The organism is Propionicimonas sp. T2.31MG-18, assembly GCF_964266745.1.
GTDB lineage: Bacteria > Actinomycetota > Actinomycetes > Propionibacteriales > Propionibacteriaceae > Propionicimonas.
This window is the reverse complement of sequence record NZ_CAXWGX010000029.1, coordinates 1-113078: the sequence shown is the minus strand read 5'-3', so window position 1 is coordinate 113078 and position 113078 is coordinate 1. Positions and strand designations below refer to the sequence as shown.

The 113078-nt window shown below is 71.6% G+C and carries 99 protein-coding genes and 1 riboswitch (1 of these 100 running past the window's edge); of the genes, 56 read left to right on the top strand and 43 right to left on the bottom strand.

Annotated features, from left to right (window positions below; all coding sequences use genetic code 11):
* Window positions 1-94 carry the beginning of a hypothetical protein gene (locus ACFQQJ_RS16435; protein ID WP_377108204.1) on the bottom strand. Its footprint begins 1694 nt before the window's first position, so only the first 94 of its 1788 coding nucleotides appear in the window; it begins with the start codon at window positions 92-94; its stop codon lies beyond the left edge, outside the window.
* 279 nt (window positions 95-373) lie between these two features.
* Here ACFQQJ_RS16435 and ACFQQJ_RS16430 point away from each other — a divergent pair, with 279 nt between their 5' ends.
* From ACFQQJ_RS16430 to ACFQQJ_RS16390, 9 genes are all read left to right on the top strand, one after another.
* Window positions 374-1267: an ABC transporter permease gene (locus ACFQQJ_RS16430; protein WP_377108202.1), complete on the top strand. Its 894-nt coding sequence runs from the start codon at window positions 374-376 to the stop codon at window positions 1265-1267.
* 12 nt (window positions 1268-1279) lie between these two features.
* Window positions 1280-2215, top strand: coding sequence for a carbohydrate ABC transporter permease (locus tag ACFQQJ_RS16425; RefSeq protein WP_377108200.1), 936 nt, complete (start codon window positions 1280-1282; stop codon window positions 2213-2215).
* A 140-nt stretch (window positions 2216-2355) separates the two neighbouring features.
* Window positions 2356-4068 (top strand): hypothetical protein, encoded by a 1713-nt coding sequence (locus tag ACFQQJ_RS16420; protein ID WP_377108198.1) that lies wholly within the window; start codon window positions 2356-2358, stop codon window positions 4066-4068.
* A gap of 88 nt (window positions 4069-4156) precedes the next feature.
* Window positions 4157-5392, top strand: coding sequence for a sialidase family protein (locus tag ACFQQJ_RS16415; protein WP_377108196.1), 1236 nt, complete (start codon window positions 4157-4159; stop codon window positions 5390-5392).
* The gene (locus tag ACFQQJ_RS16410; protein ID WP_377108194.1) at window positions 5389-6633 is read left to right on the top strand and encodes a DegT/DnrJ/EryC1/StrS family aminotransferase; all 1245 of its coding nucleotides are present in this window, start codon (window positions 5389-5391) and stop codon (window positions 6631-6633) included. The genes ACFQQJ_RS16415 and ACFQQJ_RS16410 overlap by 4 nt, the downstream gene beginning before the upstream one ends.
* Complete coding sequence (locus ACFQQJ_RS16405) at window positions 6630-7511, top strand: dihydrodipicolinate synthase family protein (RefSeq protein ID WP_377108193.1); 882 nt, start codon at window positions 6630-6632, stop codon at window positions 7509-7511. Before ACFQQJ_RS16410 ends, ACFQQJ_RS16405 begins: the two co-directional genes overlap by 4 nt.
* A complete protein-coding gene (locus ACFQQJ_RS16400) occupies window positions 7511-8422 on the top strand; it encodes an aldo/keto reductase (protein ID WP_377108191.1) in 912 nt (303 codons plus the stop codon). Before ACFQQJ_RS16405 ends, ACFQQJ_RS16400 begins: the two co-directional genes overlap by 1 nt.
* A 19-nt stretch (window positions 8423-8441) precedes the next feature.
* The gene (locus ACFQQJ_RS16395) at window positions 8442-9857 is read left to right on the top strand and encodes a sialate O-acetylesterase (protein WP_377108189.1); all 1416 of its coding nucleotides are present in this window, start codon (window positions 8442-8444) and stop codon (window positions 9855-9857) included.
* Window positions 9854-11854, top strand: a complete 2001-nt coding sequence (locus tag ACFQQJ_RS16390) for a hypothetical protein (RefSeq protein ID WP_377108188.1) — start codon at window positions 9854-9856, stop codon at window positions 11852-11854. The genes ACFQQJ_RS16395 and ACFQQJ_RS16390 overlap by 4 nt, the downstream gene beginning before the upstream one ends.
* A 39-nt stretch (window positions 11855-11893) precedes the next feature.
* On the opposite strand, the gene ACFQQJ_RS16385 is transcribed toward ACFQQJ_RS16390, so the two are convergent.
* Window positions 11894-12535 (bottom strand): GntR family transcriptional regulator, encoded by a 642-nt coding sequence (locus ACFQQJ_RS16385; RefSeq protein WP_377108186.1) that lies wholly within the window; start codon window positions 12533-12535, stop codon window positions 11894-11896.
* 75 nt (window positions 12536-12610) lie between these two features.
* Here ACFQQJ_RS16385 and ACFQQJ_RS16380 point away from each other — a divergent pair, with 75 nt between their 5' ends.
* Entirely contained in the window at window positions 12611-13630 is a 1020-nt protein-coding gene (locus tag ACFQQJ_RS16380) for a 1-aminocyclopropane-1-carboxylate deaminase (RefSeq protein WP_377108185.1), read from the top strand.
* Window positions 13631-13643: 13 nt separating this feature from the next.
* Here ACFQQJ_RS16380 and ACFQQJ_RS16375 read toward each other — a convergent pair whose 3' ends face one another.
* Both ACFQQJ_RS16375 and ACFQQJ_RS16370 read right to left on the bottom strand, forming a co-directional pair.
* On the bottom strand, window positions 13644-14273 hold the full coding sequence (locus ACFQQJ_RS16375; RefSeq protein ID WP_377108183.1) for a hypothetical protein: 630 nt from the start codon (window positions 14271-14273) through the stop codon (window positions 13644-13646).
* Window positions 14270-15259 (bottom strand): sugar-binding transcriptional regulator, encoded by a 990-nt coding sequence (locus tag ACFQQJ_RS16370; RefSeq protein WP_377108182.1) that lies wholly within the window; start codon window positions 15257-15259, stop codon window positions 14270-14272. The genes ACFQQJ_RS16375 and ACFQQJ_RS16370 overlap by 4 nt, the downstream gene beginning before the upstream one ends.
* A 111-nt stretch (window positions 15260-15370) precedes the next feature.
* Here ACFQQJ_RS16370 and ACFQQJ_RS16365 point away from each other — a divergent pair, with 111 nt between their 5' ends.
* The 7 genes from ACFQQJ_RS16365 to cysK all read left to right on the top strand — a co-directional run bounded on the left by ACFQQJ_RS16365 (window position 15371) and on the right by cysK (window position 23716).
* Window positions 15371-16438, top strand: coding sequence for an ABC transporter permease (locus tag ACFQQJ_RS16365; RefSeq protein ID WP_377108181.1), 1068 nt, complete (start codon window positions 15371-15373; stop codon window positions 16436-16438).
* Between the two features lie 11 nt (window positions 16439-16449).
* Window positions 16450-17451, top strand: coding sequence for a substrate-binding domain-containing protein (locus ACFQQJ_RS16360; protein WP_377108180.1), 1002 nt, complete (start codon window positions 16450-16452; stop codon window positions 17449-17451).
* 41 nt (window positions 17452-17492) lie between these two features.
* Window positions 17493-19004, top strand: a complete 1512-nt coding sequence (locus ACFQQJ_RS16355) for a sugar ABC transporter ATP-binding protein (protein ID WP_377108179.1) — start codon at window positions 17493-17495, stop codon at window positions 19002-19004.
* Between the two features lie 28 nt (window positions 19005-19032).
* Window positions 19033-19665 (top strand): SIS domain-containing protein, encoded by a 633-nt coding sequence (locus tag ACFQQJ_RS16350; protein WP_377108177.1) that lies wholly within the window; start codon window positions 19033-19035, stop codon window positions 19663-19665.
* A gap of 12 nt (window positions 19666-19677) precedes the next feature.
* Window positions 19678-21147 (top strand): FGGY family carbohydrate kinase, encoded by a 1470-nt coding sequence (locus ACFQQJ_RS16345; RefSeq protein WP_377108175.1) that lies wholly within the window; start codon window positions 19678-19680, stop codon window positions 21145-21147.
* Between the two features lie 132 nt (window positions 21148-21279).
* Complete coding sequence (locus ACFQQJ_RS16340; RefSeq protein WP_377108174.1) at window positions 21280-22509, top strand: AGE family epimerase/isomerase; 1230 nt, start codon at window positions 21280-21282, stop codon at window positions 22507-22509.
* A 118-nt stretch (window positions 22510-22627) separates the two neighbouring features.
* Complete coding sequence (gene cysK, locus ACFQQJ_RS16335; RefSeq protein ID WP_377108172.1) at window positions 22628-23716, top strand: cysteine synthase A; 1089 nt, start codon at window positions 22628-22630, stop codon at window positions 23714-23716.
* Between the two features lie 51 nt (window positions 23717-23767).
* Here the strand turns inward: cysK and ACFQQJ_RS16330 are convergent, their stop codons facing one another.
* The 5 genes from ACFQQJ_RS16330 to ACFQQJ_RS16310 form a co-directional block, all read right to left on the bottom strand.
* On the bottom strand, window positions 23768-25081 hold the full coding sequence (locus ACFQQJ_RS16330; RefSeq protein WP_377108170.1) for an ABC transporter ATP-binding protein: 1314 nt from the start codon (window positions 25079-25081) through the stop codon (window positions 23768-23770).
* Window positions 25065-26105, bottom strand: a complete 1041-nt coding sequence (locus tag ACFQQJ_RS16325) for an ABC transporter ATP-binding protein (protein ID WP_377108169.1) — start codon at window positions 26103-26105, stop codon at window positions 25065-25067. Before ACFQQJ_RS16325 ends, ACFQQJ_RS16330 begins: the two co-directional genes overlap by 17 nt.
* Window positions 26102-27040 carry an ABC transporter permease gene (locus ACFQQJ_RS16320; RefSeq protein ID WP_377108167.1) on the bottom strand — a complete coding sequence of 313 codons (939 nt, stop codon included), beginning with the start codon at window positions 27038-27040 and terminating at the stop codon, window positions 26102-26104. Before ACFQQJ_RS16320 ends, ACFQQJ_RS16325 begins: the two co-directional genes overlap by 4 nt.
* Window positions 27041-27101: 61 nt before the next feature.
* Window positions 27102-28130 carry an ABC transporter permease gene (locus ACFQQJ_RS16315; RefSeq protein ID WP_377108166.1) on the bottom strand — a complete coding sequence of 343 codons (1029 nt, stop codon included), beginning with the start codon at window positions 28128-28130 and terminating at the stop codon, window positions 27102-27104.
* A gap of 85 nt (window positions 28131-28215) precedes the next feature.
* Window positions 28216-29838: an ABC transporter substrate-binding protein gene (locus ACFQQJ_RS16310; protein WP_377108165.1), complete on the bottom strand. Its 1623-nt coding sequence runs from the start codon at window positions 29836-29838 to the stop codon at window positions 28216-28218.
* 302 nt (window positions 29839-30140) lie between these two features.
* Here ACFQQJ_RS16310 and ACFQQJ_RS16305 point away from each other — a divergent pair, with 302 nt between their 5' ends.
* Both ACFQQJ_RS16305 and ACFQQJ_RS16300 read left to right on the top strand, forming a co-directional pair.
* Window positions 30141-31112, top strand: coding sequence for a L,D-transpeptidase family protein (locus tag ACFQQJ_RS16305; RefSeq protein WP_377108163.1), 972 nt, complete (start codon window positions 30141-30143; stop codon window positions 31110-31112).
* A 91-nt stretch (window positions 31113-31203) separates the two neighbouring features.
* On the top strand, window positions 31204-31563 hold the full coding sequence (locus tag ACFQQJ_RS16300) for a DUF2200 domain-containing protein (protein ID WP_377108161.1): 360 nt from the start codon (window positions 31204-31206) through the stop codon (window positions 31561-31563).
* Window positions 31564-31583: 20 nt separating this feature from the next.
* Here the strand turns inward: ACFQQJ_RS16300 and ACFQQJ_RS16295 are convergent, their stop codons facing one another.
* Both ACFQQJ_RS16295 and ACFQQJ_RS16290 read right to left on the bottom strand, forming a co-directional pair.
* The gene (locus tag ACFQQJ_RS16295; protein ID WP_377108160.1) at window positions 31584-32819 is read right to left on the bottom strand and encodes a phosphatidylserine/phosphatidylglycerophosphate/cardiolipin synthase family protein; all 1236 of its coding nucleotides are present in this window, start codon (window positions 32817-32819) and stop codon (window positions 31584-31586) included.
* On the bottom strand, window positions 32816-33166 hold the full coding sequence (locus tag ACFQQJ_RS16290; RefSeq protein WP_377108159.1) for a hypothetical protein: 351 nt from the start codon (window positions 33164-33166) through the stop codon (window positions 32816-32818). Before ACFQQJ_RS16290 ends, ACFQQJ_RS16295 begins: the two co-directional genes overlap by 4 nt.
* 141 nt (window positions 33167-33307) lie before the next feature.
* On the opposite strand from ACFQQJ_RS16290, the gene ACFQQJ_RS16285 reads away from it, so the two are divergent.
* Window positions 33308-35686 (top strand): ATP-binding cassette domain-containing protein, encoded by a 2379-nt coding sequence (locus ACFQQJ_RS16285; protein ID WP_377108157.1) that lies wholly within the window; start codon window positions 33308-33310, stop codon window positions 35684-35686.
* A gap of 158 nt (window positions 35687-35844) precedes the next feature.
* On the opposite strand, the gene ACFQQJ_RS16280 is transcribed toward ACFQQJ_RS16285, so the two are convergent.
* The 6 genes from ACFQQJ_RS16280 to ACFQQJ_RS16255 all read right to left on the bottom strand — a co-directional run bounded on the left by ACFQQJ_RS16280 (window position 35845) and on the right by ACFQQJ_RS16255 (window position 48589).
* The gene (locus tag ACFQQJ_RS16280; RefSeq protein ID WP_377108156.1) at window positions 35845-36858 is read right to left on the bottom strand and encodes a zinc-dependent alcohol dehydrogenase family protein; all 1014 of its coding nucleotides are present in this window, start codon (window positions 36856-36858) and stop codon (window positions 35845-35847) included.
* A 134-nt stretch (window positions 36859-36992) separates the two neighbouring features.
* A complete protein-coding gene (locus ACFQQJ_RS16275) occupies window positions 36993-39722 on the bottom strand; it encodes a sulfide/dihydroorotate dehydrogenase-like FAD/NAD-binding protein (RefSeq protein WP_377108155.1) in 2730 nt (909 codons plus the stop codon).
* The gene (locus ACFQQJ_RS16270) at window positions 39719-44695 is read right to left on the bottom strand and encodes a 2-oxoacid:acceptor oxidoreductase family protein (protein ID WP_377108154.1); all 4977 of its coding nucleotides are present in this window, start codon (window positions 44693-44695) and stop codon (window positions 39719-39721) included. The genes ACFQQJ_RS16275 and ACFQQJ_RS16270 overlap by 4 nt, the downstream gene beginning before the upstream one ends.
* Window positions 44696-44820: 125 nt before the next feature.
* The gene (locus tag ACFQQJ_RS16265) at window positions 44821-46077 is read right to left on the bottom strand and encodes an MFS transporter (protein ID WP_377108152.1); all 1257 of its coding nucleotides are present in this window, start codon (window positions 46075-46077) and stop codon (window positions 44821-44823) included.
* Window positions 46078-46824: 747 nt separating this feature from the next.
* Window positions 46825-47511 carry a Crp/Fnr family transcriptional regulator gene (locus ACFQQJ_RS16260; protein WP_377108150.1) on the bottom strand — a complete coding sequence of 229 codons (687 nt, stop codon included), beginning with the start codon at window positions 47509-47511 and terminating at the stop codon, window positions 46825-46827.
* A 70-nt stretch (window positions 47512-47581) separates the two neighbouring features.
* Entirely contained in the window at window positions 47582-48589 is a 1008-nt protein-coding gene (locus ACFQQJ_RS16255; RefSeq protein WP_377108149.1) for an MDR family oxidoreductase, read from the bottom strand.
* Window positions 48590-48710: 121 nt separating this feature from the next.
* Between ACFQQJ_RS16255 and ACFQQJ_RS16250 the strand changes: the two genes are divergently transcribed.
* Window positions 48711-49571, top strand: coding sequence for a tyrosine-protein phosphatase (locus ACFQQJ_RS16250; protein WP_377108148.1), 861 nt, complete (start codon window positions 48711-48713; stop codon window positions 49569-49571).
* 51 nt (window positions 49572-49622) lie between these two features.
* A complete protein-coding gene (locus ACFQQJ_RS16245) occupies window positions 49623-49898 on the top strand; it encodes a hypothetical protein (RefSeq protein WP_377108146.1) in 276 nt (91 codons plus the stop codon).
* 16 nt (window positions 49899-49914) lie between these two features.
* Here ACFQQJ_RS16245 and ACFQQJ_RS16240 read toward each other — a convergent pair whose 3' ends face one another.
* Window positions 49915-50298: a YbjQ family protein gene (locus ACFQQJ_RS16240; protein WP_377108145.1), complete on the bottom strand. Its 384-nt coding sequence runs from the start codon at window positions 50296-50298 to the stop codon at window positions 49915-49917.
* Between the two features lie 31 nt (window positions 50299-50329).
* Complete coding sequence (locus tag ACFQQJ_RS16235; protein ID WP_377108143.1) at window positions 50330-50971, bottom strand: DUF4203 domain-containing protein; 642 nt, start codon at window positions 50969-50971, stop codon at window positions 50330-50332.
* A 144-nt stretch (window positions 50972-51115) separates the two neighbouring features.
* Here ACFQQJ_RS16235 and ACFQQJ_RS16230 point away from each other — a divergent pair, with 144 nt between their 5' ends.
* From ACFQQJ_RS16230 to ACFQQJ_RS16220, 3 genes are read left to right on the top strand one after another with little or no spacing between them, the layout of a single operon-like run.
* Window positions 51116-54502 carry a hypothetical protein gene (locus tag ACFQQJ_RS16230; RefSeq protein ID WP_377108141.1) on the top strand — a complete coding sequence of 1129 codons (3387 nt, stop codon included), beginning with the start codon at window positions 51116-51118 and terminating at the stop codon, window positions 54500-54502.
* Between the two features lie 17 nt (window positions 54503-54519).
* On the top strand, window positions 54520-58059 hold the full coding sequence (gene nifJ, locus ACFQQJ_RS16225; RefSeq protein WP_377108139.1) for a pyruvate:ferredoxin (flavodoxin) oxidoreductase: 3540 nt from the start codon (window positions 54520-54522) through the stop codon (window positions 58057-58059).
* The gene (locus ACFQQJ_RS16220; RefSeq protein ID WP_377108137.1) at window positions 58056-59060 is read left to right on the top strand and encodes a dihydroorotate dehydrogenase-like protein; all 1005 of its coding nucleotides are present in this window, start codon (window positions 58056-58058) and stop codon (window positions 59058-59060) included. The genes nifJ and ACFQQJ_RS16220 overlap by 4 nt, the downstream gene beginning before the upstream one ends.
* A gap of 10 nt (window positions 59061-59070) precedes the next feature.
* Here the strand turns inward: ACFQQJ_RS16220 and ACFQQJ_RS16215 are convergent, their stop codons facing one another.
* Window positions 59071-59745: a LysR family substrate-binding domain-containing protein gene (locus ACFQQJ_RS16215; protein ID WP_377108135.1), complete on the bottom strand. Its 675-nt coding sequence runs from the start codon at window positions 59743-59745 to the stop codon at window positions 59071-59073.
* 124 nt (window positions 59746-59869) lie between these two features.
* Between ACFQQJ_RS16215 and ACFQQJ_RS16210 the strand changes: the two genes are divergently transcribed.
* Window positions 59870-61117: an NAD(P)/FAD-dependent oxidoreductase gene (locus tag ACFQQJ_RS16210; protein ID WP_377108133.1), complete on the top strand. Its 1248-nt coding sequence runs from the start codon at window positions 59870-59872 to the stop codon at window positions 61115-61117.
* 12 nt (window positions 61118-61129) lie between these two features.
* Here the strand turns inward: ACFQQJ_RS16210 and ACFQQJ_RS16205 are convergent, their stop codons facing one another.
* Entirely contained in the window at window positions 61130-62707 is a 1578-nt protein-coding gene (locus tag ACFQQJ_RS16205; protein WP_377108131.1) for a helicase HerA-like domain-containing protein, read from the bottom strand.
* A 69-nt stretch (window positions 62708-62776) separates the two neighbouring features.
* A riboswitch (TPP riboswitch) is annotated at window positions 62777-62881 on the top strand.
* Window positions 62882-62922: 41 nt separating this feature from the next.
* Here ACFQQJ_RS16205 and ACFQQJ_RS16200 point away from each other — a divergent pair.
* From ACFQQJ_RS16200 to ACFQQJ_RS16170, 7 genes are all read left to right on the top strand, one after another.
* The gene (locus tag ACFQQJ_RS16200; RefSeq protein ID WP_377108129.1) at window positions 62923-63975 is read left to right on the top strand and encodes a thiamine ABC transporter substrate binding subunit; all 1053 of its coding nucleotides are present in this window, start codon (window positions 62923-62925) and stop codon (window positions 63973-63975) included.
* Window positions 63976-64036: 61 nt separating this feature from the next.
* Window positions 64037-65725, top strand: a complete 1689-nt coding sequence (locus tag ACFQQJ_RS16195; RefSeq protein WP_377108127.1) for an ABC transporter permease — start codon at window positions 64037-64039, stop codon at window positions 65723-65725.
* A complete protein-coding gene (locus tag ACFQQJ_RS16190) occupies window positions 65719-66714 on the top strand; it encodes an ABC transporter ATP-binding protein (protein ID WP_377108125.1) in 996 nt (331 codons plus the stop codon). Before ACFQQJ_RS16195 ends, ACFQQJ_RS16190 begins: the two co-directional genes overlap by 7 nt.
* Window positions 66715-67203: 489 nt before the next feature.
* Complete coding sequence (locus tag ACFQQJ_RS16185; protein ID WP_377108123.1) at window positions 67204-68250, top strand: sugar ABC transporter substrate-binding protein; 1047 nt, start codon at window positions 67204-67206, stop codon at window positions 68248-68250.
* Between the two features lie 67 nt (window positions 68251-68317).
* Window positions 68318-69304, top strand: a complete 987-nt coding sequence (locus ACFQQJ_RS16180) for an ABC transporter permease (protein ID WP_377108121.1) — start codon at window positions 68318-68320, stop codon at window positions 69302-69304.
* Window positions 69305-69314: 10 nt separating this feature from the next.
* Complete coding sequence (locus ACFQQJ_RS16175) at window positions 69315-70832, top strand: sugar ABC transporter ATP-binding protein (protein ID WP_377108119.1); 1518 nt, start codon at window positions 69315-69317, stop codon at window positions 70830-70832.
* Entirely contained in the window at window positions 70829-71485 is a 657-nt protein-coding gene (locus tag ACFQQJ_RS16170; RefSeq protein WP_377108117.1) for a nucleoside/nucleotide kinase family protein, read from the top strand. Before ACFQQJ_RS16175 ends, ACFQQJ_RS16170 begins: the two co-directional genes overlap by 4 nt.
* 21 nt (window positions 71486-71506) lie before the next feature.
* Here the strand turns inward: ACFQQJ_RS16170 and ACFQQJ_RS16165 are convergent, their stop codons facing one another.
* On the bottom strand, window positions 71507-71845 hold the full coding sequence (locus ACFQQJ_RS16165; RefSeq protein ID WP_377108115.1) for a NifB/NifX family molybdenum-iron cluster-binding protein: 339 nt from the start codon (window positions 71843-71845) through the stop codon (window positions 71507-71509).
* Window positions 71846-71947: 102 nt separating this feature from the next.
* Between ACFQQJ_RS16165 and ACFQQJ_RS16160 the strand changes: the two genes are divergently transcribed.
* Together ACFQQJ_RS16160 and ACFQQJ_RS16155 are read left to right on the top strand one after the other, a co-directional pair.
* The gene (locus tag ACFQQJ_RS16160) at window positions 71948-73288 is read left to right on the top strand and encodes a hypothetical protein (RefSeq protein ID WP_377108113.1); all 1341 of its coding nucleotides are present in this window, start codon (window positions 71948-71950) and stop codon (window positions 73286-73288) included.
* 57 nt (window positions 73289-73345) lie between these two features.
* Window positions 73346-74317, top strand: coding sequence for a 1-phosphofructokinase family hexose kinase (locus ACFQQJ_RS16155; RefSeq protein ID WP_377108111.1), 972 nt, complete (start codon window positions 73346-73348; stop codon window positions 74315-74317).
* 11 nt (window positions 74318-74328) lie between these two features.
* On the opposite strand, the gene ACFQQJ_RS16150 is transcribed toward ACFQQJ_RS16155, so the two are convergent.
* From ACFQQJ_RS16150 to ACFQQJ_RS16135, 4 genes are read right to left on the bottom strand one after another with little or no spacing between them, the layout of a single operon-like run.
* Window positions 74329-74784, bottom strand: a complete 456-nt coding sequence (locus ACFQQJ_RS16150) for an RrF2 family transcriptional regulator (RefSeq protein WP_377108109.1) — start codon at window positions 74782-74784, stop codon at window positions 74329-74331.
* Between the two features lie 8 nt (window positions 74785-74792).
* On the bottom strand, window positions 74793-75674 hold the full coding sequence (locus ACFQQJ_RS16145) for an ABC transporter permease (RefSeq protein ID WP_377108107.1): 882 nt from the start codon (window positions 75672-75674) through the stop codon (window positions 74793-74795).
* A complete protein-coding gene (locus ACFQQJ_RS16140; RefSeq protein WP_377108105.1) occupies window positions 75671-76429 on the bottom strand; it encodes an ABC transporter ATP-binding protein in 759 nt (252 codons plus the stop codon). The genes ACFQQJ_RS16145 and ACFQQJ_RS16140 overlap by 4 nt, the downstream gene beginning before the upstream one ends.
* A complete protein-coding gene (locus ACFQQJ_RS16135; RefSeq protein WP_377108103.1) occupies window positions 76426-77472 on the bottom strand; it encodes an ABC transporter substrate-binding protein in 1047 nt (348 codons plus the stop codon). Before ACFQQJ_RS16135 ends, ACFQQJ_RS16140 begins: the two co-directional genes overlap by 4 nt.
* A gap of 132 nt (window positions 77473-77604) precedes the next feature.
* Here ACFQQJ_RS16135 and ligD point away from each other — a divergent pair, with 132 nt between their 5' ends.
* From ligD to ACFQQJ_RS16120, 3 genes are all read left to right on the top strand, one after another.
* A complete protein-coding gene (gene ligD / locus ACFQQJ_RS16130; protein WP_377108101.1) occupies window positions 77605-78540 on the top strand; it encodes a non-homologous end-joining DNA ligase in 936 nt (311 codons plus the stop codon).
* A 145-nt stretch (window positions 78541-78685) separates the two neighbouring features.
* Window positions 78686-79582 (top strand): prolipoprotein diacylglyceryl transferase, encoded by an 897-nt coding sequence (gene lgt, locus ACFQQJ_RS16125; protein ID WP_377108099.1) that lies wholly within the window; start codon window positions 78686-78688, stop codon window positions 79580-79582.
* Window positions 79582-80142 carry a carboxymuconolactone decarboxylase family protein gene (locus ACFQQJ_RS16120; RefSeq protein WP_377108097.1) on the top strand — a complete coding sequence of 187 codons (561 nt, stop codon included), beginning with the start codon at window positions 79582-79584 and terminating at the stop codon, window positions 80140-80142. Before lgt ends, ACFQQJ_RS16120 begins: the two co-directional genes overlap by 1 nt.
* A 22-nt stretch (window positions 80143-80164) precedes the next feature.
* Here the strand turns inward: ACFQQJ_RS16120 and ACFQQJ_RS16115 are convergent, their stop codons facing one another.
* The 7 genes from ACFQQJ_RS16115 to ACFQQJ_RS16085 all read right to left on the bottom strand — a co-directional run bounded on the left by ACFQQJ_RS16115 (window position 80165) and on the right by ACFQQJ_RS16085 (window position 86425).
* Window positions 80165-80491, bottom strand: a complete 327-nt coding sequence (locus tag ACFQQJ_RS16115) for a hypothetical protein (protein WP_377108095.1) — start codon at window positions 80489-80491, stop codon at window positions 80165-80167.
* Window positions 80488-81441 carry a 4Fe-4S binding protein gene (locus ACFQQJ_RS16110; protein WP_377108093.1) on the bottom strand — a complete coding sequence of 318 codons (954 nt, stop codon included), beginning with the start codon at window positions 81439-81441 and terminating at the stop codon, window positions 80488-80490. Before ACFQQJ_RS16110 ends, ACFQQJ_RS16115 begins: the two co-directional genes overlap by 4 nt.
* A 101-nt stretch (window positions 81442-81542) precedes the next feature.
* Entirely contained in the window at window positions 81543-82664 is a 1122-nt protein-coding gene (locus ACFQQJ_RS16105) for a sensor histidine kinase (protein ID WP_377108091.1), read from the bottom strand.
* Window positions 82661-83380, bottom strand: coding sequence for a response regulator (locus ACFQQJ_RS16100; protein ID WP_377108089.1), 720 nt, complete (start codon window positions 83378-83380; stop codon window positions 82661-82663). The genes ACFQQJ_RS16105 and ACFQQJ_RS16100 overlap by 4 nt, the downstream gene beginning before the upstream one ends.
* 49 nt (window positions 83381-83429) lie before the next feature.
* Complete coding sequence (locus ACFQQJ_RS16095; RefSeq protein WP_377108087.1) at window positions 83430-84158, bottom strand: DUF2202 domain-containing protein; 729 nt, start codon at window positions 84156-84158, stop codon at window positions 83430-83432.
* A gap of 102 nt (window positions 84159-84260) precedes the next feature.
* The gene (locus ACFQQJ_RS16090) at window positions 84261-85988 is read right to left on the bottom strand and encodes an aminotransferase class V-fold PLP-dependent enzyme (RefSeq protein ID WP_377108085.1); all 1728 of its coding nucleotides are present in this window, start codon (window positions 85986-85988) and stop codon (window positions 84261-84263) included.
* On the bottom strand, window positions 85985-86425 hold the full coding sequence (locus ACFQQJ_RS16085) for a hypothetical protein (protein WP_377108083.1): 441 nt from the start codon (window positions 86423-86425) through the stop codon (window positions 85985-85987). Before ACFQQJ_RS16085 ends, ACFQQJ_RS16090 begins: the two co-directional genes overlap by 4 nt.
* Before the next feature lie 67 nt (window positions 86426-86492).
* On the opposite strand from ACFQQJ_RS16085, the gene ACFQQJ_RS16080 reads away from it, so the two are divergent.
* A complete protein-coding gene (locus ACFQQJ_RS16080) occupies window positions 86493-86831 on the top strand; it encodes a rhodanese-like domain-containing protein (RefSeq protein ID WP_377108081.1) in 339 nt (112 codons plus the stop codon).
* Between the two features lie 42 nt (window positions 86832-86873).
* On the opposite strand, the gene ACFQQJ_RS16075 is transcribed toward ACFQQJ_RS16080, so the two are convergent.
* The 4 genes from ACFQQJ_RS16075 to ACFQQJ_RS16060 are packed head-to-tail and all read right to left on the bottom strand — an operon-like array spanning window position 86874 to window position 88929.
* Window positions 86874-87110: a thioredoxin family protein gene (locus ACFQQJ_RS16075; protein ID WP_377108079.1), complete on the bottom strand. Its 237-nt coding sequence runs from the start codon at window positions 87108-87110 to the stop codon at window positions 86874-86876.
* A 13-nt stretch (window positions 87111-87123) separates the two neighbouring features.
* Window positions 87124-88170 (bottom strand): permease, encoded by a 1047-nt coding sequence (locus ACFQQJ_RS16070; RefSeq protein ID WP_377108077.1) that lies wholly within the window; start codon window positions 88168-88170, stop codon window positions 87124-87126.
* Complete coding sequence (locus ACFQQJ_RS16065; protein WP_377108075.1) at window positions 88167-88481, bottom strand: ArsR/SmtB family transcription factor; 315 nt, start codon at window positions 88479-88481, stop codon at window positions 88167-88169. The genes ACFQQJ_RS16070 and ACFQQJ_RS16065 overlap by 4 nt, the downstream gene beginning before the upstream one ends.
* Before the next feature lie 43 nt (window positions 88482-88524).
* On the bottom strand, window positions 88525-88929 hold the full coding sequence (locus ACFQQJ_RS16060) for an arsenate reductase ArsC (protein WP_377108073.1): 405 nt from the start codon (window positions 88927-88929) through the stop codon (window positions 88525-88527).
* A gap of 81 nt (window positions 88930-89010) precedes the next feature.
* Here ACFQQJ_RS16060 and ACFQQJ_RS16055 point away from each other — a divergent pair, with 81 nt between their 5' ends.
* Together ACFQQJ_RS16055 and ACFQQJ_RS16050 are read left to right on the top strand one after the other, a co-directional pair.
* On the top strand, window positions 89011-89679 hold the full coding sequence (locus ACFQQJ_RS16055; protein WP_377108071.1) for a metalloregulator ArsR/SmtB family transcription factor: 669 nt from the start codon (window positions 89011-89013) through the stop codon (window positions 89677-89679).
* The gene (locus ACFQQJ_RS16050; RefSeq protein ID WP_377108070.1) at window positions 89676-90332 is read left to right on the top strand and encodes an arsenate reductase ArsC; all 657 of its coding nucleotides are present in this window, start codon (window positions 89676-89678) and stop codon (window positions 90330-90332) included. Before ACFQQJ_RS16055 ends, ACFQQJ_RS16050 begins: the two co-directional genes overlap by 4 nt.
* Before the next feature lie 105 nt (window positions 90333-90437).
* Here ACFQQJ_RS16050 and ACFQQJ_RS16045 read toward each other — a convergent pair whose 3' ends face one another.
* A complete protein-coding gene (locus ACFQQJ_RS16045) occupies window positions 90438-90641 on the bottom strand; it encodes a cold-shock protein (protein ID WP_377108068.1) in 204 nt (67 codons plus the stop codon).
* Between the two features lie 486 nt (window positions 90642-91127).
* On the opposite strand from ACFQQJ_RS16045, the gene ACFQQJ_RS16040 reads away from it, so the two are divergent.
* From ACFQQJ_RS16040 to ACFQQJ_RS16015, 6 genes are all read left to right on the top strand, one after another.
* A complete protein-coding gene (locus tag ACFQQJ_RS16040; protein WP_377108362.1) occupies window positions 91128-91457 on the top strand; it encodes a PadR family transcriptional regulator in 330 nt (109 codons plus the stop codon).
* A 2-nt stretch (window positions 91458-91459) separates the two neighbouring features.
* Window positions 91460-91825 carry a DUF1048 domain-containing protein gene (locus ACFQQJ_RS16035; protein ID WP_377108066.1) on the top strand — a complete coding sequence of 122 codons (366 nt, stop codon included), beginning with the start codon at window positions 91460-91462 and terminating at the stop codon, window positions 91823-91825.
* Window positions 91826-91845: 20 nt separating this feature from the next.
* Entirely contained in the window at window positions 91846-92670 is an 825-nt protein-coding gene (locus tag ACFQQJ_RS16030; RefSeq protein WP_377108065.1) for an ABC transporter ATP-binding protein, read from the top strand.
* Window positions 92667-93434, top strand: coding sequence for an ABC transporter permease (locus ACFQQJ_RS16025; protein ID WP_377108064.1), 768 nt, complete (start codon window positions 92667-92669; stop codon window positions 93432-93434). The genes ACFQQJ_RS16030 and ACFQQJ_RS16025 overlap by 4 nt, the downstream gene beginning before the upstream one ends.
* 230 nt (window positions 93435-93664) lie before the next feature.
* Entirely contained in the window at window positions 93665-94105 is a 441-nt protein-coding gene (locus ACFQQJ_RS16020) for a VOC family protein (protein ID WP_377108063.1), read from the top strand.
* 94 nt (window positions 94106-94199) lie between these two features.
* Window positions 94200-97136, top strand: a complete 2937-nt coding sequence (locus tag ACFQQJ_RS16015) for an aminotransferase class III-fold pyridoxal phosphate-dependent enzyme (protein ID WP_377108061.1) — start codon at window positions 94200-94202, stop codon at window positions 97134-97136.
* Here ACFQQJ_RS16015 and ACFQQJ_RS16010 read toward each other — a convergent pair.
* The gene (locus tag ACFQQJ_RS16010; RefSeq protein WP_377108060.1) at window positions 97091-98014 is read right to left on the bottom strand and encodes an EamA family transporter; all 924 of its coding nucleotides are present in this window, start codon (window positions 98012-98014) and stop codon (window positions 97091-97093) included. The two genes, ACFQQJ_RS16015 and ACFQQJ_RS16010, sit on opposite strands and share 46 nt — an antisense overlap.
* A 39-nt stretch (window positions 98015-98053) precedes the next feature.
* Between ACFQQJ_RS16010 and ACFQQJ_RS16005 the strand changes: the two genes are divergently transcribed.
* Window positions 98054-98545, top strand: a complete 492-nt coding sequence (locus ACFQQJ_RS16005; RefSeq protein WP_377108059.1) for a MarR family winged helix-turn-helix transcriptional regulator — start codon at window positions 98054-98056, stop codon at window positions 98543-98545.
* Here the strand turns inward: ACFQQJ_RS16005 and ACFQQJ_RS16000 are convergent.
* Window positions 98516-100813: a glycoside hydrolase family 3 N-terminal domain-containing protein gene (locus tag ACFQQJ_RS16000; RefSeq protein ID WP_377108058.1), complete on the bottom strand. Its 2298-nt coding sequence runs from the start codon at window positions 100811-100813 to the stop codon at window positions 98516-98518. The genes ACFQQJ_RS16005 and ACFQQJ_RS16000 overlap by 30 nt on opposite strands.
* Before the next feature lie 84 nt (window positions 100814-100897).
* Here ACFQQJ_RS16000 and ACFQQJ_RS15995 point away from each other — a divergent pair, with 84 nt between their 5' ends.
* The 6 genes from ACFQQJ_RS15995 to ACFQQJ_RS15970 all read left to right on the top strand — a co-directional run bounded on the left by ACFQQJ_RS15995 (window position 100898) and on the right by ACFQQJ_RS15970 (window position 108367).
* Window positions 100898-102175, top strand: coding sequence for an ROK family protein (locus ACFQQJ_RS15995; protein WP_377108057.1), 1278 nt, complete (start codon window positions 100898-100900; stop codon window positions 102173-102175).
* Window positions 102176-102242: 67 nt separating this feature from the next.
* Window positions 102243-103523 carry an extracellular solute-binding protein gene (locus ACFQQJ_RS15990; protein ID WP_377108056.1) on the top strand — a complete coding sequence of 427 codons (1281 nt, stop codon included), beginning with the start codon at window positions 102243-102245 and terminating at the stop codon, window positions 103521-103523.
* A complete protein-coding gene (locus tag ACFQQJ_RS15985) occupies window positions 103520-104488 on the top strand; it encodes a carbohydrate ABC transporter permease (protein WP_377108054.1) in 969 nt (322 codons plus the stop codon). The genes ACFQQJ_RS15990 and ACFQQJ_RS15985 overlap by 4 nt, the downstream gene beginning before the upstream one ends.
* Complete coding sequence (locus ACFQQJ_RS15980) at window positions 104485-105321, top strand: carbohydrate ABC transporter permease (protein WP_377108052.1); 837 nt, start codon at window positions 104485-104487, stop codon at window positions 105319-105321. Before ACFQQJ_RS15985 ends, ACFQQJ_RS15980 begins: the two co-directional genes overlap by 4 nt.
* A gap of 31 nt (window positions 105322-105352) precedes the next feature.
* Entirely contained in the window at window positions 105353-106729 is a 1377-nt protein-coding gene (locus ACFQQJ_RS15975) for a glycoside hydrolase family 1 protein (RefSeq protein ID WP_377108051.1), read from the top strand.
* Window positions 106730-107329: 600 nt separating this feature from the next.
* Window positions 107330-108367 carry a tyrosine-type recombinase/integrase gene (locus ACFQQJ_RS15970; RefSeq protein WP_377108049.1) on the top strand — a complete coding sequence of 346 codons (1038 nt, stop codon included), beginning with the start codon at window positions 107330-107332 and terminating at the stop codon, window positions 108365-108367.
* A gap of 124 nt (window positions 108368-108491) precedes the next feature.
* Here ACFQQJ_RS15970 and ACFQQJ_RS15965 read toward each other — a convergent pair whose 3' ends face one another.
* The 3 genes from ACFQQJ_RS15965 to ACFQQJ_RS15955 form a co-directional block, all read right to left on the bottom strand.
* The gene (locus ACFQQJ_RS15965; RefSeq protein ID WP_377108047.1) at window positions 108492-109052 is read right to left on the bottom strand and encodes a hypothetical protein; all 561 of its coding nucleotides are present in this window, start codon (window positions 109050-109052) and stop codon (window positions 108492-108494) included.
* Between the two features lie 758 nt (window positions 109053-109810).
* The gene (locus tag ACFQQJ_RS15960) at window positions 109811-110080 is read right to left on the bottom strand and encodes a hypothetical protein (RefSeq protein ID WP_377108046.1); all 270 of its coding nucleotides are present in this window, start codon (window positions 110078-110080) and stop codon (window positions 109811-109813) included.
* A gap of 5 nt (window positions 110081-110085) precedes the next feature.
* On the bottom strand, window positions 110086-110313 hold the full coding sequence (locus tag ACFQQJ_RS15955) for a hypothetical protein (RefSeq protein ID WP_377108044.1): 228 nt from the start codon (window positions 110311-110313) through the stop codon (window positions 110086-110088).
* A gap of 394 nt (window positions 110314-110707) precedes the next feature.
* Here ACFQQJ_RS15955 and istA point away from each other — a divergent pair, with 394 nt between their 5' ends.
* Both istA and istB read left to right on the top strand, forming a co-directional pair.
* Entirely contained in the window at window positions 110708-112276 is a 1569-nt protein-coding gene (istA, locus tag ACFQQJ_RS15950) for an IS21 family transposase (RefSeq protein ID WP_377108042.1), read from the top strand.
* Entirely contained in the window at window positions 112273-113070 is a 798-nt protein-coding gene (istB, locus tag ACFQQJ_RS15945) for an IS21-like element helper ATPase IstB (protein WP_377108040.1), read from the top strand. Before istA ends, istB begins: the two co-directional genes overlap by 4 nt.
* The last annotated feature ends 8 nt before the right edge of the window (window positions 113071-113078 follow it).

The window sequence follows — 113078 nt, the reverse complement described above, 5'->3', positions numbered from 1 at the left end:
TGACCCAGGCGGTGAAGCCGGGCCTGACCGCCGGCGCGTAGACCTCGACCCTACGGTGGTGGGAAGGTCGGACGACGGGAAGGGCTGAGCTCATGGTGGCATCCGTTCGGTCGGCGGCCGGCGACCTCGTGAGGACGCCGACCCGGGGACTGAGACGCCCCCAGCATAGGTGAAGACTGAGCGAAACTGATAACTACCGCTCGTTTGATGGGGTAAATTATCATTACCCATCATCACCGACGATGCCCGTGACCTGAGTAGAGGATCTATGACGCAGCTCGCAGCCCCGGCTGGACCATCCGAGGCGCCGGCGATCATCGCGCCGGCGCCTTCCCGTCCGAGGCCGGGACCGCTGATCGGTGCCTTCCGTTACGTGCGGAAGCACTGGTTCACCTACCTGCTCGTGCTGCCCGGCCTGGTCTTCCTGCTGGTGTTCGCATACGGGCCGATGTACGGCATCCAGCTCGCGTTCAAGGACTTCAGCATCAAGAAGGGCATCTGGGGCAGCCCGTGGGTCGGGCTGGAGCACTTCGAGCGGATGGCCGCCGACCCGGTGTTCTGGAACGCTCTGGGGAACACCATCCAGATCAACCTGCTGAACATCATCTTCGGCTTCACCTTCAACGTCCTGCTCGCGCTGCTCATCAACGAGCTGCGGCTGCGCTGGCTGAAATCGTCGGTGCAGACGCTGGTCTACCTCCCCTACTTCCTGTCCTGGGTGGTCTTCGCCGGCCTGGTGGGGGCGATCCTCGCCGCGGCGAGCGACGGGGGCGTCGTGAACACGCTCCTGGTCAGCTTCGGCTTCCAGGAGGTGGACTTCCTGAAGAACCCGGAGCTCTTCCAGCCCGTCCTGGTGGTGACGAACATCATCAAGACGGCCGGCTACAGCTCGATCATCTACCTCGCGGCCATCGCCAGCGCGGACCCGGCCCTGTACGAGAGCGCGGCGATCGACGGCGCCGGCCGGATCCGGATGATGTGGCACATCACCCTGCCGAGGATCATGCCGAGCATCGTCGTCCTCCTGGTGCTCCAGCTCGCCACGGTGTTCCAGTCGAACTTCGACCAGGTGTACAACCTCTACTCCAGCTTCGTGTACAGCACCGGCGACGTGCTCTCCACCTACATCTACCGGATCAGTCTCGGCGGCGGAGGGAACTTCGAGCTGTCGACGGCGGTGAACCTGCTGTTCAACACGGCCGGCCTGATCATCATCATCTTCACGAACCGGATCGTGAAGCGCCTCGACGTCATGGGCATCTTCTAGGAGCGCGGATACATGGACACGACCCTCACGGCCACGGCCCCGATCGCGCCCCGACGGCGGCGCCGCTGGTGGCGGCGCATCACCTTCCTCGACGTCTTCGTCGTGCTCTTCACGGTCACCTTCGCGCTGATCTGCTTCTACCCGATGTGGTACGTCTTCCTCGCCTCGATCACGCCCTACAGCGAGTTCATCCAGAACCGCCTCATGGTGTGGTTCCCCCAGACCATCGACTTCAAGTACTACGTCGCCGTCTTCTCCACGGAGGTCTTCGCGCGGGCACTGTTCGTCTCCGTCACCAAGACCGTGCTCGGGACGTTCCTCTCGGTGCTGATCACGTCGATGATGGCCTACGGCGTCTCGAAGACCCACATCAAGGGCATGACGGCGATCAACGCCCTGGTGGTGTTCACGATGCTGTTCTCCGGCGGGCTCATCCCCGAGTACATGCTGTACCACGACCTCGGGCTGCTGCGGACCTTCTGGGTGATGGTGCTGCCGGGGGTGCTCAACGTCTTCTACTTCATCATCATGCGGAACTACTTCTCCTACGCCGCCCCCAAGGAGCTGGAGGAGGCCGCGATGATCGACGGCGCGAGCGAGGTGCGGATCTTCTTCCAGGTGATCCTGCCCATCGCCAAGCCGATGCTGGCGGCGGTCGCACTCTTCATCGCGGTGTACCACTGGAACGACTTCTACACCTACATGATGTTCGTCTCGAACCAGCCGGACATCCAGCCGTTCGCGTGGGTGCTCCGGCGCACGCTCGTGGACCCGTCCCTGATGAACCAGATCAGGAACGAGGCCGCCGGAGCCGGCATGCCGGTGCTGCCGCCGATCGGCCTGCGCATGGCCACGATCATCATCGCGATGCTGCCGATCCTCCTCCTCTACCCCTTCCTCCAGCCCTTCTTCGCCAAGGGGATGCTCCTCGGAGCACTGAAGGAGTGACAGATCGAGCGCGAAGGGCTGACACAGAGTGATTGCGTGTGATAGAAAGTGATCTGAACGCACCAGTTGCAATCAAAATCTGTCTTGAAGTAGTCAAACACTCGCGCGATCCACTTCACCCATCAAGAGAGGACCACGGAATGCGCAGCATCCTGAGGATGGGCGCCGCAGGCGCCGCAGGGCTCCTCGTCCTGGGACTGGCGGCCTGCACCGGCCCTGCGTCCCAGCCGACGAACCAGCAGAGCGAAGGCGCCAAGGAGAACGCCAGCATCCGGTTCGCGGCGTACGGCAACAGCCTCGACGACCCGACCGGAATGGCGAACGACCCGATCAAGAAGGCCATCGAGCAGGCCACGAACCTGACCATCCAGTACGACACCGGGACCGAGGGCTTCGACGACCGCATGCTCACCGAGCTGGCCACGGGTTCTGGTCCCGACCTGTTCTCCACCTGGGGTGAGAGCGAGAAGATCCAGTCCTGGATCTCCGACGAGGCCGTGATCGACATGGCGGCGATCGTCGACGCGCAGCCGGACCGCTACCCGATCCTGCACAAGATGTTCACCTCGCCGGCCTACCAGGCCTACAACAAGCTCTACAGCGGCGACGCGAACAAGGCCTACGCGATCTACGCCATCGGCGCGCTGCCGACGCCCGCCTTCGCCGGCGTCCCGGTGTACAACCAGAAGCTGCTCGACAGCTACAACGGCGGCCAGGTCCCGCAGACCGTCGACGAGTTCGTCGCCTTCACCACGAAGGCCGGCAAGGACGGCGTCGCCGGCTGGTGGCCGCGCAACGACAAGCTCACCAACTGGAGCGAGATCGACAAGACCATAGCCCTCCCGCAGGGCACGTCGATCGCACCGCCCGCCGACCAGGCGTGGACCGGCTTCATCCGCACCGGCGACGACGCCTGGAAGCTGATGACGACCTCCGACCAGAGCAAGGCCGTGGTCAAGCAGCTGGCCGAGATGTACAAGCACGACGCGCTCTCCGACGGCGTCGGCGTGAAGGGCGACTTCGACGACGCCTACGCGGCGTTCGGGCTGAGCGAACTCGCGTCCGCGAACTTCGGGTTCGGCTACGCACCGCAGTTCCGCGACTTCTGGAAGTCGGCGTGGAAGGAGGCGAACCCGGACACGGCCAAGGTCTCCGACCTCGCCCAGGGACGGTCGCTGCAGGGCAGCGCCGGCTACCCGCAGATCTACCAGACCAGCGGGTGGATGGCGGCCCACTGGTTCATCCCGAGCAGCGCCAAGAACCCCGACCGGGTGCTCGACCTGATCGAGTTCATCGCCTCCGCCAAGGGCCAGGACCTGGTCTTCAAGGGGATCGAGGGGCTCACCTACACCCCGGGGGCGGACGGCAAGCCGACCTACATCGAGGGTGCCTGGGACAAGATCAACAAGGCCTACGGCACGTCCGACGGTCGCGGCAAGTACGTGTGGTTCGAGTACCTGCTCAGCGGCACCTCGTTCATGACCGAGCTGGAGTCGAAGGACTGGGCCGACACCGTCAACAACCCGGTCGACTTCTCCGCGCAGTGGTCGAGCGACCTCGACAACGAGCTGCTCAACGCGGCCCAGACCCAGATCTCGACCTTCGTCGACAAGGTCGTCGTCAAGCTGCCCGACTACTACAACCTCATCGTGCTCGGTGAGGACGGCCAGGCCATGCGGACCGCGATGAAGGAGGTCTCGAACCGCTACCTCGCGGCCATGATCGGTGGACAGATGGACATCGACAAGGAGTGGCCGAACTACGTCAAGGAGTTCGAGGCCGCCGGCGGTTCGAAGTACGAGAAGCTGTTCAACGAGGCGGTCCAGACCGCCAAGACGTTGGCCAACCAGTAGGCGCGGCGTCCGCCGATCCGCATCGCGGGGAGGGACGTCCCTCCCCGCGATGCCCTGCCCTCACACACGTCCGACCAAGGAGCTCCCGGTGTCCGAGTACCCGACCCGCGTCCGTGCGCACGCGCGCCTGCTGTCCCCCGCCGTCGCGGAGCGACTCACCGAGTACCACTGGCGGCGGGTGTTCGCCCAGTTCGAGTGCCTGATGAGCGACGCCGACCACGGCACCAAGGGCGCCGAGCCACCGATCATCCCGGCGATCCCCGGTGCCCGTCGCTCTGTGGTCTACTACGGCAACGCCGAGAACGGCTCCTACAACCACCACAACCAGATCGCCCTGTTCAAGGGCCTGTACCGGTTCGCCTGGTCGAACGGGTTCCGCAACGAGGAGGACGCCGGCCAGCGGGTGCTGATCGCGTCCTCGCCGGACGGGCGCGCCTGGAGTGACCCGGACGTGGTGGCCGATGTCGAGCCCGGCAGCCCCTGGGCCCACAACTGCGTGGCGATGCACGCCACCGCGGACACGCTCTACATCGTCGTGATGACCGAGGAGACCGAGCACGACGAGACCGCGGTCGGCATGCGCCGCATCAACCCGGACACCGCCTACGTCGACCTCTACGCGTCCACCGACGGCCGCTCCTTCACCAAGGTGCGCAGCTACGGCTCCCGGATCAAGTGGATCTTCGAGGCACCCCGGCTGACGGCCGACGGCCGGCTGCTGTGCGTGTGCACGACGAGGGACGAGGGCCCGGCGATCCTGCTGTGGCCGGGCGACGACATGCTCGAGGAGCCGGAGTTCATCCGCGTCCCCGAACCGGAGGGTGCGTGGTTCCCCTACGGCGAGAGCACCTGGTACCAGCTCGACTCGGGCCGGATCATGGTGTTCTGGCGCGACGAGGGTTCGTCCTGCCGCGTGTACGTGAACCACTCCGACGACGGCGGGCTCACCTGGAGCGAGCCGATCCTGTCCGACATCCCCGACTCGATGAGCCGGCTGTACGCCGGCCGGCTGGCGGACGGTCGGTACTTCCTGGTCAACAACGCCATCGGCACCCTGCTCGACCGGCGACCCCTGATGCTGCTGCTCAGCGACGACGGCGTCGAGTTCAACGAGGTCCACATGATCAACGACTCCCCGTCCGAGATGCGTCGCAAGGGCCTGCTGAAGATCAACGGCCACCAGTACCCCTGCTGCCTCGTCGACGGCGACACCCTGCTCGTCGCCTACGACGCCAACAAGGAAGACATCCTCTGCGAGGTGATCGACACCCGGCGCCTCGCCCGCCCACTCACCCAGAAGAACCAGAAGGAGATCTCCGAATGACGACGACCACCGCACCCGACCGGCTGAGCGACCCGAGTGGCCGTGGCTGGGTGGACGGCTATCGGATCATCTTCCCGCAGCGCCAGCACGCCTACACCGAGGAGGAGATCGCCGCGGTCGTCGACGTCATGCGCAACGCGGAGGGGCAGACGCAGGGCGACTACCTGGAAGCGTTCCAGGACGACTTCGCGGCGTTCATCGGCGGCGGGCACGCGTTCGCCGTGTCGAACTGCACGAACGCGCTGAAGCTCGCCGGCATCTTCTCCCGCATCGGCCCCGGCGACGAGGTGATCATCCCCGCCTACACCTACTGCGCGACGGCGATCCCCTTCGGCGACCTGGGCGCGACGATCGTCTGGGCGGACATCCACCCCGGCACCTGGACGATCGACCCGGCGGACATCGTCCGGAAGATCACCCCCCGCACGAAGGCGATCGTCGCGGTGCACCTGCTGGGCATCCCGTGCGACATGAAGGCGATCATGGCGATCGCCGCGGAACACGGCCTGAAGGTGATCGAGGACTGCGCGCAGTCGATGGACTGCACCATCGACGGGCAGCACGTCGGGACGTTCGGCGACTTCGGGTGCTTCAGCTTCCACGCCGCCAAGACCATGACCACCCTCGGCGAGGGCGGCATGTTCGTGGTGAAGGACCCGGAGATCGCCCGCGCCGTCCCCGGCGTGCGCCACAACGGCCTGACGTCCCTCCCCGGCCCGCGCGAGCGGTACTGGGTGCCCGCCATGAGCAACGTGGACGAGTTCTGGACCGGGCAGTGGCCGCAGAACTTCTGCATCGGTGAGCCGCAGTGCGCGCTCGGTTCGGTCCAGCTGCGCAGCGTCCGGCCGAACAACGAGGTGCTGATCGAGCAGGACCGCAAGATCCGCGCGGCCCTGGCCGACGTGCCGGAGATCAGCTTCCCCGAGATCATCGAGGGTGGCCGCTACGTGGTGCACCAGTATGTGCTGCACTTCGACGGCAGCGCATTCGGCAAGAACCGCAACGACCTGATGGACATCGTGACCAGCGAGTACGGGGTCCGCTGCATCGTGCAGTACTACCCGCTGTACCGGTTCCCGCTGTTCACCAAGCTCGGTGCCGGCGAGCACGACTGCCCGGTCCTGGAGTCCTGGTGGGACAACTCGTTCTCGCTGCCCTGGTGGTGCGGGATCACCGACGAGGAGATCACGATCATGACCGATGCCGTGCGGGGCGCGATCGAGAAGCTCAAGGCGGCATGAGCCCGACCGGGATCATCGTCCCGCTGGTCTCGCCGATCGCTCCCGACGGGGGGCTGGACCTCGACCAGGTGGCCGCGAACGCGACGCGGGTGCTCGACGCCGGCGCCCACGGGCTGTACCTGTGCGGAGGCACCGGCGACGCCGCGGAACTGCGTCCTGCGGAGCGGCGGGAGATCGTCGACCTCACCGTCCCGATCGCCCGCGCGGCGGGCGCCTCGGTCATCGTCCACGTGGGCCAGGCGCCGCTGCGTGACGTGCGCGGCCTCGCCGAGCACGCGCTGGCCGCCGGGGCCGACGCCGTGGCCTCCGTTCCCCTCCGGGCGCCGTGGGGCCAGACCGTGCGCTACTACCGCGACCTCTGCGGTGTCGGCGGGCCGGTGTTCGTCTACCACATGCCGCCGGCGGGTTACCTGGCCGGCTTCGACCAGCTGGCGGAGGTGCTGGAGCTCGACGGCGTGGCCGGCGCCAAGGTGAGCGACTGGAACCTGTTCCTGCTCGGCCGGCTCGCGGACGCCTTCCCCGGACGCACGTTCTACACCGGCCTGGACGAGAACCTCGGGCTGGGGCTGCTCTCGGGGGCCCGGGGGAGCATCGGGACCTGGGCGAACCTCGTCCCGCGGTTCTACGCCACGGTGTGGGACGCGGCCGTGGCCGGCCGGCAGGAGGAGGTACTGCGGCTGCAGGGCCACTGGCGCCGCTTCCTCGCCCGCGGCTGGTCGGGCGACATCATCGCCGCCTTCGAGGCGCTGATGGCCCACCGGGGTTACGCGCGGGCCTGCTTCCGCGTGCCCGGCACCTCGCCGGCCGTGGACCCCGCGGTGCTCGGCGGGCTGGTGGCGGCACTGGAGGAGATCGAGGCGCTCGGAGAGGAGCGGTGATGGAACGGCGGACGCTCGGCGGTGGCGGGCTCGACGTGTCCAGGGTGTGCCTGGGCACGATGACGTTCGGCACGCCGGTGGCACCCGGCGACGCGGTCGAGCTGGTTCGCCGCTCGGCCGACCTCGGCGTCGACTTCATCGACACCGCGAACATGTACGAGGGCTATGCCCGCGTCGCGGGTTCGGCGGGCGGTGTGGCCGAGGAGATCGTCGGCCGTGCCGTCGCCGGCCACCGCGAGGAGTTCGTGATCGCGACCAAGGTGGGCATGCGGGTGGGCGAGGGGCCGGCGGACGAGTTCACCTCCGCCGCGGCCATCCATCGCCAGCTCGACCGCAGCCTGCGCCGGCTCGGCACCGACTACGTCGACCTGTACTACCTGCACAAGCCGGACCCGCACACGCCGGACGCGGAGATCGTCGGCGCGCTCGCCGACGAGCTGGACGCGGGCCGGATCCGCGCCTGGGGCGTCAGCAACTTCGGCGTCGACGGCCTGGCCGCCCTGGTCGCGGTCGCCGACGAGCTCGGCGTGCCCCGTCCCGTCGCCTGCCAGCCCCGGCTGAACATGCTCGACACCGGCGCCCTGGACGCACTGGTGCCCTACTGCGCGGCGCTCGGCATCTCGGTGATCCCGTACCAGGGCCTGGCCGGCGGGCTGCTGACCGGGAAGTACCGGCAGGGCCGGGGTGCGCCGGCGGGGACGCGCGGTGCGGACAAGCCCGACTGGGTCGCCCCGATCGACGACGCGCTCCAGGCGCGCCTGGACGAGATCGCCGCGGAGGCGGCGGCGGCCGGGATGCCGATGGCGTCGTGGGCGCTGCGCTGGCTCGCCGGACAGCCGGCCGTCGACGCGGTGATCGTGGGGGCGACACGGCTCTCGCAGGTCGAGGCCGCCGTCGCAGCCCTAGGCTGACGAGGACAGGAGGACGCCCATGGCCGCAGCAGGTGTCCCGGGGGTGCGGATCACCTCCGGGCTGGTGGACTGGCAGCTGCTGACGCGCGGGCCCGACGACCACGCGACCGTGGTGCTGCGCGGAACGGTGAGCCCGGCCACGATCAGCCCGGAGCCGCCGTTCCGTTTCACGGGAACGGACGCAGAGGTGACGGTCTCCGCCCGTGTGGTCGCCGAGTCCGACGGCGGCGCCGTCGTGCCCTGGACGCGTGCCACGCTGGCGGCCGACCGGACGTGGGAGGTCGCGCTCCGGCTGCCGGCCGGTGGCGGCTACCGGGTCGAGACCCAGCTGGAGCAGGTGGGCGGCGACGGGTACTCCCTCACCAGGGGCGACATCGTCCACCACGTCGGGGTGGGCGACACCTATCTCGTGATCGGGCAGAGCAATGCGGCCGGCCGGGCGCGCGACCGGGTCGCCGACGGTCCCCAGCTGGGCGTCCACCACTACCGGGCGGACGGCACGTGGGCGCTCGCTGCCCACCCCCTGAACGACGGCACGCGGGCGGTGCACGTCGGGCACTTCGAGAACCACAACACCGGCCACTCGCCGGCCCTGCACTTCGCCAAGCGCCTCCTCGCCGCGACCGGCGTGCCGGTGGGCCTGGTCATGGCGGCTTTCGGCGGCTCCCCGCTGCGGTGGTGGGTCGACGCCGACGGCCTCGCCCCGCTGGCGGAGAACGCCCTCGAGATGCTGGCGTCCGCCGGGGTGCAGCCGCGGGGCGTCGTCTGGTACCAGGGCGAGGCGGACTGCTTCGAGCGGGGCTCCGCCGACTACGCCGAGCGGTTCGGACGGTTCGTCGCTGAGTTTCGCGAGCGCCTCGGCCAACCCGGGCTGCCTTTCCTCACTGTGCAGCTGGCCCGCTGCACGGCACCGGTCGAGGGTGACCAGGACGCCCAGTGGGGGGCGCTCCGCGAGCAGCAGCGCAGGGCCGCCCACCAGCTCGACGGCGTCCACGTGGTGCCCACGGGAGACCTGCCGCTGTACGACTTCATCCACCTGAGTTCCGCGGCGAACCTCGTGCTCGCGGAACGGCTCGCCGATGCGGCTCTCGCCGAGGACCACGGCATCGACCGCGACTGGCGGGCTCCGGAGCCGGTCGATGCGGTGCTGCGTGATCCGAGGACGGCGTCCATCCGGTTCGCTCCGATCCGCAACTGGATCAACGACTTCGGCCTGCCGGCGTCCCGCTGCCCGATCGACGTCGTGGACGAGGCGGGGTTCGTCCCGCTCGCCTCCTGGGAGGTGGAGGGCGACGCGGTGGTGCTCCGGCTCGAGCGCGACGTGCAGGGTGCGGCGGTGGCCCACGGCATGTGGCGGATGGACCACGGCGGGATCGTGCCCGCCGACTGCACGCGGCTGCCGTTCCTCTCCTTCTACGACCTGCCGCTGGCATGAGCTACCTCTACTCGCTGCGGCTCGCCCTCGACCCGGGCTGGACGGACGAGCGCGGCCTGGGCGACCTGCCGGGGCTGGTCGAGGCCGGGCGGATCGACGACGTCATGGTGTTCGCCAACGTGGAGGAGCTGAACACCGGGCACACCGACCTCGAGGAGAGGGTCGCCTTCCGCGACCTCGCGGAACGGACCGCTGCCGTCGCGGCCGGGGCCGGCGCGTCGATGTCGATCAACCCCTGGCACACCGTCATGCACGGCGATTACGGCAAGACGCTGAGGCCGGGCCAGGACTTCCGGCTGATGGTGGACCCGTCCGGGCGCGAGGCCCGGCTCGCGGCCTGCCCGCGCGATCCGGCGTGGCGGGCCTACCTCGCCGAGCTCTACGGCTACTACGCCGGGGCCCGGCCGCGCTTCCTGTGGGTCGAGGACGACTTCCGCTACCACAACCACCCGCCCCTGGAGTGGGGCGGCTGCTTCTGCGACGAGCACCTGACCGAGTTCTCCCGCCGGGCCGGGCGTCCGCTCGACCGGGGCGAGTTCCTCGCCGGCGTCCTCGCGCCGGGTGAGCCGCACCCGTTCCGGGCGATCTGGCTCGACACGGCGCGGGAGGCGCTGGAGGCCACCGCCCGCGCGATCCGCGACGCGGTGCACGCGGTCTCCCCACAGACCCGGCTCGGCCTGATGACCTCCGTGCCCGCCGTCCACGCGGCGGAAGGGCGCCGCTGGGGGCCGCTGCTGGCGGCGCTGTGCGGTCCGCACCCGCCCGCCGTCCGCATCCACCTGCCGGCCTACTCCGAGCGCCGGCCGGCGGACTACCTGTCGATGTTCCACACCATCGCCGACGCGCAGCGTGCCCTGCTGCCGCCGGGGACCGAGGTGTACCCGGAACTGGAGAACTTCCCGTACTCGCGGTTCGCCAAGTCGCTGGCGTTCACGCGCTTCCAGCTGGTCGGCGCCCAGGTGCTGGCGCCGTCCGGCATGACCCTCGACCTGTACGACCTGAACGGCAACGGCCCCGTGCTGGCGGAGGGCTACCAGGAGGCTCTCGCCGATACCAAGGACGAGCTCGTCGATGGCCTGGCGACCGGTGTGTTCGCGCGGCCCCGCGAGGGCGTGGTGGTGCTGGTCGACGAGGACTCCGCGGGGAGCATCCACACCACGGCCGGCGTCTCGATGACCGAGCTCTATCCGCGCGAGTACGTCTTCGGCGCCCTGCTCGCCGCGTACGGCGTCGCCTTCCGGTACTCCACCGACACCTCGGTCAGCGGAGGCGTGGTGGCGATGTCGGGCCAGTTCGCCCGCACGGTCGGCGCCGAGGTCGCACGAGGCCTGGTCGAACGGAACCACGTGCTGCTGGACGCCGAGGCTGTCGACTCCCTGGTGGACCTCGGCCTGGGCGACCTGATCGGCGTGGCGGAGGTGTCCTGGACCGGTGACGAGGACGGCCTGGCGACCTACGAGGAGGCAGTCGACGGCGTCGAGCTGCTCGGCCGCCCGCGCGCGCGTGCCTCCACGCTCCTGCTCGGCGCGGACATCGGCCTGGTCACCTACCGTCCCGGGCGGGCGCGGGTGCTCACCCGGTTCCGCGGCGCCGCCCACGCCGATGCCGGCCCCGCCCACGCACTGGTGGACGAGCGGATCCTCGTCGTGCCGTTCGGCCACGGCGACCCGCTCGGCCCGGTCCCGCCGATGGTCCGGACGACCCTGCGCCAGGAGCTGCTCCAGAGCGTCCTCACCGCGTGGGACGACCGGCTGGTCTGCGTCCGTGGCGCCGCCGACGTCGCGGCCTACTGCTATCCCGACGGCGACGGCTTCGCTGTCTACCTGGTCAACGGCTCGCTCGACCCGCTCGAACGCCCGCGGCTGCATGTCGGTCGCAGGGACGTCGCAGCGGTGGCGCTCGGCGGGCGGGACCTGCCGATCGAGCGGCGGGGCGGCGACCTCGTCGTCGGGACGGTCGTGCCGGCCCTCGGGGGTGCGCTGCTCCGGATCCGGTGAGGGGCGGATCGCCGCGGGCCCTGCTGCCGTGTGACCGGCCTACGTCGCGAGGCGGAGCCAGTTCCGGCGCGTGAGGTCGGCGGCGCGCACGGCGTCCCCGGCCTCCATGGCGGCCACGATCGCGTCGTGCTGGTCGGGGGAGTCCGCACCGGTGAGGGAGCCGAAGTGCAGGTACTCCGAGCGCCGCAGCGTCGCGGTGACCTCCTCCAGCTGGTTCGCGACGAGCCGGTTCCCGCAGGCGTCGACGGGAAGCCGGTGGAAGGCGTCGTCGGCAGCGAGGGCTCCGGGGACGTCGCCGGCGGACAGCGCGTGGCGCAGGGCACGGTTGGCCTCCCGCATCGCGGTGAGGCCGGCGGTGTCGATGCGTCCGGTGGCGAGCCGGACGGCGAGCGCGTGCAGTTCTGCGGCCACCTGCTGCGCGTCCCGCACGGACGCGGCGTCCTCCGGCGCGACGACGGTGGACCGCCCCGGGGTCGCCCGGACCAGTCCCGAGCGCTCGAGGCGCAGGAGCGCCTCGCGAATCGGCGTGCGGGAGACTCCCAGCCAGGCGCTGAGCTCCGCGTCCCGCAGCTGCTCGCCCGGCGTGAACCGGCCCTGGACGATCGCGTCCCTGAGCACGCCGTAGACCTCGTCCCGCAGCAGCCGCCGCTGGTGGATCCCTCTCTCGGCGGGCACGGGCATGCGTCCTCCTCGATCGTGGCGTTGACATCCTACGCTTGCGATGCGCAATATATTGCACTCCACGAAAGGGTCCTGATGACGCTCCACGACTTCCCCCGCCACCCCCTCACCTTCGGGCCGAGCCCCGTCCACCCGCTGCGAAGGCTGAGCAGCCACCTCGGCGGCGCGCAGGTGTGGGCCAAGCGCGAGGACGTGAGCAGCGGCCTCGCGTTCGGCGGCAACAAGGTGCGCAAGCTGGAGTACATCGTCCCCGACGTCCTCGCCTCCGGAGCCGACACGCTGGTCTCGATCGGGGGCTACCAGTCCAACCACACCCGGCAGGTGGCTGCGGTCGCCGCGCACCTCGGCCTGAAGTGCCGCCTGGTGCAGGAGCACTGGGTGCCGTGGGACGACCCGGTGAACGACAAGGTCGGCAACATCCTGCTCTCGCGGATCCTCGGCGCGGACTCCCGCCTCGACCCCGCCGGCTTCGACATCGGCATCCGGGACTCCTGGAAGAACGCCCTCGCCGAGGTGGAGGCGGCCGGCGGAACGCCCTACCCGATCCCCGCCGGCGCCTCGGAGCACCCGCTCGGCGGGCTGGGCTTCGCCAACTGGGCGTTCGAGGTCGCCGCCCAGGAGAAGGAGCTGGGGGTCTTCTTCGACACGATCGTGGTGTGCACGGTGACCGGCTCCACCCACGCCGGGATGATCGCCGGGTTCGCCGCCCTCGAGGACCTGACCGGGGTGAAGCGCCGGGTGCTGGGCATCGACGCGTCCGCGACGCTGGCGAAGACCCGCGACCAGGTGGCCCGGATCGCCCGCGACACCGCGGCGCTCATCGAGCTCGGGCGCGACCTGCGCGACGACGAGATCCAGGTGCTCGAGGGCTGGGCCGGTGAACTCTACGGCATCCCCGTGGAGTCGACGATGGAGGCGATCCGGCTCGGCGCCCAGCTCGAGGCGATGATCACCGACCCGGTCTACGAGGGCAAGTCGCTCGCCGGCCTGATCGACCTCGTCTCCACCGGGGAGATCCCCCGCGACGCGACGGTGCTGTACGCCCACCTCGGCGGGCAGCCGGCGATCAACGCCTACCACCGCCTCTGGAGCTGAGCGCCCTCGCCCGCTATCCCTCCGGGACGGACCGCCGGCACGCCTCGAGCCAGGCCCCGGTGTCCGGCGCCTGGAACAGGCTGGTACCGCTGACCAGCCACTGCGCGCCGGCCTCGGCGAGGGCGCTGAAGTGGCCCGGGCCGATGCCCCCGTCCACCCCGACCAGGGGGTTGCGCCCCCGGTCCCTGAGGCGCCGGACGCGGTCGAGCACGGCCGGGTCGAACGGCGCTCCGGCCTCGCCGGGGGTGATCGCCATCAGCAGGACGGGGAGCCCGGAGGGCACCTGCTCCAGCGGCGTGCCGAGCGAGACCGCCAGCGCCGGCCGCACCCCCCGCGCCTCGATGGCCGCGACCGCTGCCGGGGCGCCGTCGACCTCCAGCGGGACGACGATCGTGGTGCAGAGCTCCGCCCAGGCGGGCACGTCCGGTGCGGGGGCGTGTGACATCAGGTGGGCCTCCGACTCCACCGGCGGCGTGGACGCCAGCAGCCGGCCGGCGGCGCTCGGGGTGAACCCCCCCGGCGCGGCGAACCGGCCGTCGCTGGCGTCCCAGTGCACGACGGGCAGCCCGGCGGCCACCGCCGTGGCGAGGCGGTGCGGCCGCGCGTCGACCGGCACCGACCACAGCGAGCCGGCGATCCTCATCGGCCGCTCCCGGCAGCGGGGACGGCGGGAGCGGAGAGCAACGTCTCGGCAAGGTCGGCGTCCACCACGAGCTCGGAGATCACGTCCGCCCGCCACAGCGCGAGGATCGCCTCGGCCTTGCTCGGGTCGGAGGCGATCGCGATCACCCGCGGGATCCGGTGGAGCTGCTCGGCGGAGATCGAGAAGATGTGCTCGGTCAGTTCGGGGTCGGCGAGGGACCCGTCCGGCCGGAACGGGAGCCCGCACACCTCGGCGATGGCGCCTGTGGCCAGCAGTCGCTCGCGCATCGCCGGCGGCAGCAGCGGGAGGAACTGGGAGTTGGTGGCGCCGTCGGCCGCCGGGGCGAAGCTGCCGACGGCCGCGATCGCCGTGGTGACGGTGTCGAACAGGTCGAACACCTCCTTGATGTCGGGCTGGTTGCGCAGCGCCTGCGCGGCCTGGAGGTTGTCGACGTACAGGGGTGCCATGATCGCCTTCGCGTTGTTCCCGCCGATCAGGGACGCCCTCCGGGCCAGCTCGATCGGGCTCTCCCTGAGGTTCGAGCCCACGTGGCCGGTCAGCTGGAGCACCTGCACGTTGGGCAGGCTCTCCAGGCTCTCGATCATGTGGGTGAGCGTGCGTCCCCACGTCAGGCCGAGGGTCTCGCCGGCCCGCAGCGTCCGCTGGAGGTGGCGTCCTGCGGCGACGCCCACGATGTGGCGCACCTCCTCGCGGGTGCCGAAGGCCTCCACCACGATCGCGTGGCTCAGTCCGAGGTGCGCGGCCAGCCGCGCGCCGAGCTCCGCGTCCTCTGCGCCGCCGGTGTGCAGGGTGATCCGGACGAGCCCGGTGTCGCGGGCCTCCTTCAGCAGCCGCGCGACCTTGAACCGGCTGACGCCCAGCTGGTCGCTGATGGCGACCATCGACTCGTCGTTGAGGTAGTAGCGGCGGGCGATCTCGAGCATCTGCCGCGCCCGCGCTCGTTGTGTCTTTGCTTGCGTGCTCATTTGAGCGCAATCTAGCACAGTCGAGTCACGAAAACGCAACACATGTTGCAAGTCGTCGGAACTCAGGCCTATGTTCGTCAGGTCGGACCCTCGAGGTGGAGGAGCGGTGGAATGGCGAAACGGCGTCGGTTGCCGGAGGAGATGGGCATCTTCGGGGTGCTCGTCCTCGTCGCCCTGGTCATGTCGATGCTGTCGCCGGAGTTCATGACCCTGGGCAACATCCAGGTCCTCATGCTCAACGGCACGGTGGTGGCGTTCCTTGCCCTCGGCCAGACCTTCGTCCTGCTGACCGGCGGCATCGACCTCTCCGTCGGCTCGAACATCGCCCTCACCGGCATGCTCGCCGCGATCTCGATGCAGCTGGGCGCCCCGTGGTGGCTGGCCGGCATCGTCGCGGTGGTCGTCGGCCTGCTCGTGGGCCTCTTCAACGGCGCGATCATCCACTTCGTCAAGCTGCCGCCGTTCATCGTCACCTTCTCCACCTACGGCATCTCCGCCGCGATCCCGCAGATCCTGACCGGGGCGCGCTCGGTGACCGTGGCCGACCCGATGTTCGCGGTGTTCGGACGCGGCTCGCTGTACGGCATCCCGATCCCGGTGATCATGCTGGCGATCGCCGCCGCCGTCTTCATCGTGATCCTCCGCCAGACCCCGAGCGGCGTGCACATCTACGCCGTGGGCGGCAACGCCGACGCCAGCCGCCTCGCCGGGGTGAACATCGGGCGCAAGATCCTGATGGTCTACGCCATCTCGGGCATCTGCGCGGGCATCGGCGGCGTCATCACCACCAGCCGGCTGATGGTCGGCTACCCCACCGCGGGCTCGGGGAACGAGCAGTTCTACAGCATCGCCTCTGCGGTGGTCGGCGGCGTCAGCCTGTTCGGCGGCATCGGCACGATCGTGGGCGCCCTGCTCGGCGCGATCCTGATCGCCACGGTGTCGAACGGCATGAACGTCGTCGGCGTCGACAGCTTCTGGCAGCCCCTGGTCATCGGCGTGATCATCCTCCTCGGCGTGAGCCTCGACGCCATGCGTCGCCGCATCACCCTCGCCGAGGGCCTCCGGCGCCTGTTCGCCCCCGCCGCTGCCCCACCGCCCCCCGCACCGGAGGGTGCCGCAGGCCCCTCCCCGTCCCTCGACAGCCCAGGGGTCACCCGGGGCGAGCAACACAACCGATAGGAGAAGCAAAGATGCTGAACTGGAAGATCCCTGCCATCACGGGAGCCGCCGCGCTGGCGGTCCTCCTCGCCGGGTGCGGCGGCCTCAACACAGGGGCGGCCAGCTCGGCCCCGGCGAGCGGGACGGCCGCGGGCGCCGCCAAGCCCGCGGCCTGCTCCGACGCCCAGCCCTACCTGGCCGTCGCCCTGCCGAACCTGACCAACCCCTACTACGTGGCCATGAAGAAGGGCTTCGAGGAGGAGGGCGCGTCCGCCGGGTTCAAGGTGGAGGTGCAGGTCGCGAACGACGACGACGCCAACCAGCTCGCCCAGGTGCAGGCGATGCTGCAGAAGAAGCCGTGCGCGCTCGCGCTCAACGCGGTGAAGTCCGAGCCCGCCGCCGCCATCGTCAAGGCGGCCAACGACGCCGGCGTCCCGGTGTTCACGGTGAACGTGATCGTGGACGAGGAGGCCCTGAAGGCCCAGGGCGCGACGATCATGCAGTACCTCGGCGCGGACAACAAGGCCGGCGGCCAGCAGACCGCAGAGCAGATCCTGAAGGACCTCGGCGCGGACGCCACCCTCAACATCGGGTTCGTCACCGAGCCGGACGAGCGCCCGGTCGTGATCCGCGACGAGGGCTTCACCGAGGGCATGAGCTCCAACCCCAACGCCAAGGTCGTGGCCAAGGTCGACGGCAACGTGAAGCCGGACGATTCGCTGAAGGTCACCTCCGAGATGATGCAGGGCCACCCCGAGATCAACGTCATCTTCGCCTCCACCGGCCCGGCAGCCTACGGCGCCATCCAGGCCACCGAGGGCAAGGACGTGAAGGTCTACGGCTTCTGCGCGGCCGAGGAGCCGCTGACCGACTCCTACCCGGCGTGCGTGGCCCAGGAGCCCGAGGACTACGGACGCCGCGTCGTCCAGCAGATCTCCGGCTGGAAGGGCGGCGGCGAGGTGCAGCCCGAGATCCTGCGTCCGCTGAAGATGTTCGTCAAGCCCGAGACCCCGGGCGCGGGCTTCGTCGGCTGATCCGGACGGGCCGTCGCAGGTGAGACAAGGAGGTGGGCGACGTGGCTGACGTGCTGCGCGCCGTCGGGATCCGCAAGCTCTTCGCCGGCGTCCCCGCTCTCGACGGGGTCGACCTGACCGTCACCGCCGGCAAGGTGGTCGGCCTGGTCGGGCACAACGGGGCCGGCAAGTCGACGCTGCTGAAGGTGCTCTCGGGCGCCTACCAGCCCGACGGCGGCGAGCTCTTCCTCGGCGACGAACGAGTGTCGTTCCACTCACCTGCGACGGCCATCCAGGCCGGCGTCTCGACGGTCTACCAGGAGCTGTCGCTCCTGCCCAACCTCACGGTCGCCGAGAACACGTTCCTCGGCCGTGAGCTCCGGCGGGGCGGCCGGCTCGACAAGGTGGCCATGCGCGAGGCCGCCCAGGCGCTGATCGACCGGTTCCAGATCCCGGTGGACGCCACCCGCAGGGTCGGCGACTACCCGGTGGCCACCCGCCAGCTGCTGGAGATCGCCATCGCGACCTCGAGGAACGCCAGGTTCCTGCTGCTCGACGAGCCGACCACCAGCCTGGAGGGTGAACAGGTCGAGCCGCTGCTGCGGCTCGTCCGGGGCCTGGCGACGGACGAGGGCCTGGGCATCATGTTCATCAACCACAAGCTCGACGAGCTGTTCGCGATCTCCGACGAGGTGGTCGCCCTGGTGAACGGGCGGGTGCAGATCGAGGGCCCGACCGACCGCGTCAACCGGTCCGAGGTGATCACCGCGATCGCCGGCTCGGAACTCCCCGAGCGCCGGGTGCCGGCCGCAACCGGTCTGGCCACCGGGGCCGGTGCCGGCGAGCATGCCGTCGCCCTCTCGGTGAGAGGGCTGCGCAACGACCAGCTCAAGGGGGTCGACCTCGAGGCGAGGGAGGGCCGCATTCTCGGGATCTACGGGCTCGTCGGCTCCGGTCGCACCGAGTTCCTGCGCACGCTCGTCGGGCTCCTGCCCACCTCCGGCGGCTCGGTGAGCCTGTTCGACCGGGACTACCGGCCGGGCGGCCCCGCGGACGCCCAGCGCCACGGCGTGGTGTACCTCACGGAGGAGCGCAAGATCGACGGCATCGTCCCCGGCCTCACCTCCATCACCAACGTGGTGCTCCCGGTGGTGCGCCAGTACACCCGCGGCGGCCTGCTCGACCACCGTCGGCTCCGCGCGGTCGCCACGGACCTCCTCACCCAGCTCGGCATCCGGGGCGACATCCACGCACCGGTGGTCACGCTGTCCGGCGGGAACCAGCAGAAGGTCCTGCTCGCCCGGGCCCTCGCGCAGAAGCCCCGCGTGCTGCTGCTGGACGAGCCGACCAAGGGCGTCGACATCGGCGTCAAGGCCGAGATCCACCAGTTGCTGCGCTCCCTGGCCCACGACGAGGGGCTGGCCGTGGTGATGGTGTCCAGCGAGGAGGAGGAGATCCTCGAGGTCGCGGACGAGGTGGTCACCTTCGTGCTCGGTTCCTGCGACGGCCGGGAGGTCGCCGCGTCCGACCTCACCGTCCAGGGCCTGCGGCAGAGCGCATGGGAAGCGGCCTGAGGCCGCCCCGACAGAACGGAAAGGAATCATGAACCAGGAATTCCTCGGCCTCGCCAGGGAGCGGATCGCGATCGAGGCGGGCGCCGTCCAGGCCGTCGTCGACGTCTTCGACGACGTGACCGACGACATCGTCGCGCTGCTCTACGGCTGCACGGGCAAGGTGTTCGTGACGGGCTCGGGCACCTCGGGCACCATTGCCCGCAGGATGGCCCACCTGTTCTCCGTCAGCGGCACGCCGTCGGTGTTCATGCAACCCTCGGACGCCCTCCACGGCACGATGGGCGCGCTGCGCGAGCGCGACGTGCTGATCGCCATCTCCAAGGGCGGGGAGTCCGACGAGATCAACAACCTGTGCGCGCGTGCCCGCGAGCGCGGGGTCAAGGTGGTCGCCCTCACCAGCGAGCCGGAATCGCAGCTGGCGCGGCTGTCCGACCACGTCCAGGTCTTCGGGGTGGGCGACCAGGTGGACCCGGGCAACCTCATCGCGATGGGTTCGACCCTGATGCATGCGGTCTGGGGCGACTGCCTCGCCGTCGCGCTGATGCGGATGCGGGGGTACACCTGGTCCGAGGTCGTCTTCACCCACCCGCTCGGGGCCGTGGGCAAGCTCGAGGGGCTGCCGGACGCGATGGGCTCCCTGCCGGCCCCCCTGCCCGACTAGGATCCACCGACCATGCCCGTCGTCGCCGGAGTCGACAGCTCCACCCAGTCCTGCACGGTGGAACTCAGGGACGCAGACAGCGGCGTCCTGCTGGGAACCGGCCGGGCGCCGCACCCCCCGACCACGCCGCCGGTGAGCGAGCAGCACACCGCGCACTGGTGGGACGCCTTCCGGCGGGCGCTGGCGCTCGCCTGCTCCGACGCCGGCCGCGACGCGTCGTGCATCAGCGCGATCAGCGTCGGCGCGCAGTGCCACGGGCTGGTCGCACTCGACGACGCCGACCGCGAGATCCGGGCGGTCAAGCTGTGGAACGACACCACCTCCGCCCCCGACGTGGAGCGCCTGCTCGCCGAGCGGGGCCAGGAGTCGTGGGTCGAGGAGGTGCTGCTCCCGCTGAACCCGGCGCTGACGATCGCGAAGCTGGCCTGGGTGGCGCGCAACGAGCCGGAGAACCTGCTCCGCATCCGGCGGCTGATGGTGCCGCACGACTGGCTGACCTTCGCGCTCACCGGCGCGCACGTCACCGACCGGTCCGACGCGTCGGGCACCGGGTTCTACTCCGCCGACCAGGGCCGGTTCCGCGCCGACCTGCTCGCCACGCACGTCAGCGACGCGGTGGACTGGGAGTCGGCGTTCCCCACGGTGCTGGGCCCCGAGGCGCCGGCGGGACGGGTGCTGCCCGCCGTCGCCGCGGAGCTGGGGCTCGGTGACTCGGTGGTCGTCGGGCCGGGAGGAGGTGACCAGCACCTGGCCGCCGTCGGGATGGGCCTGGCCAGGGGAGAGGTGGCGTTCAGCCTCGGCACCTCGGGCGTCGTCTTCACCCCCGCGGACCTGCCCGCGCGGCGGAGCTGGTCGGTCGACTACGTGTGCGACACGACCGGCGGCTACCTGCCGCTGGTCTGCACGCTGAACTGCACGAAGGTCACCGACCGGTTCGCCCACCTGCTCGGCACCGACCTGGACGGGCTCGACCAACTCGCGCTCGCCGCTGCCCCCGGGGCGCCGGTGCTGCTCGCCTACCTCGACGGGGAGCGGAGCCCGATGCGTCCCGGGTCGGCCGGCGTCCTGGCCGGGTTGCGCTCGGACACCTCGCGGGAGGACCTCGCGCGCGCGGCGTACGACGGCGTGGTGCAGGGGATGGTGCGCGGCATGCAGACGCTCCAGGAACTCGCCGGCGAGCCGATCACCCGGCGGGTCCTCGCCGTCGGCGGTGGCGCGCGCTCGCTGGCCTACCGCCAGTTCATCGCCGACCGCTGCGGCCAGGCGGTGACCACGGTGGACGCCCCCGAGGCGACCGCACGAGGGGCCTGCGTGCAGGCGTCCGCCGTCCTGCACGGGGCGAGCGTGGCGCAGGTGCGCGACCTGTGGCGGCCGGCGACGGTGAGCACGGTGGAGCCCCGGCCCGGGACGGACGCCGGGCTGGACGCGTCCTTCCTGGAGCTGTCCGGCGCCTTCGACCACTGGTACTTCGCCCGTCACTGAGCGGCGTCCCCCTGTCGCGGCGACGCTGCTGTGGCCCGGGCGGCCATCCACGATCACCGGGGATGCAGGCGGACGGGCGGGAATGGGGCCAAGATGGTCCGCAGGACGCAGGTCGCAGGATGGGAGGACCCGATGACGGGGACGAGGTGGATCGGGCTGCCCGATCACCAGGGGTGGTTGCGTGAGCAGCTGGCGGCCCAGCTGCGGTTCGCCCGGCGCTTCCCGCACCCCGACGGCGGCGCCCACTACCTGGGCGACGGCGGGGTGCCAGACCCCTCGCGGCCGGTCCACACCTGGATCACCTCGAGGATGCTCCACGTCTACTCCCTCGGCCACCTCGCCGGGCTGCCGGGGTGCCGCGACCTCGCCGCGGCCGCGCTGAAGGGCCTCACCGGGCCGCTGCACGACGACGCGCACGGCGGCTGGTACGCCAGCGTCGGGCCCCGTCCCGGCGAGCGGGACGGCACCAAGGCCGGCTACGCCCACGCCTTCGTGGTGTTCTCCTCCGCCTCGGCGGCCGTGGCCGGCCTGCCCGGGGCGCGCGCGCTGCTGGACGAGGCCCTGGCCGTGCTCGACCGGCGGTTCTGGGAGGACGGTCCAGGGCTGCACCTCGACTCGGCGAGCGAGGACTGGGCGACGGTGTCCGGCTACCGCGGCGTCAACGCCAACATGCACTCGGTCGAGGCCCTCCTCGCCGCGGCCGACGCCACCGGCGACGTCCGCTGGCGCGAGCGCGCGGGGCGGATCACCGCGACCGTCCTCGGGTGGGCGGCCGGCAACCAGTGGCGCATCCCGGAGCACTTCGACCACGAGTGGACCCCACTGCTGGAGCACCATCGCGACCAGCCCGACCACCCGTTCGAGCCCTACGGTGCGACGGTCGGGCACGGTCTGGAGTGGGCGCGGCTCGCCCTGCACGTGCGGGCGGCGCTCGGCGACGCCGCGCCGTCCGGCCTGCTGGAGGGGGCGAAGGAGCTGTTCGCCCGGGCCGTGGCCGACGGCTGGCATGCCGACGGCGCCGACGGCTTCGTCTACACCACCGACTGGGAGGGCCGTCCCGTGGTGACCCAGCGCATGCACTGGGTGGTCGCGGAGGCGATCTCTGCGGCGGCCGCGCTGGCCCGCGTGACCGGCGAGGACGCCTACGAGGACTGGTACCGGCGGTGCTGGGACTACGCGCAGCGCTACCTCATCGGCGCCGACGGCGCCTGGGTGCACGAGCTCGACGGCGAGAACCGGCCGGCCGGCACGGTGTGGCCCGGCCGTCCGGACCTCTACCACTCGGTGCACGCCGTGCTCCTCCAGCGCCTTCCGCTGGCGCCCTCAGCCCCGGCAGCTCTGGCAGCGGGTCTGGTCGACTGACCCGTCCGCAGGGGCCCTCGTAGGCAAGGGTGCGCATGGAGGTCCCCCCGCTGCGGGGCGTTAGGTGGGAAGAGGGCCGGGGACGGTGCCCGGCACACCGGCGAGGACGGGGGCTCCCATGGCGACACCAGCGACGACGAGGACCACACAGGGTCGGGGCCGGCGCTTCGACAGCATCCTGGAGACGGTTGGCGACACCCCGGTGGTGCGGATCAACAACCTGGGCGTCGAGGGCGTCACGATCTACGTGAAGGCGGAGTACTTCAACCCGCTCGCCTCGGTCAAGGACCGCCTCGCGATCAGCGTCATCGAGGACGCCGAGCGCCGCGGCACCCTGCAACCCGGGCAGACCGTGGTGGAGGCGACGAGCGGCAACACCGGCATCGGCCTGGCCATGGTGTGCGCGCAGAAGGGCTACCCGCTCGTGGTCACCATGGCCGACAGCTTCTCCGTCGAGCGGCGGCGGCTGATGCGCATGCTGGGCGCGAAGGTGGTGCTCACACCGCGGGCCGAGAAGGGGTTCGGCATGTACCGCAAGGCCGTCGAGCTCGCCGAGGCCCACGGCTGGTTCCTCGCCCACCAGTTCGAGACGGAGGCCAACGCCGACATCCACGAGGCCACCACCGGGCGCGAGATCGTCAACGACTTCGCCGGGTCGCGACTGGACTACTTCGTCACCGGCTACGGCACCGGCGGCACGGTCACCGGCGTCGGCCGGGTGCTGCGACGCGAGCGTCCGGAGGTGAGGATCGTGCTGTCGGAGCCGGCGAACGCCCGGCTCGTGGGCAGCGGCACACCGCAGCCACGCGACGCGGACGGCGCGCCCGCGTCCGGTCACCCCGCCTTCGAGCCGCACCCGATCCAGGGGTGGACGCCCGACTTCATCCCCAAGGTGCTCCAGGAGGCCCTGGACGAGCACTACGTCGACGAGCTGGTCCCGGTGGCAGGGGCGGACGGGATCCGCTGGGCGCGCGAGCTGGCTGCGCGGGAGGGGATCCTGACCGGCATCTCTGGCGGCTCGACCTTCGCGGTGGCGCGGCAGGTGGCCGAGCGCGCGGAGCCGGGCGCGGTCGTGCTGTGCATGCTGCCCGACACCGGCGAGCGCTACCTCTCGACCCCCCTGTTCGAGGAGATCCCCGCCGACATGACCGAGGACGAGGTCGCGCTGTCGCTGTCGACCCCCGGCTACCAGCTGCCGCCGGCCTGAGCGCGGGGACGTCGTCGGCCGGCTGGCGTCCGATGACCCCGCGTTCCTCGACTACGTGTGCGCGGCCGCACCCTCGGGCGGGTAGAGCACGCAGGCGACCTCGCTGGGGCCGGAGGCCCGCAGCAGCACCTCGTCGCTCGGCACGAACTCGAACACCAGGCCCTCCGCGGTCGCGGTCGTCGACGCCACGCCGCGCCACAGCGGCTCGGCGGAGTTCTCCGTCCGGATGCGGTCGAACATCGCCTCGACGTCGGCGACGGTGCCTCCGCGCGGCGTGACCACCGCGCGTCCCTCGCTGTGGTCGAGGTCGGCCAGGCCGCCCACCAGCGCGTGCTCGCGCTCGTACTGCGCCACCGGCACGCGCGTCCAGTGCTCCTCCACCAGCGCCTTCAGGTCGCGGGGCTCCCACCCGCAGGTCGCGGTGGCCAGCGGGCAGCGCGGGTGGAACGAGCACCCCCGCGGCGGGCGCGCCGCGTCCGGGATCTCGCCACGCGGCAGGTCGCGCGCGAAGGGCGTGTTCGGGTCCATGTCGGGGATCGCCCGCAGGAGCGCCTGCGTGTACGGGTGCCGCGGGTTGGCGAAAATCTCCTCGGTCGGGCCGATCTCGACGACCCGGCCCAGGTACATGATCGCCACCCGGTCGCAGAAGAACTTCGCGGTCGCGAGATCGTGGGTGATGTAGACGTAGGTCAGGCCCAGCTGGTCCTTCAGGTCGAGCATCAGCTGGAGGATCTTCGCCCGCACGCTCATGTCGAGCATCGACACCGGCTCGTCCGCGATCAGCACCTCGGGGTCGAGGATGATCGCCCGCGCGATCACCGCGCGCTGCTTCTGGCCGCCGGACAGGTCCGAGGGGTACTTGCCGAGGAACTGCTCTGCCGGTGCGAGACCGACCCGCTCGAGCGCCGCCACGACCCGGGCCCGCAGGTCGGCACCGGAGGCCCGCTTGTGGATCACCAGCGGGTGCCCGACCGCCGTCTCGATGTCCATGGACGGGTTGAGCGCGGCGTGCGGGTCCTGGAAGACCATCTGGAGCCGGGTGCGCCGGTGTCGCAGCGCGGCTCCCCGCAGGCCCGCGATGTCGGTGGTCGGCGAGCCGTCGCCCGGGTGGTGGCGGATGCTGCCGCCGGTCGCGGGGACGAGGCCGAGCATGGCGCGACCGAGGGTCGTCTTGCCGCTGCCGGACTCGCCGACGAGGCCCAGCACCTCCCCGCGCTCGAGATCGAGGTTCACCCCGTCCACGGCCTTCACGGTGCCGGTGTCGCGGCCCAGCAGCCGGGCCAGCCCGCTGCCGCGCAGCGCGAAGTGGATCTTCAGGTCGTCGACCTGGAGGACGGGGTCGCCGGTGTCAGGCTTCGTCGGCAACGGACAGCTCCTCTCGCGCCAGCGGGGCCCGCTCGGCCTCGGAGAGGCCGGCCGGGTTGGCGGCCCAGCAGGCCACGTCGTTCGTGCCCACCCCGACCGGGCGCCCGTCGCGGGACAGCATGGCCGGCTCGCGCAGCGGGCAGACCGTCATCGCGTCCGGGCAGCGGGGGTGGAAGTGGCAACCGGACGGCGGCGAGACGAGGTCCGGCGGCGCGCCGGGGATCGAGTGCAGGCCGTCCGTGGCCAGCGTGATCGTCGAGCGGAGCAGTTCGCGGGTGTAGGGGTGCCGGGGGTCGGCGAACACCGTCCGCGCGTCGCCGATCTCGACGATCTTGCCCGCGTACATCACCGCCACCCGGTCGCAGGCCTCGGCGATGATGCCGAGGTTGTGGGTGATCAGCAGCAGCGAGGTGTCGAAGTTCTCGCGGAGGTCGTGCAGCAGCTTGATGATCTGCGCCTCGACGAGCACGTCGAGCGCGGTCGTGGGCTCGTCGGCCACCACGAACGCCGGACGCAGCACCAGCGCGAGCGCGATCATCAGCCGCTGGCGCATGCCGCCGGAGAACTCGTGCGGGTAGGCCTTCCAGCGCGAGGGCGGGATGCCGATCAGCCGCAGCACGTCGAGCGAGCGGGTCTCGATCTCGGCCGGCGACATCTTCGGGTGATGGGTGCGCAGGGTCTCGGTGAAGTGCTCGCTGATCCGCATCAGCGGGTTCAGGCGGGTGAGCGGCTCCTGGAAGATCATCGCCAGGTCCCGTCCCCGCCGGGTGAACCGCTCCTTGGCCGACATCGCCAGCAGGTCCTCGCCCTGGAAGTCGAGGCGCCCGTCCATCCGCGCGCCCTCGGGCAGCAGCCCCAGCAGGCCGCGGCCCAGCGTCGACTTGCCGCAGCCGGACTCGCCGACGAGCCCGAGGATCTCGCCGCGTCCGACCGAGAAGGAGACGCCGTCCACCGCGCGCACCGGACCGCGCGGGGTGCCGTACCAGATCCGCAGGCCGGTGGCGTCGATCACCGTCTCGCTCATGCGACCACCGCCTTGGCGTCGGGCGACGTCCTGGGTGGCAGGGTCACCGTGGCGAACCGGCGCTTGCGCAGGGTCGGGTTCACCGTCTCGTTCAGTCCCTCGCCCACCAGGGTCAGGCCGGTGACCAGCAGGACGATCGCCAGGCCCGGGAACAGGCCGGTCCACCAGATTCCGGACGCGGCGTCGTCCAGTGCACGGCTGAGGTCGAAGCCCCACTCCGCGGCGTCCTGCGGCTGGATGCCCAGGCCGAGGAAGCCGAGGGCGGCCAGCGTCGAGATGGCGTCCGCGGCGTTGAGGGTGCCGATCACCGGCACCGACTGGATCACGTTGCTGAACAGGTAGCGGCCCATGATCGTCCTGTTCGGCGCGCCGAGGGCCCGGGCTGCCTCCACGTAGGTGGCCTCGCGGGCGCTGACCGCCGTGTTGCGGACGACCCGGAAGTACTGCGGGATGTAGATCACCGTCAGCGACAGCGCCGCGGCCACCACCCCGCTGGGCAGCACGTTCTTCAGCAGGAACGAGAAGACGATCGCCAGCAGCAGGGACGGGAAGGCGTACAGCGCGTCCATGATCAGGACGAGGACGCGGTCGGTCCAGCCGCCGACGTACCCGGAGAGCAGTCCGAGCGGCACCCCGATCAGCGCGGAGAGCAGGACGGAGAGCAGCACCACCAGCAACGCGGTCTGGGCCCCCCAGATCACCCGGCTGAGCACGTCGTAGAACAGGTCGTTGGTGCCGAACGGGTGGCCGGGACCGGGCGGGGAGAGCTTGACGAACTTCACCCCGTCCACCGAGTTCTGGGCGAAGCCGTACGGAGCCAGCCACGGTGCGAAGACGGCGAGCACGACGAACAGCCCGACCAGCACCAGGCCGGAGACGAGCAGCCACCGGGCCAGCCCGGTGGTGGTGCGGAACGGGGCCAGGAGGGTCTTCACTCGGGGCCCCCGCGGAGTTGTTCGGGGGAGCGGAGCGGAGGAGAAGAACTCCACGGGGTGTTCATGAGTACCTCACCCTCGGGTCGATCAGCGCGTTGATGATGTCCACGGCCAGGCTGATCAGCACCACGACCACGGCGAAGAAGGTGACCAGGCCCTGCACGCCGATGTAGTCACGGGCCTCGATGTAGTGCACGAGCTGGGTGCCCAGCCCCGGCCAGTTGAAGGTGTTCTCGGTGAGCACCGCGCCGCCCAGCAGCATCGCGGCCTGCAGGCCGACGACGGTCACGACCGGCACGAGCGCGTTGCGGAACGCGTGCTCGCGCACCACCCGGCGCTCGGGGATGCCGCGCGCGCGGGCGGCCTCGACGTAGTCCGCCTGGAGCGTCTGCAGCAGGTTCACCCGGACCAGCCGGATGAACACCCCGCAGATCAGCAGTCCCAGCGTGAGGCAGGGGAGGATGTGGTGGACGAGGATGTCGCCGAGCGCGGCCATGTTGCCCTGGAGGGCCGCGTCCACCAGCAGGATGTGGGTGATCGGCTTGGTCGCCACCGTGAACTGGGTGCGCGGGTTCGCGATGCCGGAGGTCGGCAGCCCCAGCGGGCGGGCGATGAACATCTGCATCAGCAGGCCGACGAAGAAGATGGGGGCGGCGTAGGTGACCACGCCGAAGACGCGGATCACCACGTCGCGGATCGAGTCGCGCGCCCGTCCGGCGGCCAGGCCCAGCGGGATGCCGATGCCCAGCGCGATCAGGAACGCACCGATGGTGAGAGTGAGGGTGGCGCCGCCGTTGTCGCGGATGATCTCGAGGATCGGCCGGTTGTCGGAGATCGTCTGGCCGAAGTCGAGCCGGGCCACCTGCCACAGGTACTCGAAGTACTGCACGATCAGGGGCCGGTTGAGGCCCAGCGCGTCCTTGCGGGCCTCGATCACCGCGGGGTCGAGCTTGCCGCCGACGGCGGCGCTGACGGGGTCACCGGGTGCCACCCGCAGCAGCAGGAACACCATGGTGAGCAGCACCAGCATCATCGGGATGATGAGGCCGATGCGGGCGAGGATGTAGCGGGGAAGTGAACCGCGGGTCACGCGGGTCCCTTTCTGGGATCGGGCGTCGCCGCCCCGGACGCCCCCTCAGCGGGGAGCGGGCGTCCGGGGACGACGGACGGCGTGGTCAGGCCTTCTTGCTGATCGACCAGAGGCGGAAGATGTAGGTCGGGTCCAGGGTGTCCTTGACCCCCACCATCGTCTTGTTCGCCACGGCCACGTTCTTGCCGTTCCACGACGGGATCAGCGGCACGTCCTGGGCGGTGAGGTCCTGGAGCTGGCCGATGACCTGCTCGCGCTTGGCGGTGTCGGTCTCGCCCACCTCCTGCTCGACGAGCTTGTTCACCTCAGCGTTGGAGTAGTGGTTCTTGAAGAAGCCCCCGTCGACGATGAACGGCGACAGGTAGTTGTCGGCGTCCAGGAAGTCGGGGTACCAGCCGAGGATGAACAGGTCGTACGCGTTCTGCTTGTAGAGCGTCTGGTACTGCGTCCACTCGGCGTGATCGGTCTTGGCGTCGAACAGGCCGGACGCGTTGAGCTGCTCGGCGAGCTGCGTCGCCTCGTCCACCGCGTTCGGGCCGTAGTGGGTGTCGGTGTAGCCGATGGTCAGCTTCACCGGGGTGGCGATGCCGGCGTCGGCGAGCACCTTCTTGGCCGCGTCGGCGTCGGGGGCAGCGCCGTAGACGTCCTTGAACGACTCCTTGTGGCCGGCGAAGCCGGCGGGGACGATCGAGTACGCCGGGGTGACGGTGCCGTCGTAGGAGTCCTTGGCGATGGCCTCACGGTCGATCAGGTACGCGGCGGCCTGGCGGACGGCCTTCTGCTTGCCCGCGTCGGTGGCGAGCTGCCACACCCAGTAGCGGAAGGACGAGCCCTCGCCCTGGATCACGTCGAGCGCGCCCTTGCTGGTCAGGTCGGCGTAGTCGGTCGGGGTGAGCTCGCGCCAGGCGACGTCCACCTCGTTGTTCTCGACGGCCTGGCGCAGCGGGCTGGCGTCCTTGTAGTACTTCACGTACACCTGCGCGGACTGCGCCTTGCGGTCACCGGTGTAGGCGGGGTTGGCCTTGAACACGGCCTGGTCGCCCTTGGTCCACGACTCGAGCATGAGCGGGCCGGAGCCGACCACCTGGTCGTCGGCCAGCAGCTTGTCGGCCGGGAAGACCTCCTCGTCCACGATGGACGCCGCGGCGGTCGTGAGCACCTTGATGAAGGTCAGATCGGCCTTGTTCAGGTGGAACACCACGGTGGTCGCGTCCGGGGTCTCGATCGCCCCGTCGGCCAGCGCCGGAGCCTTCTCGTCACCGTTGGAGATGCTGCTCAGCAGCACGGAGGCGCCGTTCGGGTCGGCGATCTTGATGTTCCGCTCGAAGGAGAACTTGACGTCGGAGGAGGTCAGGTCGTGCCCGTTGGAGAACTTCAGCCCGGACTGGAGGGTGCAGGTGACCGTCTTGGCGTCGCCGTAGGTGCAGCTCGACGCGGCGTCCGGCGCCTCGGTGGAACCGTTCGCCGGAATCACCATCAGCTGCTGGAACAGCGAGTACTGGAGGTTCCAGGACGCGACGTCGTAGGCGCCGGCCGGGTCGAGGGCGGTGACGGTCTCGGTGGTGCCGAGGATCCAGTCCCCGCCGGCAGCGCCGCCACCGGCGCTGGCTGAGGTGGAGGCGCTCGGGGCCTGCCCCGAGCAGCCGGCCAGGGCGGCGGCCAGGAGGATCCCGGCGGCCGCGCGGGCGGTGCGCGAAGTGATGTTCATGCGTTCCCTCTTCGATTGGGCCATGCCCAGGGAATTCCCGGGGCAGAGGATTGAGACAATCTAGACCCCCGGTGGGGAAAAGGCTCTCAACATCCGAACATCGGCTCTCGGCATTCGAGCCGATGAGCGTCGGATCAGCCTGATCGGGTCCCCCGCGGGCCGTCCGTGGGCAAATGTGCAGGGCGACCGGGACGCCGTGGGCACCCGCGCGGTGCCGACCCGGCCGGCGGGACGGCCCGGAGGGAACGGGTCCCGCGGCCGTACGATGGGATGCCGATCCACCGTCCGCCCGGGAGGACGCCATGAGCCGGACGCAGCCGAGCGCCCCGCGGTCCGCGCCGCGCCGGGCACTGGCGACCGTGTCCGTGGGCGTCCTGGTGGCGCTGCTCGCCAACGCCTGGGCCCCTGCGGGCGGAGCCGCTGCGGCCGTCCCCACGGGGGGTGCCGTCGCGACCGCGCCCGTCCCGTCCCCGACGGCGACCCTGCTCACCTCACTGCCGTCCACGCCGTCCACCGGTGCGCCGTCGCCGGCCGGGCCCGGCCCGTCCGCCGCCCCGCCCACCCCGGAGCCGCCACCGGTCGACCCGCTCGCGGGGCTGGGGAAGAAGGAACGCGCGGCGTTCCGGCGCTGCCTGTCGGTGGCCGTCGGCCCCGGGTCGGGCGGCCCGTGCGCCGCACTGCTGCAGAAGAAGCTGAAGCAGGTCCACCTCCACCCGTGGGCCGTCACCGGACGGATGACGGTGGCGGGCGTGAACGCCGTCCTGAACTACCAGCGCTCCCGCGGCCTGAAGCCGACCGGCGTGGCGACGCGCGCGACGTGGCTGGCGCTGGCCGCCAGGGCTCCGGCGCGGCCGGTGGAGCTGCCGAGGAAGTGCCTCACCAAGGGCATCGTGATCTGCGTCGACCAGGGCCACCGCCGGCTGTTCTGGATGCGGGACGGCAAGGTCGTGCGGACCGTGAAGGTGCGCCTGGGTGGCTACAACTCCCACCCCAAGACCGGCACCTGGCGGGTCTTCCCCACCGCGAACGGCACCTGGCGGGTCTACGACAAGCAGGTCGACCCGAAGTCGGAGAACTACGGCTCCGGGGCCATGCCCTACAGCGTGATGTTCTACCCGGACATGTACGTGCACTACTCGCCGGGCTTCCACAGCGTGGGCTACGCGGGGTCGAGCCACGGCTGCGTGAACGTGGGCTCGCTGTCGGACGCGATCTGGATCTTCCGCCACACCCCGATCGGCACGCGGGTGCACATCTTCACCCCGCGCGCCTGAGCGGCGTCCCGCGCTTGGCAGCGGGGCACGGGGGATGGCAGGGTGGCGGCGGGTCGCGCCGTCCGGTGGCGCCCCGACAAGGGAGGACGCCATGGCGCACCGCATCTTCCGCACCAGCTTCGCCGGGCTGTACCCGCTCTATGTGCAGAAGGCGGAGCGCAGGAACCGGACCAGGGAAGAGGTGGACCAGGTCATCGCCTGGCTCACCGGCTACGACGCCGCCGGGCTGGAGCGCGTCATCGCCTCCGGGGCCGACGTGGAGACCTTCTTCGCCGAGGCGCCCGCGCTGAACCCCGACGCCGCGCTGATCACCGGCGTCGTCTGCGGCGTGCGGGTGGAGGACATCGAGGATCCCCTCATGCAGAAGGTCCGCTACCTCGACAAGCTCGTCGACGAGCTCGCCCGCGGCCGGAAGATGTCGTCCATCCTGCGCTCCGGCGCTCCGGAGTAGCGCGTCCCCGGCTCCCGGAGTCAGCGGACGGGGGCGCTGTGCCGCGCGATCACCCGGTCGACGAAGGCGTTGTAGGCCCCGACGACATCGGGGTCGGTGACCTCGAGCGCGAGCTCGTCGTTGACGCCCTTGCCCGGGGTGAAGGTGAGGGCCCGCCCGCTGAGGTTGTGGGTGCCGACGATCGCCTTCTCGATCGGCCGGCCGGAGGCGTCCCAGCCGGTGACGCTGGTGATCTTGGTGTGCAGGATCGTCCCCTGGGCCGAGCGCAGGTCGACACGCCCCCGTCCCGGACGGGTGAGTTCGGTGGTCACCGCCCGCTCCCAGCCGCGCATGTGCCCGACCACCCGCACGTCGCACCCCTGCGACGTGAGCTCCCGCAGCCGCTGGGCGATCCAGATCCGCTCGGCCATGAACAGCAGGTGGGCGGCGCGCACGACCGTCCGGTCGTCCCCGTGGCGACAGGTCACGTCCCGAAGGAGCGCCTCCACCGGGTCGTTCGCGCTGCCCCCGGTGGGGATCGGGAAGGTCCGCACCACGACGGTGGGCGTGGTGGCGGTGCGGCCGAGCTCGGCGCGATCGGTGACGCCCCGGCGCAGCATGGTGAACTGGGCCAGCAGGAACCGGTAGAGCTCCCGGTCGCCCGTCGTGGTCAGCGACTCGTTCACCTGGTACGCCCCGTCGGCGTTCGTCATGTTGCCCGAGGACACCCACGAGACCCAGTTGTGCCCGTCGCTGTGCGAGGACAGCAGGAACTTCGAGTGCATCCGCACGCCGCCACGTCGCACGACCAGCCACGAGTCACCGGACGTCCGGGTGCCGAGCACGGCGCGCAGCCGCCGCACCTCGCGCTTGCGGGAGATGACCTCGTTGATCACCACGTGCACGTGGACGCCGCGCTCGTGTGCCCGGGTGAGCGCCCGCGTGACGGGGGGATAGGTGAGGTTGAAGATCGTCAGGGTCAGGGTCTCCCCGGCCGGGGTCCCGTCAATGATCCGCAGCGCGGAGTCGACCACCGCGTGCACCTCGTCCTGGTCGTCCGACCACGGGTTGCCGAACACGACCGACTGGGCCGGCGCCGCCGGCGTCGGCGTGGGGGTGGGTGAGGGGGACGGCGACGAGGGCGGAGTGGACGGGGCGGGCGTGGTCACGGACGGGGTCGGGGCCGGCGGCGTGCAGCCGGACAGCACGATCAGCAGCGCGACGAGGAGGGCCGTCGCGCGCCACACCGGGCCGGCGGCCGTGGAGCCGCGATTCACCGGGCGGTGCCGCCCTCTTCGCCGGCATCGCCGGGATCGGGGTCTCCGGCCGCGCGGCGCCGGAGGGCGTCCCGGTCGAGCACCTGCGGCGGTTCTGCCCCGGGCCCGTCGCCATCGGCGTCGGCGTCGGGGGAGTTGTCCCACTTCGCCGGGTCGAGGGCGCGGTCGACGTTCAGCAGGGCGTCCCGGTCGAGCACCTGCGGGACGGACCGCCGGGGCGCGGCGCCGGACTCCGGCGGCAGCACCCACTCGTCCTCGACCGGCTCGGGACGCCGGCGGCGCAGCAGCCACCAGCCCAGTGCGCCGACGATCACGACGACGACCAGGACGGCGAGGATCGGGTCCATCTCATCCCTCCGGCGTTGGTGAGAGCCAACCTACGCCCTGCCGCCGGTCGCCGGGACGGGCTCGCGCAACCTCGTGCGGAGCCGCACGGGGAGGAAGCCCTCCACTGTGCAAGCGCCGCCCGGCGTGGCACGATCGCCAGAATGACCACCCGAGCCGCCACCGCATCGTCCGTCGTCCCCGCCGACAGCCACGACCTCATCCGGGTGCGTGGGGCGCGGGAGAACAACCTGCGCAACGTCAGTGTCGACCTGCCCAAGCGGAGGCTGACCGTCTTCACCGGCGTCTCCGGCTCGGGCAAGAGCTCGCTGGTGTTCGCCACGATCGCGGCCGAGTCGCAGCGCATGATCAACGAGACCTACTCCACCTTCGTGCAGAGCTTCATGCCCACCCTCGCCCGTCCCGACGTCGACGTGCTGGACGGCCTGACCACGGCGATCATCGTCGACCAGGAGCGGATGGGCGCGAACCCCCGCTCGACCGTGGGCACGGCCACCGACGCCAACGCCCTGCTGCGGATCGTCTTCAGCCGGCTCGGCACGCCCCACATCGGCTCGTCCCAGGCGTTCTCGTTCAACATCGCCAGCGTCACCGGCAAGGGGGCACTGAAGATCGAGCGCGGGGAGGGTCGCACCGTCGAGCGCCGCGAGTTCCGCGTGCAGGGCGGCATGTGCCCGCGGTGCGAGGGCATGGGCTCGGTGAGCGACTTCGACCTGTCCGCCCTGTTCGACCCGACCCGCTCGCTGCGGGAGGGTGCGCTGACCATTCCCGGCTACAGCATGGACGGCTGGTACGGCCGGGTGTTCATGGGCAGCGGCTTCTTCGACCCGGACAAGCCGCTGGGCCAGTACACCGGCCGCGAGCTCGACGACCTGCTGCGCAAGGAGCCGACCAAGATCAAGGTCGACGGCATCAACATCACCTACGAGGGCCTGATCCCGCGGATCCAGAAGTCCATGCTGTCGAAGGACGTCGAGTCGATGCAGCCCCACATCCGGGCGTTCGTCGAACGGGCGATCACCTTCACCACCTGCCCCGAGTGCGACGGCACCCGGCTGAACGAGGTGGCGCGGTCGTCGAAGATCGACGGCCTCAGCATCGCCGACGCGTGCGCGATGCAGATCAGCGACCTCGCCCGGTGGGTGAGGGGGCTGGACGCCCCGTCCGTCGCCCCGGTGCTGACGGCGCTGGGGGAGTCCCTGGACTCCTTCGTGCAGGTCGGGCTCGGCTACCTGTCGCTGGACCGCCCGGCGGGGACGTTGTCGGGTGGCGAGGCGCAGCGCACGAAGATGGTCAAGCACCTCGGCTCGTCGCTCACCGACGTCACCTACGTGTTCGACGAGCCGACGATCGGGATGCACCCGCACGACATCGCGCGCATGAACGAGCTGCTGTTCCAGCTGCGCGACAAGGGCAACACCGTGCTGGTCGTGGAGCACAAGCCGGAGGTGATCGCGATCGCCGACCACGTGGTCGACCTGGGCCCCGGGGCCGGGACGGCGGGCGGCGAGGTGGTCTTCGAGGGGCCGGTGGACGCCCTCCGGGCCAGCGGCACCCTCACCGGTCGCCACCTCGACGACCGGGCGCGGCTGAAGGCGTCGGTGCGGAGCGCGTCCGGGGTGCTGGAGGTGCGCGGGGCGTCCCTGCACAACCTGAAGGACGTCGACGTGGACATCCCGCTCGGCGTCCTGGTGGTGGTGACCGGCGTGGCGGGCTCGGGCAAGAGCTCGCTGATCCACGGCTCGGTGTCGAAGCGGGACGGGGTGGTCGCGGTCGACCAGACGGCGATCCGCGGCTCCCGGCGCAGCAATCCGGCCACCTACACCGGCCTGCTCGACCCGATCCGCAAGGCGTTCGCGAAAGCGAACGGGGTGAAGCCGGCACTGTTCAGCGCCAACTCCGAGGGCGCGTGCCCCAACTGCAACGGCGCCGGCGTGATCTACACCGACCTGGCGATGATGGCCGGGGTGATCACGCCCTGCGAGGTGTGCGAGGGCCGGCGGTTCGACGCGTCCGTGCTGGAGTACCACCTCGGCGGCCGGGACATCAGTGAGGTTCTGGCGATGCCGGTGCAGGAGGCGGTGGACTTCTTCGGCGCGGGGACGGCGCGGGTACCGGCCGCCCACGCGATCCTCGCCCGGCTGGCCGACGTCGGCCTGGGCTACATCACCCTCGGGCAGCCGCTGACCACCCTGTCCGGCGGCGAGCGGCAGCGGCTCAAGCTGGCCGTGCAGATGGGGAACACCGGCGGTGTCTACGTGCTGGACGAGCCGACGGCGGGCCTGCACCTGGCCGACGTGGAACACCTGCTCGGGCTGCTGGACCGGCTCGTCGACTCCGGTCGGTCCGTGATCGTCATCGAGCACCACCAGGCCGTGATGGCCCACGCCGACTGGATCATCGATCTCGGCCCCGGTGCCGGCCACGACGGCGGACGGATCGTCTTCGAGGGCACCCCGGCGGACCTCGTGGCGTCCAGGTCGACCCTCACCGGCGAGCACCTGGCCGCCTACGTCCGCTGACGCGCCGCCCGAGCTCCGACACCGAGGGCCAGCCTTCACGCCGAGGGCCAGCCGTCAGCACCGAGGGCCAGCCTTCACGCCGAGGGCCAGCACACCGGTGCTGGCCCTCGGCGACAAGGCTGGCCCTCGGCGGAGGGCGGGGGTGGTGCGGCGGACGGTCAGGGGCGCAGCAGGACCTTGATGGCGCGGCGGGAGTCCATGGCGGCGTAGGCGTCGGCGACCTCCGAGAGGGGGAGCGCGAGGTCGAACACCCGGCCGGGGTTGATCCGGCGCGCGAGCACGAGGTCGAGAAGCTGCGGCAGGTAGGCGCGGACGTGGGCGGGGCCACCCTTCACCCCGACGTTCCGCCAGAACAGGTCGGCGCTCGGCAGCTCGCCGTGGGGCAGGCCCACCACGCCGATGTCGCCGCCCGGGCGCACGCAGGCGATGGCCTGGAGCCGGGCCTGCTCGGTGCCGACGCACTCCAGGACGCAGTCGGCGCCGATCCCGTCGGTGAGCTCCCGGACGGCGGCGGCGCCGGCCTCGTCCCGCTCCTCGACGACGTGGGTGGCGCCGAACTCGGTGGCCAGCCGCTGGCGGTCGGCGTGACGGCTCATCGCGATCACCGTCCCCGCCCCCAGCTGGACGGCGGCGAGCACCGCGCAGAGGCCGACCGCACCGTCCCCGACGACCGCGACGCTCCGTCCCGGGCCGACGCCGGCCATCACCGCTGCGTGCCAGCCCGTGCACATCACGTCGGAGAGCGTGAGGATGCTCGGGATCAGGTCGTCATCGGGCATCTCGGGGGTGGAGACCAGGGTCCCGTCCGCGTTCGGCACCCGGATCAGCTCCGCCTGGCACCCGGCGTAGCCGCCGCCGTTCACGCAGTTGGCGTGGGCCCCCTTGCGGCACACCGGGCAGGTGTTGTCGGAGTGCAGGAAGCCGCCGACGACGAAGTCGCCGGGCTTCACCGAAGTCACCGCATCGCCGACCGAGGCCACGACGCCGCAGTACTCATGGCCGATGGGCGTCGGCCGCGGGACGGGCGCGAGGCCCCGGTAGCGCCACAGGTCCGACCCGCAGACGCAGGCCGCGACGGTGCGCACCACCGCGTCCGTCGGCTCGAGGATGACGGGGTCGGGGCGCTCCTCGTAGCGGACGTCCCCTGCGGCATGGATCACGGCTCCGAACATGCGCCCACTCCACCACATCCCGGCCCCGACCGGGAGGGCCGGGCGCCCGCTTTCGCACGGACACCCGTCCCGGCGCCTCCCGGCCCGCGCCCGGGGGCCCGGACGCCGGGTCTCCCCGTGGCCCGGGCCGGGTGTCACAGCCCGTGGCGCGAGCGGCTCTCCTGCTCCTGGGCGCGGAACAGCCCGAACCGGGGCAGGAACTTGTCCCAGTCGATGCTGTGGGCGTCGATCTCCGGGCCGTCGATGCAGGCGTGCCTGCGCACCAGCTTCCCGTCCTCGGTGACCGGCACCATGCAGGCGCCGCACATGCCCGTGGCGTCCACCATGATCGAGTTCAGGCTCGCCACGCAGTGCACGTCGTAGGGACGGGTGAGGTCGGAGACCGACCGCATCATCATCGGCGGCCCGATCGTCACCACCTCGGCGATGCGGCGGCCCGCCCCGTCGCGGGCGGCGTTGAGCAGGGCCTCCAGCGGGGTGGTGACGAACCCCTGGACGCCGACGGAGCCGTCGTTCGTGGCGTAGATCACCTCGAGCTGGTCGCCGAACTCGGCCTTGATGCGCCCGATCCGCTCTTCGGGGCCGTCCCAGAACATCAGGTCGGCGCTGCGGAAGCCGGAGATCAGCGTCACGTGGTTCCCCAGCCGCAGGTGCTCACGCATGATCGGGTACACCGGGGGCAGGCCGAGCCCGCCGGCGGTGAAGACCACGGTGGCGTCGTCGGCGTGGCGGTGCAGGTCGCTGGGACGCCCCAGGGGCCCGGCCACGCCGGCAAGCGCCTCGCCCACCCGCATCGCGTTGATCTGGATCGTGCTGGTGCCCATGTTCTGCACCACCAGGGTGATCGTGCCCGCCTTGGCGTCCCAGTCGGCCAGGGTGAGCGGGATCAGCTCCCCGTCCGGCGAGGGCAGGACGCGGACGAACTGCCCGGCCTGCGCGGTGCGCGCCACCACCGGTGCGCGGACGGTGAACTCCTCGATGCCCACGCTCAGGTGCTGCTTGGCCACGATCACGGGGATCTCCCCGGCCAGCTCGGTGTAGGCCAGGGCGCGGGCCACCCGCGCGGTGACCTCCTCCGCCTCGAACCGGGCGAGGGTGCGGACGATCTCGCGTGCGGCCGACTGGCCGTCCCCGGCAGCCCGGATGGCGGTGGAACCGCCGCGCGCGGCGTCCCCACCGGTGTAGACGCCGGGCAGCGAGGTCTCCTTCGAGCCGTCGCCGACCTGCTCGATCGTGCCCTGCGCAGAGACCGTCAGGCGGGGCTCGGAGTCCTTGATGATCGGGTTCGCGGAGTTGCCCAGCGCCATGATCACCAGGTCGGCGGGCATCTCCGCGGTCCGGCCGGTGGCGATCGGACGGCGCCGCCCGGACGCGTCCGGCTCACCGAGCCCCATCACCTCGACGGTCGCCGTGGTGACGAACCCGGTCTCGTCCCCGCTGAACTCCACCGGTGAACGCAGGACGGCGAGTTCGATGCCCTCCTCCAGCGCGTGCTCCAGTTCCTCCACGCGGGCCGGCATCTCCGCCCTCGTCCGCCGGTAGACGATCGTGACGAGGCCGCCGAGCCGGCGGGCGGTGCGCGCGGCGTCCATCGCCGTGTTGCCGCCGCCGATGATCAGCACCTGCTTGCCGGCCACCGTGGGCAGCGGCGTCTCGTGGTCGCCGCGGTGGCCCTGCATCAGGTTGACCCGGGTGAGGAACTCGTTCGCGCTCATCACGTTCAGCAGGTGCTCGCCGGGCACGTTCAGGAATCGCGGCAGCCCGGCGCCGCTGCCGACGAACACCCGGGCGAAGCCGGCGTCGGCGAGCTGCTCCAGCGTCGCGGTCTTGCCCACCACGAAGTTGGTCACGAACCGGCCGCCGAGCAGCCGGATCTTCTCCACCACGTCGTCGATGAGCTGGTTCGGCAGCCGGAACTCCGGGATGCCGTAGCGCAACACACCGCCCAGTTCGTGGAACGCCTCGAACACGGTGACCGGGAAGCCCTCCGCGGCCAGGAGGTACGCGGTGATCAGCCCGGACGGTCCCGAGCCGACGATCGCGATCGGGGGACGCACGGCCGCCGCCCACGGGTCGCGGATGCCCGCGAAGCGGCGGGTGGTGGCCTGCGGGTCGGCGAGCTTCTCCCACTCGGGAAGGAACCACTCCAGCTGGCCGATGGTCATCGACTGCTTGTGGATGCACATGCCCTGGCACTGGAGTTCCTGCGGGCAGACCCGTCCCGTGACGTTGGGCAGCGGGTTGCACGACTCGAGCATCTCCAGCGCCTCGCGGAACCGGCCGGTGCCGATCAGCTCGAACATCTTCGGGATGTGGATCTGCACGGGGCAGCCGCCCTGGGGCTCCCGGTGCCCGGCCAGCAGGACGCCGAGCTCGCACGGCGCCTCGGCGCACTGCTTGTCGCGCAGCGCCTCCAGCCACACGAACAGCTCGACGTCACGACGGGTGAAGCCGAGGTCCATGTAGCCCAGGAACCCCTTGTTGACGAGCTCGAAGTCCTCGCTGCGCTCGCTCGGCTTGCGGATGTAGGGGCTGATCGCATTGCCCGCCGGCCAGTTCTCGCTGAGGCCGGAGAACATCGGGTAGCGCCCGGACAGGTGCTCGTCGAGCGCCCGTACGAACATCCGCTTCTTGCCCAGCGGGAGCTGCCAGAGGAACCGCATCAGCAGCCGGCTGGAGTCGTCGTCGCGGCTGAGCACCTCCCACAGCTGCCGGGTGAACTTCGCGCCGAGCTCCTCCTGGCGGAACTCCCACGCGACGGCCTCCATGCCGTCGGCGGTGAACAGCTCGCGGAACGCCCGCGGGTCGGCGACGAGCCGGCGCTCCAGCAGGCCCAGCTGGTTGCTGAACGACGGCCCGGTCACTGGATGATCTCCGCGTCGCAGGTGTTCTTGACCCGGGTGATCCGCGCGACGGTGTCCGCCGTCAGCTCCAGGCCCTCGAGGGCGTCCGGCCGCATCCTGCCGACGGTGCGCGAGGCCCCGTCCACCACGATGGTGGCCTTCTCGAACAGCGATGGCAGCTCCTGGTAGCAGGTCGCGCAGTCGTTGCACTTGGCCAGGTCGGCCGCATCCAGCCAGATCGGACGGTCGCCGACGGCGGTGGCCGTCGCGGCCGGCTCCTCGGTGGCGGGCGCCGCCATCGGGGCTCCGAAGAGTCCCAGGTGCAGCGCGCCGCCGGCCGGCGCCCCGCTCGCGGTGGCCAGGTCCGCCATCGCCTTGGCGATGGTGTCGAGGGCGTTCTCGCGGGAGGCGAGGGCGTCGCTGTACCGGGCCGTCCACTCACCGAGCTCGGAGCGGTGCTGCGCCGAGAGCAGGGCCTCGGACTGGCCGGCGAGGAACTGCAGCGTCCGCCAGTTCTGGCGACGGTCCTCGACGAGGGCGACGATCGTGGGCGAGCAGGCCATCTTCACCAGCCGTCGCTTGCGGTCGGTGGTGTAGACGAAGGGCGTGCGGCCCGCCCGCTGGTGCACCGGCAGGTCGACGTACTCGGCGATGGGCACGGCGCCCGCCTCCTCGTAGTTGGCCAGCCAGCGGAACTGCTTGGCGAAACGCACCTCGCCGATGGCGAAGTCGGCCGGGGTCAGCGGCACGGTGAGCAGCTGGAGCCGCCCCCGGTCGTCGCGGTAGGTGAGGGTCGTCTCCGCCCACAGCCCCTCCGGCTCGGGGTTGCCGTCGAGGCTGAACCGCTCGGCGATGGTGTCGCCGCGCCGCGGGTCGTGGACGAACAGCGGGTGCATGCGGCTCTCGACGGCGAGCCGCGACCGCGCGTTGGCGAGGTCCTCGGGCATGCCGTTCTCGGTGTCGCAGGGCGCGTAGGCGATCATCAGCGCAGCCCCGTCGTTGTACGCGAGCAGGTCGGCGGTGGCGCGCAGGTAGTGGCCGTGGAACGCCGTCGCGGTCGCGCAGGCGTACACCCCGGGGTGGAACGCGGCCAGCAGGCCGAGCTCCTTGCGGCGCTCCTGCTTGCCCGCGTGGGCGCTCCCGTGGCGGGCGAGGTCAGCATCCTGGCCGGCGAAGCTCGCAGTGGAGGCCTGGCCGCCGGTGTTGGAGTAGCCACCGGTGTCGAGCACGAGCGACTTGATCGGCGTGCCGCCGGCGAGCACCCGCGAGAGGGCGCCGAAGCCGATGTCGAACGCCGCGCCGTCGCCGCTGATGGTGAGCACCACCGGGATCAGCGACCGCTCGGCAGGGGTGAAGTCACGCCAGGACAACGTGGCCAGCTGGGCGTCGTGTAGTTCGCTGTCGTACGCACCGTCCAGCTCGAGCTGGGCGATCCGCAGCGCGCGGATCTCGCCGACCAGTCCGGACGCCAGGCCCTCGTACATGCCGACGGCCAGCGGTTGCGCGTCCTGGAACAGCCCGTTCACCCACGGGTCGAGGTACGGCGAGAACGGCACGGTCGAGGCGTACACGCTGGAGCACCCGGTCGAGTTCGCCATCACCGTCGACGACGGCCCGTCCCCGGTCGGACCGGACTCGTAGAGGTAGAGCCGGCGCTCGAGCTCGGCCATCGTTGCGCCGACGCGCTCCCTGCGCGGACCCTCCGGCAGCCGTTCGCGCAGGGTGCCGAGCCGGTCGAGGATCTCGTCCAGCTCGCGCAGGTGCGCCTGCCGCCGGTCCTCGCCGATGCGGTGGCTGAGGGAGTTGAGCAGGTGGATGGCGGTCACCTCGCCGCAGCCCCGGCACGCGCCGTGGCCGCCGGTCATCGAGTAGTAGTCGGAGCGGTTGAGCAGGATCCGCTTGATGTCGCCGCCCGGTGCGGTGGCGTCGGCGGTGAGGCGTGCCGGCGAGTCGGGCAGCTTCGTGAGCCGCTCGAACCGGGTCTCCAGCATCGACAACAGCACGTCGTCCTGGTCGGCGGTGGACAGGGCGTCCGGCCCGCACACCTCGATGCACTGCAGGCACCCGGTGCACTTCCAGGGGTCGACGACCGCGGAGAACAGTACCCCGCTGCCCGGCTCCTGCTTCTCCGCCGCGTCGAACAGCGGGCGCGTCCGCGCCACCGGGAAGGCGGCAAGGGCGGTCAGCACGGCGTCGAGCTGGGCGGCCTTCTCCTCCGGCAGCACGGACGCGGCCTCGCGGGCGACGGCGGCCAGGTCGGTGGTCGCCGGCACCGCCCGGAACCCCGCGCGGACGCCGGCCGCCCAGTCCGGCACCAGCCCGTACCACGAGGCCCGGTCGGCCTCGGTGAGGTCGGTGGCGTCGATGGCGGCACCGAGCAGGTCGGAGATCTCGTGGCCGGTGTTGGGGATCGCGTTGTCCGGGCAGGCCAGCGCGCACTCCATGCACGCCGTGCAGGCGGAGGCGTCGAAGACCGGCACCGTCCGCCGGAAGATGCCCTTGTTCTTGGCCGCGCCCGTGCCCACGGGCATGAACAGGCCGGTGCCGGGCAGCACCGGGGCCTCGTCGATGGTGCCCTCCCGGAACGGTCGGGCCATCATCTCCTCGTAGTAGGCCGGGTCGAACAGCGCGCTGGTGCGCTCCCGGTCGACGGTCGGCGTCATCGCCGCCGACAGCGAGGCGCGGACGCCGGCGAGCACCGGGTCGGCCTCCACGGCGGCGAAGGCCGGGTCGTCGTACTCGACGACGAAGGCCTTCATGCCCTCGCGGACGACCGCCATGTTGGCCTCGATGACCGTCTCGCCCCGCCGGCCGAATTTCTTGGCCAGCTCTGCCCGCACCTCGGCCTCGACCGCTGCGGCGTCACGGGCCCCGGTGACGTGGCCCAGGATGGCGCCGATGAAGGCGATGCCCATCATGCGGGTCTCGAGCTCGGGGTTCGGCGCGTGGGCCCGGGCGATCGCGAAGGCGTCCACGACCAGGAAGCGGATCCGGCGCTCGCGGATCACCCTCCGGGCGAAGGCTGGCAGCGTCCGCCAGACCTCGAGCGGCTCCCGGTCGGACTGCATGATCAGGGTGCCGCCCTCGACGAGGCCCTTGAGCGGGTTGGTGTGGGAGAACACCTGGTGGTCGGGGGCCACCACGACCTCGACGTCCTCGAGCTCGGCGTTGGTGAGCAGGATCGGCTCGGGGGAGAGGGTGATGTAGTAGTTGGTCGCAGCCCCCGACTTCTCCGACCCGTACTTGGGCGCCGACTTCGAGTGCATGCCGAGCATCGACGACAGCACGTCGGTGAGCAGCTTGCCGGTGGCGACCGTGCCGTAGCCGCCCACAGAGTGGAAGCGGATGCGCAGGGCGCCGTCGGGGAGGATCGCCGGGTTCGGCCGGGTCTCCAGCGCCATCAGCTCGGTCTCGGGGTACGCCGCGCGCAGCCGTGACTGGATCGCCGCCACCGCGGGGGTGGGGTTCGCGGTGAAGAACTGCGAGCCGAGGTACACCAGCGGGGTCGGCTGCGCCGAGGCCATGTTCTCGAAGGCGGACACCAGGTAGCGCGGCTGGATGTCGTGGCCGCCGAGGCCGAAGATCGCGGTGGTCATCGCGGGCAGTGCCGCCATGCCGGGGATGCCCGGGTAGCGGGTGTCGTCGCCGGCCTCGGCGTTGGCGCGGGCCTTGAACAGGGCCTGGGTGACCAGGCGGGTGAGCGCGGTGTCGTCGGACCGCTCCAGCACGGTGACGGCCCGCGCGTTGCCGAGCGCCGCGACGAGTTCGGCCTCCGGGAACGGCTGGAGGAGCTTGACCGACACCACGCCGACCTTGAGCCCCTGGGCGCGCAGGTGCGGCAGGACGGCGCGGACGTCGTCGGTGATCGAGCCGAGGCCGACCATCACGTAGTCGGCGTCCTCGCAGTCGTAGGCGATCACCGGGGCGTACTCGCGTCCGGTGAGGGCGGTGTACTCGGCCATCGCCTGGCGCGCCAGGGCGGGCACGGCGCTGGCGAAGTGGGTGCGGTGGTCGGCCGACCCCGCCTGGAAGTCGGGCTGGTTCTGCACCGGCCCGGTGAGGCCCGGGTTGTGCGGGTCGACGAGGGCGGGGACGAGCTGGCGGGTGCCCGCCGGCCACGCGTTGAGCCACTGCCGGCGCCACTGCGCCTGGAGCGGGGCGGGCACGTGGTCGAGGGTCTGCTCGACCAGCTCGCCGTCGTTGTCGGCCTCGACCCGCGGGCCGCGGGCGGACAGCCAGCCGCGGAGGGCGGCCAGGTCGTCGGCGGGGAAGTCGTCGGCGTGCCGGTCGAGATAGCGCTGGAGCTGGAACACCCGGCCCTTGGCGCCGAAGAGCAGTTCCTGGGCGACGGTGGGGCACGGGATCCGTCCGGCGGGGTCGCCGAGGTAGGTGCGCAGCAGTTCGGGCTCGGGCAGCAGGGCCTCGCCCATCACGTGGCTGGTGGCGAAGCCGTCCATGGCGTTGGCCACGGGGATCAGCGACAGCGAAGCGGTGCGGTAGGAGATGGCCGCGAGGTCGGCGGCCTCCTGCGCGTTGGAGCCGAACATGATGGTGTAGCCCGTCGGCAGGAGGGCGTACACGTCGTCGTGGCCAGCCATCACGTTGAGCGAGTGCTTGGTGACCACGCGCGCGGCCACCTGCAGCACGAAGCCGCCGATCTTCTTGCCCACGGTCACGTAGTGCGACTCGAGGCCGTACAGGATCCCCTGGCTGGAGGAGGCGTTCGAGATGAAGTTGCCGCCGACCAGAGCGGCACCGAGGGCGCCGCTCTGGGCGGAGTGCTCACCCTCGGTCTCGACGAAGAAGGGGTGGCGACCCCAGACGTTGAGCTGGCCGTCGGCGCGGGCGGCCTCGAAGATCTCGGAGATCTCGGTGGACGGGGTGATCGGGTAGCCGATCACCCCGCCACAGACGTGCTTCATGACATAGGCGACGGCCCCGTTGCCGTTGATCACGTCGGGGACGCCGGGGAAGCGGACGGTATTCGCGGACATGCACACTCTTCCTTGAGTCGGGCTCGGCCGCCGGAGCGCCCCTGATCCGTCAATGGGCAGGTGTGCCACCGCAGCACGAGACACCATTCTCTCCCCAGAACAAACCCCCGGGGGCATGAACCGCGTTATTCGAAGACGGTGTCCCGGTCGCTGTCGGGGGCGTCGGTCGCCGCCACCAGGCCCTCGGCCCGACGGACGGACGCCCACGAGGCGAGGGCGATCACCGCGGCCAGCGCGGCGAAGGCGGTCACGGTGGCGAAGCCGACGGCGTAGCCGTGGCCGTCGATCAGGCCACCGGCGAGGCTCGAGCCGGTCGCCGCCCCGATGCCGATGCCCGTGCCCATCCAGGCCAGCCCCTCGGTCAGCCGCTCGCGCAGCACCAGCCGTCCGATGAGGGTGTTGCCGTTGATCAGGGTCGGCGCGACGGTGAGCCCGACGAGTACGCCGACACCGGTGAGCAGCAGCACGGAGCTGGCGACGAACAGCCCGACCGTCGAGACGAACAGGGCGACGACGCCCACGACGAAGCGTCCGTGCAACGGCGAGTGCCAGTGGCGTGCCCCGTAGAACAGGCCCGCAGCTCCCGAAGCGGCCGAGAACACCGCCAGCACGATGCCCGAGGCCGACCGGACGCCCCAGTCGGTCGTGGCGGCGACGACGCTGACGTCGATGGCACCGAAGACGCAGCCGATCAGCAGGTTCACGGCGACCACGGCCGCGACGCCGGGGGTGAGCAGGATGAACCGCCGCAGCGCCGCCGGCCTGGCCTCGCCGGGCTCAGGGGCGGGGGCGACGGGCGGCTCGGTACTGCGCTGGGCGTAGAACAGGCGGGCGCCGATCAGCGAGAGGACGACCGGCGCGACGAGGCCGGCGGCCGGGTGCACCCCCGTCGACAGGGCGGTGGCCAGCACCGGACCGACGACGAAGGTGAGCTCGTCCAGCGTCGACTCCAGCGAGAAGGCCGCGTGCAGCTGGGTCGGGTCGGAGGTGACGTGCGTCCAGCGGGCCCGGACGAGGGCGCCGGGAGAGCCGCCCGTCGCGCCGCTGACGATGGCGGGCGCGAACAGCGTCCACGCCGGCAACTGGAGCACGGCGAGCACCACCAGCACGGCGAGCGTCGCCGCGGAGACCACGGTGGCGGGGTACATCACGCGGCGCTGGCCGTACCGGTCGACGAGGTTGGACAACACGGCGGTCCCCACGGCCCAGGAGACGGCGTTCGCCGCCACCAGTGCCCCGGCCAGCCCGTAGCTGCCGTAGAGGGAGGAGACCATCAGCACGATCCCCAGGCCCATCATCGCCCCGCCCGAACGGGCGAGGAGGCCCGCGGCGCAGAACTTCAGCGCACCCGGGATGCTGAGGATCTCCCGGTACGCGCGCACCCGAGGAGTCTCGCACAGGATGGAAGCGGTCCCAGCACCGGGACGAGCGCCGGCACCGGCCGGCGGTCGTGGCAAGGCCGGAGTCACAGGGGTCCAGGGTGACTCCGGCCTTTTCAGGTCGGCTGCCTCCCAATTCGGCACGCCGGCCAGTGCGCCACCGGTGTTCTGGCGGGAACCCCAAGCGAGGTCAGGCCGGGCGGAATCGGCCTTTCCGAACACGGTGGGGGAACGCGCGGTGCGGGACCGCGGCATCCTCCGCGGCGACCCTCTCACACCGGCGGTCGCGGCGCGCGCCGTGCGGGGCGAGTTGGTCAGTTGCTTGGTCAATCGATTGGTACACAGACCGCTGCGCGGGTGCTCCGGGGGCCGCTCCTGCGGCCGGGGGAGGCTGGTGGCGGCCGGCCTCCTGGCTGGTTGGGCAGTGAAGGCCGGGATCAGGGAGGGTGGTGATCCCGGCCTCAGGGGCCCATGAGCGGGGGGTACTCATCCGACTGCTATGGGTCGTGCCGCCGCGTGCCGTCCTAGGGGGAGACGACCCGGGTGCGAGGGGTTGCGCCCGGTGCGACCTATCACTGCGCTGGAACCAGGAGCGACCTGCTTCCGTGGAACAGCCTCGTACCCTCCGGGGTCGCCGTCGAGAGGTGGCGAAGGTGTTGGTGCAGCGGATGGTGCACCAGGGCCTTCCCCTTTGGTCAGTCCTTTCACCCCCCGGCAGCTCTCGCCGCCGAAAGCGCCTGTGGACGCGGGTCAGTCCGACTCGACGGCTCCGGCCTCCACGCGCTTGGCGATGCGTCCCAGCGCCACGTCGGTGACGTTGAGGAAGCAGGCGAGCTCCCGCCGGCTGATCCGCGCGATCAGGTCCGGGTGGTTGGCGAGGAGGTCCCGGTAGCGCTGCTCGGCGGAGTTGCGCAGGGCCGCGGCGTCGGCCTGGAGGCTGATCGCGTACAGCGTCGTGACGGCGTTGCTCATCCGGGACCAGGAGGGGTGCCGGCCGGCCAGGCGGTCGATGATCCGCACGTCGAACCGGTGGACGAGGGTCGGCTCGATCGCCACCATCGTGTGGATGGTCACCCCGGCCAGTGCCGCGCCGAGCTCCTCCGCCCTCGGGTGCAGGTGCCGGGCGGCGACCAGCCGGACGCCCTCCGGCGCGAGCGCCGGCATCGAGGCGAAGATCTCGCCCTCCTCGGAGAAGAAGGGGATGATCGTGCGGCCGCGCGCGTTGGTCATCAGGGCCTTCAGCAGGCCCTCCTCGAGGTAGTACACGTACGGGTGGCGCTCGCCGGCGGAGAAGAGCACGTCGCCGGGGTCGAGGTGCACGCTGTGCATCGTCCGCGCGAACGCGTCCCACTCCGGCAGTTCCGAGGCGGCGTACGCCTCGAGCAGCAGTCGCAGGCTGCGCAGCGTGTGGCCGCTGGCGACGCTCGACCGGATCACCGCACCTCCCGACTCAGCGACAGGTTATGCGATCCCGACCCGGTGGCGCAGGCTTTGCGCGTGCCCCCGCTCAGGCGCGGACGTCGACCACGATCCGGCCGTGCGTGCGCCCGGCCAGCAGCCGGCCGGCGGCGTCGATCGCCCCGGTGAGCGGGACGGTCTCGGTGAGTGCGTCGAGCAGCGCCGGGTCGATGTCGCGGGCCAGGCGCGCCCAGGCTGCCTCCCGCGCCGGCAGGGACGCCGAGACCGAGTCCACCCCGGCGAGGGTGACCGCCCGCAGGATGAACGGCACGACGCTCGCGGGCAGGGAGGCCGAGCCCGCGAGGCCGCACGCCGTCACCGTCCCGCCGTAGCGGGTCTGGGACAGCACGTTGGCGAGCACCTCCCCGCCCACGGAGTCGACGGCCGCGGACCAGCGCTGCGACTGGAGCGGACGGCCCGGGCCCTCCAGCTCCGCCCGTGCCACCAGGCTGGTGGCCCCCAGCCCGCGGAGGTAGTCCCCGTAGCGGTCGGCCCGTCCGGTGAGCGCGGCCACGTGGTGCCCGGCCGCGGCCAGCAGCGCGATGGCGATCGAGCCGACGCCTCCGGTGGCGCCGGTGACGAGGACCGGCTGCTCGGGCGTGGTCGCCAGGCCCGCATCCTCCAGGCGCAGGACGCAGAGCGCCGCGGTGTAGCCCGCCGTGCCGAGCGCCGCGGCGCGCGCGGGCGTGAGCCCCTCCGGCAGCCGGACGAGGTTCCCCGCCGCCACGCGGGCGACCTCTGCGAGCCCGCCGTCGACGGTCTCCGACAGCCCGGTCCCGTTGAGCACCACGGTGTCGCCCGCCGCCCACCGGACGTCCTCGGAGGCCCGCACGGTGCCCACGAGGTCGATGCCGGCGACCAGGGGCGTGCGGCGGACCACCCCGGGTCGGCCGGTGAGTGCGAGGGCGTCCTTGTAGTTGATCCCGGAGAAGGCGACGTCGACCAGCACCGGGCCGGCCTCGGGCCCCGGCTCGGGGAGCTCCTCCACCGCTGCGGTGTTCATCAGCTCTGTGCCGTCGGCGGGCTCGGCTCGGCGGATCACGATCGCGCGGGGCATGGGGGTCTCCTCCTCGGTGTACGGCCTCCCATCATGGCCGGTCCCGACCCCGGTACCCCAATCAGGTCCCGTCCGGACGCCATCCCCACCGCGACGGGCCTCCGGAGCGTATCGTTCTCGCGTGAAGCGCTCCTGGTGGCTGCTGGTCCTGGCCCTCCTCGCCGGGCTGCTCGGCCCCGTCCCCTCCGCTGTGGCCCTCGCCCCCCGGCCGCTGGCCGATCCCGCCGCCGCGGGCACGATCCCGATCGTCGGCGCGAGCAACTTCCGCGACGTCGCCGGCGACGGCCTGGCCCTGAGGGGCGGGGGGCAGATGGCCACGGGCGTGGTCTACCGGTCCTCGAAGCTCTCCGGCCTGACCGCGGACGACGTCGCGGCGCTGGAGGCCGCCGGGATCACCGCGATCCTCGACCTGCGCACTCCCCGCGTGGCGGCCGGATCGCCCGACGTCCCCGTGCCCGGGGCGGAGTACGTGCTCATGGACCTCTTCGCCGGCCGGTCGCTGAGCACGTCCGGGCTGCGCACCGCCGCGCAGGCGCGGGCCCACATGCGGGAGATGAACCGGCGGTTCGTCACGGTGGCGGCCCAGCGTCGCGCGCTGGCCCGCGTGCTGCGCGCGATCATCGCCGCCGACGGCCCGGTGGTGATCCACTGCACCCACGGCAAGGACCGCACCGGCTGGGTGTCGGCCATGCTCCAGGTCGTCGCGGGGGTGCCCACCGACACGATCGTCGAGCAGTACCTGCTCTCGAACACCTACCGGGCAGCCGAGATCCAGCGGAAGGTGGACGCCGCGCGCGCCGCGTCCGGCAGCCGGCGGGCCGGGGTGGTGAAGGAGCTCGAACGGCTCCGCGCCTCCTACCTCGAGGCCGGGCTGGCGACCGCCCGCCATCGCTACGGCTCGGTGCACCGTTACCTGACGCGCGGCGTGGGGCTCAGCGCCGATGAGCTCGCCGCGCTGCGGGCCAGGCTCGTCGTCGGCTGAGGACGCCCGCCCGGCGTGGGCCGGGGGCTCCCGAGCGGCTAGGCTGCGCGCGTGGAGGATCCGAAGCGGCAGGCATGGATGTACGTGGTCGTGGGACCCCTGGCGATCATCGCCGGGATCTACTTCCTGATGACGACCAGCGGGACGACCGGCGACTTCAGCCTGCTCGACTGGGCGATCATCGGCATGGGCGTCGTCGCGACCTACCGCGGCGTGAAGGGCTTCCTCGACATCCGGCGTGGTGACGCGCCGCCGGCCGAGCCGGGGGAGTCCGCAACCTTCCGGCGCAAGCTGCCGCCGCCGGAGGGGCCCAAGGCCAAGGGCTGAGCAGGCGGTCGCGGGCTCAGCGCTGCGCGGCCTGGGCGGCGACGCCGGCCGACTGCCTGGTCGCGCCCGGCTGGCCCTGGGGGATCGGCTCGACCACGACCGCCGTCCCGTAGGCGCACACCTCCGAGAAGGCCTGGCCGATCTCGCCGGTGTCGAAGCGCATCATCACGATGGCGTTCGCGCCGCGTGACACGGCGTCCTGCCACATCCGCTGCATGACCTGCTGCCGGCTCTCGTAGACGAGGCGGGTGTACTCGTCGACCTCTCCGCCACCGATGGCCCGGAAGCCGGCGATGATGTTCGCGCCGATGTTGGCGCTGCGGACGGTCATCCCCATGACCTCCCCCAGCACGGCCTCGATCCGGTACCCCGGCACGTCGTTCGTGGTCACGATCAGCATGGCGCCGATCCTAGGGGGTCGGCAGCGGGCGTCAGGCGCGCTTGTACGCGTCGCGCAGGTTGTCCTCCGACTGCTGGCGGAATTGCACGAACATGCCCGCACCCGCGAGCACGACGAAGGCGACCGTCCACGCCGCGTGGATCGTCGGGTCGGTCTTCCAGCCCATCTGGCTGAACCAGTCCAGCCGCTGGCCTATCAGCGACTGGACGCCGTCCAGGATCGCGCCCGCCCCGACGACGGCGGTCAGGACGACGAGCAGCACCTTGGGCAGGTTGAGCGTCCAGCCGACCATGACCAGTCCGGCCGCGACCACCAGGCCCATCCCGAACGTCATCCACGAGGGCATGTTGAAGGTGGCCGAGAGGAACTGCCCCAGCGCCCAGCCGACCGCCCCCATCGAGATGAGCACGCCGACGGCGTAGAAGGCGAAGGACAGCCAGGCCAGGAGCAGGGCCATCCCGATCGCGTACGCCCACCACGGGACGGCGGCGAACACCTGGCCCTCGACCCTGGGCAGCAGCACGACGTAGAGCAGGCTCCCGGCGAAGAACCCGACGAGCGCGCCCCAGACCGCGAGGACAACCCTGGCGGCGGAGTGCCCGATGAAACAGAAAACCAGGCCCAGGCCGATTTCGGCCACCCCTACCCAGACCTGGTCCAATGCCTGAACCATGTGGCGAGGGTACCGGCCGCCGGGCACAACGCGTACGGAATTCGACATCCCGGGGAGCAGGAAGGCGCGTCCCGGTGCGTCAAGTCGGCACGGCAGCGGCGAGACCCGCGGGACGGCGCGGGCCGGGCCGTCGAGAATAGGGGCATGGCCCACATCGAACACGCCGCCATCTACCTCCGCCTCGCCCAGCTCGGACTGCCCACGCCCACGGAGGTCCAGGACTCGGCGACGGCGAAGCTGGTTGCGCCGATCCTGGCCCGCCAGCGGGAGCTGAGCCGCCGGCTGGCCGACCGGTTGTGCGCCGCGGACGCCCGCATCCAGAACTGGCTGGACGACTACCTGGCCGACACCGGCCTGTCGCCGAAGCTGCCCCGGCGGACCTTCGTGCTGGACGAGCCCGGCCTGGCGCGCGCCCTGTCGCTGCCCTCGGACTCCGACGTCTACTCCTCGCCGCTGCTCACCAGCTACCGGCTGGCGAACGGCGTGCTGCACAACCCGGCCAACGACCGCCGCACGACCGCGGGCGTGTTCCACATCGCCGAGGGCGGGCTGCCCATCCCCGACGACAAGCTCGCGGTGCCGAAGGCGGTCTTCGCGCGCCTGCTCGACCTCGCCTTCCAGCCGCCCGAGGTCGACATGGTGCTGCCCTACACCGCCAACCAGGCGAGGCCGGCGGCGTGCTTCGTCTCGCTCCAGCTGCGTCCGCTCGTCGCCCCGGCCGTGCCCGGCTGGGTGCGCGAGAAGCGGATGGAGACCCGCTTCATCGTGCCGGGCGGCCTGGTGGCCAACCTCGACTTCGTCGAGGGCATCTTCGGCAACGGCGGCGACCCGTACCTGCCCGAGAACGACGCCTCGCTCGCGCCCGAGACCTGGACGGGCCACACCGGCGCGGTCATCCTCGCCCCGCACCTGACCCGGGTCACCAAGAAGTCCTTGGGCCTGCCGCACGTGAGCGAGGCGACCGCGCGCCAGCGCCGCGACGGCATGTGCTGGGAGCACGAGGACGAGTGCTACAACGGCGGCCAGGCGTTCAAGGCATGCGCGCGCGACGAGCGGGGCGTCATCGTCACGGTGATCGCGGACAACTACTTCGGCTACTGCAAGAAGGAGGTGAAGACCCAGGTCAGCTACTCGGCCAACCTCTTCGGCAACGCGGAGGAGGAGCACGCCGGCGGTGCCCTGGTCTACCCCAGCTACAACCTCGGCCAGGAGTACACCGTCTCACCGGCGGGCGAGGACTACACCGTGCAGGCCGTCGTCGAGCGCGACCCTCAGCGGTTCGTGCCCCAGCCGGAGGGGCACGCCACCGATCTGGAGCAGCCGCACATCATCGTCGTGCCGGACGGCCCGACCTTCTCGCTGCGCACCCTCACCGTCGCGTGGACGAACCCCGACGGCTCGGCCGGCTCGATCCGCCTGCGCGCGGACAGGACCTACCTCACGCCGTCGGGCTACCAGGTGCGGATGGTGCAGCAGGCGTCCGACCGCACCCAGTGGAGCCTGGTCGGCACGGTCGCGACGGCCACCCACTGCCACAAGCCGGCCACGGTGTCCGGCGGCGGGAAGTCGGAGATCTCGAAGGCGATCACCGACGCCTTCATCTTCGGCAACGCCTACTCCCCCGACTACGACGCCGACATGGACGCGGTCGCGGAGATCCTCGCCCGCGACTTCTCCGACCGGTTCGCCGACCCGGGCGAGCGCGGCCGCGACCAGCGCCCGATCCTTTCCGACGACCGCTCGATCGGCAGCGTGATCAAGCTGCTCACCCCGTCCGCGACCGAGTACACCGCGGAGTTCAACGCCTGGCTGGACTCCATCCCGCAGCACGTCAAGGAGCTCGTCTTCGTGGTGAAGCGCTTCTACCGTCCCGAGTGGGGCGGCGACTGGCGCAGCCATTTCACCGTGGGCATCATCAACGGCCGCCGCGGCATCAACCTGCGCCTGGACGGCGAGAAGATCATGGTGAACATGCTCCGCGTCGGGTTCGACGCGGACGGCTCCTGGCGGTTGTTCGGCCTGCGCCACGACTTCAACCCGGCGGTGAAGGTGCAGACCGAGGACGACATCACCGCGTCGGTGGTGATCGGCGGCCACATGCTCGGGCTCGACGAGGACCGCTCCTACAAGCTGGTGGAGAACTGCGAGAACCTCCTCTTCCAGCGCCCGGACGACGCGATCCACCGCGGCTACGACAAGCAGGCGGAGGCCGACATCGCAGCCCGCGGCACGTTCCTGTCCAACTTCCAGCCGCTGACAAGGGACGACGCCCGCGAGATGCGCGACGACGCGGTGGCCTTCAGCCAGTTCACCGAGCCGATGCGCAGCCTCGTCAGCACCTTCGCCGACAGCCCGGACGGGCGCTCGCCGAACTACTTCGTGTGCTCGGCCAACCCGCGCCTGGTGGACGGGAAGCCCAGCAAGAACCCGCGCTACCTGCAGAAGCGCCCCGACCGGACGAACGCGGCCGCGACGGCCGTGGCCGACCTGGCCGGCCACCTCGTCCGGCGGCTGCCCGCGGGCAGCCCGCTGCCGCTGCCGGTCGACGTCGTCGCCGCCGGCCGCCGGAACAACCCGCCGGACGGCCCCGTCCCGCCGTTGTGCTCGTACAACCCGTTGCACTACATGGAGCTGCCGGAGCTGTTCGCGGAGTTCATCTCCTCGATGACCGGCAAGTCGCCCTCCACGACGGGCGCGGGCTCGGAGGGTGCGATGACCAAGGGCCCGTTCAACGCGATGCCGGCCGTGCTCGACCTGAACGCCGCGCTGCTGTCGTTCGCCCTCACCGGGTACGACGGCTGGGTGTCGTGCGCGGGGTACGTCGGGCCGCACGTGCGCGTCGACCACGACATCTCGATGCTGGTGCCGGAGGTGTTCTCGCGGATGACCCCTGCCGAGCGCAGCGCCGCAGCGCTGATCGCCGAGGGCGCCCTGGAGCGGATCGAGGACTTCGAGCACAACGGCACCCAGGTGCTGGCCAGCCGGCTGGGCTACCGCATGACGCAGGCGTTCTCGCGGAAGTACTTCGGCCGGATCTTCCTGCACCCGCACGCGGTGTTCACCGAGGAGATGCTGCGGCCGGAGCTCCAGGACGCCGACGTCTACGCCGAGTCCGTGGCCACGATCATCGCCACCCACGAGCGGGTGGCGCGGTCGTACTTCGACGACGGCACGGTGGACCTGGCGATCCCGCCGGTGCGTGCGCTGCTGGAGATCATGGCCCACGGCGCCTCCGCGGAGGGCTGGACGCTGCACTCGCCGGAGTTCCGGGCGCTGTTCGAGCGCGAGGCCATCCTCGCCTCCGACTGGTACGCGGCCCGCCTGGACGCCAAGCAGGCCGCCGCGGCCTCCCGCGCGCAGGCCGGCCTGGAGGCGCTGCAGAAGTTCATCACCACACCGGGGAACGAGGAGCCGTCCGTGCGCCTCGACGTGCCGAAGCGGATCGAGGCGGCCCAGGCCGAGTACGACAAGTTCAGCAGTGACGCCTACCGTGCGGGGATCGTCGGGACCGTCGGTCGCCAGCCCCTGTGACCGGCGACAATGGGCCGGTGACACGCTGGGAGACGCTGGACGGCAACGAGGCGGCGGCCAGGGTCGCGCACGCCCTGAGCGAGGTGCTCGCGATCTACCCGATCACGCCGTCCTCGGCGATGGGGGAGTCCGCGGACGCCTGGTCGGCCGCGGGCCGGCCCAACCTGTGGGGGACGGTGCCCGACGTGGTCGAGCTCCAGTCCGAGGCGGGAGCGGCCGGAGCCCTCCACGGCGCGGTCACCAAGGGGACGCTGGGCGCCACGTTCACCGCGTCCCAGGGCCTGCTGCTGATGCTGCCCAACATGTTCAAGATCGCCGGGGAGCTCACCCCTGCGGTCATCCACGTCGCCGCGCGCACGCTGGCCACCCACGCGCTGAGCATCTTCGGCGACCACTCCGACGTGATGGCGGCACGCACCACCGGCTGGGCGATGCTGTGCGCGTCCAGCGTGCAGGAGGCCCACGACTTCGCCCTCGTCGCGCACGCGGCGACCCTGCGCACCCGCGTCCCCTTCCTGCACTTCTTCGACGGGTTCCGCACCAGCCACGAGGTGAACAGCGTCCAGGTGCTGGCCGAGGCCGACCTGCGCGCGCTGGTGCGCGAGGAGGACGTCCTGGCCCACCGGGCACGCGGGCTCACCCCGGACGCGCCGGTCATCCGCGGCGTCGCGGAGAACCCCGACACCTTCTTCCAGGCCGCGGAGGCGGCCAACCCCTTCCACGACGCCGTGCCGGCGGTGGTGGCGGACGTGTTCGACGAGCTGTCCGCGCGCACCGGGCGCCGCTACGGGCTGGTCGACTACGCCGGTGCCCCGGACGCGGAGCGCGTGGTGGTGGTGATGGGCTCGGCCGCCGGTTGCCTGGGCGAGACCGTCGACGAGCTCGTGCGCCGTGGGGAGAAGGTCGGGCTGGTCACCGTCCGGCTGTTCCGGCCGTTCCCGGTGGAGGCGTTCCTGGCCGCGCTGCCGCCGACCGTCCGCGCCATCGCGGTGCTCGACCGCACCAAGGAGGTGGGCGCCCCCGCCGAGCCGCTGCACGCGGACGTGCTCGTCGCGCTGTCGCGCCGTCCGGGTCCCCGCGTGATCGGGGGCCGCTACGGGCTGTCGTCGAAGGAGTTCACCCCGCAGATGGCTAAGGCCGTCTTCGACGAGCTGGCCGCAGCGGAGCCCCGTCCGCGGTTCACGGTCGGCATCGTCGACGACGTGACGCACCTCTCGCTCACGCCAGACCACGCGTTCCGGGTGCCGGAGGACCACCTGTCCGCGGTGTTCTTCGGCCTCGGCTCGGACGGCACCGTGGGGGCCGCGAAGAACTCGGTGAAGATCATCGGCGAGCAACCGGACAACTTCGCCCAGGGGTACTTCGTCTACGACTCCCGCAAGTCCGGTGCGGTGACCGTCTCGCACCTGCGGTTCGGCCGGACGCCGGTCCGGGCCACCTACCTCGTCGACCGGGCGGACTTCGTCGCCGTCCACCAGTTCGACCTGCTGCGCACGATGAAGACCGTGGACGTGGCCCGGCCCGGCGCCACCCTGCTGCTGAACTCGCCCCACGGTGAGGACACCTGGGACCACCTGCCGGTCGAGGTCCAGGCCGAGATCGCGGAGAAGCGGCTGCGCACCTGGGTGATCGACGCGGAGGCGGTGGCGAAGGCGGCCGGCCTGGGTCGGCGGATCAACACGGTGATGCAGCCCTGCTTCTTCTACCTCTCCGGGGTGCTGCCGGCCGACGAGGCCGTCGCCGCCATCAAGGAGTCGGTCGAGAAGACCTACGGCCGGCGGGGCCGCACGGTCGTGGAGCGCAACTTCGCCGCCGTGGACGCCGCGATCGCCGCGTTGCGCCCGCTGCCGGCCGCGCTGCGCCCCACCAGCACGGAGCACCGGTTGCCGCCGTTGCCCGAGGCCGCCGGGGACGTCGTCCGGCGCGTCACCGGGGCGATGCTGCACGGGCAGGGCGACCTGCTGCCGGTCAGCGCCCTTCCCGTGGACGGCGCGTGGCCGACGGGCACCGCGAAGTGGGAGAAGCGCGGCATCGCCGCCGAGTTGCCGGTGTGGGACCCGTCCCTGTGCATCGACTGCGGCAAGTGCGCCGTGGTGTGCCCGCACACCGCGATCCGGATCAAGCTGGCCGACCCCGTCGACCTGGCCGGCGCCCCCGAGGGCTTCCTGCACAAGGAGTACAAGGATCGCGCCCACCCGGGTCGGCGGCTCGTGGTGCAGGTGGCGCCGGACGACTGCACGGGGTGCGGGATCTGCTCCGACATCTGCCCGGCCCGTTCCAAGAGCGAGCACAAGCACAAGTCGCTCGACATGGCGCCGGCGCGCGACCACCGCGACGCCGAGCGGGCGAACTTCGAGTTCTTCCTCGGGCTGCCCGAGGCCGACCGCACCGAGGTGCGCGCCGACCAGGTCAAGGGGGTGGCGCAGCTCCAGCCGCTGTTCGAGTTCTCCCTGGCCTGTTCCGGTTGCGGAGAGACGCCCTACATCAAGACGCTCACCCAGCTGTTCGGCGACCGGATGATCATCGCCAACGCCACCGGGTGCTCCTCGATCTTCGGCGGGAACCTGCCCACCACCCCCTACACCACGAACGCGGACGGCCGGGGCCCCGCCTGGTCGAACTCCCTGTTCGAGGACAACGCCGAGTTCGGTCTGGGCATGCGCATCGCCCAGGACCTCCAGTCCGCGGAGGCCCGCCGGCTGCTCGGCGTCCTGCGTGCCCAGGTCGGCGCCGAGCTGGCGGACGCCCTGCTGGCCGCCGACCAGGCCGACGAGGCCGGCATCGCCGCCCAGCGCGAACGCGTCGCGCGCCTCAAGGCTGTGCTCGCCGGTCACGTCGCGACCGACGACGCGGCCCGCCGGCTGCTCTCGCTGGCCGACGAGCTCGTCGACAAGTCGGTGTGGATCATCGGCGGCGACGGCTGGGCGTACGACATCGGCTACGGCGGGCTGGACCACGTGCTCGGCAGCGGCCGCAACGTGAACATCCTCGTGCTCGACACCGAGGTCTACTCCAACACCGGCGGGCAGGCGTCCAAGGCCAGCCCGAGGGGCGCGACGGCGAAGTTCGCCACCGCGGGCAAGGGCACGGCCAAGAAGGACCTCGGCGTGCTCGCGCAGGCCTACGGCGACGTCTACGTCGCCCAGCTGGCGATCGGCGCCAACCAGCAGCAGGCCGTCCGGGCGATGCTGGAGGCGCAGGCCTGGCCCGGCCCGTCCCTGCTCATCGCCTACTCGACCTGCATCGCCCACGGCATCGACATGGCCACCTCGATGAGCCACCAGGCGGAGGCGGTCGCGAGCGGGTACTGGCCGCTGTACCGGTTCCGGCCGGGCGGGGACGGCCGTCCCCTCCACCTGGACAGCCGGGCGCCGAGCCTGCCGGTCCGCGATTTCATGCAGAGCGAGGCGAGATTCGCGATGCTGGCGAGGGCGAACCCGACACGCGCGGAGGAATTGGCACAACTCGCACAGGCGGACGCCGACGAACGCTGGCACTATTACTCGCAACTGGCGGGTATGGAACGTGGGTTGCCCGCCCCCAAGGAGGAACCATGAGGCCCGATCTCTCGACCAGCTACCTCGGGCTGCCGCTCTCGGGTCCCCTGATGGCCTCGGCGTCGCCGATGACGGGCCGGCTGGACTCGCTGCTCGCGCTGGAGGCGGCCGGTGCGTCCGCGGTCGTGCTGCCCTCGCTGTTCGAGGAGGAGGTGCTGGCCGAGGAGAGCCAGCTCGCCGACCTGATGGACGCCGGCGAGGACTTCGCCGAGTTCTCCGGCAGCCCGCTGCCCGAGCTCGAGCAGCCCGACCTCGGCGCGGGTGCCCACGTCAACCTGGTGCGGCGCGCGAAGGAGCAGCTGCGGATCCCGGTGATCGCCAGCCTCAACGCCACCCGTCCCGGCTCGTGGCAGCGTTACGCCTCCCAGCTCGCCGACGCCGGGGCCGACGCGCTCGAGCTGAACCTGTACACGATGGCCGCCGACCCGTCGGTCGGCGCGGCCGACGTCGAGCTCGCGCACCTGGCCGCGATCGAGGCCGTCAAGATCGCGGTCGACATCCCGCTGGCGGTGAAGCTGTCGCCCTACTACTCGGCCATGTCGAAGTTCGCCTCCCTCGCGGTGGACGCCGGGGCGGACGGCCTCGTGCTGTTCAACCGGTTCTACGCCCCGGACCTCGACCTGGAGCGGTTGTCCCTGCTGGCCCGGGCCGACCTGTCCGAGCCGGACGACCAGCGGATCGCCCTGCGCTGGCTGGGCATCCTGCGCGGTCAGCTCCCCGAGGTGGGCCTGGCCTGCACCTCCGGCGTCCACTCCGGCTCCGAGATCATCAAGGCGCTGCTGGTGGGTGCGGACGTGGCCTGCACGGCGTCCGCGATCCTGCGGCGGGGGCCGGAGGCGGTCGCGGTCATGCTCGCCGAGGCCGAGCGCTGGATGACGGCCCACGAGTACACCGGGGTGACGCAGTTGCGGGGCTCGATGAGCGCCGCCTCCGTCGAGGACTCCTCGGCCTACGAGCGCGCCCAGTACCAGGCGGTGCTCCACTCCGGCCGCTACGCCTGAACCGAGCGGCTCAGCGGCGACGCCCGCGCCCGCGCTGCGGCCCGCCGCCGCGCCGCGGGGCCTTCGCGGGACGTTCCCTGCGCGGTTCCGGGGCCGGAGCGGGCCGGCTCGCCCGCTCCGCCGCGGTCCGTGAGCTGTTCGCCGTGCGTCCCCGGACGATGCCGACGAACTCCTGGACGAGCTCGTCGGGGGTGTCCACCCGCCAGGCCAGCACGACGGTCGTCGGCTCGGCGTCGGTGACGGGCCGGAAGACGAGGTCGCTGCGGCTCTGCGAGCGGGCGATCGAGTGGGGCATCACGGCGACCCCGGCGCCCCAGGAGACCCGCTCGGTGGCGCTCGCCTCCGCGTCCCCGGTCACCAGCGTCTCCGCGGACAGGTCCTCCAGCGCCACCTCCTCCCGCTCGGCGAAGGGGTGGTCCTTCTGCGCGACGACCACCGCCACCTCGTCGTACAGGCGGATGACGTGCAGCCCTGCGCTGTCGAGCGGCAACCGGGCGAAGCACATGTCGACGCGCCCGTCATCCAGGGCCGCGCGCTGGTCGGCCTCGGTGACCTCGGCGACCTCCAGCGGGACGCCGGGCAGGCGCTCGGCCCAGGTGCGCCGCCACTTGGTCAGGGTGACGCCGGGCACGTGGCCGACCCTCAGTCCGGGACGGGCGGACGGTCCGGGGGATTCGCTGGTCACGGGGGAAGGCTAGTACGGGCCCGGTCCCGCGGCCCTCCAGGGACGCCTACCCACCACGGCGCCGCGGCGCGCTGGGTCGAAGCTGGTATCGACGCGGCGCGTGTCGGGCGCGCACTGTGGGGTCATGAGCGAGACAGAGCGCACCCGGTACCTGATCGTCGGTGGCGGCCTGGCCGCCGCACGGGCGGTGGAGGGCATCCGCGAGCAGGACGCGGACGGCGAGATCCTTCTGGTGACCGAGGAGGACCACCTGCCCTACGAGCGCCCGCCGCTGTCGAAGGACCTCCTCCTCGACACCGCCGGGGAGGGCGCGGCCTTCCCCCACGATCCGCAGTGGTACGCCGACCAGCGGGTCGACCTGGTGCTGGGCGACCCGGTGGCCGCCCTCGACGCGTCGGCGCGCACCGCCACGCTGGCCGGCGGCACCGTGCTGTCCTGGGACCGCGCGCTGCTGGCCACCGGCTCTGCGGTCCGGCGGCTGGACGTGCCCGGCGCTGACCTGCCCGGCGTCCACCACCTGCGCACGCTCGACGACGCGCTCGCGCTGCGGGAGCGCCTGCGCGACGGGGGCGACGTGGTGGTCGTCGGCGCGGGGTGGATCGGGCTGGAGGTCGCCGCGGCCGCCCGCGCCCACGGGTGCGCGGTGACCGTCGTGGAACCACGGTCAGCGCCGCTGGAGGCCGTGATGGGCACCCATATCGGCGGCTGGTTCGCCCGGTGGCACGGCAGCCACGGGGTGGAGTTCCGCCTCGGCACGGGGGTGGCGTCGTTCACCGGTGAGGACGCGGTCACCGGGGTGGTCACCTCGGCAGGCGAGACGCTGCCCGCGCGGATCGTGGTCGTCGGCGTCGGCATCCGTCCGCGCACCGAGCTGGCGGAGGCCGCCGGTGCCGACGTCGACGACGGCGTCCTCACCGACGCCGCGCTGCGGACCAGCCTGGACGGGGTGTGGGCGGCCGGTGACGTCGCCCGCTGGCGCAGCCGCCTCCTCGGCGGGCCGGTGCGGGTCGAGCACTGGGCCAACGCGCACGACGGCGGGTTCGCCGCGGGCCGGTCGATGGCCGGTGCGACGGTGGCCTACGACCCGGTGCCGTTCTTCTTCTCCGACCAGTACGAGGCCGGGCTGGAGTACGCGGGCCACGTGCCGCGGGGCACGGACGCAGAGCTGGTGCTGCGGGGCGATGAGTCGGCTCCGGAGTTCATGGCGTTCTGGGTCGCGCCGGAGGGGTCCGGTGTCCGCGTGCTCGCCGGCCTGCACGTCAACGTCTGGGGCACGATGGACGCCGTCCAGCGGCTCATCCGCGCCCGGACGGTGGTCGCCGCCGACCGCCTCGCCGACCCGTCCGTTCCGCTCGACGACCTGACCGGCTGATCCCCGGAGGGCTCAGCGGCGGGCGGTGCCCCACATCGTGCGGACGACCTGTCCGCCGACGCGGATGACCTGGTTCCAGAAGGTGGCCGAGCCGAGCACCTTCTCCACTCCGGACTTCGGGGCGCGCCGCGAGGACGTCGAACGCGGCGCGCGCTCGCGCTCCGCCTCGCGCTGGTCGGCGGCCTCCTCCCTGGCGCGCGCCTGTGCGTCGGCCTCGGCCTGCGCCCTGGCCGCGCCCGCCTCCAGCCGGCGGGCCAGCATCTCGTAGGCGGAGTCGCGGTTGATGTCCTGGCCGTACTTGGCCTGCATGGCAGAGGACGCCACGCCGTTGGCCAGCCAGTCCGCCGGCATCGGCTCCATGGAGGCGCGCGGGGCGAGCATCCGTGTCCACGCCACCGGGGTCGGGGCGCCGTCGGGGTTCAGCACGGTGACGATCGCCTCGCCGATGCCGAGCGACTGGAGGGTCTCTGCCAGGTCGTACTGGCTGGTCGGGTAGGTGTCCACGGTGGCCTTCAGCGCCTTCGCGTCCTTGGGGGTGTGGGCACGCAGCTGGTGCTGCACCCGGGAGCCCAGCTGGGCGAGCACCTGGTCGGGAACGTCGGTCGGCGACTGCGTGACGAAGAAGATCCCGATCCCCTTGGAGCGGATCAGCCGGACGGTCTGCGCGATGGCGTCGAGGAACGCCTTGGACGCGCCGTTGAACAGCAGGTGCGCCTCGTCGAAGAAGAACACCAGCTTCGGCTGGTCGAGGTCGCCGACCTCCGGCAGGTCGTGGAACAGGTCGGCCAGCAGCCACATCAGGAAGGTGGAGAAGATCGCCGGGCGGTCCTGGAGGTTCGGCAGCTCCAGCAGGGAGATCACGCCGTGGCCGTCGGCGGCCGTGCGCAGCAGGTCGCGGGTGTCGAACTCGGGCTCGCCGAAGAACTCGTCCGCGCCCTGGGTCTGGAGGGTCACCAGGCTGCGCAGGATCACGCCGGCCGTGGCGGCCGACAGCCCGCCGATCTCCTTGAGCTCCGCCTTGCCCTCGTCGCCGGTGAGGTACTGCAGCACCTGCCGGAGGTCGGCCAGGTCGAGCAGCGGGAGGCCGGCGGTGTCGGCGTAGTGGAACACCAGGCCGAGGCTGGACTCCTGGGTCTCGTTGAGGCCCAGCACCTTGCTCAGCAGGATCGGGCCGAACGACGACACGGTGGCCCGCAGCGGGATGCCGGCGCCCTGGCCGCCGAGCGCGTAGAACTCGGTCGGGCAGCCGACGGGCTGCCAGTCCTGGCCGATCTTCTGGGTGCGGGCCAGGAGCTTCTCGCTCGGCGTCCCCGGGATCGCGATGCCGGACAGGTCCCCCTTGATGTCGGCGGCGAACACCGCGACCCCGGCCGCGGAGATCTGCTCGGCCAGCAGCTGGAGCGTGCGGGTCTTCCCGGTGCCGGTGGCGCCGGCGACCAGGCCGTGCCGGTTCAGCATCGACAGCGACAGCCGCACCCGCACGTCGGTCTGCGGCGTCCCGTCGGCCATCAGCACGCCGAGGTCGATGGACGGGGTGTCGAAGGTGTAGCCGGTCTTGATCTTGGCGATGGCGTCGGACTGCGCGGTCATGCGCCCAAGACTGGCACAACCGGGGTACCACCGCGCCAGAGTCGGACCGCTCCTGGCACTGGTAGCCTCTGATACCGACAGGGGAGCGCCGCGGGGCGCTGAGAGTGCGGGAGTCCGCAGACCCTCGAACCTGATCCGGCTAGCACCGGCGTAGGGAGTCGGGAATTCTCCCCGGGAACCGTCCCGGGCCCTCCGAGTAGTTGGAGGAGACCAGCATGTCCATCCGGAAGCTCGTGGCCGCCGCGGCCACGGCCGTCCTGCTCGCCGGCTGCGCGGGCACCCCCGCGCCGTCGGGCACGCCGACGGCAGGGACGCCGTCCGCCCCCACCGAGAGCGGCACCCTCACCGTGATCACCCACGACTCGTTCGCACTCGGGGAGAAGACCATCGCCGCCTTCAAGGCCGAGACCGGCTACGACGTCACCTTCGTCGCCCCCGGTGACGCGGGCACGGTGGTGAACCAGCTCATCCTCACCAAGGACGCGCCGCTGGGCGACGTCGTGTTCGGCATCGACAACACCTTCGCCGGACGTGCCATCGGCGCCGGCATCCTCAGCCCGTACACCTCGCCGGCGCTTCCCGAGGGTGCGGAAGCCTTCGCCGCGGACGACACCCACGCGCTGACGCCGGTCGACTACGGCGACGTCTGCGTGAACGCCGACACCCGCTGGTTCGCGGCCAAGGGTCTCGCCGTCCCCCGGACGCTCGACGACCTGACGCGGCCCGAGTACGCCGGCCTGCTCGTGGTGGAGAACCCGGCGTCCTCCTCGCCCGGCCTGGCGTTCCTCGCCGCCACCGTCGGCGCGAAGGGCGACCCGGGCTACCTCGACTACTGGAAGGCCCTGAAGGCCAACGGCGTGAAGGTCGTGAAGGGCTGGACGGAGGCGTACACGGTCGAGTTCTCCGGGTCCTCGGGCAAGGGCGACCGGCCGCTGGTGGTCTCCTACGCCTCCTCCCCGGCCTACGAGCCCGCCACGGAGGCGCTGACCTCGACCTGCTTCCGCCAGGTCGAGTACGCCGGCGTCCTCGCCGGTGCGCAGAACGAGGTGGGGGCGCGGAAGTTCGTGGACTTCCTTCTCTCCGCCGCCGTGCAGGCGGAGATCCCCGAGTCGATGTACATGAGCCCGGTCGACCCCGACGTGGAGCTCCCCGCGGACTGGAAGGCCCACGCGGCCAGGGTGGACGCACCGATCCAGGTGCCGGTGGCCGAGCTCGGCGCAAAGCGCGAGCAGTGGATCAAGGAGTGGACGGCGGGCGTCATCGGGTGAGCGCGGCGGGCCCGGGGGGCGGCGTCCGCGAGCGGGTGCCACACGAGCGGACAGGACGACGGTGACCGCCGCCCTGCCCGTGCCGCGCGTCCGGGGCCCCCGGGCCGCGGGGGTGGGCGGCCACCCGTGGGTCTGGGTCGCCGCTGCCGTGCTGCCGGTTGTCTTCCTGGCGGTCTTCTTCGCCTGGCCGGTGGCCACTCTCGTCGCGCGCGGCTTCGTCGTCGACGGACGGCCCAGCCTGGCCGGGGTCCAGGACGTGCTCGCCGCTCCCCGGACGTGGCGCATCGTCGGCCAGACCCTCGGCCAGGCCGTGGCCGGCTCGGCGGTCTCCGTCCTGCTGGGGCTGCCGGGGGCGTACCTGCTCTACCGCTGCCGCTTCCCCGGGCGCCGGGCGCTGCGGGCGCTGGTCAGCGTCCCGTTCGTGCTGCCCACCGTGGTGGTCGGGGTGGCGTTCCAGTCGCTGCTGGCGCCGCGGGGACTGCTCGGCTTCCTCGGCCTCCAGGAGTCGTTCGTGGCGATCGTCGCGGCCCTGGTGTTCTTCAACTACTCGGTGGTGGTGCGCACGGTCGGCGCGCTGTGGGCACGGCTCGACCCCCGGGCCGAGGACGCCGCGCGCAGTCTGGGCGCGGGACGGCTGCGGGTGCTGGCCACGGTGACGCTGCCGGCGCTGGCCCCGGCGATCGCATCGGCAGCCGCGCTGGTGTTCCTGTTCTGCGCGTCGGCGTTCGGGGTCGTCCTCGTCCTGGGCGGCAGCGCCTACGGGACGATCGAGACCGAGATCTGGTACCAGACCACGCAGCTGCTCGACCTGCCCGCCGCGGCCGCGCTGTCGATCCTGCAACTCGTCGTCGTGACCGCCTCGCTGATGGTCGCCGGCGCGACCAGGGCGCGCCAGGAACGCGCGCTGCGCCTGTCCGGCAACCCGGTCGACGGCCCCCTGCGGCGCGGGGACCTGCCGGCCGCAGCGGTCACCGCGGTGGTGGTGGCCGGCCTGCTGCTCCTGCCGATGGGCTCGCTCGCCTGGCGCTCGCTGGTGACCGCGGACGGGATCGGGTTCGCCCACTACGTCGCGCTGGGCGGGCGCACCGGCCAGCTCACCGTGAGCGTCTGGCAGGCCCTGCTGAACTCCGTGGTCACGGCCGTGGCCGCGACGGCGATCGCCGTCGTGCTCGGGCTCCTGGTGAGCTACGTGCTGTCGCGCCGGCCGGCCTCGCCACGGGGACGGCGGGTCCTGCGCGGGGTGGACGCGGTGTTCATGCTCCCGCTGGGGGTGTCGGCGGTGACCGTCGGTTTCGGCTTCCTGATCACGCTGAACCGGCCGCCGCTCGACCTGCGGTCGAGCTGGCTGCTGATCCCCGTCGCGCAGGCGATGGTGGCCCTGCCGCTGGTGGTGCGGACGCTGCTCCCCACGCTGCGGGCCATCGACCCGCGCCTGCACGAGGCGGCGGCGAGCCTGGGTGCCGCCCCCGCGCGGATCGTCGCCACGATCGACCTCCCGTTCGCGCTGCGGGGGCTCGGGCTGGCGGTCGGCTTCGCCTTCGCCACCAGCCTGGGCGAGTTCGGGGCCACCTCGTTCCTCGCCCGGCCCGACCGTCCCACGCTGCCGGTGGTGATCTTCCAGCTGATCGGACGGCCGGGCGCGGAGAACTTCGGCATGGCCCTGGCGGCGTCGGTCGTGCTCGCCGTGCTGACCGCCGTGGCCATGGGGCTTGCCGAGTGGATCGGACCCAGGGAGGTGAACCCGTGGTAGCCGGACTCCAGGTCGCCGAGGCCGTGGTGCGCTACGGACCCGTGACCGCCGTCGACCGGGTCAGCCTCGAGGTCGCTCCCGGCGAGGTCGTGGCGCTGCTCGGGGCGTCCGGGTCGGGGAAGTCGTCGCTCCTGCGGGCGGTGGCGGGCCTCGAGCCGCTCGCCGGGGGCGCCGTCCGCTGGGACGGCGAGGACCTCGCCGGCGTGCCGGTGCACCGCCGTGGCTTCGTGGTGATGTTCCAGGACGGCCAGTTGTTCCCGCACCTGTCGGTGGCCGCCAACGTCGGCTACGCCCTCGACGGGCGCCCGCGCGCGGAGCGTGACGCCCGGGTCGCGGACCTGCTCGACCTTGTCGGGTTGCCCGGCTACGGGCCGCGTCCGGTGACCGCGCTGTCGGGTGGCCAGGCCCAGCGGGTCGCCCTCGCGAGGTCGCTGGCCGCCGAGCCGCGCCTGCTGCTGCTGGACGAACCCCTCTCCGCGCTCGACCGCGGTCTCCGCGAGCACCTCGGCGCGGTGCTGGACGAGACGCTGCGCGCCACCGGCATTCCCACGCTCTACGTCACGCACGACCAGGACGAGGCCTTCGCGATCGCCGACCGCGTCGCTGTGCTCTCCGGGGGACGCCTGCTCCAGGTCGCGGAGCCGTCCGTGCTGTGGCGGCACCCGGCCGGACAGGAGGTGGCCGCGTTCCTCGGCTACGGCCCGTTCCTCGACCCCGCGCAGGCGGCGTCGCTCGGGCTCCCGGGTGCGGACGGGGTCGTCGGCGTCGGGCCCGACGGGCTGGTGGCGGACCCGGCGGGGACGCCCTGCCCCGTCCTGGAGGTGCGCGCCCGCCGCGGGGGCGCCGAGGTGACCGTCGCGCTGCCGGACGGACAGGCCGCGCGGGTGCGGACCCGGGAGCTCCCCGGGCACCACGAAGCGCCCCGGCAGCTGGCCGTGCGGCTCGACCCGGACGGCTGCGTGGTGCTTGCCGATCCGGTTTCGGTTTGACTGTCGGTACGCAACCAACACGAATTTTCGCCGACGCCTCGCGCGTCGGGGAATTCCTTGTCCGGCGAACCAACATCGGGCCCGTCGGGGGTGATCGCCCGCCATTGTGTAACGATCACACCATCGCAGTTGCGGGAATGTGGGATCGCAGATCCCACCAGGGGAGAGCCGCCGGGCGCCTCCGCCTGAGTCGAGAGTGAAAGGCCTCGTCATCGCCCGGTTCGCGCCGCCAGGGCAGGCTCGCCATCGCGCGGGTATCCCACAGCCGGGCGCCCGTTCGCGTGGGGATGCCACGCGCCCGCGGCGGCCCGCCGGAACACGGCGGCCGCGGATCCCAAAGGGGATGGAATGTCGATGTGGATACCAACACGAAACGCGTGTTCGTGGTTGTTTTGTGACCTTTTCGCAAACACTTCTTTGAACGTTTTGGGTGCGCTAGATTCCGGCTCGGGAACTCCCACACATCCCTTCAATGAAGAAAGGCACCAGATGTTCCGCAAGATCGCAGCGGCCGTCGCCATTGCACTTCCGATCGTCCTCACCGCCTGCAGCTCCGGTGGCGCCGCCCCCGCCGCGAGCACCAGCGGCTCTGCCGCCTCCGGCGAGATCATCGTCGGCCTCATCACCAAGACCGAGACCAACCCCTTCTTCGTCAAGATGAAGGAGGGCGCCCAGGCCAAGGCCACCGAGCTCGGCGCCAAGCTGCTCACCGGCGCCGGCGCCAAGGACGGTGACAACGAGGGCCAGGTCACGGCCATGGAGAACATGATCAACGCCGGGGCCAAGGGCATCCTGATCACCCCGTCCGACACCAAGGCCATCGTGCCGTCCATCCAGAAGGCCCGGGCGGCGGGCATCGTCGTGATCGCCCTCGACACCGCCACCGACCCGCAGGACGCGTCGGACGCCCTGTTCGCCACCGACAACTTCAAGGCCGGCGAGCTGATCGGCCAGTGGGCGGCCAAGGCGATGACCGGCAAGACCCCGGTGATCGCGACGCTCGACCTCGCCCCCGGCATCACCGTGGGCGCCCAGCGCCACAACGGCTTCCTGCAGGGCATGGGCCTGGTCTCCGGCATCGCCAGCACCTCCACCGATCTCGCCACCAGCAAGGAGGTCGTCTGCGCCCAGGACACCCACGGTGACCAGACCGAGGGCCAGACCGCGATGGAGAACTGCCTGAGCAAGAACGGCGACATCAACCTCGTCTACACCATCAACGAGCCAGCGGCCTTCGGGGCGTGGACCGCGCTGAAGAACGCCGGCAAGGACAAGGACGTGACCATCGTCTCCGTCGACGGCGGCTGCCAGGGCGTCCAGGGCGTGGTGGACGGCAAGATCGCGGCCACCTCGCAGCAGTACCCGCTGAAGATGGCCTCGATGGGCGTCGAGGCGATCGTCAAGTACGCCAAGGACGGCACCAAGCCCTCCGGCTACACCGACACCGGCGTGACCCTGATCACCGACAAGCCGCAGACCGGTGTCGACAGCAAGGACTCCGCGTTCGGCACCGCCAACTGCTGGGGCAACAAGTAATCCGCACCTCCCGGGCGGCGGCGACCGTGACGGTCGCCCCCGCCTGCACCAGAAAGGCAGTCGAACCATGAGCTCAGTGCAGAGCGCGGTCACCACCGATCAGCGCCCGGCCCTCGTCAAGACCCTGCTCGCCTCGCCGATCCTCGGCCCGGTCGCAGCCCTGCTGATGGCCAGCATCTTCTTCGCGGTGATGAGCCCACGGTTCCTCACCGGCCCGAACTTCTCCCTCATCCTCCAGCAGGTGATGGTGGTCGGCGTCCTCGCGATCGGCCAGACCCTGGTGATCATCACCACCGGCATCGACCTGTCCAACGGCATGGTGATGGCGCTGTCCGGCGTCCTGATCGCCAGCTTCGCCGCGCAGAAGGGCCTCAACCCGTGGCTCGCGATCCTGATCGGCCTGGTGATCGCGATGGCGTTCGGCATGCTCAACGGTGGCCTGGTCACCGGGATCGGGCTCCCTGCGTTCATCGTGACGCTGGGCACCATGAACATCGCCTACGCGCTGACCCGGATCTACACGACCTCCACCATCACGAACCTGCCCAAGGAGCTCACCTTCCTCGGCGAGACCTTCAATCTCGCCGGCACGGCGATCGCCTACGGCACCGTCCTGATGATCATCCTCTACGCCATCACCTGGTTCGTGATGAAGTACACGGCCCCGGGCCGCTCGGTGTTCGCCGTCGGTGACAACATCGAGGCCGCCCGCCTGGCCGGCATCAACACCAAGCGCGTCCTGCTCGGCGTGTACACCTTCGCCGGGCTCGCCTACGGCATCGCCGCGCTGCTCCAGGTGGCCCGCACCGGCGTGGGCGACCCTCAGGCCGGCCAGACCTCGAACCTCGACAGCATCACCGCCGTCGTGCTCGGCGGGACCAGCCTCTTCGGCGGCCGCGGCAGCATCGTCGGCACCCTCATCGGCGCGCTGATCGTCGGTGTCTTCCGCAACGGGCTGCAGCTGATGGGCGTCGAGTCGACCTACCAGGTGCTGATCACGGGCATCCTGGTCATCGCCGCGGTGTCGGTGGACCAGCTGACCCACCGCAAGTGAGGGGGGTCCGATGACGACAGAGGCACCCGGGCGGGTGCTGCTGGAGATGAAGGGGATCGGCAAGAGCTTCCCCGGCGTGAAGGCGCTCGAGGGTGTGAACCTGACGATCCGCGAGGGCCAGGTGCACGCGCTGCTCGGCGAGAACGGCGCCGGCAAGTCGACGCTGATCAAGATCCTCTCCGGCGCCTACACCCGTGACGAGGGGGAGATCTTCTTCGACGGCGCGAAGGCCGACATCCGCACCCCCGCGGACGCCGAGCGCCTGGGCATCTCGACCATCTACCAGGAGTTCAACCTCACCCCGAACATGACGATCGCCGAGAACATCTTCCTCGGCCACCTCCCGGTCAAGGGCGGGCGGATCGACTGGGGGACGGTGCGGTCGCGGTCGCGCGAGCTGCTCGACAGCCTCGACGTCGACCTGCCCGTCGACACCCTGACGGGCCGGCTGTCGGTGGCCCAGCAGCAGATGGTGGAGATCGCGAAGGCGCTGAACCGGAACACGCGGATCCTGGTGATGGACGAGCCGTCCGCCGTGCTCAGCGAGCGGGACATCGAGAACCTGTTCGCCGTGGTCCGCCGGCTGCAGGCCGCGGGCATCGGCATCATCTACATCTCGCACCGGCTGAAGGAGATCTTCGAGCTGGCCGACGAGGTGACGGTGCTGAAGGACGGGCGCTACGTGGACACCAAGCAGGTGGCGGACGTGGGCATGGACGACCTGGTCAAGCTGATGATCGGCCGCGACCTCGAGGACGTGTATCCCAAGCGTGCGGTCCCCCCCGGCGAGGTCGTCCTCACGGTGTCGCACCTGGCGCAGAGCCACCTCGCGAAGGATGTGAGCTTCGACCTGCGGGCCGGGGAGATCATCGGCTTCGCGGGGATCACCGGGTCCGGCCGCACCGAGACCGCCCGCGTCCTGTTCGGTGCCGACCGGGCCACGGCAGGGACGATGACCCTGTTCGGCGCGCCGTACAGCCCCCGCTCGCCGCGCGACGCGATCAACCACGGCGTCGCCCTGGTGACCGAGGACCGCAAGCGGCAGGGCCTGCTGCTGAAGCTCCAGGTGTTCTTCAACACCACGATCTCGGGGCTCGACCGGCTCAGCCGGTTCGGCGTCCTCGACCTCAAGGGCGAGCAGGGCCTGGTACGCACCTGGATCCAGAACCTGCGGATCAAGACGCCCACGCCGCAGTTCCTCGTGGTGAACATGTCCGGCGGCAACCAGCAGAAGGTCGTCCTCGCCCGCTGGCTGAGCCTCGGCATCAAGGTGTTCATCATGGACGAGCCGACGCGCGGCATCGACGTGGGCAGCAAGGCCGAGATCTACCAGATCATGGCCGATCTCGCCGACCAGGGCGTGGCGATCCTGATGATCTCCTCCGAGCTGCCCGAGGTTCTGGGTATGAGCGATCGGGTGATGGTCATGCGGGAGGGCCGCATCGTCAAGGAACTGAGCAGGGAGCAGGCGTCCGAGGAGGTCGTCATGCAGTACGCCGTCGGCCACGAGGAGGCGGCGGCCCGGTGACCCCGGCGTCGCTCCCGGCGGACCCGTCCGCGCTGGCCGCCCGGCTGAGGAGCCGGGCGGCCGGCGGCGCGCGGGTGATCGTCGGCCTGTGCGGCGCGCCGGGGGCGGGCAAGTCCACCCTGGCCGCCCTGCTGGCCGCGGAGCTCGAGCGCGACGAGCCCGGCACGGCGGTGGTCGTGCCCATGGACGGCTTCCACCTGGCGGCCTCGGTGATCGCCGTCGACGACCGGGCGACCCGCCGGGGGGCGCCCGACACGTTCGACCCCGACGGCTTCGCGGCCCTGCTGTCCAGGCTCCGCGCGAACGTCGAGGAGGTGGTCTACGCCCCGGAGTACCGGCGCGATATCGAGGACCCGGTGGCCGGGGCGATCGCGGTGCCCCGGGCGTGCCCGGTCGTGGTCACCGAGGGCAACTACCTGCTGCACCCCGACCCGGCCTGGCGCAGGGTGCGGGCGCACCTGGACGAGGTCTGGTTCCTCGAGGCGCCCGACGAGGAGCTCCGGGTCAGCAGGCTGATCGAGCGGCACGAGCACTTCGGGAAGACGCCCGAGCACGCCAGGGCGCACGTGTTCTCCTCCGACGAGCGGAACGCGGGACTGGTCGCGTCCCACCGTGACGCGGCCGACCTGGTGCTGCGCTGGCCGGCCTGGTGAGCCCTTCGGGGTGATCCGCGGTCAGGCGCCGGCCGACGCCACCGCCGCCAGCACCGACGCCTGCGCGTCGCCCGGGCTGGCCGGCAGGAGCGGGATGCCCATCGTGTTCATCACGCGCTGCATGCCCTCCCCCATGTGGTCGACCACGACCGCCTGCACGCCCTCCTCCTTGAGGAAGCGGACGATCCGGGCGTGGTGGGAGCCGTGGGTGCCCTCGTCGTGGGAGACGTCCCAGCCCACCTCGTGGACCTGCCAGGAACGCACGGCGCCGTCCTCGACGTCGGCGACACCCACCCAGTGGGCGCGGCCCCAGGCTGCGGCCGAACGGCCGTCCTCGGTGACGGGCGTGGCGATGATCACGGTGCTCCTCCAGTGTTCGGGACGCAGCCATCGTAGGCCCGCCCGGACCGCGCCCGTGCGTGGCACCTTCCACCACCCGGACAGCAGTGTCAGAATGCGGCGATGGTGAGCCCACCAGCCCCCTCCGGGGCACGCCATGACGTCGGCGTCGAGGAGCTGTTCTTCTCCACGACCGACGCCAGGGGTGTCATCGAGCAGGCCAACTCGGTGTTCGTCCGCCTCTCGCGCCACCCGCGTGAGGCCCTCGTCGGCGCGCCCCACAACATCATCCGGCACCCGGTGATGCCCGGGGGCGCCTTCCTGCTGATGTGGTCGACGCTCCAGGCCGGCGAGCCGTTCTGCGCCTACGTCGACAACCTCGCCGCGGACGGCAGCACCTACGGCGTCTTCGCCACCATCACCCCGCTGGGGGAGGGGTACCTCTCGGTGCGCGGGCGTCCCTTCCAGACGGCACTGCGCGACGCGGCCTTCGACCTCTACCGACGCGTCCGGCCCGAAGAGCTCGGCGCGCGCGAGGCGGGCGGGAGCGCCCATGACGCCGCCGTCCTCGGGCTCGACCGGCTGGCGGGGCTGCTGGCCGAGGCCGGGTTCGCCTCCTACGAGGAGTTCGCGTGGGTGGCCCTGCCCGCGGAGGTCGAGGCCCGGCTGGCCCAGGCCGCCGGGATCCCCGAGCGGCCCGGCGCGCAGGGGCCGCTGGCCGGGATGCTGGCCGCCACGCGCACCATCGAGGCCGAACTGCACGGCTGGGCCGGGCGGCTCGGCGACCTCCAGGCGGTGGCCGACCGGCTGCTGGCCGCTGCGCCCCGGCTGCGGGCCACCGTGCAGGCGAACCGCGAGGACGCCGACCGCATCCGCGAGGAGGACACCGGCGGGCAGTTCGCGACGGCCGTGGTGTACCTGCGGCTGTGGGCCGGGATGGCGCCGGAGGTGTCGGTGCTCGTCACAGAACTGGTCGCGGAGCTCGAGCAGCTGCGGCGCAGCTGCGCCCGGACGCGCTTCCGCATCGCGCTGGCGGTGCTGCACAACCTGGCGCTGGGCCAGTTCGTCACCGAGCTGATCGACCAGGTACCCGGGTTCGACGAGGCGCGTCCCGCGGTCGCCGGCCTCCGGCGCGCCCTCGACGAGGGGATCGCCGAGACCAGGGAGCAGACCGCGCGGAACGCGGCCTTCGCCGCTGCGGCGGCCGACCGCATCGCCGCGCTGCGCGAGCTCCTCGACCTCCCCCAGGCGATGATCCGGCAGTGGCTCGCCACGGCCGACCACGGCTCGGCGTCCTTCGCCCGGACCGCGGAGACCGTGCAGGCGGGCCTCGACCGCACGGCGGCGGGCATGGAACTGCTGGACGCGCTGTCGGTGGAGTGCCGGCGGATCGCCACGCCGCTGGAGGCCGCCGTCGTCGAGACCCAGCTCGACCGGCTGAGGGAGTACTCGACGCTCGGCTGAGCCACGTCCAGCGGCCACGGACGCGCTCGCGCAGCGGTTAGTCTGGCCCCACCGCAGGTGGCGGGGGAGTCGGAGGACGTGGCGATGCTGGCGGTGTGCCCCAATCCGACCATCGACCGCCTGGTGGTGCTGGACGAGCTGCTGCCCGGCACGGTCGGACGTGCCCGCGAGAACCGCGCCTACCCCGCAGGCAAGTCGGTGTCCGCGGCCCGGGGCAGCCGGGCGAACGACGCGGCACCGGGCGTCCTTGCGCTGCTGCCGGTGGAGGGCTCCGCCTGGTACCTGGAGACGCTGCGGGGCGAGGGCGTCGAGGTCGCGGCCCACAGCTACCCGGGACGGGTGCGCGAGTCGATCATCGTGATCGAGGACGACGGGCGGGTCACCGTGCTGAACGGGACCGGGGCGCCGGTCGACGCCGCCACCTGGGACGGCTTCGTGGACGCGGCGGTGGCCCGCACGCGACCCGGGACGTGGGTGGTGTGCAGTGGCAGCTTCCCGCCCGGCGTGGCCCCGTCCGCCGTGGCGGACCTCGTCGCGGCGGTGACCGGCGCCGGCGGCCTGCTGGCGCTCGACACGGGCCCGGCGTGGATGCCGGCCGCGCTCTCCGGTGCCGCGCTGCCGGCCCTGGTCACCCCGAACCTGGCCGAGGCCGAGGCCATCCTGGCCGGTGACGCGGCCGTGGAGCACACCTGGGTGGGTGAGGACGCGCTGGACCGGGCGGCGTCCGCAGCGCTGGCCCTCCGGTCCCGCGGGCTCGCGTCCGCGGTCGTGACGGCGGGGGCCGCCGGTCTCGCGTGGGCCTCCGGCGGGGAGTCCGGCACCCTTCCCGGGCTCGCCGTGGATGTGCGCAACCCGATCGGCGCGGGCGACGCGTTCATGGGCGGTCTGGTCGCGCGGCTCGAACAGGGGCTGCCCTTCGCGGAGGCCGTCGCCTGGGGCATGGCGACCTCGTGCGCTGCGATCGAGCAGTGGTCCCCGGGTGGCGCGGACGCGGCCCGCGTCCGGCACCACCGTGCGCGGATCGGCTGACGCGCCGGCGGTCAGCGGCGGCGCCAGGCCTCGGTGTCCTCGGTCAGCCGTTCGACGTGGTCCGGCAGCGTGCCGGAGGCGAGGTCGGCCACCGTCGTCGCCTCCAGGACCTGGCGCAGGGCGGCGCGGGTGGCCACCCACACCCGGGTGAGGGCGCGGGCGGGCCCGGTGTACTCCACAGACTCCGGGGGCTGCCCGCGGACGGCGGCCAGCGGGCCGTCCACAGCCCGCACCACGTCGGCGAGGGTGATGTCGGCGGCCGGGCGGCCCAGCCGGAACCCGCCGGACGCCCCGCGCTGGGAGGTGAGGATGCCGTCGCGCGCCAGGTCGCGCAGGATCGACTCGAGAAACTTCCCCGGCAGGTCCTGCGCGGCCGCGAGGTCCTTGCGGGTCAGCGCGCGGTCGGGCTGGGCAGCGAACTCGGCCATGGCACGGATCGCGTAGTCCACGCGAGCCGTGACCTGCATCGCGCCTCCTAGAGCCTGACCGTCCCCAGCCCGCGCCGGCGGCGGACGACGTCGGACATCCTGCTGAACACCGCGTCGAAGACCATGCCGAGGACCAGGACCACGATCATGGTAGCTATCAGGGCGGGGGCGTTGGCGAACTCGCGGTAGAACTGGAGCTGGACCCCCAGGGACGGCTTGCTGGCGATGATCACCAGCAGCTCGCCCGCCATCAGCGACCGCCACGCGAACGCCCATCCCTGCTTGAGCCCGGCGACGTAGGTCGGCAGGGCGGACGGCAGCACGACGTGCCGGTACAGGTCGAACCCGCGGGCGCCGAGCACGGTCGCCGTCCGCAGCAGCGGGGGCGGGACGTCGTCGATGCCGGAGATCAGCCCGTTGGCGATCGAGGGCGCCGCGCCCAGCACCACCACGAACAGGATCGCGTTCTCCGACAGCCCGAACAGCAGGATCGCGAACGGGAACCACGCGATGGACGGCATGGTCTGCAGCCCGGTGAGCATCGACCCGATCGCCGTGCGCAGCACCCGGGAGCTCGACACGGCGATGCCGAGGACCGTGCCGATCACCAGCGAGAGGCCGAAGCCGAGCAGGGCGCGGGTGACCGTGTTGCCCAGGGCCAGCCAGAACTTCGGCTCGCCGAGGAAGGCGAGGAGCTCCCCGCCCACGGTCGCCGGGGACGGCAGCACGTAGTCGGGCTTCCAGCCCGACAGGTGGACGGCCTCCCACGCCACGACGGCGAGCACGGTGGCGAGCAGCCCCGGCCAGACCGCGCGCCACGCGCGGCCGGCGGACCACCGCGGAACGCCGGCACCCGCCGCGGACCCCTCCGCCGGACGGGACGCCGGCGCGGCCGTGGCCGCCGCGCGATCGGTGAGCACCGTGGTCATGACGCCTCCCGGACGGTGTCGTAGGCGTCCATCACGTGGTGCAGTTCGCCGGACAGGCGCGCGACGGCGGCGTCCGACATCTCGCGGGGACGCGGCAGGCCGATCGGCACCTCCTCGACGATCCGTCCCGGCGAGGGCGACATCACGACCACCCGGTCGGCGAGGCGGGCGGCCTCGCGCACGTTGTGGGTGACGAAGACGATGGCGAGTCCGCGGGCGGCCCAGACCCGTTCGATCTCCTCGTGCAGGGCGTCCCTGGTGAGCGCGTCGAGGGCGCCGAACGGCTCGTCCATCAGCAGGATGCGGCAGTCCTGGGCCAGGGCGCGGGCCAGCGCCACGCGCTGCCGCATGCCGCCGGAGAGCTGGTGGGGGCGCTTAGCTGCCGCGTCGGGCAGCTGCACGATCTCGAGCAGCTCGGCCACCCGGCCGGGCCAGTCGGCCTTCGGCACCCCGGACAGCCGCAGCGCCAGCTCGATGTTCCCGCGGACGGTCAGCCACGGGAACAGGTTGGCGTCCTGGAACATCATCCCCACCCGGTTGCCGTGGGTGTCGATGGTGCCGGTGGTGGGGGCGGCCAGGCCGGCGATGAGCGAGAGCAGGGTGCTCTTGCCGCAGCCGGAGCGGCCCAGGAGGCAGACGAACTCGCCCTCGCCGACGGCGAGGCTGGTGCCGCTGAGGGCGAGCGTGGGCTCGTGGTGGTCGGCGTAGACCTTGCTCACGTCCGACACGGTGAGGGCGGCGGGGACGTCGGTCACGGCACGCTCACCGCCTTCTCCTTGCGCTCCGCGAGCAGGCCGTTGAGGGTGTCGACGGCGTACAGCCCGGTGAGGTCGGGCTGCTCCAGCAGGCCGACGGCGCTGGCGTGGGCGGCGCCCTCGGCGAGGGTCGAGGCCAGCGGGTCCGCCGTGAACACGACCTTGCTCCACGCCTCGTCGAGCACGGCGGCGTCCATGCCCTTGCCGGTCAGGGCCTCCAGCTGGTCGTTCACGACCTTCTTGGCGCCGTCGGGGTCGGCGGCGATGCCGTCCAGGGTGTCGAGCAGGCCGGTCAGGAAGGCCTTCACCTGCTCGGGGTGCTCGGTGAGGAACTGGGTGCGGACGACGACGTTGGTGACGACGAACTTCTTGTCCGGCCACAGCTCGGCCTCGTCCACGAGCACGTGGCCGCCGCCCTCGCGCACCAGCCGCGTCGCCCACGGCTCCGGCACCCACGCGCCGTCGATCTGGCCGGCGGAGAACGCCTGCAGCGCGGTCGCGTTCTCCTGCGGCAGGATGCTGACGTCGCCGCCGCCCTCGGTGTCGGTCGCGAACCCCTGCTCCTTCAGCCAGTAGCGCAGGGCCACGTCCTGGGTGTTGCCCAACTGCGGGGTGGCGAGCCTGCGTCCCTTGAGCTGGGCGGGCGTGGTGATGTCCTTGCTCACCACGAGGGCTGCTCCGTTGGCCGCGGCGCCGGAGATCACCCGCAGCGCCTGGCCCTTCGACCGGGTGAACCCGGTGATGGTCGGGTTGGGCCCGATGAAGGTGATGTCGACCGAGCCGGCGTTCAGGGCCTCCAGGGCCGCCGGGCCGGCGTTGAAGGTGACCGTCCTGAGCTGGACGCCCTGGCCGAGGGCGGCGGCGTAGGCGCCCTTCTCGACCCCCACTAGGGCGGGGGCGTGGGTGAGGTTGGGGAAGTACCCGAGGGTCACGGTCAGCGGCGTTCCCGCGGCCGGGGTGCCGGCGCAGGCGCTCACTCCGAGGGAGCCGAGCAGGGCCAGGGCGACGGCGGCGGCCGCGGCGCGTCGGGGACGAGGGGGCATGTCGGATCCTCACCGGGGAGAAGGGGAATTTCCATTAATCCTACGTTAAAGATGGGAAAAGTGGTCAGAGCGGGTCCACGACCCGGACGCGGGCGCCTCGACGCTGTCGGGGGCTGCGGGTAGCGTGACGGCATGGAGGCCACTGGCGAGCCGGTGGAGCTCGAGGTCTGTGACCGCGTGATCCGGCTGACGAGCCCCGACCGCGTCTACTTCCCCGCCCGGGGCTGGACGAAGCGCGACCTCGCCACCTACTACCTGTCCGTCGGCGACGGCATCGTCCGGGCGCTTCGGGAGCGGCCCTGCATGCTGCACCGGTTCCCGTCCGGGCTGTCGGGGGAGAAGGTGCACCAGAAGCGGCTGCCCGCCGGCGCCCCGCCGTGGATCGAGACCGTGCGGGTGTCGTTCCCGCGCTACGGGCGCACCGCAGACGAGCTGTGCGTGACCGAACTCGCCTCCGTGCTGTGGGCGGTGCAGATGGCCACGGTGGAGTTCCACCCGTGGAACTCGCGCCGGGCCGACGTGGAGCGTCCCGACGAGTGGCGGATCGACCTCGACCCGATGCCGGACGCGGGGTTCGAGCGGGTCCGCCGGGCCGCGGGCGTCGCCCGGGAGGTGCTGGACGAGCTCGGCATCCTCGGGTTCCCCAAGACCTCCGGCGGCAGCGGGCTGCACATCTATGTGCGGATCGTGCCGGAGTGGTCCTTCGGGCAGGTGCGGAGGGCCGCGCTGGCCTTCGCCCGGGAGGTGGAGCGACGGCTGCCCGACGACGTCACCACCACCTGGTGGCGCAAGGACCGTGACCCCCGCCACGTGTTCGTCGACTTCAACCAGAACGCCCGCGACCACACGATCGCCAGCGCGTGGTCGGTGCGCGGGGTGCCCGAGGGCACCGTGTCCACCCCGTTCGCGTGGGAGGAGCTGGACGCGATCGCGCCCCGCGAGCTGACCCTGGCGACGGTGCCCGCGCGCTTCGCAGCGCAGGGCGACCCGCACGCGACGATCGACGACGTCGCCCACCGTCTCGACACGCTGCTGGAGTGGGCGGACCGGGACGGCCTCCCCGAGTGACCCGCGCTTGGACGGGGGTGGACACTGGAGGCGGAATGGTATCTCGGCCAGGGTTCGCCAACCGGTGGCCGTGGCGGGGGTCCGGCCGGACGGCCGGGCCCCCGTCGTCCGTCCGGCCCTCGTGCGGCGGGCGCATAATGGCCGCGTGCTCGCCCTCGTCCTGACGTTCCCCTCCTTCGACCCGGTGGCCTTCCGCCTGGGCCCGCTCGCCGTGCACTGGTACGGGCTGATGTACCTGCTGGGGTTCGTCGTCGGCTACCTGCTGCTGCTCCGACGCCTGAAGCACCCTCCCTACGCCGGCATCACCGAGCCCGCGCCGTGGACATCGACGGTGGTGGCCGACCTGATGACCTACGTCATCGCCGGCGTCATCCTGGGCGGACGGCTCGGCTACTGCCTGTTCTACCAGCCGGCGTTCTACCTGACCCAGCCGCTGGAGATCCTCAAGGTCTGGGACGGGGGCATGAGCTTCCACGGCGGCGCGCTCGGCGTCGCCGTCGGCGTGTGGCTGTTCGCGCGCCGGCAGGGCCGCCCGTTCCTCCAGGTCAGCGACCTGCTGGTGGCGGTGGTCCCGGTCGGGCTGGCGTTCGGGCGGATCGGGAACTTCATCAACGGCGAGCTGTGGGGGCGGCCCGCCGACCCGTCCCTGCCCTGGGCGATGGTGTTCCCGCAGGTGGACGCGGTGCCGCGGCACCCCTCGCAGCTCTACGAGTTCGCTCTGGAGGGGGTGCTGCTGTTCGTGGTCGGATGGCTGTACGCCCGGCGCGGCCCGGATCGCGGCAAGTCGAGCGCCCTGTTCGTGTTCGGTTACGGCGTCCTCCGCTTCGTGGTGGAGTTCTCCCGCGAGCCGGACAGCTTCCTGGGCCTGCTGCCGCTGGGCCTCAGCATGGGCCAGTGGCTGTGCGTGCCGATGATCCTCGGCGGCGTTGCGCTGTGGGTGTGGTCGGACCGGCGGGCGAAGCGGGAGGCGGCCGCCGCGCTCGCCCCGGCCGTGGGGGAGCCCGTCGCCACGGAGGAGCCCGTCGCCACCGAGGAGGTGTGATGCCACTGGTCGCCGAGCCGCGCCGGCCCAACCCCGTCCTGAGGCTGGGCGTGGCGCTCGCCGAGCGGATCACCGGACCGCGGATGCTGCCGGCCCGGCTGCTCGCGTGGTACCCCAGGGCCGCGATCGGTTCCGGCGTCCTCGAGGCGCTCGTCGCGCACGACGAGCCGTCCGCACGGTTGCTGAAGCTCGTGCGCGTCACCGCCTCTGTCACGGCGAACTGTGCCTTCTGCGTCGACATGAACAGCTTCGCCCACGACCGCGCGGGCCTCACCGACGCCGAGCTGGCCGCGATCACCGGGGGTGACGTCGGCGCGGTGGGTTCCTTCGACCACCGCGAACGGCTGGCCATCGAATACGCCCGGCTCGTCTCCTCGACGCCGCTGCGCTTCCCGGAGGCGCTCCAGGCCGAGCTGCGCGCGGCGTTCAGCGAGCGGGAGCTGGTGATCCTGGCCACGACCGCTGCCCAGGTCAACTACTGGGCGCGGGTCATCCAGGCGCTCGGCATCCCGCCGGCCGGGTTCACGCAGGCGTGCCGCCTGCCGGACGCGTCCGCCTGAGGCCAGCCACGGCCAGGGGACGTCAGCGCGCGAGCGTCCGCAGCTTCTCCCGGAGGGTGGCAAGGCTGAAGCCGTCGACCACCGCCTCCACGTCACGCAGGGCCGTGCCCGGCTCGAGCACCACGCCCTCCGGCGGGTCGATGAGGTCGATGATCGCCGCGACGGGCACGCCGAGGCCGTCCGCCGCCTGCTGGATGGTCATCCACCCCTTCACGTCTTCGGCGGTGAGGTCGGCCTGCACGACCGTGCGGCCGCTGGTCGTCCAGCCGCCGGTCGCCTGCGCGATCCCGACCGATCCGAAGAGGATGACGACCGACGCCACCGGCGCCACCCAGACCGTCGCCCTCATGACTCCTCCCCTCCGGCCGTCCGGGGCGCTCGGCGCGCCGGTGGGGCCGCAGCGCCCGTCGCCGACAGCACGGGAACGCCCAGCAGCACCGGCGCCTCCACCTGGAGGGCGCCACGCACCGGACAGGTGGTCACGCAGTCCATGCAGCCGACGCAGTCGGGGTGCACCAGCGGTGCGGCGGCGCTGGGCCGGAGACCGACCGGGCAGGCACGGTCGCACAGCGTGCAGTCGGTGCAGGCGGACGGCGAGCGCCTGATCCGCAGCAGGCTGAGCCGCCCCAGCACGCTCAGGACGCCTCCCAGCGGGCAGAGGTAGCGGCACCAGAACCTGTCCACCACCAGGGCGCCGGCCAGCACGACGGCCAGGACCGCCAGCCCGGCCCACAGCAGCGGGCTGTCGGATCCGAACAGCCAGTTCAGCCCGAACAGGGCCAGGTACGGGTCGTAGTCGGCGAACCACAGGCGGGCGGTGGTGTAGCTGAGGACGACCACCACGGCGAGCACGACGAAGCGGCCGTACCGGAGGATCCGGTCGGCCCGTTCCGGGATGGTGAGGCTTGGCAGGTGGAGCCGCCGGCGCAGCCAGGACAGTGCGTCCTGCACCGCGCCGAACGGGCAGATCCAGCCGCAGAACGCGTTGCCGGCGAGCACGGTCGCGGCCAGCAGTGCGGCGCCCAGCACCAGGTTCGACGGGTGCGTGCGGCTCACCAGCGAGCCCGTCGTCACCCAGGTGAGCAGCGTCTCGACCGCGCCGAAGGGGCACAGGGCGTCGACGGAGGCGGCCCCCGCCGGCTCCTCCTCCAGCTGGTGGCGGACCGCGGCCACCACGATCAGGGCCGCCACGGCGAGCTGGACCAGGTGGCGGGCACGCTTCACGCGCAGGATCTGGCGGGTGCGTTGCTGGAAGCGGGTGAGCCGGCTGGTGCCGGCGGCGGCGTCGTTGCGGGGCACGGTGTCCTCCATGGGTCCGGGGTCACCCCAGAGCGTTCCGTGCGTCTGTGAAGCTCCGGTGAAGCCGGCGTGAGGATCGCGCGAGTCGTGCCGGCGCGTGCTCAGGCGCCCGTGCGCAGCGGCAGCCGGACGGTGAACGTTGCTCCCAGGCCCCGGCCGGGGGACGTGGCCGTGATCGCGCCACCGTGCGCCTCGACGATGCCGCGCGCGATGGTGAGCCCGATGCCAGAGCCGGTGTCGCCGGCGCCGGGCCGCCGTCCGGGCGCACGGTAGAACCGCTCGAACACGCGCTCCAGGTCGCCCGGGTCGAGGCCCACCCCGGTGTCGGCGACGGCGGCCACCGCGTCCGTGCCGGCGCGCGCGCAGGTGATCGTGACGCGTCCGCCGGCGTCGGTGGCCCGCAGGGCGTTGCCGACGAGGTTCGTCACGACCTGGGCGATGCGGTCGGGGTCGACCTCGACCCGCAACGGTTCCGGGCCGGGGTCGATGCCGAGGGCGATGCCGGCGTCCACGGCCTGGGGACGCAGCCGCTCGCCCGCGGCCGCCACGACGTCACGCAGGTCGAGCGCGACCGGAGCCATCGGGATCCGCCCCTCCTCGGCCTTCGACAGCGCGGAAAGGTCGTCGCCGAGGCGCCGCAGGCGCCGGACCTCCTCGCTGACGTGCATCAGCCCGTCGGGCGTCGTGGGCAGGACGCCGTCGATCATGCCCTCGACGTAGCCGTCGATCACCGTGAGCGGCGTCCGCAGTTCGTGTGCCACCTCGCCGAGCAGCCGCACCCGCCGGGACTCGGTCTCGGACAGGGCGTTGCCGAGCGTGTTGACGTCGGAGGCCAGCTCGGCCAGCTCGGTCTCCCTCGGCACCTCGATCGGCACGTCGTAGCGTCCGCGGGCCATCTGCCGCGTGGCGCCCCGCATCGTGCGGAGAGGACGGATCACCCGGGCGGCCAGGACGGCACCCAGCACGGCGGCGGCGACCACGCCCACCAGTGCTCCGATCAGCAGCGCCTGGTCGACGGCGATCGCGAACTGCTCCCGCAGCGCCTGGTTCGCGCCGGGGCCACCCCCGCCGCCCATGCGGCCCGGGCCGGCGTTGGGGTTGCCGCGCAGGCTGGCGTCGAACAGGGCGGGAGCCAGCGCACGGACGACGAGGTAGGTGGTCACCGCGCCGGCCAGGGCGACGAAGAGGTGCGAGAGCACCAGGCGGACGCTCAGCCGGTTCACCTCGACGGCTCCTGCCGGAGGAGGAACTTGTAGCCGACGCCGCGGGCGGTCCCCACCACGCGCGGGGCGTTGGCGTCGTCACCGAGGGCGCTGCGGATGCTGCGGACGTGCACGTCGACGATCCGCTCGTCGCCGTAGAAGTCGTAGCCCCAGACCTTCTCCAGGAGCTGGGGACGGGAGAACACCCGCCCGGGGGAGGTGGCGAGGGCCAGGAGCAGGTCGAAGTCGAGGGCGGACAGCTCGACCGGACCGTTCGCCGTCACCACCTCGCGGCGCTGCGGATCGATCGTCAGCCCGTCGAACCGCAGCACGGGGTCGGGCTCGACAGCGGGGGCCCCGTCCTCGTCGCGGCGGCGGCGCAGGACGGTCTTCACCCGCGCCACCACCTCGCGCGGGCTGAACGGCTTGGTGATGTAGTCGTCGGCGCCGACGCTGAGGCCGACCAGCTTGTCGACCTCCTCCGACCGTGCGGTGACCAGGATCACGTAGATCGAGGACGTCGCCCGCAGCTTCGCCAGCACGTCCAGCCCCGACAGGTCGGGCAGGCCGACGTCGAGCAGGACCAGGTCGAGGTCGCCCCCGGAGCGGGCCAGCGCCGCGAGCGCGTCCGCCCCGGTGCCGGCCTCGGCCACGTCGAAGCCGTCCGCCTCGAGGTAGGCGCGCAGCACCGTGCGGATCTGTGGCTCGTCGTCGACGACGAGGACGCGACGCGGCATCGGCTTCCTCCTGGCGGTCAGCTTAGGGTCCCTCGCGCAGTGAAGGGGGTCAGGGGATCGGGCAGGTCGAGGGACGACCGGCCGCGGCCCGACGCTGGCCACCCGCGCGGCCGGGAGCCGACGCCGTGCCTGCGCCACCCCCGGGTGCGGTGGCGGACCCGGCTGCGCGGCCGTTCCGCATTCCCTGCCCGTCCCGGGCGCCGAGCGCGCGCCCGTCCTTCGCAGCGGTGAAGGCGGCGAGGTGGTTGCGGGAGCCGTTCAGCAGGGTGGCCAGCGCCGCCGTGACGTCCGCCGGCGGGTTCCCGGCGAGCGTGGCCTCCAGGTCGGCGATGTCGGTGGTCTCGATGGTGATGCCCACCTCGTACGCGCCGGCGAGCGACGCCGTGCCGGTGGCCACCAGGGAGGCGTGGAGCGCCTGGAAGTCGGGGTCGGCGTAGGCGCCGGCGGCGCGGCCGGCGGCAGGGTCGGCGATGCCGTAGCGCGACAGCAGCAGCCCGACGGCGTCGTAGTGGCGCTGTTCGCTCCGCGCGATGTTCACGAACGGCGCGGCCTGGTCGTGGGCGGCCGCGAGGGCGGTGTACACGTCGCGGGCGAGCTTCTCCTCCTCGCGCAGGGAGGTGAGGCTCTCGGCCAGCGCGGCGTCGGCGCCCGCCGTCGCCGTCACCGGGGGAGGGGGGACGGGGGTGGGTGCGGCCTGAGCGACACCGGTCCAGCCGAGCAGGGCCAGTGCTGCCGCAGAGGCCGCCACCGCGGTGCGTCGAATCCCGGTGAGGGTCATGGGTACTCCTTGTCAGCGTCGTCCACCGTGATGGCACGACCGTAAGAGCGCCCGATGAAGCGGCGTGGGGGGTGCGCGTGAAGCTTGTGTGAAGCGGGACGGTCAGGCAAGGCACGCCGGCGGTAGCTCGAACCACAGCAGCTCGTCGAACTCCTGCGAGACGTGCGCGGTGTCGGGAGTGGGGTCTCCGGCCGCCGCGAACAGCCGGCGTGCCTCGTCGAGGTAGCCGGCCAGGGCCGACACCGGCGCGGTGTCGGTGTGGTGGGGGTACACCATCGTCCCGTCGCCGGCGTAGCCCACGTCGGTGAGCCGGAGCGGCGGCTCGCCGCGTCCCCGCTTGTGGCGCCACATGCCGGTGGCGGGCTCGAACCGGTAGTCGCCCAGCAGGCGCCACCCGTCCCTGGCCACCAGCCGGATCGCCTCGACGACGTAGTCGGCGACCTCGTCGTCGAGGAAGTAGTTGAAGTTCACGCGCACCCAGCCGGGCTTGATGCCCTCGCAGCCGGTGGCGATCTCCGCGTCGTAGCGGTGCGACCGGGCGAGGTCGATGCCGAGCAGCCGGTGGCCGTACGGGCCGGCGCAGGAGCAGCCGCCACGGGCCTGGATGCCGAAGAGGTCGTTGAGCAGGGCCACCACGAAGTTGTGGTGCAGGTAGCGCCCGGCCGGGGTCCGGATGACGAACGACGCGATCGACAGCCGAGGCGCGGCCGGGTTCCCGAGGACCTCCACCGTCGGCTCGTTCCGCAGCACCCGCATGGCGCGGTCCATGAGCGCCCGCTCGCGCTCCTCGATCACGTCGACGCCCACGGCGTCCTTCAGCTGGAAGACCAGTCCGGCGCGGATCGACTCGATGATCGCGGGGGTGCCGCCCTCCTCGCGGTGCACCGGGTCGGCGAGGTAGCGGTGCTCGGTCGCGTTGACGTAGGCGACGGTGCCGCCGCCGGGTGAGTCGGGCACGCGGTTGGCCAGCAGGTCGGAGCGGGCCACCAGCACCCCGGGGGTGCCGGGGCCGCCGATGAACTTGTGCGGGGAGATGAACACCGCGTCCAGGTAGGCCTCGGGACGGTCGTCGGGGGCGGACACGTCGATGTGGACGTAGGGCGCGCAGGCGGCGAAGTCCCAGAAGCTCAGCGCGCCGTGCGCGTGCAGCAGCTCGGCGATGCCGCGCACGTCGGAGGTGATGCCGGTGACGTTGGAGGCCGCGGAGAACGAACCGATCTTCAGCGGGCGGTCGGCGTGGCGCTCGAGTCCCGCGCGGAGGTGGCGACGGTCGATCTGGCCGTCGGCGTCCTCGTGGATGGTCACCACGTCGGCCACGGACTCCCGCCACGGGAGCTCGTTGGAGTGGTGCTCGTAGGGGCCGATGAACACGACCGGGCGCTGCCCGGCGGGGATCGCACCCGACAGCCCGAACCGGTCGTCCAGGGCGGACGGCAGCCGCAGCCCGAGGATGCCGATGAGCTTGTTGATGGCGGCCGTCGAGCCGGCCCCGGTGAAGATCACCGCGGTGTGCTCGTCCCCGCCCACGGCGTCGCGGATGATCCGGCGGGCGTCCTCGCGGAGCCGCGTGGTCTGCAGCCCGGTGCCGCTGGCCTCGGTGTGGGTGTTCGCGTACCGGGGGAGGACCTCGGTGCGGATGAAGTCCTCGATGAAGTCCAGGCTCCGTCCCGACGCCGTGTAGTCGGCGTAGGTGACGCGCCGGGGCCCGTAGGGGCCGGGCATCACCTGGTCGTCCCCGATGACCCCGCTGCGGATGCGCTCGACGAGGGCCTGGCCACGGGCCGTCGCGGGGAGCACGCCGGGGTCGGTGGGGGACCCGACGGCGCTCATGCCTCATCCTCCCACCCGCGAAGGGCCGCCGCGGGCCGCGTGCCGTCGTCGGACCCCCCGCCGGCGCCGGCCAGGTCGGCCAGGCCGGCGAGCCCGCCCTCCCGGTACGCGATCCAGTCCGGCCCGGCACCGCTCTCCCGCCGTCGTGCGAGGTCGGCCGACCACTCCGCCCGCACCTGCTCGATACTCGCCGCCGGGCCGGCGGCGCCGGCGAGCCGTCGCACCTGGCGCAGGGCGGCGAGGCGTCCCTCTGCGAACTTGGCCGACGGCACCGGCGTGCGGGACCGGCCGGCCTCGCACAGGCTCGGGCCGGTGGACGCCTGCTGGAGCTGCGCCAGCGCGTCCTCGACCAGTCGCTCGAGCGCGTCGGACGCCGCCGACCCCGGAGGCGCGGACCGCGCGCCGGGGGCAGGCCCGGGGAGCGGGTCGGAGGACATCACCCCGCCATCCTATATACCCCGGGGGGTATAGTGACAGCGAACCGTCAAGACCCTGGAGGAACGAGTGAGCGACACCGCCCCTGAAGTCACCGCCCGCCATGCGCTGCGCCTCGCCTCGGGCGGCGCGCAGGTGCTCGACGTCCGCGAGCCCCACGAGTGGCGAGCGGGCCACGCGCCGCAGGCCCGGCACCTGCCGCTGGGCCACCTCGCGCTGGAGGCGACGCCGTGGCACGGCCGTCCGGTCGTGGTGCTGTGCCGCAGCGGGAACCGGGCGGCCTCGGCCACCGGGCTGCTGCGTCGCCGCGGCGTCGAGGCGTTCGCGGTCAGCGGCGGCCTGGGTGCCTGGCAGGACGCCGGCGGCCCGGTCGTCGCGGACGACGGACGTCCCGGCGCGATCGTCTGAGCTCACCGGCTCCCGCCTCCCGCCGGGGAGGGCCGGGCTCGGTCAGCGTGTGGCGAGCAGGTCCTTGACCTGGCTGGTGGTGGGGACGCGTCCGGACAGCAGGACCTGCTCGTCGACGACGAGCCCAGGGGTGCGCATGATGCCGTAGGCGGCGATGTCGGCGTAGTCGGTGACCTTCTCGAAGGTGGCCTCGAGGCCGAGTTCCTCGACGGCCTGGCGGGTGGCCCTCTCGAGGTTGACGCAGTTGGCGCAGCCGGAGCCGAGGATCTTGACGTGCATGGTCGTTCGCTTTCTAGAGGATGGCGTTGAACAGGTAGCCGACGGCGATGATGCCGAGGGCGGTGACACCGGCGAAGGTGGCGATCAGGCGGGGCTTGAGGACGCGGCGCAGCAGGATCATCTCGGGCAGGCTGAGCGCGACGGTGGCCATCATGAACGCCAGCAGGGTGCCCATCGGCATGCCCTTGGCGTACAGGGCGTCCACCAGCGGCAGGACGCCGGCGGCGTTGGAGTACAGCGGGACCCCGATCCCCACTGCGACGAGCACGGCGAACGGGTTGTCCGGTCCGGCCCAGCGGGCGAAGAAGTCCGCCGGCGCCCAGCCGTGGATGACCGCGCCGAGGCCGATGCCGACGAGCAGGTAGGGCCAGATCTTCCGCAGGATCGAGGCGACCTCCTCCCTCCCCATGGCGAGCCGGTCGTCCCACGTCAGCCCCGCGGTGGAGTCGACGACCTGGCCGCGAAGCCTGGTCTCGTAGACGAACCCTTCCACCTGGCCCTCCAGGCGCAGCCGGCCGATGACCATGCCGGCCACGATGGCGATGACCAGCCCGGCGCCGACGTAGAGCAGGGTGGGGCCGATCCCGAACAGGCCGAGCAGCAGGGCGATCGCGACCTCGTTGACCAGCGGGCTGGCGATCAGGAAGCTCATCGTCACCCCGAGCGGAATGCCGGAGGCGACGAACCCGATGAAGGCGGGCACGGCGCTGCACGAGCAGAACGGCGTGACCACCCCCAGCGCCGCGGCCAGCACGTTGCCGACGCCCTCGCGCCGTCCCCCCAGCAGGGCCCGGGTGCGCTCGATGCTCATGAAGGAGCGCAGCACCGTGACCGCGAAGATGATCCCGGCCAGCAGCAGGGTGATCTTGACGGTGTCGTAGCTGAAGAAGTGGAGCATCGACGGCCAGCCGGCGGTGATGTCGAGCCCGAGCGCCGTCCCGTAGAGCCAGGTCCAGGCCACCTCGTTCAGTGCGTAGGCCGCGACCCAGCCGGCCGTGGCTGCGCCCAGGAGGGCCCAGCGCCGGGTGGCGGTCCGGCGGGGGCCGGTCTGGGTGGTCACGGGCGGGTACCGGCCAGTGCCGGCTCGGGATCGACCGCGCAGCCGCACGCCCGGCTCCCGGGGACGGGGAGCGCGGCGTGCAGCCGGTCGAGCGCGTCGTCGGTGAGGCGGTAGTCGATCCAGCGTCCCCGCCGGGTCCCGACGACCAGGCCGGCTTCGCGCAGCACCTTCAGGTGGTAGCTGAGCAGGTTCGCGGGGATCTCCGGCTCGGTGCGGAACCGGCACACGCAGCGGCTCTCCTCCTGCGACAGCTGGGCGATCAGCTGCCAGCGGATCGGGTCGGCGACCGCGGAGAGAAGGTTCGTAGACACTTCAACCGGTCTTGAATCAAGCACGGTTGAAGTGTAGACCCGATCAGGCCGCGGGGAGCAACTCCGCCAGAAGTGCCTCCACCCGCCGGCGGATCTCGTCCCTGATCGGCCGGACGGACTCGATGCCCTGCCCCGCGGGATCGTCCAGCACCCAGTCCTCGTACCGCTTGCCGGGGTAGAACGGGCAGGTGTCGCCGCACCCCATCGTGATCACGACGTCGGAGGTCTTCACCGCGTCGGTGGTCAGGATCTTCGGCTGCTCGGCGGCGATGTCGATGCCCTCCTCCGCCATCGCCTGGACCGCGACCGGATTGATCGACCCGGCCGGGGCGGATCCGGCGGACAGCACGTCCACCCGGTCGCCACCCAGGTGGCGCAAGTAGCCGGCGGCCATCTGGGAACGGCCCGCGTTGTGCACGCAGACGAACAGGACGGTCGGCTTCGGCATGTGGGTTCTCCTTCCGCCCCGCGCTTGACGGGAACGATCAGTCAGTTACTATTGACTCAATCGTCATGGAGGTGACCGCAGATGTCAACCAGAGGACTGGAAGCCCGGGCGCGGGCGTACGCGGCGCTGGGCGACCCGTCGCGGCTCGCGATCGTCGACCTCCTCGCGCACGACGACCTGGCCTCCGGTGACCTCGCCGCACGGCTCGACCTGCCCACCAACCTGCTTGCGCACCACTTGCGCGTGCTGGAAGAGGCCGGCCTGGTCGCCCGGCGACGGTCGGAGGGTGACGGGCGGCGGACCTACGTGCGGCGCACCAGGACCTGCGACGACCTCGTGGGGGTTCCCCACCTCGCCCGTCCGCGCCGCGTGGCCTTCGTGTGCTCGCAGAACTCGGCGCGCTCGCAACTGGCGGAGCACTACTGGCGCACGATCAGCGACGTCCCGGCCGTCAGCGGGGGGACGCGGCCGGCTCCCCAGGTTCACCCGCGCGCGATCGCGGCCGGGCGTCGCCACGGTCTCGACCTCAGCGCGGCCAGGGCCAAGCTCGTCGCCGAGGTCCTGGACGGCTCCGAGCTGGTGGTCGCGGTCTGCGATCTCGCCTACGAGGAGTTCGTGGCCGCAGACCTCCACTGGTCGGTTCCCGATCCGGCGCGCTCGGGTGACATGGCGGCGTTCGAGGCCGCCTACCAGGACCTCACCAGTCGGGTGGATGGCCTGGCGGCGAGCATGGAAGGAGAACGGCCATGACGCTCCACCCGATGCCGGGTCGCACCTGGGAGAGCCTCCACCCCGATGAGAGGGTGGCACTGAGGCAGGCGGCGGCGAGGCTGGCGGTGGACTTCGCCGGCGTCTACGGTGCCGAGACCATCGAGCGCTTCCTTGCCAGTTCGTTCGACCAGTTCGCCGATCGTGCCACCGTCACCAAGTTCCTGCCCCTGCTGGCCGAGAGGTTCGCCCGCCAACGCCTGCACGCGCTCGCCCGCGTGGAGGGGCTGCACGACGACGGCAGGCCGGTGGTCCTCTTTCTCTGCACGCACAACGCGGGTCGCTCGCAGATGGCGCTCGGCTTCTTCCAGGCACTCGCCGGAGACGGCGCCGTGGCGTGGTCGGGGGGTTCGGAGCCGGGAATGCGGGTCAACCCGCTCGCCGTCACCGCCATGGCCGAGCGAGGCATCGACATCTCCGGGGAGTTCCCCAAGCCGTGGACGGATGAGACCGTCCGGGCGGCCGACGTCGTCGTCAGCATGGGGTGTGGGGACGCCTGCCCGGTCTTCCCCGGCAAGCGCTACGAGAACTGGGAGGTCGACGATCCCGCCGCCGAGGATCTCGACGGGGTGCGTCGCATCCGTGACGACGTCGAGCGGCGCGTCCGGCTGTTGGCGGCGTCGGTCGGACTGTGAGCGTGCGTCGGCCGGGGCTCCCCTGACCGGCCCGGCGTGGGCGCGGCGGGGACCCCGTCCGAGGGGCGGGCCGACGTCAACCGCGCGGCCCGCTCCCGGTGCGCCTCAGAGGGCGCGGATGTTGGTGGCCTGGAGGCCCTTCTGGCCGCGCTCGGTGTCGAATTCGACCTGCTGGCCCTCGTAGAGGTCGCGACGGCCGGAGCCGGCGATGGCGCTGAAGTGCGCGAAGACATCCGCGGAGCCGTCGGACGGGGCGATGAAGCCAAAGCCCTTGTCGGAGTTGAACCATTTGACAGTGCCAGTGGCCATGTCGTCTTTCCTTCGTGTTCTCGGGCCACGGATTGTGGCCCTGGTGACCACGCCGGAACTGCCGACGTGGGGCTGTGGGGGGACGTCCGCCCGACATGCGGGGGCGCGAGGCGCCGGACGCCGGAGGGCGTCGGGTACGCGGGGTGCAGCGGTGATGGACGTCGTTTCTGTTGCGGACGGGTGGCTGCCGGATCGGCAGGTGCGGGGCTGTTCGAGAGAAGTCAGCCATCGGTGTAGGAGACGAACCCGGTGGCGTGATGCCGTGGTGGCTGCTCGAACTGGACAGTGGGCACTCGAGGTGCGAAGACCCAGCCTACCAGCCCGCGAGGGGAGGCCTCGCATCGGGTGCTCGTGACGGGTCTGTGCTCGTTCGGGACGGGTGGGTCAGGCGTCGCTGGGGCCATCGTGCGCACCGGGGGCTTGCGGCCGGACTATTCAGTGTTACTATCTACCGGTAGCTAGTGACAATGAGTAGTGGAGGGAACTGTGGGGCGGCAGATCACGGAGATGCTCAAGGGCACCCTGGAGGGCATCGTCCTCGCGATCCTGGCGCTGCGTCCCGCGTACGGCTACGAGATCACCGCCGGGCTGCGCGAGCGCGGCTTCGCCGACATCGCCGAGGGCACGGTCTACGCCGTCCTGGTGCGGATCGAGCAGAAGGGCCTGGTGGACGTGCAGAAGGTCCCGTCCGAGAAGGGCCCGCCGCGGAAGGTGTACTCGCTGAACGCGCGCGGCAAGGACGAACTCGAGGAGTTCTGGAGGACGTGGGGCTTCCTGTCGGAGCGGCTCGAACACCTACACCAAGGAGGCAAGTGAACATGGCTGCAAAGTGGATGGAACTCGTCACCGGTTCGCTGGAGGAGAAGCGGCAGTACCGGCAGGCCAAGGCGAGGATCAAGGCGCTCCCGGAGAACTACCGCACGGCCGCGGAAGCGATCGAGCGGTACCTCATGTACGCCGGCGGGATCGCGGCGGGCGACGTCCTCGTGCGCATGTACGACGACCTGGTCGGCCTGTTCGAGGAGAGCGCTGCGGACGGCGTCCCGATCCGCGGCATCGTCGGCGACGACCCGGTCGAGTTCGTCGAGGCGTTCGTCTCCAACTACTCCGACGGCTCGTGGATCAGCAAGGAACGCCGGCGGCTGAACGAGTCCATCCAGCGGGCGGCCGGCGAGTCGGCCTGATCCGGGACGGAGGCATCGACATGACAGCGACCCAGCTCCAGGCGCCGGCGATCCGTGTGCAGGGACTGAAGAAGTCCTACAAGGACCTGCAGGTGCTCGACGGCGTCGACTTCGACGTGGCGGGCGGCCGTATCTTCGCCCTGCTCGGCTCGAACGGCGCCGGCAAGACCACGGTGGTCAGGATCCTGTCCACCCTGATCACGTCGGACGGCGGCACCGCCGAGGTCTCCGGGTTCGACGTGGCGACCCGGCCCGGCGAGGTGCGCGAGGCGATCAGCCTCACTGGCCAGTTCGCGGCCGTCGACGAGATCCTCACCGGACGCGAGAACCTCGTCCTCGTGGCCCAGTTGCGCCACCTGCCGGGGCCCGGAGCCATCGCGGACGCACTCCTGGCGCGTTTCGCGCTGACCGAGGCAGGCACGCGCAAGGTGTCGACCTACTCCGGCGGCATGCGTCGCCGCCTCGACATCGCGATGAGCCTGATCGGCAACCCGCCGGTCGTCTTCCTTGACGAGCCGACCACGGGACTCGACCCGCAGGGCCGGCTCGAGGTGTGGGCCGCGGTCCGCGAGCTCGCCTCGCAGGGGACGACCGTGCTGCTCACCACGCAGTACCTGGACGAGGCCGAGCAGCTCGCCGACCGCATCGCGATCCTGCACGACGGCCGCATCCTCGTGAACGGGACGCTCGCCGAACTCAAGAAGCTCCTCCCGCCCGCGACCGTCGAGTACGTGGAGAAGCAGCCCACCCTCGAAGACGTGTTCCTCTCCCTCGTCGGGAAGGGCGAGGGCGCGGACGCCGCACGCAGCGCGGCGTCCACCGCCACCCCCAGGGAGAAGTCATGACCGCCACTCATTTCGTGGGCGACACCGCCGTCCTCACCGGGCGCTCGCTGCGGCACGTCTCCCGCAGCATGGACACGATCATCACCACCGCGGTCACGCCGATCGCCATGATGCTGCTGTTCGTGTACGTGCTCGGCGGCGCCATCAACTCCGGCTCGGACAACTACGTGACCTACCTGCTGCCCGGCATCCTGATCATCACGATCGCCTCGGGCATCTCCTACACCGCGTACCGCCTCTTCCTGGACATGCAGAGCGGCATCTTCGAGCGCTTCCACTCGATGCCGATCGCACGCTCGTCCGTGCTCTGGGCGCACGTGCTGACGTCCCTGGTCGCGAACCTGATCTCGATCGCCGTGGTCGTGCTGGTGGCGCTGCTGATGGGCTTCCGCTCCGGCGCCGGCGTGCTGGCGTGGCTGGGCGTGGCCGGCATCCTGGTGCTGTTCACCCTGGCCCTGACGTGGTTCGCGGTCATTCCCGGCCTCACCGCCACCTCCATCGACGGGGCCACCGCGTTCTCCTACCCGCTGATCTTCCTCCCGTTCATCAGCTCGGCGTTCGTGCCTACGGAGACCATGCCCGGGCCCGTCCGCTGGTTCGCCGAGAACCAGCCGGTGACCTCGATCGTCAACGCTGTGCGGGACCTCCTCGCGGAGCGCCCGGTCGGCACGGACCTGTGGCTGGCGCTGACCTGGTGCGGCGGGATCCTCGTGCTCGCCTTCGTGCTCGCCATGGCCACCTATCGCCGGCGCCTGTCGGCGTAGTCGTCCGCTCGCCGCGGGTTTCGACGCGCTCCACGGTCGCTCTCCCGCCCGCCACGCACTCACCGCGGGTTTCGGGCCGCTGCGAGGCTCTCCAGGGCGGGTCTTGCGCGTCGAAACCCGCGGTCAGCGGCAGCCGGCGCCGGCGGGCCGCCTGGTGCGCGCCGAAACCCGCTGTGGCGCCGCGCAGTAGTGCGTAGCGCCGCCGGGCGCGGGGCGGGGAGGATGGGGGCATGCCCACGGTTCGCCGCTTCGACCACGTCGGTATCACCGTCGCCGACCTGGAGGCCGCCACGGCGTTCTTCGTCGGCCTCGGTCTCGAGGTGGAGGGCCGCACCCCCGTCGAGGGCGCGTTCATCGACACGGTGATCGGCATCCCCGGCTCCCGGACGGAGATCGTGATGCTGCACGCCCCCGGCGGGGGCACCGGCGTCGAGCTGTCGAGGTTCGAGCGCCCGGACGCGCGTCCCGGCTCCCCGGCGGCCCCGGCCAACGAGCTCGGCCTGCGCAGTGTCGCGTTCGAGGTCGACGACCTCGCGGGCGCCGTCGACTGGGCCGCCGCCCAGGGCTACGGGCTGGTGGGCGGCATCGGCGAGTACGAAGGGGTGTGGCGGATGGCCTACGTCCGCGGGCCCGAGGGGATCATCGTCGCGCTGGCCGAGCGCATCGGCTGACCGCCTCCTCTAGCATTCACGCAGATTCGTGGACCAGCGCGCCCGCGGTGCCACCGTGTGGCCGGCGGCGCGCTCGCGTGAGGGGGAGTGACCCATGGAGGGCTCCGGGCTGGCATCCACCTACGAGCGCGGCCGTCCCGAGGTGGACGAGGCCGCAGCCGGGCGCCTGCTCGCACACCTCTTCGGGGTCGCGGGGACGCTCTCCGAGCTCGGCAGCCAGCAGGACCGCAACTACCTCGTCTCCGGCGTGGACGGACGCCACGTCCTGAAGATCTTCCACGCCGCGACGCCGCCGGGACTGGTGGAGGACCAGCTCGCCGCCATGCGCCTCCTCGCTGGCGCCGGCATCCCCGCGCCGCAGCCGGTCCCCGGGTTGGACGGCGCCCACCGCCAGCACTGGACGGCCGCGGACGGCGCCGCGCACACCGTCGTCCTGCTCACCTTCGTCGAGGGGACGCAGCTGGTCGGCGTCCCCCGCCTGTCGCGACGGGTCGCCCGCGCGCTGGCGCGCCTGGCGGGACGGGTCAGCGCGGCACTCGGCGGCGTCCCAGGGGTGCACGCGCGCGACTCCCAGTGGGACCTGCGCGTGCCGTTGCAGGTCGTGCGCGAGCTGGTGGGCTCCGTGCCCGAGGACCGGCGTGGCGTGGTGCTGGACGTGGCCGAGGCCGCGTGGGCGGCCGTCGAGCGGGTCGCGGACGGGCTGCCCACCCAGGTGGTCCACGGGGACATCACCGACGACAACGTCGTCGCCGTCCCGGCGGCGGACGGCGTGCTCGAGCCGGTCGGGGTGATCGACTTCGGCGACCTGGCGACCAGCTGGCGGATCGGCGAGCTGGCCGTCCTGCTCGCCTCGATGCTGCACCACGAGTTCGCCGGGCTGGACGTCCTGGCCGACATGGTGGACGCCTTCGACGCCGGGACCGGCCTCACCGAGGCCGAGGTGCGGGCCGCCTGGCCGCTCGTCCAGCTACGCTGCGCGGTGCTGGTGGTGTCCGGCTGGCAGCAGCTCGCGATCGACCCCGGCAACGACTACGCCGCCGAGCGCATGGACCACGAGTGGGCCTGCTTCGAGCGGGCGCGGGCGTTGCCCGTGCCGGTGATGACGAACCTGTTCCTGGCCCGGCGCACGCCGCCGGCGCCGGTGACGTGCCCGCAGCTGGTGGCCCCACGCGGCGCGACGCCGCAGGTCCTCCCCCTCGGGCCCGCCTCGGAGGGCCACGACGACGGTCGCTGGCTCGACGAGCATGCGGAGGCGCACGTGCTGGGCGCCCGCACCGCCCGGACGGCGACGGTCTACGCGATCCCAGAGGGCGAGTACCGGCTGAGCCGGAGCCGCCCGGCCCTCGACGCCGCCGCACTGGAGCCGTTCTCGCTGGTCGCGGAGTTCGTCTCCGGCCAGGCCTTCACCCTCGAGGCGACCGCGGTGCTCGAGGTGGCCGGTGCCCGGACCGATGGCGTCGACCTCCGCACCGGGGACGGGCGATTGCTCGTGCTCGGCGGTCTGGCGCCGTCGCCCGGCGTGGTGCCGGGCGAACGCCTGGACCGGGGCGAGGCGATCGGTACCGCCGTCGCCGATGCCGAGAGTGCGTGCCACCGCGTCCGCGTCCAGCTGGTCGAGGGGGACGCGGCGCTCCCGGCCTTCTGCCGCGCAGACCTCGCTCCCGGCTACGCGCCGCTGGTGGGCGGGACGAACGGTGCGATCGGGCTCCCGGAGCCCGATCCGGTGGCGCCGGCGGTTGCGAGCGCTGCCGAGCAGGCGCGCCGCAACCGGTTCCTCCCGGACAACACCGAGCGCTACTACGCAGAGCCGCCCACCATCGTGCGGGGCTGGGGCGCCTATCTGGTCGACACCGAGGCGAGGGCCTACCTCGACCTGGTGAACAACGTGGCCGCGGTCGGCCACTCGCACCCGGCGGTGCGCCGTGCGGTGAGCAGGAGCCTCGGGCTGCTGAACACGAACTCCCGGTTCCTCTACCGTTCGCTCGGCGACTTCTCCGAGCGCCTGCTCGCCACCACCGGCGACGGCGGCTACGACAGCGTCCTGCTGGTGAACAGCGGCACCGAGGCTGTCGACCTCGCGTTGCGGATCGCCCGGCTCGCCACGGGCCGCTCCCAGGTGATCGCCCACCGCGAGGGCTACCACGGGTGGTCGATGGCGGCGGACGCGATCACGACGTCCGCCTACGACAACCCGTCGGCACTGCACACCCGTCCGTCGTGGGTGAGCCTGGCCGAGGCGCCCAACCCGTACCGGGGCCGGTACCGCGGGCCGGACGCCGGTCCGTCCTACCTCCGCGACGCCGGCCGGCTGGTCGACGGCCTGGTCGCCAACGGGACGCCTCCGGCGGCGGTGGTGATGGAGAGCATCCTGGGCAACGCCGGCGGCGTGGTACCGCCGCCCGGCTATTTCGCCGGCGTGATCGACCTCGTCCACCGGGCCGGCGGACTCGGCATCGCCGACGAGGTGCAGGTCGGGTACGGGCGCACGGGCACGAGCTTCTGGGCCTTCCAGGCCGAGGGGGCGCGTCCCGACATCATCGTGTGCGCCAAGGCTATGGGGAACGGCTTCCCGCTCGGGGCGGTGATCACCCGACGGGAGATCAGCTCGGTTCTGGGCAGGGAGGGGCTGTTCTTCTCCACGACGGGAGGCTCACCGGCCGCCTGCGCAGCGGGGCTCGCCGTGCTGGAGGTGATCGAGGGCGAGGGCCTGATGGCCCGGGCGCGGGAGGTCGGCTCCTACCTCGCGGGCCAGGTCGCCGAACTGGCGCGGCGGCACCCGCTCGTCGGCGCCGTGCACGGCCGCGGCTTCTACCAGGGCGTCGAGCTCGTCAGCGACCCGGAGCTGCTCACCCCGGCGGCCGTGGAGGCCGCGCTGCTGTGCGAGTCGCTGCTGACGCGCGGGGTGATCGACCAGGTCACCTCCGAGCGCCAGAACGTGCTGAAGGTGAAGCCCCCGATGACCCTGACGACGGCGGACGTCGACCACTACGTCGCCGCGCTGGACGACGTGCTCTCCAGAGGCTGGACGTAGCCGCCCCCGGCCCGGCGGGTGGGGGCGGGGACGCGCGGCGCTGTCCGGCCGACAGCGATCGCTGCCAGGACGAGGGCGATGCCCGCTGCCTGCTGCCAGGTGAGCTGCTCGCCGGCGGCCAGCGTCCCGAGCAGGACGCCGGTCACCGGGTTGAGGAGGCCGATCGTGCCCACCGTCCCGGCGGGGAGCTTCGCGAGACCGGCGAACCAGCACAGCGAGGCGAGGGCTGTGGCGATCAGCGACACGTAGGCGAAGGCGGCCAGCTCGACCGGGCCGACGGCGGGGGGCGTGCCCTCGAACACCACCGCAGCGACGAGCAGCATGAGGCCGCCGGCGACCGCCTGCCAGGCCGTCGACGCCAGCAGCGGGACGCCCTCGCCCCACTTCCGGCTGAGGACGGCCCCGACCGACGACATGACCAGTGCCGCGAGGGACGACAGGACGCCCCACGGGTTGGCGCTGGTGGTGCCCGCGCCCACGATCAGCAGGACGCCGAGGATCCCCCCGGCGGCGCCCAGCGCCATCCGCACGCCCGGCCGCTGGTCGAGGATCGCCCAACCGAAGCCGGCGAGGGCCAGCGGCGCGAGGGCCATGATCGAGGACGCGACCGAGCTCGGCAGCAGGATCGCGGAGACGTAGAGCAGGCCGAAGAAGCCGCCGAAGTTGAGGAACCCCAGCACGACGGACCGCCACCACCAGGACCCCTGGGGGAGGCTGCGGGCCAACAGGAGCAGGACGATGCCCGCCGGCAGCGCTCGGATGGCCGACCCCCACAGGGGCGCGTCCGCGGGCAGGAACTGCCGGGTCACGAAGTAGGTCGACCCCCACACGATCGGCGCGATGGCGGTGACGGCGACCCAGCGTCCGTTAGCTTCCATGGAAGCAATAATGCCTTCCGTGGAAGGTATTATTCCCGCATGTCCGAGAACGACCACGTCGACCGCATCCAGGAGCAGTGGCGCCTCGAGCGTCCCGACCTCGACGTCAGCCCCGCCGGCGTGATCGGCCGGCTGCACCGGCTCGGCGACCGGTTGCGCGAGGAGGTCATCAAGACCTACCGCCGCTACGGCCTCGGCGAGGGCGAGTTCGACGTCCTGGCCGCGCTGCGTCGCCAGGGGGCGCCGTACGAGCTGGCGCCCGGGGAGCTCGCCCGGCACACCATGGTCACCACCGGGGCGATCACCAAGCGCATCGACCGGCTCGAGGAGTCGGGCCTGGTGGCGCGGCGCGGGAACGCCGCGGACGCGCGCGGACGGATCGTCGGCCTCACCGACGCCGGCCTGCGGGTGATCGACGAGGCCTTCACCGAGCACATGCGGAACGAGGCCCGCCTCGTCTCCGTCCTGAGCCCTGAGGAGCGCGCGCAGCTCGAGGGGCTGCTACGCGGGTGGCTGCTCAGGCTGGAGTGAGTCGCCCGCGGCGTCCCAGGTGACGCGGAAGCGGACCCCGGTGAGGTGCTCCAGGCGCGAGGACGGGCCGACGAGGACGTCGAAGTCACCCGGCTCGACGACGCGGCGTCCGTGGCGGTCGACGATCGTGCACTCCGCGACGGGGACTTCCAGTCCGACCTCGACGGCCGTTCCTGCAGGGATCGCGACGTGGGTGAACGCCTTCAGCTCGCGGTCGGCCCAGCTGGCGGAGGTGACGGTGTCGCGGACGTAGGCCTGGACGACCTCTGTCGCATCGCGGGCGCCGACGTTGCGGACCCGTGCACGGATCCGGACCGTGTCCCGGGGCGAGAGTTCGGTCCGCTCGACCCACACCTCCTCGTAGCGCACGTCGCCGTAGGTGAGTCCCTCGCCGAAGACGAAGGCGGGGTCCTGGGTGAGGTCGGCGTACCGATGGCCGTGCTGGCCGCGGACCTGGTTGTAGTAGGTCGGCTGCTGGCCGACGTGGCGCGGGAACGAGATCGGCAGACGCCCGCGAGGCTCGACCAGGCCGAACACCAGTTCGGCGATCGCCCGGCCGCCCTCCATGCCCGGGCTGGCCGCCCAGACCAGGCCGGCCGCCTGATCGACCACGGGCGGCAGCACCAGCGGCTTGGACGCCAGGAGCACGACGATGACCGGCGTCCCGGTGGACACCACGGCCTCGAGGAGCTCCCGCTGGCCGCCGAGCAGGTCCAGCGTCGCCGTGGACCTGCACTCGCCGGCGAGGTCGATCAGGTCGCCGACGACCGCCACCACGACGTCCGCGCCGGCGGCGGCCCGGGTCGCCTCTGCGATCGCGCCCGCGTCCGGCCGGCGGGAGAGCGCGATCGGCGGACGCGGCTGGCCGTCCGGCTGCACCGGGCCGAGGGGGTCGGGAGCGAACTCGAGGATGTCGCCGCCATGGGCGTAGGTGACGGTCGAGCCGGGCGGGGACAGCAGCCGGAACCCGTCCAGGACCGTCGTGATCAGGGCGCGCGGATGCCCGTCCGGCATCCAGTCGACCTGGCCCGAGCTCCCCGCCCAGTCGCCCAGCTGGGTCTGCGCATCGTCGGCGAGTGCTCCCACCACCGCCACCCGCAGCGGTTGCTGCGGGTGGAGGGGGAGCACGCCGTCGTTGCGGAGGAGCACGAGCGAGCGGCGCGCGACCTCGCGGTTGAGGTCGCGGTGGCGGCCGGCGCCGACGGTGGTGGCGATGCGCTCGTCGTCTGGGGTGCGTGGGTCCTCGAACAGCCCCAGCTCGAACTTGAGGGTGAGGATGTGGCGGACCGCGTCGTCGAGTTCCTCCTCGGAAAGCAGGCCGCGGCCGATCGCGTCGAGCACGCCGTCGAAGAAGCCCGGTGTTGCCATGATCAGGTCGTTGCCGGCCCGCACCGCGGCGGCCGAGGCCGCGGCGTAGTCGGGCTGGACGCGCTGCTCCCAGACCATCCGCCCGACGTTGTCCCAGTCGGTGACCAGCGCTCCGCGATAGCCCCACTCCTCACGCAGGACGTCGTGGAGGAGCCACTCGTTCACCGTGGTCGGCACGCCGTCCATCGTCTGGTACCCCAGCATGAAGGTCCGGCAGCCCTCCTGCGCGACGCGCTGGAAGGGGGGCAGGAACCAGGATCGGAGCTTCCGCCGGGAGATGTCGGCCTCGCTGGCGTCGCGACCTCCCTGGGTCTCGGAGTAGCCGGCGAAGTGCTTGGCCGTCGCCAGGATCGCTGTCGGGTCGCCGAGGCCGTCGCCCTGGTAGCCGCGCACCATCGCGGCCCCGAGCGCGCCGATCAGGTGGGGATCCTCGCCGAACGTCTCCCCGACCCGGCCCCAGCGGAGGTCGCGCGCGATGCACAGGACGGGGGAGAAGGTCCAGTGGACCCCGGTCGCGGCGACCTCCTCCGCGGTGGCTCGGGCCACCCGCTCCAGAAGCGCCGGGTCCCAGGTCGAGGCCATGCCGAGCTGGGTGGGGAAGATCGTCGCGCCCTCGTAGAACGAGTGGCCGTGGATGCAGTCGTCGGCGATGAGGAGGGGGATGCGGAGGCGGGTCCGGCGGACGAGGTGCTGCGCACGGCGGACGTGGTCGGGAGAGGAGTGCAGGAGTGACCCGGCCCGCAGCCGGAGCACGGCGTCCTCGATGTCGCCCCGTGCGTCGAGCTGCATCATCTGGCCGGCCTTCTCCTCGACCGTCATCTGCGCGAGCAGGGACTCCACGCGCTCGTGCGCCGGCAGCGATGCATCGAGGTGGTCGTTGCGCAGCGGCCCTGTGGTCATCTGACTCCCTCTCCCGGAGTTGGTGGGATGGCTCTTGACAGGCTTATTTCGTAACTTAAACTAAGGTGCGAACGAAGGGAAGCCATGGCGAAGAAAGCATCGGTGAAAGATGTGCGGCGCAGCAACCGCGCGATGCTGCTGCGCGAGCTGGTGCTGATGGGTGAGACCTCCCGGAGCGACCTCGGCGCCACCACCGGCCTGTCTCCGGCGACCGTCACGAGCGTGGTCACCGAGCTGATCGAGGAGGGGACCGTTCGCGAGGCGGGCTTCCTCGACTCGGCCGGCGGCCGGCGCCGCGTCCTGCTCCACGTGGACCCGGCGGCCGCCTACGTCCTCGGCGCCGACGTCAGCGAGACGCAGGTGACGACGGCGATCTTCGGTCTCACCCTCGAGCGGCTCGCCCAGCGGACGACCCCGTTCCCGGGGCGCCGGATCAACCCGTCCCGGGTGGGGGAGATCCTCGCCGCGCACGTGACGGAGCTCCTGGCCGAGACCGGGGTCGACGCGGCGCAGGTCATCGGGCTCGGGCTCGGGGTGCCCGGCGTGGTCGAGCACCCCGCCACGCCGTCCGCCGTGGTGCACGCGGACGTGATCGGCTGGGACACCGCCGTGTTCGCCTGGCTGGAGGAGACGCTCGGACTGCCGGTGCTGGTCGACAACGGCGCCAAGACGACGACCCAGGCCGAGTCCTGGTACGGATCGGCACGGGGCGTGGAGCACGCGATCGTCGCCCTCATCGGCGACGGAGCCGGTGCCGGGATCATCACCAACGGACGGCTCTACCGCGGTGCGAGCAGCAGCGCCGGCGAGTGGGGCCACACGAAGATCAGCCTGGACGGCCCCGCGTGCCGCTGCGGATCGGCCGGCTGCGTCGAGGCCATCGTGGGCGCCTCCGCCGTCCTGCGCAGCTGGCGTGGCCGCGACGAGTACACCGGACGCGAGCCGGAGGGCGTCGACGCGCTGCTGGCCGCCTACCGTGACGGCGACGCCGCCGCGCAGCGCGCGGTGGCCGCCGCGATCGAACACCTGGGCCTCGCCCTGGCCAACCTCGTGAACCTCTACAACCCGGAGAAGATCATCGTCGGCGGCTGGTTCGGCGACCTGATCGCCCGGGACCACCCCGAGGAGCTGAGCGCAGCCGTGCGCCGCTTCTCCCTCAAGCAGCCCGGCGAACAGGCCGTGGTGGAGCGATCCCGACTGGGGGTCAACGCCGTCGCACTCGGCGCGGCGACCCTCCCGGTGGACCTCTTCATCGAGTCCGGGTTGGTACCCGACCACCGCTTGAACTCAAGCCCAGCCAGAGAGGAGTCGCGCTCCGCGACCCGGGCCCGCCACGCGCCCACCGCACTCGACGGCGCCTAGCCGCCGTCCCGCACCACAACACTCAACGAGGAGAACCATGATCCACCGTCCTCATGCCCGGCCTGTCATGACGGGTGCAGCAGTGACGAGCATCTCGCTCGCACTGCTCGCGGGCTGTACCACCACCGCCGCCGCCCCCGGCACCACCCCCGCCACCAGCGGGAGCGCTCCGTCCGGCCAGATCCGCGTGCTCGCGGTAGAGGGCCCCGAGACCGACTCGCTCGCCGGCGAGTCCGCAGCATTCACCACGAAATCCGGCATCACGGTCAAGGTCGACAAGGTCGCCCGCGACGTGTGGGGCCAGCGCAAGGTCGCTGAACTCGCGCAGGACGCCGGCACCTACGACGTCGTGTTCCTCGGCGGCGGTGACGACGCCGAGTGGATGCTCACCCACGCGCACGCGCGCGACCTCACGCCGTACCTCGGCAAGGACGTCGTCGACAAGGTTGCCAACCACGAGCTGTTCACCACCCAGGCCGGCGCCTTCGTCGGTGCGCCGCAGTACTACAACTTCCCGGTCACCCTCTACCGCGCGGACCTGTTCTCCGACCCCAAGGAGCAGGCAGCGTTCAAGGCCAAGTACGGACGCGACCTGGCCGCGCCGACCACCTTCGACGAGCTGGTCGACATCGCCACCTTCTTCAACCGTCCCGACAAGGGCCTCTACGGCACCTGCCTCGGCGGCGTCGACTGGTCGATCTTCCTCGACAACACCTACTTCACCTACGGCCAGGACGCGAACTACGGCGACCTGTCCACCGGCGAGCTCACCCTGAACACGCCGCAGCAGGTCAAGTCGCTGGAGTACATCAAGAAGCTGACGTCGCTGAGCGCGCCGGGGTGGGAGTCGCTGAGCTTCTTCGACTGCGACAACCAGATGAAGGCCGGCTCGATCGCCATCTACCAGAACTGGCTGTACGCCTGGCGGACGCTGGGGGCCGACATGGGCGACCGCCTCGCCATGGCGCCGCCCGCGGGCGTGAAGACGCACCTCGGCTCGATGCTGGCCACCATCCCGGAGAAGGCGCCCAACCCCGACGCCGCCGGCGCGTTCATCGCGTGGATGCTCAGCGACGAGTTCCAGCTCGCCGAGGCCACGCAGACCGGGAACCTGCCGGTCCTGACCTCGCAGCAGGAATCCGCGGACTTCGCTGCGGCGCTGCCGGAGCTCCCGATGCTGAAGTCGGTGGCGGGTCGCCTGACCTACAACCACACGACGTGGGCAGGGGAGCTCAGTTCCGGCGTCTCCGAGGCCATCGCCAAGGTGAACTCGGGGAAGATGACCGCTGCCGAGGCGGCGGCCTGGCTGCAGAACGAGAAGTTCGCCGGACGCAAGGCGATCGAGTGACCGTGCCCGCCAGCGCGCTGGACGGGGAGGCGTACGCCGCCTCCCCGTCCGGGGTCGCCGCCGTCCGTCGGCCGGGCGCCCGAACGTCCTCGCGCCGGAGCCGGATCGGGGTGGCCTTCACACTGCCGGCGCTCGTCGTGGTCGGGGCGATCCTGGCCTACCCGTTGCTCTACCTGCTCTACCTGTCGTTCAGCACCTACCGGCCCCTGTCCTCCTCGGCGGTCACCTGGGCGGGGCTCGACAACTACGTCCGCCTGTTCACCGATTCGACGGTGGCGAACTCGCTGGCGGTGACGCTGCAATTCACCGTCGCCTCTGTGCTGCTCGAGATCGTCATCGGCACGACGTGCGCGGTCCTCCTCGCCAACGTCATGCTCGGTGCCAGGGGACGGGGGTCGCGGCTCGCGGCCCGGGTGCTCGGCTCGGCCTACATCATCCCGTTCGCCGTCCCTGCCGTGGCCGGCGCCTATGCCTGGCGGATGGTCCTGGACGCGCAATTCGGCGCGGTCAACGCGCTGCTGGGCACCCACACGACCTGGCTGGTCAGCTACCCGATGCTCTCGATCGTGGTCATCGACTCGTGGAAGATGATGCCGTTCGTCCTCTTCGTGATGCTGGCGGCCGTCATGTCGATCGAGCCGTCGCAGTACGAGGCCGCGGAGCTCGACGGTGCGGGAGCCGTCCGCCAGCTGTTCTCCATCACGCTGCCGTCCGTGCTCCCGGTGATGGTCATCACCGCGGCCTTCCGCGCCGTGGACGCGTTCACGAAGGTCTTCGACACCGTCTTCGCCACCACCGGCGGCGGCCCGGGCGACGCCACCCGCGTCTTCCCGCTGCTGATCTGGCGCACCGCCTTCACCCACCTCGACTTCGGCAGCGCCGCCGCGCAGGCCATCACCGCGCTCGCCATCTCGCTCGTGTTCGGCGGTGCTCTTCTCTTCACCCAGCGGAGGCGGGCCTCATGACCCTGTCCTACGCCGCCAGGAAGCGGCTCGGCGTGAACGCCTCCGCGCTGGTGCTGACCGTCGTCGCCGTCCTGATGCTGCTGCCCATGTTGTGGATGGCCTTCACCTCGGTCAAGCCCGACTCCGCGATCTTCAGCAGGACCCCGCTGGCGTGGCCCGCGGCGTTCACCGTCGACCACTACGCGAACCTGTTCACCCGGTTCCACTTCGGCACGTCCTTCGTGAACTCGACGGTGATCGCGGTCGTGACGGTGGTGGTCAGCGTGGTGGTCGGCGGTCTCGCCGCGTACGGGTTCGCCCGGTACCCGTGGCGGGGAAGCGGGCTCGCGCTCGCGCTGCTGATGGTCGCCCGGATGGTGACGCCCGCGGCCCTGGTCGTCCCCCTGTACGTGATCATGCAGACCCTCGGGCTGCTGAACTCGGTGACCGGGGTGATCGTCGGGGTCACCGTGCTGAACCTCCCGTTCGTCGTCTGGATCCTCAAGCCGTTCTTCGAGACCGTCCCCCGCGAGATCGAGGAGGCCGCAGAGCTCGACGGGCTCTCCCCCTTCGCGGTGTTCTTCCGGATCGTGCTCCCGCTGGCGCGTCCAGGCATCATGACGGCGGTCCTGTTCAGCTTCCTCGCCGGCTGGACCGACCTGCTCTTCCCCATGACCTTCATCACCGACGACGAGGTCATGCCGCTGACCTCGAGCCTGCTGCAGATGCAGACCGGCTACAAGATCTACTGGGGCGAGTTGATGGCCGGCGGCATCGTCCTCACCCTCCCCGCCGTCGTCCTCTGCTTCGCGCTGCAGCGCTACCTGCTGCGCGGGCTCCGCACGGGCTACTGAGCCCGACATCCCCGCAGTCAGGAGAACCACCATGAACACACTCGACGCCGTCCGCTGGGGCAGCGCGACGGCCGCCTACCAGGTCGAAGGTGGGGTGGCCGACGACGGGCGCTGCCCGAGCATCTGGGACACCTTCGCCGCCAGGCCGAAGGCCGTCGTCCGCGGCGACACCGGGGCGGTCGCGGCGAACATCTACCACAACCCGGACGCGATGCTCGATGCGGCTGCGTGGCTGGAGCTGGACACCTACCGCCTCTCCGTCGCGTGGTGCCGGGTCATCACCGGCCCGGACGGCACGACCAACCCGGCCGGGGTGGCGTACTACCGCCGTGTGCTCACGGGGCTGCTGGCCAGGGGGATCACGCCGGCGGTGACGCTCTACCACTGGGACCTGCCGCAGTGGCTGCAGGACCGGGGCGGGTGGACCCAGGTGGCCACGGCGGAGGCGTTCAACCACTTCGTCGGGGTCGCGGTGAGGGAGTTCGGCGACCTCGTCGGGGACTGGATCACCATCAACGAGCCGTTCTGCGCAGCGTTCCACGGGCACCTCTCCGGGCTGCACGCGCCTGGCGTGCAGGACGAGGCGACCGCGCTGCGCGCGGCCTACGTCCAGCTGCACGCCCACGGGCACGCGGTGCGGACGCTGCGGGCCGAGGCCCCGTCCGCCCGGGTCGGGATGGCGATGAACCTCTCCGACCTCGAGCCGGCCGGTCCGACCGCTGCCGACCTCGCGGCCGTCCAGCGGGCCGACCTGGTGGAGAACCGCCTGTTCCTGGACGCCGTCCTCGACGGCACGGTGCCCGACGATGCCGCCGCCTACTTCGGGGCGGAGGCCCTGGCTGCGGCGCTGGACGGCATCGACGTCGCCGCGATCGCCGTGCCCCTGGACTTCCTCGGGGTGAACTATTACGAGCACAACGTCGTTCGCGCGGCCAGTCCTGGCACCGACATCGTCGTGCGAGGCATCGAGAAGCTCCCGGTGGGCGAGCCGCGCAGCGGGAACGGGGTCGCGGTCCGTCCGGACGGCTTCACGCGCGTGCTGCTCAGGGTGGCGCGCCGCGCGCCGGACCTACCCATCTGGGTGACGGAGAACGGCATCGGGCTGTGGGACTACCTGGGCCCGGACGGGAGCTGCAACGACGTCGAGCGGGTGAGCTTCCTCGACGGCTACCTCGCCGCCATGGGGAACGCGATCGACCAGGGCGCACGGGTCGAGGCCTACTTCCACTGGTCGCTCATGGACACCTTCGAGTGGTCGTTCGGCTACCAGTTGCGCTACGGGCTGTTCTACGTCGACTTCCCCCGCGGCCTGGTCATCCCCAAGGCTGCGGCGGGCCACTACCGCACCCTCATCCGGGCGGCGAGGTCCGGCGCGATCGACGCCGGCACGGCCCCGCCGGCGGCATAGCCGACCCACGAGCAGCAGGGGTCGCGTCGAACGGCCTCGACGCGGCCCCTGCCCCTTCCCATCCCTCAACGTGCACCGTTGTGACCCATACTCGGTCAGGAACGGTGCACGCCGATTCGGGGAGCCTGGGGGGCCACGCTCGGCCGGATGAGCTGGCGCACCAAACGCGGAAAGCCGCTCCCGCTGGGGATCTAGTCCCTGGTGAGAGCGGCTTTCATGCCGTCGGGGTGACAGGATTTGAACTGCACACCTAAGGCCTCTCGGAGGCTTGGTCTGACTACCGGATTACCGCTCACTGACTAGGTGATATGCCCGACATTGCGGCACGGTGTCTGGTGCAGAAGTAGGCAGAAATGGGCCCAAGTTGGGATGCGTTAGGATGCAATAAGGATGCAGAGCGAAGGTGACAGGATGACGGGTACCGGACCGCGGACAGCGGGTCAGCCGCTTGCCACGTCTCGAGTGGCCTCAGCGTCCCGTGCGTCCGGTCGAACCCAACCTACCCGTCGGCGGCGGTCGTTCGGCAAGATCGCGAAGCAGAGGTCTGGCCGGTACCAGGCGAGCTATCTCGGCGAGGACGGCGAGCGTCATCTGGCACCCGTGACCTTCGAGACGAAGGGCGACGCCGACGCCTGGCTCGCGATGCGCCGGGCGGAGATCGAGGAGCACCGCTGGCGACCGCCCGACCCCAAGGAGGTCGAGACCCCCACGCTGCGAGAGTACGCAGAGACCTGGATCCAGAACCGCCGCACCCGCGACGGCCAGCCGCTCAAACCGAGGACGATGGACCTCTATCACGCCCTCCTCGAGAAGCAGATCTACCCCGAACTCGGCGACATGCGGCTCGGGGACATCACCGCGGACGACATCGACGACTGGTACGCGACCCTGCTGCCCGCCGCGCCCACTCGGCGCAGCCACGCCTACGCGCTGCTGTCGACCATCATGCGCAGTGCGAGCACCGGTCGCCGCCCGCTCATCTCCGACTCCCCATGCAAGGTCGAGCGCCCGATCGTCGTGCACCGTACCTTCGAGCCCAAGCCCGCCACTCCGCAGCAAATCGCGACGATCGTGGAGAACATGCCCGAGAAGTACCGCGCGCTGATCCTGCTCGCCGCCTGGTGCGGCCTCCGCTGGGGAGAGGTCAGCGAGCTGCGGCGCAAGGACGTCGACCTGGCCTCGATGACGGTGCGGGTCGAACGGGCCGTGGTGTGGCGGAAGGGCCAGCCGACGGTCGGTACGCCGAAGTCGCGCGCAGGCGTTCGCACGATCGCGCTGCCGCCGAACCTTCGCCAGCCGCTCAAGCGGCATCTCGCCGAGCACGCCATGTCTGGCCCGGACGGTCTGCTCTTCCCGAACGCGGCCCGCACCGGCCACCTACACGTGAACACACTCTTCAAGACCTACCACCGCGCCCGTCGAGTCGCTGGCCGGCCGGACCTGCGGGTCCATGACCTCCGACACAGTGCGGCCACGATGGCGGCTCAAGCTGGCGCCACGCTGGCAGAGCTGATGGCGCGGATGGGTCACTCCACGACGAAGGCAGCGCTGGTCTACCAGCACGTCGCCGAGGGCAGGGACCGGATCATCGCCGAGCGCATGGCGCTGCTCGCCGAACCGAGTGATAGCGCGGGGTAGCGCGGCGTTGGTCCGGTAGTGGAGCGTGCCTTCTCCTTCAGATTTGGCTGAAGGCATCCAGGGGCTGGCGAGGTCGTGGGAGTCCACCTAGCCAAGTCCCAGGAGCGCGGCCGCCAAGGGCTCGTCAGCTGGGAGTTGCTGTGGGAACCGGCGCCGAGACGGTTGGAAGGATCTGAGGCGTGTGGGCCGAAATGCCTCCAGCGGCCACGAGGATCACCGCTATGGCCCCCACGAGGATCCCGGCGCCTTGAGCCCAGATCCCAAATGAGAGCATTGCCGCCTTGAAGTTGTTTCCGGGGCGCATTGCTTCGACAGTCCTTGCGTTGAGCCAAGCCGTGACGTTGCGGCTGTCGACCTCACTGTCTACCCAGTGATCGCCGAGCATCTTGGCAAAGGTTGCGGAGTCGGCCACCTCGTAGGTGGTCAGCCTCGTGGCGAAGACGCCGCACAGGAATGCTGCGACGAGCACTACGAAGCTAGCTACGAACAGGCCAAGGGGCCAACCAGAGAGTGCCTGAGTACTGCCGAGAAGCAGGCCCAATGCAGTGGCCAGAAGCCCCACGGTGACACTCGCGGCCTGCTGAAGCTTGGCGCCGCGGTCGTCCAGCGATGCGCGGCGGGCAAGCTCGGCTTCCAGTTGACTATCGATGAACCGTGAATAGACGACGCCTTGGTCACTCATCATTGCCGGTCAGGTCGTTGGGTTGGCCGCTTGCTCTCAACGATGCGGTGGTCACCCACGTGCGATCGGGCGGTGGTTTGGGGGCAGAGTCCGGCATTACTCCCTGCAGCCGCCGGTCCGGTGCACTAGGGAGCGCGTTGGGTGTGTTGCTGTTGCGCCCCTGATTACCGCGAACTGGGGTCATCGTTCCATCGAATCCGGCGGTATCGCCGAGAATCCTTCGCCAGAGGGAGCGGCGAAGGTCTCGCCGGTGGATGGATCGCTGAGCTTCAAGGTGGCGGTCGACAGCCAACCTTTGTCTGCCGGCGGCTTCGGCGCAGGTTCCGGTGGCCCAGAGGGCTTCGCCTCCGAATCGTGTGTACTCACTCCAACCCCTAGCTCACTAGCTTCTCAGTCTTCTCCGGACGTGGAGCCGCCGGCGGATGAGGGTTCTCCTTGATCAGCTCCGTTGTGACCCAACTCCGGTCAGGCGGCGGCTGTGGAGCCGGTGGCGTGGCGCCCCCTTGAGGGTTGGCGTCGCTCACGACCGCTCCTTTCCGCGTCTCACTGGACCCGAGCGAGACCCGGTCTGCTTTGGCTCATTCCTGATGCTCTCCGTCGTCACCCACTCACGGTCGGGCGGAGGTTGCGCAGGGGGCCCGGATTGGGTTTCGCTCGGCATATGACAATGCTGCCACTGGACGCTGACACCGGGCGCTGAAGTGGCGTGATGAGCACGTTTGGCGCGCCAGATTGCCCAGGCCTTGGCGGGCGGTGGTGCCTTATGCGACCTTGTTCCCGTAGCGCTGGCGCGCGGCCTCTCCTGAGGTGCCGACGAAGAGCCCGATGGCCGCCCAAGACATGCCCGTTTCCCGCGCGGCCTTGATCGCGTCGAGGACGTGCCGCTCGGCTTCGGAGCGTTCCTGGATTGCGGCGCGGAGCAGCGCGACGGCGCCGGGGTCGAGTTCGTCGGCGGGGTCGGGCTCGTAGTCCTCGAACCGCGCGGCAAGTTCGTCTGCGTGCTGGAGGATCTCGTCAACTGTGCGGGGCATCGTCATCACCTGAGGAACTTGTCTCGGGCCGGCATGGCGTGGACGATCACCATCGCCACGTCGCCTTCCACGTATCCGACTTCGAGGATGAGGGCGGCCCGGTTGGGGCCGATCATCATGGTGAGCCCGTCTCCGAGATCCCAGATCCGCAGGGGGTTCCTGTATGCGTGCAGGATGTCCTCACGGCTGAGGCCGTGTTTGAAAGCCGAAGGTGCGATGATCGGCTCATCCATCACGCCTCCAAGATAACTTGCGGACTGCGCCCCCGCAACGCGTGCAGGTAGGCAGTGCGTGGGCCCGTCTGTTGGGGAGCGCATCGGCCCGGGCTCTCCTCACCATGCTCGGCGGCGCCACTGCGCCCGCTGACCGATCGCGATCGGGTGAAGGACGCTTTCCAGGTCTGCCGCTCGTACGCGAATGAGTCGCGCGCCGCACCGGGACGCCGGCAGCACGCCCGCAGCGATTCGGCGTCTGATGGTGTTGGGAATGACACTCTGATTTGGCCCCACTGTGACGGTCTGATCTGGCCCCGGCCGCGACACTCCGGGGTGGTTGTGACGGTCTGATCTGGCCCCACCTGACGCTGGTCGACGGCAAGTTCGTCGATGAGTGTGGGGGTGGGCCGGAGTGTCTGTTGGGAGTCGTGTCAGGGTGTTCGAAGCGATCCGTAGGGACCGGCGGGATGATCCGGATGTGTCGATCCGCGAACTCGCGGCGAGGCACGGGGTCCACCGGCGCACGGTCCGGCAGGCGTTGGCCTCTGCTGAGCCACCCGCGCGGAAGGTGCCGGTGCGTGCGGCGCCGGTGCTGGACCCGGTGAAGCCGTTGATCGACGCGATGCTCCGGGCGGATCTGGACGCCCCGCGTAAGCAGCGTCACACCGCGCTGCGGATCCGGGAACGCCTCTTGGAGGAGCACCAACTGGTGGTGGCCTACTCCACGGTCCGTGACTATGTGCGTGAAGCCCGCCCGCGGATCGCCGCCGAGGCGGGTCGGCAGCTGGCTGAGGTGTTCGTCCCGCAAACCCACCCGGCCGGTGCCGAGGCCGAGGTCGACTTCGCTGATCTGTGGATCGTGTGGGCCGGGGTGAAGACCAAGGTGTTCATGTTCACGCTGCGGCTGTCGTATTCAGGCAAGGCGATCCACCGCGCCTATGCGACGGCCTCGCAGGAAGCGTTCCTGGACGGCCACCGCTACGCCTTCGAGCAGCTCGGCGGGACCCCGTTCGTTCACATCCGCTACGACAACCTGAAAGCCGCCGTCTCCAGGGTGTTGACCGGCCGGACCAGGGTCGAGTCCGACCGGTGGGTGCTGTTCCGGTCCCACTACGGCTTCGACGTGTTCTACTGCCGCCCCGGTGTCGAAGGCGCCCACGAGAAGGGCGGTGTCGAGGGCGAGGGTGGCCGGTTCCGCCGCAACCACACCGTCCCCATGCCGAAAGTCGAGACCCTCGCCGAGCTGAACGCCTACCTCGCCAAGTGTGACGCGAAGGATGATCACCGCCGGGTCGGGCAACGAACCTCGCTGGTCGGGGACGACTTCGCTGTCGAACAGCCGCTGCTGCGGCCGTTGCCGGCTGAGCCGTTCGAGACCGGGATCAGCCTGCGGCCCCGGGTCGACCGGCACGCCCGCGTCACGGTGCGGCAATGCCAGTACTCGGTACCGGTCCGTTACGTCGGCCGCCAGGTCCGAGTCCTGCTCCGCGCCACCAGCGTGCAGGTGTTCGACGGGCCCCGGCTGGTCGCCGAACACGAACGGGCCACCGAACGAGGTTCGGTCACCCTGGTCTTGGACCACTACCTGGAGGTGCTGGCCTACAAGCCCGGCGCGCTGCCCGGCGCGACCGCCCTGGCCCAGGCCCGCAAGGCCGGGGTGTTCACCGGCACCCACGAGCGGTACTGGACCGCGGCCAAGGCCCGCTACGGCGACAAGACCGGAACCCAAGCCCTGGTCGAAGCCCTGCTGCTGCACCGCACCTACCCCCACCGCCAAGTCCTCGCCGGCCTCGAAGCCGCCCTCCAAGTGGGGGCGCTGTCCCCGGAAGCGGTCGCTGTCGAGGTCCGCCGCGCCGGCGAAACCCGGCCCCAGCTCGGGCTGGTCACCGCCGAGGGCCGGATCGCCTATCCGGCCGACACCCGGCCGCTGCCCACGGTCGACGCCTACGACACCCTGCTCACCGGAGGAAACCCCACATGACCCAGCTCACCGACCAGGCCGTCGAGGTCGCGATCGACACCGCCTGCCGGACCCTGCGCCTGCCCACCATCCGCGAACGCGCCGCCCAAGCAGCGGCGACCGCGACCCGCGAGCAGCACACCTACCAAGGCTTCCTCGCCGAGCTTCTCCTGGCCGAGTGCGACGACCGTGACGAACGCCGCCGGGCCCGCCGGGTCCATGAGGCCGGCTTCCCCCGACCCAAACGCCTTGACGAGCTCGACTACGCCGCGAACCCCAGCCTGAACCCTGCGGTGATCAACACCCTCGCCGGCGGCGAGTGGGTCGCCAAAGGCCGGCCGCTGTGCCTGATCGGGGACTCCGGAACCGGGAAGACACACCTGCTGATCGGGCTCGGCACCGCCGCCGCCGAAGCCGGCCACCGGGTCCGCTACGTCCTCGCCTCCCGACTCGTGAACGAACTCGCCGAAGCCGAGAACGACCGAGCCCTCACCAAAGTCATCGCCCGCTACGGCCGGGTTGATCTCCTCTGTCTGGATGAGCTGGGCTATCTCCAACTCGACCGTCGCGGCGCCGAACTCCTATTCCAGGTCCTGACCGAGCGCGAGGAGAAGACCGCGATCGCGATCGCGTCCAACGAGCCCTTCAGCGGCTGGACCAAGACCTTCACCGACCCCCGCCTGTGCGCCGCGATCGTCGACCGCCTGACCTACGACGCCACCATCATCGAAACCGGCACGACCAGCTACCGCCTCGCCCACACCCGAGCAGGTGGGGCCAACTCAAGCCGTCCTGGTGGGGCCAAGTCGAGTTGACATACTCA

Excerpts from the sequence above, each read along its gene's own strand:
- ACFQQJ_RS16100 (WP_377108089.1), bottom strand. The coding sequence starts at position 83,380 with ATGCCGCGTCGCGTCCTCGTCGTCGACGACGAGCCACAGATCCGCACG.
- ACFQQJ_RS16325 (WP_377108169.1), bottom strand. The coding sequence starts at position 26,105 with ATGAGCGAGACGGTGATCGACGCCACCGGCCTGCGGATCTGGTACGGC.
- ACFQQJ_RS16035 (WP_377108066.1), top strand. The coding sequence starts at position 91,460 with ATGGCTGCAAAGTGGATGGAACTCGTCACCGGTTCGCTGGAGGAGAAG.
- ACFQQJ_RS16420 (WP_377108198.1), top strand. The coding sequence starts at position 2,356 with ATGCGCAGCATCCTGAGGATGGGCGCCGCAGGCGCCGCAGGGCTCCTC.
- ACFQQJ_RS16045 (WP_377108068.1), bottom strand. The coding sequence starts at position 90,641 with ATGGCCACTGGCACTGTCAAATGGTTCAACTCCGACAAGGGCTTTGGC.
- ACFQQJ_RS16270 (WP_377108154.1), bottom strand. The coding sequence starts at position 44,695 with ATGTCCGCGAATACCGTCCGCTTCCCCGGCGTCCCCGACGTGATCAAC.
- ACFQQJ_RS16000 (WP_377108058.1), bottom strand. The coding sequence starts at position 100,813 with ATGACCACAGGGCCGCTGCGCAACGACCACCTCGATGCATCGCTGCCG.
- ACFQQJ_RS16340 (WP_377108174.1), top strand. The coding sequence starts at position 21,280 with ATGACGGGGACGAGGTGGATCGGGCTGCCCGATCACCAGGGGTGGTTG.
- ACFQQJ_RS16005 (WP_377108059.1), top strand. The coding sequence starts at position 98,054 with ATGTCCGAGAACGACCACGTCGACCGCATCCAGGAGCAGTGGCGCCTC.
- ACFQQJ_RS16205 (WP_377108131.1), bottom strand. The coding sequence starts at position 62,707 with ATGACCGCGCAGTCCGACGCCATCGCCAAGATCAAGACCGGCTACACC.
- ACFQQJ_RS16385 (WP_377108186.1), bottom strand. The coding sequence starts at position 12,535 with ATGCCCGTGCCCGCCGAGAGAGGGATCCACCAGCGGCGGCTGCTGCGG.
- ACFQQJ_RS16425 (WP_377108200.1), top strand. The coding sequence starts at position 1,280 with ATGGACACGACCCTCACGGCCACGGCCCCGATCGCGCCCCGACGGCGG.
- ACFQQJ_RS16365 (WP_377108181.1), top strand. The coding sequence starts at position 15,371 with ATGGCGAAACGGCGTCGGTTGCCGGAGGAGATGGGCATCTTCGGGGTG.
- ACFQQJ_RS16235 (WP_377108143.1), bottom strand. The coding sequence starts at position 50,971 with ATGGTTCAGGCATTGGACCAGGTCTGGGTAGGGGTGGCCGAAATCGGC.
- ACFQQJ_RS16160 (WP_377108113.1), top strand. The coding sequence starts at position 71,948 with ATGGTGAGCCCACCAGCCCCCTCCGGGGCACGCCATGACGTCGGCGTC.
- ACFQQJ_RS16050 (WP_377108070.1), top strand. The coding sequence starts at position 89,676 with ATGACGCTCCACCCGATGCCGGGTCGCACCTGGGAGAGCCTCCACCCC.
- ACFQQJ_RS16055 (WP_377108071.1), top strand. The coding sequence starts at position 89,011 with ATGTCAACCAGAGGACTGGAAGCCCGGGCGCGGGCGTACGCGGCGCTG.
- ACFQQJ_RS16285 (WP_377108157.1), top strand. The coding sequence starts at position 33,308 with ATGACCACCCGAGCCGCCACCGCATCGTCCGTCGTCCCCGCCGACAGC.
- ACFQQJ_RS16025 (WP_377108064.1), top strand. The coding sequence starts at position 92,667 with ATGACCGCCACTCATTTCGTGGGCGACACCGCCGTCCTCACCGGGCGC.
- ACFQQJ_RS16240 (WP_377108145.1), bottom strand. The coding sequence starts at position 50,298 with ATGCTGATCGTGACCACGAACGACGTGCCGGGGTACCGGATCGAGGCC.
- ligD (WP_377108101.1), top strand. The coding sequence starts at position 77,605 with ATGGAGGCCACTGGCGAGCCGGTGGAGCTCGAGGTCTGTGACCGCGTG.
- ACFQQJ_RS16345 (WP_377108175.1), top strand. The coding sequence starts at position 19,678 with ATGCCCGTCGTCGCCGGAGTCGACAGCTCCACCCAGTCCTGCACGGTG.
- ACFQQJ_RS15965 (WP_377108047.1), bottom strand. The coding sequence starts at position 109,052 with ATGATGAGTGACCAAGGCGTCGTCTATTCACGGTTCATCGATAGTCAA.
- ACFQQJ_RS16060 (WP_377108073.1), bottom strand. The coding sequence starts at position 88,929 with ATGCCGAAGCCGACCGTCCTGTTCGTCTGCGTGCACAACGCGGGCCGT.
- ACFQQJ_RS16405 (WP_377108193.1), top strand. The coding sequence starts at position 6,630 with ATGAGCCCGACCGGGATCATCGTCCCGCTGGTCTCGCCGATCGCTCCC.
- ACFQQJ_RS15975 (WP_377108051.1), top strand. The coding sequence starts at position 105,353 with ATGAACACACTCGACGCCGTCCGCTGGGGCAGCGCGACGGCCGCCTAC.
- ACFQQJ_RS16255 (WP_377108149.1), bottom strand. The coding sequence starts at position 48,589 with ATGCCCCGCGCGATCGTGATCCGCCGAGCCGAGCCCGCCGACGGCACA.
- ACFQQJ_RS16220 (WP_377108137.1), top strand. The coding sequence starts at position 58,056 with ATGAGGCCCGATCTCTCGACCAGCTACCTCGGGCTGCCGCTCTCGGGT.
- ACFQQJ_RS16310 (WP_377108165.1), bottom strand. The coding sequence starts at position 29,838 with ATGAACATCACTTCGCGCACCGCCCGCGCGGCCGCCGGGATCCTCCTG.
- ACFQQJ_RS16200 (WP_377108129.1), top strand. The coding sequence starts at position 62,923 with ATGTCCATCCGGAAGCTCGTGGCCGCCGCGGCCACGGCCGTCCTGCTC.
- ACFQQJ_RS16400 (WP_377108191.1), top strand. The coding sequence starts at position 7,511 with ATGGAACGGCGGACGCTCGGCGGTGGCGGGCTCGACGTGTCCAGGGTG.
- ACFQQJ_RS16375 (WP_377108183.1), bottom strand. The coding sequence starts at position 14,273 with ATGAGGATCGCCGGCTCGCTGTGGTCGGTGCCGGTCGACGCGCGGCCG.
- ACFQQJ_RS16150 (WP_377108109.1), bottom strand. The coding sequence starts at position 74,784 with ATGCAGGTCACGGCTCGCGTGGACTACGCGATCCGTGCCATGGCCGAG.
- ACFQQJ_RS16290 (WP_377108159.1), bottom strand. The coding sequence starts at position 33,166 with ATGGACCCGATCCTCGCCGTCCTGGTCGTCGTCGTGATCGTCGGCGCA.
- ACFQQJ_RS15980 (WP_377108052.1), top strand. The coding sequence starts at position 104,485 with ATGACCCTGTCCTACGCCGCCAGGAAGCGGCTCGGCGTGAACGCCTCC.
- ACFQQJ_RS16370 (WP_377108182.1), bottom strand. The coding sequence starts at position 15,259 with ATGAGCACGCAAGCAAAGACACAACGAGCGCGGGCGCGGCAGATGCTC.
- ACFQQJ_RS16145 (WP_377108107.1), bottom strand. The coding sequence starts at position 75,674 with ATGACCACGGTGCTCACCGATCGCGCGGCGGCCACGGCCGCGCCGGCG.
- ACFQQJ_RS16360 (WP_377108180.1), top strand. The coding sequence starts at position 16,450 with ATGCTGAACTGGAAGATCCCTGCCATCACGGGAGCCGCCGCGCTGGCG.
- ACFQQJ_RS15995 (WP_377108057.1), top strand. The coding sequence starts at position 100,898 with ATGGCGAAGAAAGCATCGGTGAAAGATGTGCGGCGCAGCAACCGCGCG.
- ACFQQJ_RS16390 (WP_377108188.1), top strand. The coding sequence starts at position 9,854 with ATGAGCTACCTCTACTCGCTGCGGCTCGCCCTCGACCCGGGCTGGACG.
- ACFQQJ_RS16185 (WP_377108123.1), top strand. The coding sequence starts at position 67,204 with ATGTTCCGCAAGATCGCAGCGGCCGTCGCCATTGCACTTCCGATCGTC.
- ACFQQJ_RS15990 (WP_377108056.1), top strand. The coding sequence starts at position 102,243 with ATGACGGGTGCAGCAGTGACGAGCATCTCGCTCGCACTGCTCGCGGGC.
- ACFQQJ_RS16090 (WP_377108085.1), bottom strand. The coding sequence starts at position 85,988 with ATGAGCGCCGTCGGGTCCCCCACCGACCCCGGCGTGCTCCCCGCGACG.
- ACFQQJ_RS16115 (WP_377108095.1), bottom strand. The coding sequence starts at position 80,491 with ATGAGGGCGACGGTCTGGGTGGCGCCGGTGGCGTCGGTCGTCATCCTC.
- cysK (WP_377108172.1), top strand. The coding sequence starts at position 22,628 with ATGGCGACACCAGCGACGACGAGGACCACACAGGGTCGGGGCCGGCGC.
- ACFQQJ_RS16280 (WP_377108156.1), bottom strand. The coding sequence starts at position 36,858 with ATGTTCGGAGCCGTGATCCATGCCGCAGGGGACGTCCGCTACGAGGAG.
- ACFQQJ_RS16380 (WP_377108185.1), top strand. The coding sequence starts at position 12,611 with ATGACGCTCCACGACTTCCCCCGCCACCCCCTCACCTTCGGGCCGAGC.
- ACFQQJ_RS16410 (WP_377108194.1), top strand. The coding sequence starts at position 5,389 with ATGACGACGACCACCGCACCCGACCGGCTGAGCGACCCGAGTGGCCGT.
- ACFQQJ_RS16030 (WP_377108065.1), top strand. The coding sequence starts at position 91,846 with ATGACAGCGACCCAGCTCCAGGCGCCGGCGATCCGTGTGCAGGGACTG.
- ACFQQJ_RS16350 (WP_377108177.1), top strand. The coding sequence starts at position 19,033 with ATGAACCAGGAATTCCTCGGCCTCGCCAGGGAGCGGATCGCGATCGAG.
- ACFQQJ_RS16120 (WP_377108097.1), top strand. The coding sequence starts at position 79,582 with ATGCCACTGGTCGCCGAGCCGCGCCGGCCCAACCCCGTCCTGAGGCTG.
- ACFQQJ_RS16180 (WP_377108121.1), top strand. The coding sequence starts at position 68,318 with ATGAGCTCAGTGCAGAGCGCGGTCACCACCGATCAGCGCCCGGCCCTC.
- ACFQQJ_RS16075 (WP_377108079.1), bottom strand. The coding sequence starts at position 87,110 with ATGCACGTCAAGATCCTCGGCTCCGGCTGCGCCAACTGCGTCAACCTC.
- ACFQQJ_RS16020 (WP_377108063.1), top strand. The coding sequence starts at position 93,665 with ATGCCCACGGTTCGCCGCTTCGACCACGTCGGTATCACCGTCGCCGAC.
- ACFQQJ_RS16010 (WP_377108060.1), bottom strand. The coding sequence starts at position 98,014 with ATGGAAGCTAACGGACGCTGGGTCGCCGTCACCGCCATCGCGCCGATC.
- ACFQQJ_RS15960 (WP_377108046.1), bottom strand. The coding sequence starts at position 110,080 with ATGCCCCGCACAGTTGACGAGATCCTCCAGCACGCAGACGAACTTGCC.
- istB (WP_377108040.1), top strand. The coding sequence starts at position 112,273 with ATGACCCAGCTCACCGACCAGGCCGTCGAGGTCGCGATCGACACCGCC.
- ACFQQJ_RS16230 (WP_377108141.1), top strand. The coding sequence starts at position 51,116 with ATGGCCCACATCGAACACGCCGCCATCTACCTCCGCCTCGCCCAGCTC.
- ACFQQJ_RS16095 (WP_377108087.1), bottom strand. The coding sequence starts at position 84,158 with ATGACCCTCACCGGGATTCGACGCACCGCGGTGGCGGCCTCTGCGGCA.
- ACFQQJ_RS15955 (WP_377108044.1), bottom strand. The coding sequence starts at position 110,313 with ATGGATGAGCCGATCATCGCACCTTCGGCTTTCAAACACGGCCTCAGC.
- ACFQQJ_RS16135 (WP_377108103.1), bottom strand. The coding sequence starts at position 77,472 with ATGCCCCCTCGTCCCCGACGCGCCGCGGCCGCCGCCGTCGCCCTGGCC.
- ACFQQJ_RS16085 (WP_377108083.1), bottom strand. The coding sequence starts at position 86,425 with ATGTCCTCCGACCCGCTCCCCGGGCCTGCCCCCGGCGCGCGGTCCGCG.
- ACFQQJ_RS16210 (WP_377108133.1), top strand. The coding sequence starts at position 59,870 with ATGAGCGAGACAGAGCGCACCCGGTACCTGATCGTCGGTGGCGGCCTG.
- ACFQQJ_RS16300 (WP_377108161.1), top strand. The coding sequence starts at position 31,204 with ATGGCGCACCGCATCTTCCGCACCAGCTTCGCCGGGCTGTACCCGCTC.
- ACFQQJ_RS16175 (WP_377108119.1), top strand. The coding sequence starts at position 69,315 with ATGACGACAGAGGCACCCGGGCGGGTGCTGCTGGAGATGAAGGGGATC.
- ACFQQJ_RS16395 (WP_377108189.1), top strand. The coding sequence starts at position 8,442 with ATGGCCGCAGCAGGTGTCCCGGGGGTGCGGATCACCTCCGGGCTGGTG.
- ACFQQJ_RS16015 (WP_377108061.1), top strand. The coding sequence starts at position 94,200 with ATGGAGGGCTCCGGGCTGGCATCCACCTACGAGCGCGGCCGTCCCGAG.
- ACFQQJ_RS16305 (WP_377108163.1), top strand. The coding sequence starts at position 30,141 with ATGAGCCGGACGCAGCCGAGCGCCCCGCGGTCCGCGCCGCGCCGGGCA.